The organism is Amycolatopsis methanolica 239, from assembly GCF_000739085.1.
GTDB lineage: Bacteria > Actinomycetota > Actinomycetes > Mycobacteriales > Pseudonocardiaceae > Amycolatopsis_E > Amycolatopsis_E methanolica.
In genome coordinates this window covers 279,630-386,970 of sequence record NZ_CP009110.1, presented here as the reverse complement: position 1 = coordinate 386,970, position 107,341 = coordinate 279,630, and the positions used below count along the sequence as shown (strand labels likewise).

Sequence of the window (107,341 nt, the reverse complement as noted above, 5' to 3'; positions counted from 1 at the left end):
AAGGCCCGCGCGATCGCCACCCGCTGCCCCTGGCCGCCGGACACCTCACCGGGCCGCTTTCCGGCGAGGTCACCAAGCTCGAACCGGTCGAGAGCCGTTCGCGCCGACGCCTCGGCCGGCTTGCGCTTCGTCCCGCCCAGGCGCAGCGGTAGCGCGACGTTCTCCAAGCACGACAGCTCGGGAACGAGCTGCCCGAACTGGAAGAGAAACCCGAACTCGCTGCGGCGCAACGAAGACCGGTCTGCGTCGGACAGGCTCGCGAGGTCGCGCTCGCGGTAAACGACCCGGCCGTCGTCCGGCGGCATGATCCCGGCCAGACAGTGCAGGAGCGTGGACTTGCCGGACCCGGACGGCCCCATCACCGCGACGATCTCCCCCGCGTCGATCTCGAAGTCGGCGCCCCGCAGCGCCTCGGTAGGCCCGAAGGACTTGCGCAGCCCGGCAGCGCTGAGCAGGCTCATGCCCGCACCTGCCGGGCGAGCTCGTCGAGACGGGCCGCGGTCAGTTCGAGCCAACGCAAATCTGCTTCCAGGTGGAACAGCGCGTGGTCGCAGATCAGCGCGTCCGCGAGGTCGCCCTCGGTCTTGCGGCGGGTCAGCTCGCGCATGACCTTCAGGTGCGCGGCGCGCTGGGTGTCGAGCACCGTCGCCGCGTCCCGGCCGGACATCAACGCGAGCACGACCTTGGTGTACAGGGTGTTCTGCAGATACGCCTCCGGCTTCTCCGGAGTGCTCAGCCACTGCTCGACGTCGGTGATCCCGGCATCGGTGATCGCGTAGCTCTTGCGCTCCGGACCACCGCCCGGCTCGACCCCGCTCTCGGTCACCAGGCCGTTGCGGAGCAGACGCGCCAGCGTGGCGTACACCTGCCCGTAGTGCAGCGGCCGGTCGTGCCCGAAACGCTCGTCGTAGGCGCGTTTGAGCTCGTAGCCGTGGCACGGGCCCGACTCAAGCAGGCCGAGAAGTGTTTGTCCGATCGCCATGGACAGGACTATACACACGGTGTACAGTCACTGTCTATACACTCCGTGTGTAGCAAGAACCCCTAGCGTGAGGGGGAAGACGCGACACGGCTCCAGCCGGACTGGTGTTCCGTGACGGCGATGAGGTGAGGCTCGGGGGACACGGACCGGATCGGCCACCCGGTCCAACAGAACCCCTCGACTAGATATTCCAGGAGGTCAGCAAGCACAGAGACAGAACGGGTGACCGGCCGGATCGGCGTAGACCCGGAACGTCGACGCCTGGTCGAGCATTTTTGCACCCAGCGACAAGGCGCGACTGTGAGCCGCTTCGAGATCTGCGACGTCCAGGTCGAGGTGAAGCTGCTGCGGAACATCCTGCCCCGGCCACTCGGGCGCACGGTAGGACTCGACGCGCTGGAAGGAGACTCGGACTCCGTCCAAACCGTCGAGATCCACCCAGCTGTCGTCGTCCGCTTCCGGCTGCGGCAGGTCCAGCAACCGCGCGTAGAACCCGGCCAGTTCCACCGGATCCGGGCAGTCGAGAACGATCGCGCCCAGTTTCGGAACGGCACCCATGCGATTCCTCCCAGCACTCGAAGACCAGCAGGCGAATAACCGGTGAAAGGAGTATGCAAGTTACGCGACACTTCCGCAACCACCGTCCGGCTTACACTGGTGACGTGAGTTCGACGGACGTGTCCCTCGTGGTGGATTTCCTCAACACCCTCGACGTGGAGGACGACACTGATGTGCTCACGAACGCAGTCAACTGGCGCGCCTGGAGTCATGAGCGCGGGCTGGAAGCAGGCCCGGTGTCCGCGGCGCGGTCCGCCCGCACAACCCTGCGTGCTGCGGTCGGCGACACCGTGGACCCGTCGCCACTGGCGGTGCCGGTCACGATCGAACTGGCACCCGGTGGGCCGGCTCTGGTCACGCGCGACGCGGTCGGTGCCGTGATGGCCGCGGCGGCCAGGTTGGCGGTGCTCGGGCAGTGGGCGCGGGTGAAGATCTGCCCGGCGGACGACTGCCGCTGGGCGTTCTACGACGAGTCCCGCAACCGCTCACGCACCTGGTGCTCGATGCAGGTGTGTGGCAACCGGGAGAAGGCGCGCAGCTGGCGCCAGCGCCGGGCCTGAACACCCGATGGAGTTACCCACAGCACACCTGTGGACAACTGGTCCACCTGTGGACAACCCGGAAAGGCGCAGTTCAGGGCATCGGCGGACTTCACCTGGTGATCGGGGCGCTGCTGATCAACGCCGCGTGGCGCTCAAGGCGCCTTCCGCTCGACGACCACCGTCAGGGTGCCTGTTGCCCGGCGGGCTCACCGCCAGGGCGCCTGCCCGCTCGGTTCCGCCTGCACGTCAGGCGGCCGCGTTGGTCAGCGTCACGCGTGAGCGTGCGGCGGAGCCGCAGGCCCGCGGTGGGTCAGAACAGCAGCTGGGCCACGGTGTAGATCACCAGGCCGGCGAGCGCGCCGACCACGGTGCCGTTGATGCGGATGAACTGGAGGTCCCGGCCGACCTGCAGCTCGACCTTTCGCGAGGTCTCCTCCGCGTCCCAGCGCTCGACGGTGTCGGTGATGATCGTGGTGATCTCGGTGGAGTAGTTGCGCACCACGTAGGCGGCGGCGCCCTGGACCCAACCGTCCACCTTGCCGCCTAGGCCCTCGTCGGACACCAGTCGCTCACCCAGGTTCCGCAGGCCCTCGCGGACCCGGCGGCGCAACTCGCTCGACGGGTCCTCGGCCGCGTTAAGCAGCATGCCCTTCGCGGTGCTCCACGCCGATCCGATCAGCTTCTGCACGTCGGGGTGGTCGAGGATCTGCTGCTTGACCTGCTCGGCGCGGGCCATGGTCTCCGCGTCGTTCTGCAGGTCCTGGGCGAACTCGCCGAGGAACTTGTCCAGGGCCAAGCGCATCGGGTGGTTGACGTCGGTCTTCACGGCCCAGGCGAACGACAGGACCTCGCCGTAGACCTTGTCGGCCAGCATCGCGTCGACGAACTTGGGCGACCAGCTCGGGGCGCGGTCGGAAACCACGCGCAGCACGGTCGCGTGGTTGTCGCGCACCCACTCGTACGCGCGGTCGCACATCAGGTCCACGAGCTTGTAGTGCGCGCCGTCGGCGAAGACCTGTTCCAGCAGCTTGCCCAGCGGCGGGCCCCACGGCTGCTCGACGACCCGCCGCACCACCGCCTGCTCCATGACGGCCTGCACGTCCTCGTCCTTGAGCACCGTCACGACACCCCGCACGACGGTGGCGAGTTCGGACGTGACCCGCTCGGCGTTCTCCGGCTTGGCCAGCCACTCGCCGAACCGCCGGGAGACCTGGACGCGCTGCAGCTTGTCGCGGACCACCTGCTCGGACAGGAAGTTCGTGCCCACGAACTCGCCGAGGCTGCTGCCGATCATGTTCTTCTTGCTGGGGATGATCGCCGTGTGCGGGATCGGCAGGCCGAGCGGTCGCCGGAACAGCGCGGTGACGGCGAACCAGTCGGCCAGCGCGCCGACCATGCCGGCCTCGGCGGCGGCCCGCACGTAGCCGACCCAGCCCGGCCAGCCTGCCGACTGCGCCCACGTCGTCAACAGGAAGATCACGGTCGCGCCGAGCAGGAAGGCGAGCGCCACCAGCTTCATCCGGCGCAGCGCCCGCCGCTTGCCCTCCTGGTCCGGGACCGGGGGAAGGCCGATGTCAGCGGGGGTCAGTTGCTCCACGACCCCATTGTCCGTGAGGATCGGCCATTATGCGCGAACCAGCTCTCGTCCCCCGGCTCCGGCCGTTCACGTCGACCATCTTCGCGGAGATGACCGCACTCGCCGTGCGCACCGAAGCGGTCAACCTCGGCCAGGGCTTCCCGGACACCGACGGACCATCCGGAATGCTCGACGCCGCGAAGAACGCGCTGTTCGGCGGCGCCAACCAGTACCCGCCGGGACCAGGGCGCCCGGAGCTGCGGGCGGCGATCGCGCGTCACCGGGCCCGCTACGGGCTGTCCTACGACCCGGACAACGAGATCCTCGTCACCGCCGGTGCCACCGAAGCCATCTCCGCAGCGCTGCTTGCGCTGACCGAACCCGGCGACGAGGTCATCGTGATCGAGCCGTACTACGACTCGTATGCGGCGGCGGTCGCGATGGCGGGAGCGACCCGGCGGGTGGTCTCGCTGGTCGAGGGGGCGGACGGGCGGTTCGCGCTCGATCTGGACGCGCTGCGGGCCGCGGTGACCCCGGCGACGCGGGCGATCCTGGTGAATTCGCCGCACAACCCCACGGGAACCGTGTTCACGCGCGAGGAACTGTCGGCGATCGCCGACCTGTGCCACGAACGCGACCTGATCGCGGTCACCGACGAGGTGTACGAGCACCTGGTCTTCGACGACGCCGAGCACGTGCCGCTGGCTGCGTTCCCGGGGATGCGCGACCGGACGGTGTCGGTCTCCAGCGCGGGCAAGACGTTCAACTGCACCGGTTGGAAGATCGGCTGGGTGTGCAGCAGCCCGGAACTGGTGGGGGCGGTGCGGGCGGCGAAGCAGTTCATGACGTTCGTGTCCGGCGGGCCGCTGCAGCCGGCCGTCGCGCACGCGCTCGACCACGAACTGCCGTGGGTGGAGTCGCTGCGGACCTCGCTGGCGGCCAAGCGCGACCGGTTGTCGACGGGCCTCGCGGCGGCGGGCTTCGTGGTGCGGCCGAGCCTGGGTACGTACTTCGTGTGCGCGGACGTGCGGCCGCTGGGCTTCACGGACGCCGCCGAACTGGCGTGGCAACTGCCAGAGCGGGTCGGGGTGGCGGCCGTGCCGGTGAGCGTGTTCACCGACAACCCGGCGGAGTGGCGGCACGTGCTGAGGTTCGCGTTCTGCAAGCGGGACGAGGTGCTCGACGAGGCGATCGAGCGACTGCACAAACTGGCCTGACCACGGTCCGGTGGAACGGAGGCGGCGCATCGGCGCGAAAGCCGAGCCCGGGCGCGATCGCGGGTAGGTGCATCGCGAGGTCGCGGCCGGCTCGTGGATACGCCTCCCGACCTCGCACCCGGGGCCGGGAGGCCATAGCGCCGGAGCGCCGGGAGGCCGCACAGCGCCGCAATGCCGGCAGGTCGCGGCCGGAGGGCCACAACGCCGAGACCGGACTGCCGGGAACCGGAACGTTGCTGTGCCGGGAGGCCAGAGCGCGAAGAGCCGAGAGGCCGCCGAGAGCCGGAACGCCGACAGGCCACAGTGGCCAGGGCCGGAACGCCAACACGCCGAGACGCCGAGACCCGGACTGCCGGGAACCGGAAGGCTGCCGTGCCGGGAGGCCAGAGCGCGAAGAGCCGAGAGGCCGCCGAGAGCCGGAACGCCGACAGGCCACAGTGGCCAGGGCCGGAACGCCGACAACCCGCAGCACCCAGAACCCGCACACCGACACGCCTCAGCCCCAGAACCGAACGCCGACAGGCCGCAGCGGCCAGGGCCGGAGAGCCAACACGCCGCAACGGCGCAGCGTCGGGTCGGAGCGCCGCACCTGAAGTGCTGGAATTGCCAGTCGAGCCAGAGCACCGGCGAGCCGGCCGACCCGGAGAACGGAACGCTGGACTCCGGGCCGACCGGCCGGAGTCCGTGCGCCGCCGGGCCCACCGGGCAGGCTCAGGCGTGGTCGTAGCCGTGGGATTCCAGGTAGCGGCGGAGGCGGTCGAGGGCCCGGCGGCGGGTCGGGCCGACGCTGCCGATCGCGATGCCCAACTCGGCGGCTATTTCGGCGTGCGTGGCGGGTGGGTCTTGCATCAGGAGTTCCACCAGGCGCCTCTGGAGGGCCGGTAGCTGGGCCACCGCCTGGTGCAGCAGCGCGTCCCGCTCGGTGGTCAGCACTTGGCGCTCCGGGGTGAGCTCCTCGGCGCTGTCGCACTCCGCCGGGATCTCCCGCCGCCTCGACTCCAGCACCCTCAGCGCCTGCCGCCGGGCCGTCGTCGCCAGCCAGCCGGGTAGGCGGGCCGGCTCCCGCAGCTCCTTCAGCTGCGCCAGCGACACCCACGTGTTCTGACAGACGTCGAACGCGTCGGCGTCACCGAGCCGGTGCGCCCGCGCCACGCGCAGAACCACCACCGACAATCCGCGCACCAGCGCGGACCAGGCACTCTGGTCGCCGCGCCACGCCCGGGCCAGCAACTCGATCAGTTCGATTTCGGTCAATGCATCCCTCGCGATCACCGGTCGCGATTCAGATGGCCCAGCCCGCGCGAAAGCTCCCGAAAACCGCTGGTAGGCGAGAAGTTGAGTAAAACTACGCACACGTTGCGTGATCACCCAACCAACAGACACTCGGAAGGCGGAATCAGGGTTCCGCCGTACGGGGCTGGATCGATCGCTTTCGAGGTGAAACACTCGCCACCGGCAGGAGAAATCAGGCTGGGATCAGCACACCTGATGACCAGGCCGGAACAAACTTTCCGTAGTCGTTCGTGGACGGTGGTGGTGGCGATGCGCGACGCGATCAGCGCGCGCCACTCCGCGCGACCACTTCCGGTCGAACTCAAGCTGCTGCTCGCGGGCGGATTCGTGCTCGCGGGCTGGCTGCTCACCGCGGTACTCGGCGCGCCGTCGGCCGCGGCCGACGAGGCGCCGTTCGAACCGGACACCGTCGCCACGCAACAGCAGCCGAACCTCCTCGGCACGGTGACCGGGCTCGTCGACGTCGTCACCGACACGGTGAACACCACACTGTCGACCGTCACCGATACGGCGGAATCGGCACTGACGACCGTCACCGAAACGGCTGACCAAGCGACGCAGCCGATCACCGGAATCGTCGACGAGACCGTTCAGACGATCACCCCCAAGACACCCGAGCGGTCCGAACCGGCCGACACCGGAACAGTGGACAGCGAGCCGGTCGTCACCGAACCGGCGCCCGCGCCCCCTGCTCCCGCCGAACCTCCCGCGCAGCCGCCCGCCGAACCGGCCCCCGCGCCGGTGCACGCCGTCACGCCCCACGCCCCCGCCGTCAAGCCCGCAGAGGCGCCGGCTCAGGACCAGGACGTCCCGGGCCCGGTGCGCGCGGACAACGCCCCGCCGGCTCCGGCGCCCACCGACCCGGGTGATCCCGGTGTCGTCATCACCGTTTCCCACGACAACGGCAACAGCGGCCGCGACCTGCTGGCCGTCCTCGGCCCGCGTGCCTCCGCCGACCCGGTTCAGCCGATCGTGGGAGCGCTGACCAGCGATTTCGTGGGTATGGGCACGGTAGCGGGCCTGCCGCCCACCTCGCCCGACTGACGCGAAACCCGTTCACACAGGCGACCCGCGTCCACAACAAGATCAACTACCGGGTCCACCCGGGGGCACACCTCTGCCGCCCGAGGGCCGAATCCCAGACTTCCCGACCGGCCAACCGCGCCTGGCCGGATCGGGTGCTGGTCCCGGCGTCGCGATGCCCCCGCGACGCCGGGGCCCACCGGGCACGTGTCGAGAGCTTCCGCTCACCGCGCCGAGCAGAAGCCCGATGCGCGCCTAGCCGCGATGACCCGCCGGCACGTCGAGGGGCGGTGCCGGCGGGTCACCGTGGAGCCCGGCCCGGAGCGATCCGGGCCGGGCGTCCCGCAGCCGGTGCGCTGGACGTCTTCGCCGAACTTCCTCCCTGGAGCGGCGGACCGACGACCAGCGCACCGGCTGTTCTTCCGGAGCCCGTCACGCCACCGGCAGATCGTCGGCGGGCTGGGCGCGCACCGAGGCGGCCGCCAGCGCCAGCCGCGTGACGGCGTCGGCGAGGCGGTCCGCCGGCTGCGCGAACGGGATCCGCAGCCAGTGCTCCAGCCCGCCCTGGGCGCTGAACCTCGAACCGGGCGTGATCTGCACACCGTGGTTGGCCGCGGCGATCGCGAGACGCGTGCTCATCGGTTCCGGCAGGCGGCACCACAGCGACAACCCGCCGGACGGCACGCGGAACCGCCAGTCCGGCAGTTCCCGCCGCAGGGCCTCGGTCAGCGCGTCCCGCTGGGAGCGCAGGACGGCCCTGCGCGCGGCCGGGTCCGGGTCACCCGCGTCGAACAGCTCCGCCAGCACCAGCTGCTCGAACACCGGCGACCCCAGGTCCGACGCGAACCGCGCCGAGGTCAGGCGTGTCGCCAGGTCCTCCGGCGCCCGGATCCAGCCGATCCGCAGCCCGCCCCAGTGCGACTTGGACACCGTGCCGACCGTGATCGCCCAGTCCCCGGCGAACGCGGCCAGCGGCGGCGGCCCGTCGTCACCCTCCAGGTCCAGCTCGACGAACGTCTCGTCCACCACCGCATGCGTTTGCGTCCGGGCCAGCAGCGCCCCCAGTTCCGCCCGCCCGGACGCGTCGAGCCGGTAGCCGGTCGGGTTGTGGAAGTCGACGATCAGGTACGCGAGCCGGGGCGCGGTCTGGCGCACCGCGGCCTCCACCCCCGCCAGGTCCCACCCGTGCTCGCCGAGCGCCACCGGCACCGGCGTCGTGTGCGCGGCGCGGATCGCGTCCAGGGCGTTCGGGTACGTCGGCTGCTCCACCAGCACCCGGTCGCCGGGGTGGGTCAGCATGCGCAGCACCAGGACGAACGCGTGGTGCGCGCCGTTGGTGATCAGGATCTGCCCCGGCGAGGTGAGCAGGCCGCGCGCGGTGTACCGGGCGGCGATGCGCTCGCGCAGGGCCGGGAGGCCGGTGCCGGTGTAGCCGTGCCGCCCCAGCTCGTCGACCAGCAGCAGCCGGGCGCGGTCGACCGCGGCCAGCACCCCCGGGGCCGCCGGCGTCGCCGCCCGGACGAGGTCGATCGCCTGCGGCACGTCCGGCGACACGGGCTCCGGCGTCCTCCCCCGCGGCTTGGTGATCCACGAGCCCGCACCCCTCCTGCTGGCCACGAGTCCCGCATCGCGCAGGCGGTCCAGCGCGGCCGCCACGAGGGTGCGGCTGACGTCCAGCGCCTCGGCGAGCTCCCGCTCCGAAGGCAGCCGGGTGCCGACGGGCAGCTGGCCGTCGAGCACGCCCAGCTCGATCGCCGCCGCGAGATCCGCCGCCCCGTGACGCGAACCACTGCGACGCCACATCCCGAGCACAAGGGCCAATCTGCGGGCCGAAATCCGGCCGATGGGGTCCATGGCAGCCAATTATCGCGGATTGGCTCTGGTTATCCAGTCCAACTGACCGCAAAGTGGTCGCCGTGACTGCAATCGATCTTCGGCCGGTGCGCGTGTCGGTCAGCCCCGCGCGCCGGCTCACCCAGCTGATGGGCGGTCTCGCCCTCTACGGCACGAGCATGGCGATGATGACGCGCGCCGGGCTCGGCTTGTCCCCGTGGGACGTCCTGCACGAGGGACTGGCCGCACGCACCGGGCTCAGCTTCGGCACCGTCGTCGCGATCGCGTCGGTCGGCGTGCTCGCACTGTGGATCCCGCTCCGGCAGCGCCCCGGCCTTGGCACCGTGATGAACGTGCTGGTCATCTCGGTGACCGTGGACCTGGTGCGGGCCGTCCTGCCCGACCAGCACGCGCTGGGCTGGCAGATCGCACTGCTGCTCGGCGGGGTCGTGCTCAACGCCATGGCGACCGCGGTGTACGTCGGCGCCCGGCTCGGCCCCGGTCCGCGCGACGGGCTGATGACCGGGCTGGCCGCCCGCAACACCTGGTCCGTCCGGACGGTGCGCACCTGCATCGAGCTCGCCGTGCTGGCGGCGGGGTGGTTCCTCGGCGGCACGGTGGGCGCCGGCACCGTGCTCTACGCGCTCGCGATCGGACCCCTCACGCAGGCGCTCCTCCCCCACGTCACCTGGCGCGAGTCATGCTAGCGCCTGCCGGACCCGCCGCGCGTCCACGTCGAACCGGGCGAGCACGTCGGCGGCGGGTCCGCGCAGCGCGGTGAGCGCGAGCAGGATGTGCTCGCTCCCGAGTTCCTTACCCCCCAATGAAATCACCTCCTTCAAGCACACCTGGAGCACCTTCTTCGATTCGTCGGCGAACGGGATGTGCCGCCGCTTCCGCCCACCCGCGCCACCGGCGAGTGCGTTCGGGCCGTGCGCCTGCTCGACGCGGTCGAGGATCGCGTCGACGTCGATGCCGAACTCGCCGAGCGCTTCGGCGTCGGCCTCGGTGATCCCGCCCCGGCGGCGGACGCGCGCGGTTTCGGCGGCGACGTCGTCGAGCGCCACGCCAAACCCGGTCAGCAGGCGGGCGGCCTTGCTCTCCGGGAAGTGCAGCAGCGCGACGAGCAGGTGCAGCGGGTCGATCCGCTCCGAATCCAGGCGGATCGCGTCCTGCTGCGCCTCGACGACCACCTCGCGGGCGTCCGCGGTGAACTTCTCGAACATCACTGCCTCCCGTACTTCTTGTGCACGGCCTGCTTGCTCACGCCCAGCTCGGCCGCGATGTCCTGCCACGACCAGCCCTGTGCCCGCGCGCTGCGCACCTGCACGGCTTCGAGCTGTTCGAGCAGCCGCCGCAGCGCGGCCACGGCACGCAGGCCGACCTGGGGATCGCGGTCGCCCGCGCGGGCGGCCAGATCGGTTGCCTTCGTCATGACGTCAACCTACGTTGACACCACCACCTTGTCAACCAAGGTTGACGGCTAGGGTCGGACGGGTGATCCACGTGGCCGAACGGCCCGGCGTCGGCCTCGACGGCCGCCCGCGCCCCACCGAGGACCGCGTCGTGGTGCTCGACCGGGCGGTCGCGGTGCTCGACGGCGCCACCTCGGCCGACCCGGACCAGCCCTCCGGCGGCTGGTATGCCGAACGCCTCGCGGCGCAGCTCGAACGGGAACTGCCCGGCGATCTCCGTCCCGCCCTGGCGCGAGCGATCGCCGCTGTGGCAAGGGAACACGGCCTGCGTCCCGGATCGTCCCCGTCCAGCACCGTCGCGATGCTGCGCTGGGACGACGACCGGGTGGACGCACTGGTGCTGGCGGACAGCCCGATCGTCGCCTTTGGACAGTCGGCCGACGTGCTCGCCGACGACCGGCTGGCGACCCTGCGCCGTGCAGGGCGGTTGCGGACGCAGCAGGCCGTGCGGGCGCTGCGCAACCGGCCCGGCGGGTTCTGGGTCGCCGAAGCCGATCCGTCGGCCGCGGACCACGCGCTGACCCGCAGCTGGCCACGTACCGCGCTGGACGCCGTCCTGCTCGCCACCGACGGGGTGTCCTGCGGTGTCGACGAATACGGCTTGTTCACCTGGCCCGAAGCCCTGCGGCTGGCCCGCACGCGCGGGGTGGACGCGGTGCTCGACAGCGTCCGCACGGCCGAGGACGGCGATCCGGACGGGACGCGGTGGCCGCGAGCCAAGCGCCACGACGACCAGGCGCTGGTGCTCGTCGAGTTCGGGCGACCCTAGGGGAAAGATCGGGGACTTCTCCGGATCTTTCGCGGGCCGCACGGCGGAAAGCTGCTCACATGGGGATTTCCGAAAGAGCCCGGCCCTGGGTGCTCGCGGCGAACGTGGCGATCGGCTGGGGATTCTTCACCGCCTTCGTCCTGCACGTGGTCAGCGGCCGCAACCCGGTGTCGGACACGCTGTCCAGTTACGCGCTCGCCGAGGGCGGGGTCGGCCTGCTCGGCGCGAGCATGATCGCGATCGCCGGCGGGTCCGTCGCGCTGCTGGCGGCACTCAGGGCCGCGGGCCACCGGCTGAGCCGGACCACCCAGGTGCTGTTCTGGGCCTGGTCCACCGGGCTCGTCGCGGCCGCGTTCTTCCCCGCCAGCTACCCGGAACGGTTCGACCCGGTGAGCGGGCAGATCCACGAATACGCCTGCGCCACCGCGTTCCTCAGCCTCGCCGCGCTCGGCTGGACCCTGCCCGCCGGCCTGCGAAACCACCCCGCGGTCGTGCGGCTGACGCTGCTGACGCTCGGCGGTGTGCTGCTGTTCGGGGTGAGCTACCTGGTTCCGGGCGTGCTGCCCGTCGGGCTGAGCCAGCGGCTCGCACTCGGCGCGGACGTCGGCCTGCTGATCACGCTCGCCCGCGTGGTCGCGGTTCCGGCAGCGGTTCCGGCGAAACCGCGGGAGCGTGTATCCAGCTGACCCCCGAAGCCCTCGGTTCCAGCCGGCATGGTCCGCCCGCTGCACAGCCGGCTGCCGGAAACCGAAGTGTGGACCTACGAGGGCCAGTTCCCCGGCCCGACCGTGGAAGTGCCCAGCGGCAAGAAGTTGCGGGTCAACTGGAGCAACGACATCGACGGCGCCACCCGGTGGTCGCCGTCCAGCAGTACGCCGAACTCGCCGACATCACCGCGCCGGTGCGCACACCTGGCTGGCGAAACCCGGACGGCACACCGCAGCCCGGCGCCGAGATCATCGACGGCGTGTCCGCTGCCCGCGTGGACCGTGGTGCACCTGCACGGCGCGCGGACCGGTCATCACCGACCGCCACCTGGACACCGATCCGGCCACCGGCGCGCTGACCGGGCAGCTGCTGTTCAAGATCCCGTTCATCACGCCCGCCGGCCCCGACGGGGCCCACGGTGCCGATCCCGTTCACCGGGCCGTTCACGCTGGTCAACGGGGTCATCTGGCCGCACCTCGCCGTCGACGCGCGCTGGTACCGCTTCCGGCTGCTGAACCGCTGGCCGACCGGACCGAGCCGGACGTCATGCAGTTCCGGGTCGAGAACCGGGAACGGCACGACCAGTTCAAGCTGCCCGAGGCCGTTCCCCGGTCGTATGTGCGGCTACACCACGGGACGACCGTGCCGGAGGACCACGACCACGTCTTCGTCGCGCTGGTCCCGCCCGGCACCGCGGGCGAGGCGCACCTGGAGATGAGGGAGCTGCAGGAGGTCACCGACCCGGCGGAGCTGCCCGCGCAGTTCCCGGCCGTTGGGCAAGCTGGAACTTCGTCAACCTGGGCGGCCCGACCCACCCGATGCACATCCACCTGGCCGAGTTCCAGATCCTGACCCGCCGCGCCTACCCGCTGGACGCGGCCGCGAAGGCCGCTGGAGAAGTACGAAGCGGGCTGGAAGGACACGTTCCAGGTCCAGGCAGGCGCGGTTCCGCGTCCACCCCGGGACACCTCATGGGGGCGGTCACTGAGGTGACCGGCCGGCGGCGTCCCTGGGTGCGGGGCGCCGCCGGTTGCCGCGTCAGTACGCGGTGCGGCCGCCGTCGACGACGATCGTCGTGCCGGTGACGTACGCCGCCGAGCCCGGCCATGCCGGCCACGTACGCCGGCACGTCGCGCTGGGCCTGGAACTCCGCGATCGAGCTGATGTTGACGATCACGCCCCGGTTCAGGACGAGCTGGGCGAACGCCTCGCGGGCCAGGCGCAGCGGCGCCTTGAGGTTGGTGTCGACGATCCGGTCGATCAGGTCGTCGCTCGCGCTACCCGCGTTGTTCACGAGGACGTCGAGCCGTCCGAAGTGGCGCACCCATCCGCCACCACCTCTCTGAAACATGCGTTTCAAACTACAAGGCGGGGTGGAAGAACGTCAACGGCCGCGGGTGCGGGTGCGGGCGTAGTGGGCACGCGCCTTCGCCCGGTTGCCACAGCGCGACATGGAGCACCACTGGCGGTTGCGCTTCGGCGAGGTGTCCGCGAACCGCAGCCCGCAGTCGTCATAGGCGCAGATCCGGACGTCGGCCTCACTGGTCGCCAGGTCGATCGCGTCGACCGCCAGCGTGCCGAACGCGCCTTCGACGGGGTCCGGCGCGTCCAGCCGCCGGTGCGCCACGCCGTCGCCGTCGATCCGCAACTGCGGCACCGGCGCGTTGCGCGCGTGCCGGTTCAGCAGGCGCACGTCGACAGGCCGCCCCGCCCCCCGCGCGACCCGGTCGACGGCTTCCCGCAGCGCGATCGCCACCGCGAGCGAGTCCGCCGGCGCGGTCACCGGCCGGGGCAGCAGACCGGCGAGCACCAGCCACTCGACCAGCGCGGACGGCGAGGTCAGCAGCTCACGACCGCCGCGGTGCCGGTCCCGGAGCGTGTTCACCAGGTCCAGGCACGGGCGACCGCCGTCGAAAACCCACTGCGCCTTCACCACGTCCAGCGTACTCTAACCGTCATAACCGGTTAGGAAGGTGAGACATGGACTCGCACATGGCGGCCGTCAACGGCATCCGCATGCACTACCGGCGAGCCGGCGAGGGCCCGCCGGTCGTCCTGCTGCACGGCTGGCCCCAGACCTCCTACTGCTGGCACCGGATCTTCGACGCGCTCGCGCGCGACCACACCGTCATCGCGCCGGACCTGCGCGGCTACGGGCTCACCGACAAGCCGCGGACGGGCTTCGACAAACGCACCATGGCCGCCGACGTCTCCGCCCTGCTGCACGAGCTCGGCTTCGCGTCGGCGAGCGTGGTCGGGCACGACCGCGGCGGCCGCGTCGCGCACCGCTGGGCGCTGGACCGGCCGGACGAGGTGGAGCACCTGGCCGTGCTCGACATCATCCCGACCCGCGAGATGTGGCCGCGGCTCGACGCCGGTGTCGGCCGCGGCTACTGGCACTGGCTGTTCCACCTGCAACCCGACCTGCCGGAACTGCTGGCGGGCAAGGACATCGCGGCCTACCTGGGGTACTTCTTCGAGCGCTGGACCTACCAGCGGCAGGGCCTCGACCCGGACGCGATCGCCGAGTACGTCCGCGCGTTCTCCGCTCCGGGCGCCCTGCGTGCCGGTTTCGACGACTACCGCGCGTCCTTCCCGGACGACGCCGAACACGACGACGCCGACGCCGGGCGCAAGCTCACGATGCCGGTGCTCGCGTTGTGGGGACAGGCCGGACTGCTCGGCTCACTGCCCGCTTTGGACATCTGGCGGGAGTACGCCGAGGACGTCACCGGCGAGGGCCTGCCCGAGTGCGGCCACTTCCTCGCCGAGGAACAACCGGAGGCGCTGCTCGCGCACCTCAAGCGCTTTCTGTGATCCGGAAGACCGGGAAGCCGGGCGCGATACCGCGCAGCACCTCGTCGGGCGACCGGTGGTCGACGCCCTCGAAGAACCGGCCGACCTCCCACGCCCACCGCTTGAGGTAGGCGCGCAGGATCACCGGCTTCTCGTCGTCGGCCAGTTCGGCGAACCGGAAAGTCTCGACCCGCCGCCCGACCCGCAGCTGCCCTTCGCCCGCCGCGCGCAGGTTGCGCACCCACTGCGTCTGCCCGCGCGGCGCGACGAGGTAGCGCTGCCCGCCGACCTTCAGCAGGTTCACCGGCGTCGACCGGATCTCCCCCGACTTGCGGCCGCGGACCAGCAGCACGCGGCTGCCTGCCAGGCTCACGCCCAGCTTGGTCAGGAACTGCACGGCCACGTTGAAGACGCCGTCGCCCTTGCCCGGCTTGAGGTAGCGGTCCATCTGGGTCTCCCTTCGGCGAGAGCGGTGCTCTCTGTTGAGATCAGTGAACACCTCAGGGGGACCACTGTCAAGAGCGGTGCTCTCTAATTTGTCCGCCGCTCTCTGTCGTGGCACACTCGACGGCATGCCAGCCAGCAAGACCGCGCGCGAACGGGCCCGCGCCGAACTGACCCGCGAGATCAAGGACGAGGCGCGCCGCCAACTCGGCGAGGTCGGGCCGCACGGGCTGTCCCTGCGAGCCGTCGCCCGCGAGCTGGGCATGGTCTCCTCCGCGCTCTACCGCTACTTCCCGAGCCGCGACCACCTGCTGACCGAGCTGATCATCGACGCCTACAACGAGATCGGCGAAGCAGCCGAGCGCGCCGACGACCCGTCCGCCGCGCCCCGCGACCGCTGGCTGCGCATCTGGGCCGCCACCCGCGACTGGGCGAAGCGGAACCCGCACGAGTACTCGCTGATCTACGGCTCGCCGGTGCCCGGCTACCGGGCGCCGCAGGACACGATCACGCCCGCCGGCCGCGTGGCGCAGGCGCTGGTCCGCGTCATGGAGTCCGCCGACCTCACGCCCGCGATGCCCGGTCCGCCGCTGCCTGCCGAGCTGGCCGAGCAGGCAGGCAAGGTCCAGACCGCGCTCGGGACGTCGCTCCCCGAGGCGGACCTGGTCCGGCTGATGACCGCGTGGACCCACCTCTTCGGCGCGATCAGCTTCGAGCTGTTCGGCCAGTACGCCAACACGGCCGATCCCGCGGACGCCTATTTCGCCTACACGGCAGAGCAATCGGCCGCTTTCGTCGGCCTGCCGTGAACGTTTCACGCGTTGTGGCAGACTCGTCGCATGGCGGCGGATGACGAGGTGCTGCGGGCCGTCGAGGGAAGCCTCGACCGGCCGTCCGCGGCGCGGGTGTACGACTACTTCATCGGTGGGAACCACAACTACGCGATCGACCGCGCGTTCGGCGACAAGGTCCGCGCGAGACTCCCCCTGATCCCCGATTCCGCGGTGGCGTGCCGGCAGTTCCTCGGCCGCGCCGTGCGGTACGCGTCGAAGTCGGGGATCCACCAGTTCGTCGACATCGGCTCCGGCCTGCCGACGGCGGGCAACGTGCACGAGGTCGCCGACGAGGCCCGCCCGGAGCACGACACCACAGTCGTCTACATCGACAACGAGCCGATCGCGCTGGCGCACTCGCAGCTGCTGCTCGCCGACACGGCGGACACGGACCGCCACCGCGCGATCGCGGGTGACCTGCTGGAGCCGATCGACCTGTGGGAGCGGGTCGGCGAGACCGGCGTGATCGACTTCGAACAGCCGGTCGCGCTGGTGATCAACGCGGTGCTGCACTTCATCAAGGACGAGCAGCAGCCGCACCAGGCGCTGGACTTCTACCGCGGCCAGCTCGCGCCGGGGTCGTTCCTGATCATGTGCCAGCTCACCGACGAGAACCCGGCCGACGAGGAGGAGCGCCGGGCGCTGGACGACCTCAAGGCCTACTACGAGACCACCACGAACCCCGGGCAGTACCGCTCGCGGGAGGAGTTCCTGAAGTTCTACGGCGACTTCGAACTGGTCGAGCCGGGGCTGGTCTACGCACCCGAATGGCACCCCGACGAGAACGCCCTGTTCGCCGACGCGCCGTCGAAGTCACGCATCCTCGCGGCGGTGGCGCGCAAGCCCTAACCGAGGTACTCGCTGAACCAGGCGGCGGCCAGCTGGGCGACCCGCTCCAGCGCGCCGGGTTCCTCGAACAGGTGCGTCGCCTTCGGGACGATCTCGATGTCGTGCCGTCCGCCCAGCCCGGCGGCCGCCGACTGGTTCAGCCGCAGCACCTCCTCGTCCCGCGCGCCGACGATCACCAGCGTCGGGCTCCGCACCTGGCCCAGCGCGTCGCCGGCCAGGTCGGGGCGGCCGCCGCGGGACACGACCGCCCGCACGCGCTCCGGTTCGGCCGCCGCGGCCCGCATTGCGGCGGCCGCGCCGGTGCTGGCCCCGAACAGGCCCAGCGGCAAGCCGGCCGTCTCCGCGCGCCGGGACAGCTCGGCCATCGCGGCGCGCAGGCGCTCGGTCAGCAACTCGATGTCGAACCGCCGGTCGCCGTGGTCCTCGTCCGGGCTGAGCAGGTCGAACAGCAGCGTGGCGAACCGGTTGTCCTGCAGCTCGCGCGCCACCGCGATGTTGCGGGCGCTGTGCCGGGAACTGCCCGAACCGTGGGCGAACACGACGACCCCGATCGCGTCGGACGGGACCGTCAGATCGCCCTGGAGGCCGGGGGCGACGATGAGCGGGACGGTCATGACGTCTCCAGCAGTTCGATGACCTCGTCGTCGCCGGTCTGGCGGAAGTCGGCGTACCACTGCCCGACCGAGCGGAAACCGTGCGGCGCCAGCAGGCACAGCACCTCGTCCGCGTCGCTCTTCAGGGCCGCCGCGGCGTCCGGCGCGCACACCGGCGCGGCGAAGACGAGGCTGTGCGGCCGGTCCGCGCGCAACGCCCGCAACGCGGCCCGCGCGGTCACTCCGGTCGCCAGCCCGTCGTCGACCACCAGCAAGTCCCGTCCGGCCCGCGGCTGCGGCGGACGTCCGCGCTGGTAGACCACGGCGCGGCGGCGGGCCTCCGCGCGTTCGGCCCGGCAAGCATCCGACAGCTGCGCGGGCCGCAGCCCGAGCATCGACAGCGACCGCTCGTCGTAGCAGGGCGGGCCGTCCGGGGTGACCGCGCCGACGCCGAACTCCGGCTGGCCGGGCGCGCCGATCTTGCGCGCGACCGCCACGTCCAGCGGCGCGCCGAGCACGCCGGCAACCGCGTGACCGACGACCACCCCACCACGCGCCAGCCCCAGCACCAGCGGGTCGCGCCACTCGCGTTCGGCGAGCAGCTCGCCCAGCCGCAGACCCGCCTCGTGGCGGTCGCGGTACTCGTGTCGCCGCCTCATGCCACAGGTCTACCCCTGCCGGAGATCGTCAACCAGGCTCGCCGCGGCGCTTGCGGTGCACGACCCAGGCCAGGTCGATCACCAGCCCCACCACCACCAGGCCCATCAGCACCGTCACCCACCACATCTCGATCGTGGCGAACAGGAAACCGGCCCCGGCGGCGAGGAGGATGCCGATGGCGGCGAGCCAGATCCGCAGCGTCAGCGCGCTGTACGCCGGCGCGGCGCCACCGAAACCGGCGGTCGGATCGTGGTAGTCCGGCAGGCCCCGCTGGTACTCCTCGCGGCTGCGAGGCCGCTCACGCGGGATTCGCATGCTCATTGGCTACCCGCTGGGCCCGCCCCGGACACGTGGCCGCACTCACCCGGTCCGGCGACGAGCCGTTTGACCCGCCGGGCGCTGGGTTACCGTGGCCGCGAACCCCATTCCGCCAGGAAGGAACACCAGAAGCCGATGAGGCCGGCCAAGCACCTGACCCGGCGACTGCTGCTCGTACTGGCCGCCGGAGCCCTGCTCGCCGCGGTGGTCGTCTACGCCGGCGGCGACGAGGCCGAGCAGCAGCCCCCGGCCGCCGCTCCGACCACCGCGCCGCCGCCGCAGCCACGCATCGCCGCCGCCGAGGGGCCGGACGCGTGCGCCACCGTGATCGGCGAGCTCACGCCCCGCCAGCGGCTCGCGCAGCTGGTGGTCGTCGGGGTCGACGCGTCCGACCCGCAGGGCGCGGCCGACGTCGTGGGCACCGAGCAGGTCGGCGGGATCTTCCTCGGCGGCAACGCCACCGCGCTGCTCGAGAACAAGGCGCTCGACCAGGTCCAGCAGGCCGGGCGGCTGCCGGTGTCGGTCGCGGTCGACGACGAGGGTGGCCGCGTCCAGCGGCTCGACGACCTGGACGGGTCGATCCCCAGCGCCCGCGAGATGGCCGCCACGATGACCACCGGCGAGGTCCGCGAACTCGCGCGGGAGCGCGGCCGGGCGATGGCCGCGCGCGGGGTGACCGTCGACTACGCGCCGGTGCTCGACCTCACCGACGCCGCCGCCGGCGACGTCATCGGCGACCGCTCCTTCAGCGCCGACCCGGACACCGCCCACCGCTACGCGCAGGCCTTCGCCGCCGGCCTGGAGGACGCCGGGATCCAGCCGGTGCTCAAGCACTTCCCCGGCCACGGGCACGCGACCGGCGACTCGCACAAGGGCTCGGTGACCACGCCGCCGCTGGCCGAACTGCGCGAGAACGACCTGGTGCCCTACCGCAACCTCGCGGACTTCGGGTCCGCCGCCGTCATGGTCGGCCACCTCGACGTGCCGGGCCTGACCGGCGGGGAGCCCGCGTCGCTGTCGCCGGCCGCCTACCAGCTGCTGCGTGGCGAGTTCGGGTTCGACGGGCCGGTCCTGACCGACGACCTCGGCGCGATGAAGGCGGTTACCCAGCGCTACCCGTTGCCACAGGCCGTGGTGAAGGCCGTGCAGTCCGGCGCGGACCAGGCGTTGTGGTCCTCGGGCGGCCGGGTGTCGACCGTGCTGGACGCGATGGAGCAGGCGACCGCCGACGGGACGCTGCCCGCCGAGCGGGTGACCGACGCGCTCACCACGGTCCTGCGCGCCAAGCACGCGTGCTGAGAAGTGGGGCGGCTGCGCCGGCCGGCTCCTCGACGCTGAGGAAACCGGCCGACGCAGCGGGATCTGGGGCGTGTCGCCGCGGGAAAGTCTACGTAACGTTCGCGGCAGCTCAAGGTCTCGTGTTCGGATCGAAATAGTCCCTGGTCAGACGCTCTGCATGATCTCGTGCCGCTGCGGCCAGTGCGACCAGAATGCCCCGGTGTAACCGAGCTCGATCAGCCTGAGCAGGAACGGGTTGTCCGCGTAGTTGTTGTCGTCCTCGGTGATGCCGGGCAGGGTCGGCAGCATCACGCGGTGGTACTCCGACGCCGGCACCGGGTCCCACAGCATCTGCACGAGGTTCACCCACCGGCCGTTCGGCGACGCGATCGTCGCCGGGTCCTCCGGCAGGTCCGGCGACAGGAAGTAGACCGGCCGGAACCGCCCGTCGTCGTCGAAGGCGAACTGGCGCTCGTACTCGACGACCGAATCGCACATCGGCCGCGGCCTGAGCACGATCGGCTCCACCGCCGAGTCCGACTGCAGACCGGGCAGCGTGCGGCGGCCGGCGCACTGATCCGCCATCCGGATCCCGAGCGGCGAGTAGGGAAACGCGCGGATGCCGAGGCTGTAGCCGGCCACCGCGACGTCCAGGTCGAGCGTGCGGCGGACCGCCTCGGTCATCGTCGCGGCCGTCTCGCCGGGCATGCCGAGCAGGACCTCGACCATCACCGGCAGCCCATACACCTCCGCCGTGAACTGTCGAAGGGCATCCCCCTGCTCGACGATGCGGTAGCCGGTCAGCTGGTCCGCCTTCGACCAGACGCCCTCGGCCACGTCGACGACGTGTTCGAGGTGGCTCATGGTGTAGACCCGGCGCGGCAGCGTGAACCGCACCAGCTCGCGCGGCGCGGGCACGTCCGGCCCGCCGTCGGGGTCGCGCCTGCCGAAGACGAGCGTCCCCAGCTCGGTCACCCGCACCCCGCCCGCCAGGCAGAGCGCGTTGGCGAAGGCGGTGGCGGGCAGCTGCTGCGGCGGGATGTGCAGCAGCATCGCCCCGCGTCCACGTACACCGCGTGGCAGCCGGTCGGCTGCAGCACCGGCGGGCCGGCCAGGCTCAGCTGCTCGCCGAACCAGCGCGCGCACTCGGCGCGGTACCGCAGGTAGTCCGGTTCGACGACCTCCAGCAGCCCCTCCGCGAGCACCTCCAGATCGCGCCCGACGAGCCCGCCGTAGGTCGGGAACCCCTCGAACGCGATGAGCCCGCCGATGTTGGCCATGCCGTCCTTCTTGAGGCTGGCCCAGCAGCCGTCCGCGAGCTCGAACACGACGCGGGCCACCTCACGCGGCGACAGGTGGCCGTAGCCGTCCTCGCGTTCGGTCACCAGGTACGCGTTCTCGGCGAAGCGCGACGCGTCCAGGTACAGCGGAACGCCGTGGGCGTCGCAGAACTGGCGCACCTCTTTGACGTTGCGCACCGAGACCGGCTGCCCGCCGCCCGCGTTGTTGGTGATGGTGAGGACGACGCACTTCACGCGGTCGGCCGAGGCGCGCAGCAGATCCCGCAGCCTGCCGGTGTCCAGGTCGCCGCCGAAGGGGTTCAGCTCCCCCGGCGCGACCGGCACCGGCAGGTCGACCGCCTACGCGCCGGCCGCTTCCACGCTGGCGCGCGTGCTGTCGAAGTGCGTGTTGCTGACCGAGATGTCGCCGGGCCGCAGCAGCAGGCCGAGCAGGATCCGCTCGGCCGCGCGTCCCTGGTGGACCGGCAGGACCTCGCCGTAGCCGGTCAGGTCCCGCACGACGGCCTCGAACCGCTCGGACGAACGCGCACCGGCGTAGGACTCGTCGCCGCGCATGAGCGCGGACCACTGCGCGGCCGACATCGCCGCCGTGCCGGAATCGGTCAGCAGGTCGATGGTGATCGCACGGGCGGGCACACGGAAGAGGTTCCAGCCGGCCGCCACGAGTGCGTCGCGGCGCTCCTCCGCCGTGGGGAACGGGATCGGTTCGACCGCCTTGATCCGGAACGGCTCCATGAAGGGCGGCACGTACGGCTCCTCGCTGGTCAGTTCGGACAACCAGACCAGCCTGGAGTGACCGCCGGGCGCGGCGGTAGGGGCCAGTTCGCGTCCCGTGGTGAGCTGGGACATAATCGGCGCGCGAACGGGCCGCCCGGCCCGGCGACGGCGGAGGATTCACGTGTGGAAGCAGCGGCCGACGACGTAGGCTTCGCCTTTCAACCGCTCTACAGCCTGAACACCGGCGGCGTCGTCGGTGTCGAAGCCCTCGCCCGGCCGGCCACCGGACGGATCCACGACCTCCTGCGCGCCGCCCAGCGCCGCGGACGGCTGGTCCACGTCGACGCCGGCCTCGCCGCGCAGGCGGTCCTCTCCGAGGCCACCCACGAGACCCTGCTCCCCCTGCACCTGAACCTGACCGCGCTGTCGGCCGCGGCGCCACAGCTGGTGCTGGACCCGCTGCTCGAATCGCTCGGGCGCACCGGGCGCCGTCCACGTGAGATCGTGCTGGAGATCGGCGCGCCGTTCCACGGCGTCTCGCCGAAGGCGCTGCTCGCCGGCCTGGAGCGGTTCGCCGAGCTGGGCTTCCGTCTCGCCTTCGACGGGCTCGGGTCGGGCGATTTGCCACTGAACCTGCTCGCCGAGGCCGGTGTCGGCCTGGTCAAACTCGACCGCACGACGCTGCGGCGGCTGCCCGGCGAGACCGCGGCGGTCGCGCTGGTCGAGTCGCTCGTGCACTTCACCTCCCGGACCGGCATCCGGCTGGTGGCGACCGGGATCGAGGCCGAGGAGCAGCTGTCGGCCGTGCGGCGGCTGGGGGTGCGGATCGTGCAGGGCAACCTGTTCGCCCCGGCCCGCGCCAACGCGATGCCCGCCGGCCTGGTCACGGCGCCGCCGGAGCCCGTGGCGCCGGTGCCGCTGACCAGGGCGGCGGCGCCGCGCGTGGACGACTTCCGGCATCCCGCGACAACGCTGCCCGACGACGCGACGTGCGACGAGGTCCGGCGGGTGCTGCTGGACCACGACGCGCCGAGCGGGATCGTGGGGATCGACCGGGCCGGACGGCCGCGGTGGTCGATCGACCGGGCCCGGTTCCTGCTGGACCTGACCGGCCCGTACGGGCACGCGCTGCACGCGAACAAGGCGGCCGCGCGGCTGGCCGACCCGCCGCGCACCATCCGCACCGGCGCGGGCGCGCTGGAGCTGCTCGACCTGGTCGCCGACGCCGACCTGACCCGCACCGGGGACGACATCATCGTGGTCGGCGCGGACGGCGAGTGCCTCGGCGTGGTGTTCGTGACCGAGATCGTGCGCGCGATGGCCGAGGCGAAGATCGAGGAGGCGGCCGCGCTGAACCCGCTGACCCGGCTGCCGGGCAGTGACACCGTCGCGCGCGAGGTGGACCGCCGGATCGCCGCGGGGACGCCGCTCGTCGTGGCTTGGCTGGACGTGGACTCGTTCAAGCGCATCAACGACACGGTGGGCTTCGCGGCTGGCGACGACCTGATCCGGGCGCTGGGGCGGACGCTGACGGACCTGGCGGCGAAGCTGCGCAGCGTCACGGTTAGCCACGTCGGCGGCGACGACTTCCTGATCGCCTGCGGCATCGACGAGATTCCGGCCGTCGCGGACACCCTGCTGGGCACCCCGTGGACGGCCGAGCACCTGTCGGTCACGGTCTCGCTGGCCACGGTCGTGTGCGCCGGCACGGCGGCGAAGTCCTATCGCGAGGTTTCCCGGCTGCTGGCGCCGCTGAAGAAGCGCGCGAAGGACGTGCCGGGGTCGAGCTGGGTGAACAGCTGGCCCGGCACGGACCGTTTCGAGATACTGCGTGGACAGGGCCACGACTCATTGCGCGTCCCGAATCAAGTCCGCTGAGAATTGTGCGCCCGTTCTGACTAACCCGCTCGGGTGACGACAGTGAACAACCGACGAATTCGGCAACCATTTCGCATTTCGCCACCCGGTAGGGTGACAGTGCAGGCGTCTTCGTGATCAACCCCGTCATAGCGCGCACAGGCGCATCTTGGAGCAACCGTGAAATCCGCCCCTTTTAACGCCGTTCTACCTTCCTCCCGTGACCGTCCCAGAGTTCGATCCCACCGCGAAGCCGGGTTACATCTACGAGATGATGGCGGACCACCTGGAGGCCCGCATCGAGGCCGGTGAACTGCGCCCGAACACGCCACTGCCGGCGGAACGACGGCTGGCCACCGAGTACGGCGTGTCACTCGGCACGGCGCGCCACGCAACCCAGATCCTCCGCGAGCGCGGCCTGGTGTTCACCATCCGCTCAAAGGGCACCTTCATCGCCGACGAGGCCCGCAGAAGCGCTAACCGGGGGGATTCGTGAACGCCTTTCAACCGTTGTCCGTGCGGAAATCGCGCACCATACCGGAAAAGGACGGCTTCCGCTCATCCCACCCCGGCAGCATTTCCCGCCGCCGTCATCTAGAGTGCGTTGCGCGTGCATCAGCATTCGCATGACGCCGAAGAGGGGTCGCGGTTCCTGATCTGCCGGCGAACCCTCTGTCGATCGAACTCGAGCTGAAACACCGGCGATTTTCTGGTGGCAGATCGACGACGAGGACGAGCAGCCGGAACAATGGGACGCCAGAGCGGAGGTGTCGGAACTCGACGTCTGCCCGGACGAGCTCCGGCACGTCGGCGACATCGCGCTCGTCATCGCCGATCTGACCAAGGAACGGAATCTGCTGGATTCGGTCGTGCTCGGCGAATGGGCGCTGGAGTTCATCGCGGAAACGGTGACCGACCCGGACCAGGGCAAGCTGCACCCCGAGCTGGACGCGCGCATCAGCCAGGGCCCGCCGCGCATGGTGATCCTGAGGCGCATCGAACTGACCGAGCCGTGGCGCGGGCATGGCCCCGGCGCCGCGTTGATCGCGAGCGCGCTGCGGATCCTGTCGCCGAACGCGCGCCTGGCCGCCTGCCGGGCCTCCCCGCTGGACTTCGCCCTCCCCGGCGCCGACCGCATCACCGCGGAGCCAGGACGAGGATTAGGCGTCAGAACAGGGTTTGCGCGACCCCGGTGAGCGCGTACCCATCGTCGACGATCGGCACCACCCGCCATTTGTCCCACGTCGCGCACGGGTGCGAGTTGCCGAACCCGATGCGGTCGCCGACCGCGAGATCGTTCTCGCCGCGGAAGTAGGCGTGCTGGTCGTTCATCGCCACCACCTCGCCGGGAGGCGGCGCCTCCAGGGACGTCCCGCCACGACGGATCCGGTGCAGCGGAACCGGAAATCCGGAGTTCATCCCGGCGTCCCGCTTGCCGGAGTCCACAATGGCCAGATCCGGTTCCGGTGTGGACAGCACCCGCGACCACAGTTCCAGGCTGGACCGCAACGGCATCACGGAGTACTCCGTCGCCAGCAGCCGCCGGTACTGCTCGTAGCCCAGCGCGTCGTGCGTGACGTAGCACCCACTCCGCAGGACGACGCGGATCGGACGGCCGGTCCGCCAGCTCCGGTCCAGCTCGGCGGCGACCAGTTCGGGGTACTGCGCGCCCCCGGCGGTCACGACGAACTCACCGGCCACGGCATGCCGCGCCAGCACCCGGTCCGCCAGCCCCGCCCGAGTGGTTCACCTCCCCGGTGCCGAGCCGGCTCATCAGGCTTTCGCGCCCAGCCAGTGCGCGGACGACCTTGGTCCGTCCCGTCGCGCCGCGAGCGAGCCGGAGTGCACCCTGCACGGATTCCGTCCCGGACACGCCGAAGCGGACCATGTCGGCCCAGCCGAGCGCACGGCACACCAATTCGGACGCGCGCACCTCGAGCTCGTGCTGTCCGCCGTAGATCACCCCACCCGGGCACGCTTCCGCGACGGCGTCGACGACCTGTTCCGGGGCGTGGCCCAGGAAGTTGGGGCCTTGGCCGAGCAGAGTCACTGGACATCGACGAATCCCTCCTGCGGCCGGGCCCGGTCGAGAATCAGCTCCGGCACCGTTTTATTGAGTGAAACTTACAGTTTATCTTTCACCCACGGTAGGACTGACCGCGCCCAGCGTCAAGGGGCGTTCTCCACCGTCCCGCCACCACGCGTGGCCCCCCGACAAGCGAATTCGAACCCGACTAAGATCTGAAACCTCGACATCGCCCGCCGAAACGAGGAGGAGCCGTGGCTCGCGGCCGGAAACAAGACCCTGAAGACAGCCCGTCGGGAGAGGAGCGCGATTACTCCGTCCGCGCGGTGGAACGGGTTTGCCTGATCCTCAACCTGCTGCAGGAGTCCGTCGACGGGATCACCCTCAACGAGGTCGCCCAGACGACGGGCCTGCCGAAGTCCTCGGCGTTCCGGTACCTCTGGACGCTCGAGAACCACAGGTACGTCGAGCGGGACGAGGAACACGGTCTGTTCCGGCTGGGCCTCGGGTTCGTCGGTATGCAGTCACGGCACCTGGAGATCCTGCGCGAGCGGGCACGGCCGACGCTCGAGAGCCTGCGCGACGAGTTCGGTGAGACGGCGAACCTCGGCCTCCTCGACGGCGACCGCATCATCTACATCGAGATCGTCGAAAGCCGCCGGGGCGTCCGGCTGGCGGCGGCCCGCGGCGATCACGACTACCTGCACAGCACCGCCCTCGGCAAGGCGATCGCGGCCCACCTGCCCGAGGACCGGCTCCGGCAGCTGCTGGAGAACACCGGCCTGCCCGCACGGACCGCCAACACGATCACCTCGATCGACGACTACCTGGACGAACTGGCGAAGGTCCGGCGCGTCGGATACGCCGTCGACAACGGCGAGAACGAGATCGACGGCCGGTGCGTCGCCGCGCCACTCCTGGCCACCCACCTCCCCGCGGCGATCAGCGTCAGCGGGCCGGCTTCCCGCTTCACCATGCAGGACGTGAAGAAGGTCGCCAAGACCCTGATCGACATGGCGGCGGAAATCGCGACCAACCCCGTCTCCGCAGACTTGGAAGCGCGGAAGTCCTGACCACGCGATCACCGGCCGCGAAGCAGGAACCGGCCAGCACGGGCACCGGTTGTCCGCCCGTCAGCCACACCCTGCCGGCCGTTGATCCAGACGTGCCGCACGCCCTTCGCGTAGCGGCACGGATCGGCCCAGGTCGCCCTCTCCCTGACCGCGGCCAGGTCCAGCACCGCGATGTCCGCCTTCGCGCCTGCCGCGATGCGGCCGCGGTCGATCAGGCCGAGCCGCTCCGCCGCGGCCAGGGTGCTCTTGTGCACGGCAGTGGGGAGGTCCACCACGGACCGCGCGCGGACGTAGCGTTCGATGAGACGTGCGTGCGCACCGAAGTTGCGCGGGTGCGGTTTTCCCGGCGCGTCCCCGGTCATCGCACGCCGTCGCTACCCACGATCGACAGCGGATCCGCGAGAAAGAACTCGACGTCGGCTTCGTCGCGTTAAAAGAGGCGACCTGAACCCGGTTGCCGTACCGGGCACAGGGGTCGAGACACAGTTCCTCAGGGCCCGTATCGAGGGCCTCTGCCGCCTGCGCCACGCTCCGGCCCGCCAGTTCCGGCCGCCCGGAATCCACGAACGAGAACACCACACGGTTTAGTCCCAGGGGATAGCGCCGAAGAGGCCCCGCGACAGCTCGCGAGGTGCCCGGTCGTACAGGCGCCCCGATGACAGCTGTTCACGAATGCCCGTCTCCCCCGACTCCCGCAACCACCCTGGCAAATACTGCGTGAGGGCCGATGCCGAAGCGTGGTAGGGATACACGTCGTAGCGGACGTCGAGCCCGCGGTCCGCCGCCGCGTGAAACCGCGCGACCACCTCCGGTGCCCGTTTCCACATCTTGGGGTCGTTCAGAGCCACGTGCGAGAATTGCAGCTTCACGCCGGTAGCCCGGCAAACGGCTATCGCCTCCCCGAACGGCTCCGTCCCGGGAGTCGCCCTGGCATGGGTCGTGTACATGGCACCGTGCTCGGCCAGCACCCGGCCCAGACGCACGAGTTCCTCGGGTCTTGCGAACTTCGAGGGGACGTAAGTGAGGCCGGACGACATACCGAATGCGCCTAGCTCGAGCGATTTGCCCAAGCTCGCCGCCAGCCGTTCCAGGTCCGCCCGGTCGAGATGGACATCAGCCAATCCCGTGCGCGCTAATCGCAACGCACCGTGCCCGACGAGCGGCACGATGTTCATCAGCGGCCCGCTCGCGGTGACAGCCTCAGCAAATCCCGACGGGTCATCCCACCAAACGCGCTGCCGGGGGAAACCGATCCCGGTGATGAACTCCTCGAATGCATCTCGCCGAGACCTCGCGACGGCCTCAACGGGCACGACGTCGTCATCCAGCTGATGCGGGCCGGGGCACCTCGACCTCGTCGGCGGGCCCGCCGCCAACGGCCAGCCGTTCCTGGACCTCGCGGCCAGGCACATCTCCTCGGCCGAGCGGCTCGCGGAGGTGTCGCCGGACTCGGCGTTCCTGCTGCCGGCCAAGGCCGCGCAGCTGATCGGCTCCGGCCTGCTCGCCCGGCAGGGCCTGCGTCCCGCGCTGTCCGCGCCGGAGCAGGTGGTCGGCACAGCCGTGGCGGCCCAGTTCGGGCACCAGTTCTCGCAGGTCGAGCTGCTCCGCCAGCGGGCGGGGGAACTGGACATGCCCACCAGCCGGGACAGTCACATCCTGCCCTCGGAAGCCAAGACCTACCTGGGCACCGTGCGCACCCTGCTCGCGGCCGCCCGCGAGGTCGCCGGGAAGCTCGCGCTGTTCCACTGATCGGTTCGAAACGAAACCGATACCGGGGCGGCGAAACGAAAAAGTCGGTACCCACGGCTAACCTCGCAGCAAGGGAACGACCACCTCGGCGTGGAGGTGTGCGATGACGGTTCTGCGTACGATCGCGGGTGAGATCGCGAGTGTGGTGACGCACGCGGTCCGGTACCCGGCGGGCATCGGCCGGCGCTGGGCGATCCACCCCGTCCGCCGGAATGCGCCGGCGCCGGTGCCGGGCCGCCCGCTGGTGGTGCTGCCCGGCCTGGCCGACAACACCGCGATCTTCACCGACCTGAAGCTCGCGCTCGACCGCTGCGGCGCCGGGCCGGTCGTCTCGTTCAGCTACAGCCTGCTCCTGCGGGACGTCCGGTCCGCCGCCGCGCGGCTGGCCGAGCAGATCGAACAGCTGTGCGAGGTCACCGGCGCCGCGAAGCTCGACCTGGTCGGGCACAGCCTTGGCGGCCTCATCGCCCGGTACTACGTGCAGCGGCTCGGCGGGCACGAGCGGGTCGACACCGTGGTCACCGTCGGCACGCCGCACGGCGGCACCGTCGCGGCCTGGTTGTTCTCGCCGATCCCGTTGGCGCGCCAGCTGCGCCCGGGCAGCGACCTGCTGGCCGAGCTGGACCGGCCGGCGCCGGACTGCGCGACGAAGTTCGTCACGTTCTCCAGCGACGGCGACGAGCTGGTGCTGCCCAGCCGCCACGGCCGGATCGAACACCCCGACCTCGACGTCCGCAACGTGGTGCTGCCCGGGGTCGGTCACCTGGCGCTCGCCGCGCACCGCCAGGTCGTGGAGGAGATCTGCGCGCTGTCCGCGCCCGTCGCCGCTCCGGACGACGACGGGGAGACATTCACCCGGTCGGCCTGACGGGGGCGACGATGGAACAACGACGAAACCCTCTCCCGCCGCGCGATGGCGATGCTGCGTGCGGTGAGCGCCTGCCGCGCGGAGATGACGTGCAGCTCGGAGCCGGACCTGTTCATCGACGGCGTCCCCTGCTGCGACCAGGTCACGGCCCACCTGCTCGCGCACGCCGGGTTCGTGTGCCCGTCGCGGCCCGGCCTGCCGGGCCAGCGGGTGGGCGTGCGGCTGACCGAGGCAGGCCGCGAGATCCTCGCCGCCCCGCCCGAAGCGGCCTGAAAAACCGCTGGCCACGGCCGACACAATCGGAGCATGACCGGACCGTGCATGCTCGACGAGCTCGCCCATGCCGGGCCCGAACACCTCGACCCCGGCTTCGTCGCCGGTTTCGACCGCAAGCAGGGCCGGCCGGACCCGTCGGAGGACCTCGCCCTGCTGGACGGCCGCACCGTCGTCGACCTGGGGGCGGGCACCGGCCGCTTCGCCATCGCCGCCGCGAAGCGGTTCGACCGGGTGAAGGCGGTCGACGTGTCACCGGCGATGCTCGCCGTGATCCGGTCCGCCGGGCTGCCGAACGTCGAGTGCGTCCAGGCCGGGTTCCTCAGCTACGAGCACCGGGGCGAGCCGGCGGACGCGGTGTTCACGCGGCACGCGCTGCACCAGCTGCCGGACTTCTGGAAGGCGATCGCGCTGCACCGCATCGCCGGGATGCTCCGGCCGGGCGGGCTGCTCCGGCTGCGGGACCTGATCTACGACTTCCAGCCGGGTGAGACGGAAACGGTCCTGCGGGACTGGTTCGGCCACGCGGCCACCGATCCCGCGACCGGCTACACCCGACGGCCTGGCCGAACACGTGCGGACCGAGCACAGCACCTTCCGGTGGCTGCTCGAGCCGATGCTGGAGGCCGCCGGGTTCGAGGTCCTGGACGCGCACTTCACCGGCCGGGTCTACGGGGCCGACACCTGCCAGAAGCGGGTCTAGGCGGAGCGCGTCAAGGCCTGCTGTACCCTTCTCAGCGGAGGATTGGCCGAGCGGCCTAAGGCGCACGATTGGAAATCGTGTTGGGTGTAACAGCCCTCACGGGTTCGAATCCCGTATCCTCCGCTCTTCGCACGACGCCGGGCACCCCACAGGGGCCCGGCGTTTTGCGTTCGAGGGCGCACACGGCCGTGTGAACCGGCTCCGCGCTTCACCCGGATGCACCAGTGACCAGGCTCATGCTCCGGTCCGCTCTACCGATAGTTTGTTGACAGGCCGCGCACGCGGCCGTACTAACCGCTAGCTCGAGGAGAACCCGCGTCACTATGGCCGGAGTGGAAGAGATCCGCGCTGGGATCGCGATGGCGAACGAGAAGTGCAACGCCAGCGTCGCAGCCCTCCAGCAGGCCGCTCAGGCACTCGAGGAGGCCCAGCAGATCCTGGGCCAGGTCACCTCGGGAAGCACGCAGCCGGAGGTGACCCAGGCGAACAGCATGCTCGCCGAGGCGTTGCAGGGCATCAGCGGTCAGCAGAACACGATCCAGGCCGCGGTGTCGTCGGCCGAGTCGTACGCCGCCCGCCTCTAGATGTTCTCGCTCCCCGAACTGCAGGCGCAGCTGACCGCGTTCCGTGCGAAACTGGCCGAGGCAAGCGAACACACCAACCGTGCGGTGGAGCTGTTGGACGAAGCGCGCGAAGTGATCGTGAACGCCCATGAACAGGCCGACGCGTGGGTGCCGCCGGAGCTGGCGGCGGCGGTCGACCGGCTCGGTAAGGACGCCGACCGGCTGCGCGCCGCCGACGATCTGGTGAACACCTACCTGGCCCGGCTGTAGGCGCGCGATGGCGAAGGCCAACGAGCAGAAACGTCGGGTCGTGACGGCCCTGGGCACCATGCGCGAGAAGCTCGGCATGGTGCTCGGCGCCGCGCAGGCGGGCCGCCAGATCGCCGAGACCGAGCTGGCCCGGCTCCAGCTGGAACAGCAGATCGTGCGCGTCGGCATCGACAACGCGGCCGGGGACGAGGAGCTCACCGCCGCGCTCCGCAGCCCGGTGATGGCGGGGGTGCGGGACAAGCTCAACGCGCAGCACGCCGCGTTCTACACCGACGCGGCGACGGTGCCCGCGCGGCTGCGGGACCTGGTCGCGCGCGTCGCGCCGGGGCCGGCGAGCCTGCCGCCCAGCGCGTGGCTCGGCCGTCCGGGCCGGGAGCCGCTGAAACCGCCGCCGCTGTGGCGCATCGGCTCGTCCACAATGGATGACTCCGGCCCGTTCCCGGTGATGGTGCCGCTGCTGGACGACTCGCACCTGGCGATCACCACGGCCGTCCGCGGCCGGGCGGCCGTCGAATCGCTCATCGAGGGTCTGCTGCTGCGCGTGCTCAGCACGATGGAGCTGGGCTCGGTGCGGATCCACCTGTGGGACGTCGCGCAGCTGACCGCCGTGCTGCCGAGCCTGTACCCGCTGTCCCGCACGTCCGCCGTGACGCTGTACGACCCGGACCAGCTCGGCGTGCTGCTCGACGAGGTGACCGGGCACATCCGCCGCATCCACGCGCACACCATGCAGGCCGGCCACACGTCGCTGCGCGGCCTGCGCGACCAGCTCGGGCAGCGCGTCGAGCCGTGGCGGATCGTCGTGTTGTTCGGCAACGGCGAGACGTGGGCGCCGGAACCGCTGCGGGAGCTCAAGCGCATCGCCGGCGCCGCGCTGGCCGCCGGGATCTCGCTGATCACCGTCGACATCCCGACGATCCTCGGCGGCGCGTTCGAGAACATCCGGATGCTCGACGAGCACCACGCGGCAACCAGCATGACCGGGCCCAACCTCGTCGTCGACCTGGACCCGCCGGTCCCGTCGGCCGAGGTCAGCGCCGCGGCGAGCAGGCTGGCCGACGCGATCGTGGAGAAGCAGGGCGGGCCGCGGTCGTTCCGCGACCTGCTGCCCGCCGAGCTGGGCCAGGAGAACTCCGCGCGTGAACTGCGGGCGCCGGTCGGGTTCTTCGAGGGCGATCCGGTCGAGGTCGTCATCGGCGACGCCAGCCCGCACGCGCTGATCGGCGGCCCGAGCGGCTCGGGCAAGACGAACTTCCTCTACGCCCTGCTCGGCAGCCTCGCCGCGCGCTACCCGCCGGACGAGCTCGCGCTGTACCTGCTGGACTTCAAGGAGGGCGTGTCCTTCGCCGGGCTCGCGCCGGGCCGCCGGGACGCGAGCTGGCTGCCGCACGCGCGCCTGATCGGGGTCAACGTCAACACCGACCGCGAGTTCGGCCTGGCGTTGCTGCGGTTCCTCGCCGACGAGCTGCGCCGCCGGTCGGCGGCCGCCAAGGAGCACGAGGTCACCGACCTGGCGGGGCTGCGCCAGCAGGACCCGGATGGGCACTGGCCGCGGATCGTCGCGGTGATCGACGAGTTCCAGTACCTGTTCGCGGGCCGCGACGGCGTCACCAACCAGGCGACCGCGCTGCTGGAGGACATCGCCCGCCGTGGCCGCGCCCAGGGCATCCACCTGATCCTGGCGAGCCAGGACATCGCGGGCATCGACGCGTTCTGGGGCAAGCCCGCGGTGTTCGAGCAGTGCACGCTGCGCATCGCCATGCCCAAGGCGCGGCGCGTGCTGGCCGAGACCAACAACGCGGCCGTCGCCGCCCCGAAGTGGCACGCGGTGGTCAACCACGACTCCGGGGTCGCGCACGGCAACCAGCTCGCGCACGTGCCGGACGCCAGCAGCAAGGACATCTTCTCGTCGCTGCAACGGGAACTGTGGGAGCGCTACGCCCAGGAGCACCAGCGGCCGCGGCTGTTCGACGGCGCGCACTCGCCGGTGCTGGAGCACTCGGCCGCGTTCGCCGGGCTCACCCCGGGCGGGCCGCCGCGGGCGCTGCTGGGCCAGTCGATCGACGTCGACGACACGGCGTGCGCGGTGGAGCTGACCGGGGCGCCCGGCCGCAACCTGGCGATCATGGGCACCGCGATCGCCGAGGCACTGTCCATCATGGACGCGGCCGCCCGGTCGCTGGCGAAGCAGTACCCGCCGCACGAGGTGGAGTTCCTGGTGGCGTGCCTCGTCGACCGGTGCGCGTCCGCGGTCGGCGAGCTGGCCGACGGGCTGGAGTCGGACGGGCACCGCGTGGTGCGGTTGAGCGACGTCGAGCTGGGCGAGCACATGGCCAAGCTCGCCGAGGAGCCGCCCGAGCACGCTCGGATCCTGCTGCTGTACGGCGTCGACGCGGCGCTGCCGATCCTGGAGCAGAAGCAACCCGGTCAGCTCAAGAGCGGGCTGGACCACTTCCGGGTGGTTCTCAAGCAGGGCCCCGGAAAGGGCACTCACACCATCGGGTGGTGGCGCAGCACGGCGCGGCTGAAGGACACGCTCGGGTTCGCAGGCACCGACGACATCGGCGCGTGGGCGGCGCTGGACGTGCAGGGCGCGGAGCTGAGCCAGTTCGCGGCCGGGCAGGTCGTGCACTGGTCGCCGCGGCCGGGCCGGGCGCTGTTCTTCGACCGAAGCACGCACGTCTCGCCCGAGGTGATGATCCCCTTCGACCGGCCGGAGCACCAGGCATGAACGCGGCGATGGAGTACAAGCAGATCGTCGGGCTGGCCGGCAAGGCGGCCGAGGAGCTGCGGGCGTGGGAGCGGCGCCGGGCCGAGGAGCTGGACGCCGAGATCGCGGCCGCGGAGGCCGCCGTGGCGGAGGCGAAGGAGCGCGAGGCCCGCACGGTGCAGGGCGCGCAACACTGGTGGCGGATGGCGCAGGACAACGTCAGCAGGCTTTCGTGGCTGGAGGTCGGGGCCGACCCGGCGCCCGCGCCGCACGCCTACGCCGGGCGGCTGGACCTGTACCTGCGTGAGGTCAAGGAGACCTACCAGGAACTGGTGGACGCGGTGCTGTCGCTCGGTTGGCGCGCGCGGCGCTGATTCGGCCGGCGGCCGCGACTAGTTCGCGGGGCGGAGCCAGCTCTCCGGCTCCAGGGTGTCCAGCTTCGGCATTTCGCGGCGGACGTACGCCCTCGCCCAGCTCAGGTCGCTGCGCAGGGTCGCGGGCACCGCGGGTGAGACCTCGCGGCGGGAGAGGTGGTCAACGGTCGCGCGTACCCAGTTCATGATCTTGGGACGTTGCGCGCCTGTGGTTGGTTCCCCACGGAACCGGTGGGGAGTCGGTCACGTCGTAGCAGCCAGGTGAGAGGAAGAGGATCCGGTGAACCGCGAGCTGACCACCCAGTCCGAGGGCGTGGAGGAGCGTCCGGCCGCCCGGCGACGGCAGGCCGCCCAGCAGGTCGTCACCGCGCAGGACGACTGGGGGCTGGTCGAGGTGGGGGTCGCCGGCAACGGGGAGGTCCTCGAAGTCGCGATCAACTCCGCCCTCTTCGAACACGTGAAGCCGTCGGACCTGGCCGAGGCGATGCTGCAGGCCGCCCGCGCCGCTCAACGCCGCGCCCGCCAGCTGCACCGCTGACCGCCGCCGCCCGGGAAATCCGAAGAACGGGCGGGCGACGGCGGCCCAGGCGTCAGAGGGTCGGGCGGTACCGGATGATCTGCGGGTCGTGGTCGCTCGCCTGCTCGGCGAACTCGGCGTTGATGTGCACCACGTCGTAGTCGACCCACCGCAGCGCCCGCGAGGTCAGGATGTGGTCCAGCACCTGCGAGTTGCCCTCGTATACGTAGCTGTACCGCTCGTCGGACGGCAGCCGGTCGATCTGGTCGGTCAGCGCGCCGCCCGCGGTAAGCGTCTTCAGCGCGGGCGAGAACTGGTAGTCGTTCAGGTCACCGGCCACGATGACGTCCGCCAAGGGATCCGCCTTCAGCAGCTGGTCGACGAACCCGCGCAGCACCTGCGCCTGCTGCCCGCGCTGCACCTCCGAACTCCGCGCCGGCGGCTGGTAGCGGCCGTGCGTCGGCTGGTCGCCCCCCTTCGAGTTGAAGTGGTTGGCGATCACGAACACCGTGTGGCCGTGGAAGACGAACTCCCCGGCCAGCGGCTTGCGGCTGCTCGCCCACGCCGGGTTGCCCGGGTCCACGCGCCCCGGCGACACCGACAGGTGCGGCTTGCCGCGCTCCTGCACCACGGACACCGCCGTGGTCGCGTCACCGCCCGGACGGTCCACGAAGGACAACCGGCGCGGGTTGAACAGGAACCCGACGCGGATGTTGCCGCCCGGCTCGCCGCCGTCGGTGAGGTCCTGCGGGTCGATCTGCCGCCACTCGTAGCGCGGCCCGCCCGCGGCGGCGATCGAGTCGGTGAACCGCTTCAGCGTCTGGTCGGCGGCCACCACGCCGTCGCCTTCGCCCTCGGGGCCGTTGTTGTCCTGGATCTCCTCCAGGGTCACGATGTCCGGCGACGCCAGGTTGTCCACGATGCCACGCGCCAGCTGGTCGAACTTGGCCTGGTCGTCCACGGCGGACAGGTTCTCGACGTTGTAGGTGGCCACGGCCAGCTCGCTCGGCGACTGCTTGCGCGTCACCTCGCGCTGGATGCCGCCGTCCTTCACCTCGCCCAGAGTGGTGGCCTGGAGCGTGTACCCGCCGAAGCTGTCGTACTCGACCGGGCCGGAGGTGAGGCCGGTCAGGGTGTCGCCGGTGTCCGCCTGCGGGAACGGGCGCTGCGCGAACGGGATCAGCGACTCGATCTTGAGGATGCCGGTGTTCGGGCTGTCGTAGCCGGTGTAGATCGTGCCGCCGCGGTCGGTCCGGTTCTCCCCCGGCTTGGTGGTGACGTACAGCTCGTAGTACTCGGTGGACGGCCCGACCGCCCGGACGTCCTGCACGCTGACGACCTCGCCCTCGTGCGACTCCCAGAAGTCCAGCGAGTACTTCGCCGGGTCCAGCGGCAGGGCTTCGGTGTTGCCGCCTGCCTCGGGGGCGAGGGTGCCGGGCACGGTGGCCGGCGTGATCGCGGTCGCGGCGGGCAGCGGGTTGCCGCTCGACTGGACCGTCCACTTCGGACCGGTGATCTCGGTGGTGGACTGGTAGATCGAGCTGGTGGGGCTGTCCGGGTAGTACTCGGTGACGGTGCCGGACACGGTGACCGCGTCGCCGACGGCCACCGCGGGCGTGGTCGAGCCGGTGAACACCAGCACGCCCTCGCTGGTTCGCGGGTCGGCGTCGGGCTGCGGGTCGGTCATCCAGAACCCGCGCGCGGAGCCGAAGGTGCGCAGCGCGGTGACGACCCCGGTCACGTCGGTGACCTTCTTGCCCGCCAGGGGCGACAGCCGGGTCGTGCCCTGGATGTCGTGGGCCTTGGCCGGGGTGCCGCCCACGTCGCCGCCGGTGGTCTCACCCTTGGTGTTGACCGGCGTCGGGGCGCCTGCCGCGAAGTCGGCGGAGTTGCTGTCGGTGTCGGTCAGCGTGGCGCGGGCGACCGACGTGGTGTTGCTCGCCGCGGGCGCCGGGCTGCCTTCGCGGACGGTCGCCGAGCCGTAGCCGACGAGGTCGCGGACCCGCGGGTCGGCGGCGCAATCGGCGGCGGTGACGCAGGTGAGCGGGGTGGTGCCGTGGACGAGGGCGACCGTGCCGGACCCCGCGGCCATCGAGATCGATCCGGCGGCGTCGGCGGTGGGCAGCGACACCGTGCCACCCGATCCGGTGGCCTCGGCGACCAGGTACCGCCCGCCCGCCGCGACGGAGCCGGACAGGGCGGTCACCTGCCACTTGCTCGACGCGCTGGGCGATCCGGGCAGGTACTGCACGCTCCAGCCGTCCATGGCGACACTGCCGCCTACCGTGGCGATCTCGATGAAGTCGCTGGTCAGCGTGGCGCCGCTGTTGCCACCGCCGCCGTAGACCTCGGCGATCACGACGTCCGGGCTCGCCGCCGACGCCGGCGCGGCGGCGACGGTCACACCCGCCAGAGCAGCAGCGGCGAGCACGCCGATTCTTCGACTGGTCGTCACCCTGAGTCCCCTCGTCTGATCAACAGTCGAGGCATCTTCCCTCTATGAGGTGAGACGAGGGAAGACTCAGCGGCAACAACCGGTAACGGTTCGTCCGGCCGGCCTACGACCTAAGGCGGGCCGGTGCGCCGCCGGGAGAGGCGAGCGCAGCACTCCAGCGGGCGAACCATGCCACCCGTCCGCGTGAGCGGGCCGCCGCCGGGGGCCGGGCGCACCGAGACTGGGCTCCCCGACGATGCGGAAAGGCAAGCAGATGAGGCGGATGCTCGGCGTCCTCGCGGGCGCGCTCGCCGTCGCGGCGCTCGCCGCGCCGGCGCAGGCGGACAACGGCCACTTCGTCACCGGCGCCGCGGCCTGCCGCGACACCGGCGCCGGGTTCGAGTGCACCGGTGAGGTGGCCGGTCTCGGCGGCACGACCTTCGAGGTCACCGCCGAGGCGACCGGCACCGCGCGGGTCGAGTGCGTCAACCCGGCCGGGCACATGGTCACCGGGCAGGACACCGAGGTCGACGTGACGGCGACCAGCGGACGGCAGCAGACCCCGCACCACGGGCGGTCCGCCTTCCGGCTCACGAGCACCCCGGTGGGCGTCGGGCCCGTGCCGGCCTGCCCGAACCCGATCTGGACGGCGAAGGTCCTCGACGTCACCTTCGGCACCGCCACCCTGACCCTGTCCGCCAACGGCGCCAACGCGGCCGAGATCACGGTGGACGTGCGGTAGCGGAAACGACGAACGCCGGGCCTCCCTGGGGAGACCCGGCGTTCGATCCGGCGGTAGCGGTGGGATTTGAACCCACGGACGGGGTCAACCGTCACACGATTTCGAGTCGTGCTCCTTCGGCCGCTCGGACACGCTACCGCCGACTAGGCTACTAGACGCCCAAGAGCGACTTGCAGGCACTCCTCACCTGGAGCGGAAGCGGCGCTGCGCGTCCCGCGCGGCGGTGGCCGCCCAGTCCGCCACCTCGGTCGTCGTCTCGCGCACGGCACCGCGGATCCGCTCGGCGCGGCCGGCACTCTGGTGGCGGCGCTTACCGGTGAGGCGGCCGAACAGCTCCCGCGCCCCGCCCTTGGCCTGGCGGGACCGGCTCGTCATCCGGTTCTTCACGACGTTCATCGACCCTCCTTCGACGCGGTCCCCGACGGGCTACCCCGCCTCGCGCGGCGTCACACGTCCCGGTGACCGGTGAAGAACTCGGCGAGCAGCGCGGCGCACTCGGCCTCCAGGACCCCGCCGCGCACCTCGGGCCGGTGGTTGAGCCGCCGGTCGCGCACCACGTCCCACAGCGACCCGACCGCTCCGGTGCGCGGCTCCCACGCCCCGAACACGACCCGGGCCACGCGCGCGAGCACCAGCGCCCCGGCGCACATCGTGCACGGCTCGACCGTCACCGCGAGCGTGCAGCCGTCCAGGCGCCAGCCGTCGCCGAACTCGCGGGCCGCCTCCCGCAGCGCGATGACCTCGGCGTGCGCCGTCGGGTCGCCCAGCTCCTCGCGGGCGTTGTGGGCGCGGGCGAGCAGGCGGCCGTCGGGTGCGAACACGGCGGCGCCGATCGGCACGTCCGGCCCCGACTCCCGCGCCGCGGCCAGCGCCACGGACACCAGGTCGGCGTCCGACACGTCAGATCTCGTCGAGCAGCGCGGTGAACTCGCCGCCGAACCCGCAGCGCTGCGCGATCATCTGCAGCTGCTCGTCCGGGTAGAGGTCGACCTCGCCCGCGATCACCTCGAGCTCAGGCCCGGGCAGGCCGACGTCGGCGAGGATGTCGAGGTCGCCCTCCGGCCAGATCGAGTCGTCCTCCTCGTCCGGCAGATCGACCCGCAGCACGTCGAGCACGTCGGCGGCGATGTCGTAGTCCAGCGCCGCCGCCGCATCCGAGAGCAGCAGGGACGGTCCGCGTGGGCTCGGCCGCACGATCACGAAGAACTCGTCGTCCACCGCGAGCAGGCCGAACACGGCCCCCGTGGACCGCAACTTGGCCAGCTCGGTGATGGCGGCGTCCAACCCCGTGAGTGCGCCGGCGTCGAGCGCGCTGCAGCGCCACTTGCCGTCCTCCCGGACCACGGCCACCGCGAATCCCGCAACCGGCTCCTTCACCGACATAGCGCACACCGTATACCTGGACCGATCATCGGTGCAGTCGCTCTGCGAGGATCGGAAGATGACGGGACCCACGGAGTTGCCCCCATTGCCGGACACCCGGCTCGCCGCGTTGCTCTCCGAGGCCGAGGCTCTGCAACCGGCCACCGTCGCGCTGCGCCGCGAGATCCACCGGAGGCCGGAGCAGGGCCTCCACCTGCCGCACACGCAGGCCGCCGTCCGTCGGGCGCTGGAGGGCCTCCCGCTGGAGATCGTCGAGGGGAAGTCGACCTCCGCGCTGATCGCGGTGCTGCGCGGCGCGCAGGACGGGCCCGCGGTGCTGCTGCGCGGGGACATGGACGCGCTGCCGCTGCAGGAGGACACCGGGCTGGAGTTCGCCTCCGAAGTGGACGGGACCATGCACGCGTGCGGCCACGACGGCCACACCGCGATGCTCGCCTCCGCCGCGCGGCTGCTCGCGGCTCGCCGGCACGAGCTGGCCGGGTCGGTCGTGTTCATGTTCCAGCCCGGCGAGGAGGGCTACCACGGCGCGCGGCACATGATCCACGAAGGCGTGCTGGACGCTGCCGGGTCGCGGGCCGAGAAGGCCTTCGGCATCCACCTGCTGTCCCACATCGAGTCCGGGCTGATCACCACGCGGCCCGGTCCGCTGATGGCGTCGAACGACACGTTCACGGTCCAGGTCACCGGCAAGGGCGGGCACGGGTCCAGCCCGCACAACGCGATCGACCCGGTGCCGGCGGCCGCGGCGATGGTCGGCGCACTGCAGACGATGGTGACGCGGCGGGTCAGCGTGTTCGACCCGGCTGTGGTGTCGGTGACCCGCATCCAAGCAGGCACGACGACCAACATCATCCCGGAGACCGCGGAGGTCGCCGGCACGATCCGCACACTGTCCGAGTCCACGCGCGCCCTGGTGAAGGCCGAGCTGCCGAAGGTGTGCGAAGCGGTCGGCGAGGCGCACGGGTGCCGCGTGCTGGTCGACATCGAGCCCGGCTACCCGGTCACGGTGAACGACCCGGACCAGGCGCTGCGGGTGCTGGACCTCGCCCAGCGCGTGCTCGGCCGGGCGGAGCTGATGCCCGACCCGATCATGGGCGCCGAGGACTTCTCCTACGTGCTGCAACGGGTGCTGGGCGCGTTCGCGTTCCTCGGCGCGTGCCCGCCGGACGTCGACCCGGCGGAGGCGCCGACCAACCACTCCAACCGCGTGCGCCACGACGAAGGCGCTTTCCCGGCGGGGGTCGCGATGTACGCGGCCTTCGCCCTCGACGCCCTGGCAGGATGACGCCCCGTGCGAGACGTATGCGTGATCGGGCTCGGGTTGATCGGCGGCTCGGTGCTGCGCGCGGCCGCGGCGGTGGGGCGCGGGGTGTGGGGCGCCACGGCCTCGGCGGCTGACGCCGAAGCGGCGGCCGCCGACGGGTTCGACGCCTCGACGGACGTGGAAGCCGCCCTGCGGCGCGCCGCCGAGCGGGACGCGCTGGTGGTGCTGGCCGTGCCGCTGACCGCCGTCGAAGAGGTGCTGCGGGCGGTCGCCGTGTGCGCGCCGTCGTGCCTGCTGACGGACGTGACCAGCGTGAAGACGGGTGTGCTGACGGCCGCGCGGGCGTTCGCACCGAACGCCCGGTACGTCGGCGGGCACCCGATGGCGGGCACCGCCGAGTCCGGCTGGCGCGCCGGCGACGCCGCGCTGTTCGGCGGCGCGGCGTGGGTGGTGTGCGTCGAGGACGACACCGACCTCGGCGCGTGGGCCGAGGTGGCCCGGCTGGCGATCGACCTCGGCTCGCACGTGGTCCCGCTGACCGCGGCCACCCACGACGAGGCGGTCGCCCGGATCTCCCACCTGCCGCACCTGCTGGCCGCGGTGCTCGCGGCCGTGGGGGCGGACGGCGGGCCGGTCGCGATGGCGCTGGCCGCCGGCTCCTACACCGACGGCACCCGGGTGGCCGCCACCCGGCCGGCGCTGGTGCGCGCGATGACCGAGGGCAACCGCGAAGCGCTGCTGCCCGTGATCGACGAGGCCCTCGGCCGGCTGGGCGCCCTGCGCGGGTCACTGGCCTCGACCGGCGGCCTCGCCGTCAGCATCGAATCGGGCTACGAGGGCGCGCAAGCGCTTGCGGCCGCCAGGCAGGCCACGCTGTCGGGCGTCCGCGTCGCGCTGGGCGCGCCGGACGCCCGGGACGGCCTGCGTGCGCTCGGCGAGCGCGGCGGCCGCATCACTTCCCTCACCGAGGACACCGCCGTCGGCGAGGTGCCGTAACGGTTACGGCTGGCTGGTCGGCCCGGTCGGGCCACTCTGGGGTCCGGTCTGGGGTCCGGCCGGTCCGGGGCCGCCCTGCGGGCCGGGTTCGCCGTGCCCGCCGCCGGTCTGCTTGTGCAGGAAGTCCTTCGCCTTCGACGTGACGTTGTCGATCTTGCTGGAGTGCTGGCCGAACTTCGACTTGGCGAACCCGCTCGCCTTGTCCAGGCCGTGTTCGATCTTGCCGGCGTTGTGGCCGAGCGCCTCTTGCGCCTTTTTCTTGATCTCGTTGAAGTCGATGCCCATGAACCCATGAAACCCCAAGGTCAGGCCCCCCGCATCCGGTAAGCCCGTGGTTTACTGCTCGGTAACCCCTACCCGAGCGGAAAGGTCACCGATGCCCGCCAGGACGTTCTCCTTCGAGGTCACCCGCACCAGCAGCGCCCCGCCCGCGACCCTGTTCCGGCTGGAGACCGACGGCGCCCGCTGGTCCGACTGGGCGAAACCGCTCATCGTCGTGTCCCGCTGGGACCGGTGGGCCGATCCGGCAGGCGGGGTGGGCGCGATCCGGGCCGTCGGTGCGTGGCCGCTGCTCATGCGCGAGGAGACGCTCGAGTACGAGCAGGACCGCCGCCACGTCTACACCTTCGCCGAGCCCGCGCCGGTGCGCGGTTACCGCGGCGAGGTGACCTTCGAACCGGACGGCACCGGCACGCGGCTGACCTGGCGCGGCTCGTTCCAGGAGAAGATCCCCGGCACCGGGCCGGTCGTGCGCGCCGCGCTCGCGGGGGCGATCAAGTTCCTGTCCGCGAAGCTGGTCAAGGCCGCCGAGCGCTAACCGGCGCCGAGGCAGAGGAACGGGCGGCGCAGCGGATCGGCGGCGGTCGCGTGCGCCAGGGCCAGCGCCGGGGAGATCCCCGACGCGAGCCGCTGGTGCAGGTCGGTCATCGCCTCCGCCGCCGCGCGGTCGCCGACCCGCGCGATCGCCCCGACGATCGTGCGGGACCCGCTCGCCAGCAGCGCGCCGGCGAACCCCAGCGCCTCCTCACCAGGCCTGATGTGGCTCATCGCCAGCTCGCACGCGGCCAGCACCACCCGGTCCGGCGGGCGCCGCAGCCGCGCGGTCTCGTGTGCGAACAGCGGCCCGTCGACCAGTTCCAGCCGCGAGAACAAGGCGTTCGCCGGTTCGTGCGCGCCATGTGCGACCAGGTGCGCCAGGCCGGACCCGTCGAGCGCTTCCAGCACCGCGGAACTGGTCGCCGCCGGGCCGTCGACCAGCGTCGCCGACGGGTAGACCGCGCGCAGCTGCCGCACCTCGCCGATCGCGCCGGGCACGTCCGGCCCGCCGACCAGCACGACCGGGTCGATCAGCTCGCGGCGCATCGCGGTCACCCACGCGGTCGCCGACGGCGCGATCGACAGCGGACGGCCGCGCAACGACGGCAGGGCGGGCCACGGCAGCGCGTACAGCGGCCCGGTCGGCACGATCACCAGCTCGCGGTCGCCGATCGCGTCCGCGAGCGGCCGCACGACCCGCTCGTCGAGCAGGCGGGCGCGCTTCTCCGCGGACGCCGTGACGGCCGAGACCAGGGGCGGCGGCAGGTGGTCCGGAGCCAGCGCGTTCAAGTCGGCGTGCAGCTGCTTGGTGATCTCCACGACCTCGTCCAGCCCGCCCAGCCGCACCAGCCGGAACCGGCCGTCCCGCACGACCACCGCGGACAGCTCGCCGTCCTGGCCGATCAGGCTGACCAGCACGCGCTCGCCCAGCTCGGCGGCCACCTCCTCGGGTGAGCTGACCGGGCGCGGCCTGCCCCACGGGCTGGTGTACCAGCCGAGGCGGCCCGCCTCCCGCTGCAGCCGGGCGTAGCGCTGCTCCAGCGCCGCCACCGGCCTGCCGTCGAGCCGGTTCTGCTGCGCGAGCCGCTGCACCTGCCGCATCTCGGTGATGAGCCGGGCCAGCACCGGATCGTCGATGGCGGGCAGCGGCTCGTAGCGGTAGACCTGCGCACGCGTCCGCTCCTGCCACGCGAACAGCCTGCGCGCGCCGGCGTGACCGCGGGTCGTGCCGAGCACCAACCCGACCGCGAGACGGCCCAGCTCCTGGCCGTGCACCGCGGTCCCGCACACCAGGTCCAGCCCGCCCATCCGGTCGCGCACCCGGCTCAGCTCGGCGAAGCCGGTGCGCGCCTGCGCCAGCGCCGCACGCGGACGGCCGGTCGCCACAGCGAGTTCGGCCCGGCACAGCCGCAGCAGCATGACGTGGTCGATCGGCGTGGTGTGACGTGGCCGCGGCACCCGTGCGAGCAGCTCCTCGGCGGCACCGACGTCCCCACGGCGCAGCAGCAGCCGCACCGCGAGCAGCCGGGCGACCGCCGCTTCGTCGCGCAGCCCCAGTTCGGCGAGGCGGTCGGCGTGCCCGGTGAGACCCGTGACGAGCCGCGCCGGCGGCCGTCGCGTGCCGCCGAGGACCTCGGTGGCGTCGGCGCGCAGCCGGGTCAGCGCAGCGACCGCGGCCCAGCGTTCGTTGCCGCGCCGGAGGAACCGGCGCCGGGCCAGCTCGGCCAGCTCGCGGGCCCGGCCGTGGTCGTTGTCGAGGATCGCGGCCGCGGCGCGGGCGACTTCGGCCTCGGCGATGTCCTGCACGTTGCGGCTCGAATACAGCTCGGGCAGGACCTCGTCGAGGTGCCGCGCCGCATCCTCGGCGAGACCGGCGACGAGCAGCGCCCTGGCCTGGTCGACGCGTAGCCGGGCGAGCCAGCCGGGAGCCGCGTCCTCGTAGATCCGTGCGGCCTGCTCGTAGTGCCGCAACGCGCCGGGGATGTCGCCGAGGAGCTGCCCCTGCTCGCCCAGCAGGTGCCGGACCTTGCCCTCCAGCCGGGTCAGCCCGTGCTCGGTGGCCAGTTCCAGGCAGCGCCGCAGGTCCGCCAGCGCCGCCGCGGGCCGCTGCAGCTCGACGTTGATGTTGGCGCGGTTCATCAGGTTGCGGGTCAGCGACAGCGCGTTGTCGTCGGCCTCGTTTTCCAGCACCGGCAGGATCTCGTCGAACAGCGCCAGCGCTTCGGTCAGCCGGCCGATCCGGCCGAGCACCAGCGCGCGCTGGGCGCCGACCAGCGCCCGCAGGACCCGCTGGGGCGGCCCGGGCGGCAGCCGCCCGGTCAGCCGCAGGGCGTCGTCGAGGTGGCGCAGGCCCGCTGCCGCCGACCCGGTCTCGGCCTCCGACATCGCGAGGCCGAGCAGGACCCGTGCCCGCAGGGTGATCCACTCGACGTCGTCCGGCCCGTCCGCGAGCACCCGCAACGCGCGGTTGAACAACCGCACCGCCTCCACGTTGCGGAAGTTGCCCGCTGCGTCCGCGGCCCGCCCACGCAGCTCCGATGCCCGGCCCAGCGCACGCCGGGACTCACGCTGAGCTGACACGTGATCTATCTGAGCACATGCGGGGGCGGGGGTGAGCAACCGGTCAGAGGACGACCGCGGGCGTGACGACGGTGCGGCGGCTGCTGGCCCCGCCGACCGAGATCACGATCTGCGTGGTCCCGCGCGGCACGTCGTCGAGCACGAACCGGCCGCCCTCGTCGGCCACCGTCGACGACGAGCCGTGTTCGGCCACCCGCACCTCGACCCCGTGCGCGGCGGCGGGCACCAGCCAGCCGTCGATGCGGTGGCAGTGCCCGACCCTGGTCAGGTTGATCATCACGGTGAGATCGCTGACCGTGAACGTGATCGTGCCCTCGTCGGTGATGCTACGGACGCCGGCCAGCGCCGGGTCGGCCCGCTCCCACTGGGCGATCTCGAAGTCGAGGTTCTCCAGCTCGAGGGCGAACTGCACGCGCTCGACCAGGCCGTCCGGGGGCGGGTCGACGGCGGCCAGCACCCGGCCCAGATCGGCCAGCAGGGCTTCGTCGCCGGGGTACGCCCCACCCCCTGGCAGATTGTCGTTCATGCGCTGCCCCCTTCGATGTCCAGCAGTTCGCGCATCGTCTTCAGGCAGCGGCCGCGGTTCGGTCCGATGCTGCCGCGCGGCATCTGCAGCGCTTCGGCGACGAGCCGGTACTCGGCGCGACCGGCAAGCACGGTGAGCCGCAGCAGTTCCTGGCACCGCTGCGGAAGCCTGCGGAAGGCGCGCCAGAGCCGCTGGTCGCGCTCGGTGCGCAGCACCTCGGCCTCGGGCGCGGGCTCGGTGCTCGCCACGGTCTCGGCCAGTTCGTCGGTCAACGGCACCGGCGGCGGTTTCCGCCCGCGCACGCGCTGCGATTCGTGCCGGGCGGTGACGACCAGCCAGCCGGCCAGCGCCTTCGGCTCGCGCAGCCGGTCGAGGTGGCTGACCAGCGCCAGCCACACGGTCTGCACCACGTCCTCGGCCGAGTGGCTGTCCAGCCCCTGGCCGCGCGCCACGTTCCACACCAGCGGGGTCAGCTCGGCGACCAGCCGGTTCAGCGCGCGTTTGTCCCCCGCCCGCGCCGCAGCCAGGCACGCCTCGAACAGCTCCGGTCCGCGGAGTCCCTCCCAGGACGGATCCGCCTCGGCGGTCCTCGCTTCCGTCACCGCGTTCGCCCCCACTTCGCGTGGTTCTCCTCGGGTAGCGCTAGGCAGTATCTCCGGCTCCGTCACCGTGCAGAGCACGAAGGCGAACGCCAGATACACAACATCACTCGTTCGGAGCAGTCACGTCGGTGACGGAGAGCACGAACGTGACGGAGCGACGCGGCTCCGCCTCCCACGGCCGCGCCAGCTCCGCCCGGAGCAGGTGCCGGCCGGGCTCGACGACGTCGAGCGCCAGCCGGCGCACACCCCCCTCGCCCGGTGGCCCCTCCCCGTGGGCCACCCCCCTGGACCGGGCGTGCTCGTCCGCCACCACACGGACCGCCTCCGGCAACCGCCAGCGCCACCGGTAACCCGACGCGCGGACCTCCGGAAGGCGCAGCTCCACCGTGTCCCCCACGTGGAGCCGCGCCGTCTCCCCCGAATCCGCCTGCGCGAGCCGGATCTGTGCCACTGGACGCTCCCAGGGTGGCGGTGGCCGGCGGCCCCCTCGGCTGCCGGCCACCGCCGGTCTGCGTGCCGCCGTCAGACCAGGATCTGGTCGATCTGCCCGGCGGCGTTCTCGTGGAAGGACACCGGCAGCCCGTGGTTGCGGGCCAGCAGTGCCAGCGTCGTCAGGGAGCTGCGCCCGTCCGCGGTGGCGGCGAGCCGCTTCCAGCCCAGACCCGCGATGTCCACCCAGACGCCCGGATTGGCGCTCGTCGACCACAGCCGCGCGACCTGCCTGCCGTGCACCCAGACGCCCTGCGCCCGCGGCGCCGGCTGGACCGGCGTGCCGTTGCCGTTCGGCGGGGTGTTCGGGTCGTACACACCGCTCGGGGGCGGCGTGTTCGGGTCGTAGACACCCGTCGGCGGCGGCGTGTTCGGGTCGTACACGCCAGTGGGCGGCGTATTGGGGTCGTAAACCCCCGTCGGCGGTGGGGTGTTCGGGTCGTAGACGCCGGCCGGGATGTCGGAGCCGGGCGTCTCCCTGGTCAGTTCGGCGAGTTCGGCGTTCGGGTCGTCCTGCCCGCCGGTGTCCGGCGTCTCGCTCTTGCTCGTGGTCATGCTCCGCTCCCCATCAGTAGGTGGTGGCAACCTTGGTCAGCACGCCCTGGTCGAGGAACGGGCTGACGGGATGCCCGCCTGCCCGGGCCTCGGCGAGCAGCGCGAGCTGACGGCTCACGCCCGCGGCGTCCCCAGCGAGCCGGACCCAGCCCAGCTGCTCCAGGCACACCCATTCACCGGCACCGGCCGAGAACAGGCGCAGCGCGCGCTGCGGCGGTAGCCACGCGCGCAGGGTGACCCCGGTGCAGCCGAGGGTCGTCGGCCGCGGTTCCGGGTAGTCCTCGATGAAGGCCTCGCCGTAGGCGATCCGGAAGAACCCGTCCTCGCCCCAGTCGGTGCCCCAGGAGTTCTTGGCGATCCAGCAGTTCTGCTCGTCGTCCCAGCCGATGAGCGCGACGCAGTGCCCGCCGTTGCTCTCCGTCGTGGTGGCGCGGTAGATGCCGCCGGTGTAGTGGAAGAAGTCGTCGTAGATCACCATGCACGCGGTGACCGGGCCGTAGCCGTAGATGTGGTGCTTGATCGCGGCCGGGTCCTGGGTGAGGTCGACGACGCCTTCCGCGCGCGCGACGCGGTTCACCCAGTTCGGGTGCAACGCGCCGGTGCCCTCGTCCGAGTAGGGCCAGTAGTCCTCGAAGGTGACGCCCTTGGCCGCGCAGTCCCCCATCAGGTCGTCCGGCCAGGACCCGGTGTCACCGGGCTTGCGGTGTGCCGGCGCGAACCCGAAGAACAGGTGCGCCTCTGACAGGTCGAGGCGCATGCCGGTGTTGCGGCGCGTGTACGCGGCGGTCCCCTCGAGCGCCGCGATGGTGCCGAACGCGCTGCAGGACCCCGACTCGCCCTGGTCCTTCACCGGCGTGACGTAGCTGCTTCCGCACACGTCACGGAGGTCGAACTTGGCGGGCAGCGTGCTGCCCGGCGCGTGCAGCGCGGTGCAGGGCTGGCCGGCAGCCCCGAGCGCGACCTCGAGCATCCGCCCCGGCAACTCGGCCCGGGCTTCCACTTCGGCCGCGCTCGGGGCCGGCACCCCCAGTCGCACCCTGCGCGACTCGCCCGCCAGCCGGCTGAGCACCGTCTCCCCCGCCTGCCACGGATCCCCCATCGTGGCAAGGGAATCCCGCACGGCGCGAATTTCCTCGGCGAAGGGCCGGGGAGAGCTCATGCGTTCCTCCAGTCGGTGTGCAACCAGCCAACGCCCCTATGACGCGGGGAGGCCCTCGCCAGATACACAGCGACAGAAGTTTTTCCAAAGCGCCTGGTCGGCGGCGGCCGGTTTCACCCGTTCAGCCCAATGCGGCGGCCTCCGCGAGCTTGTCCGCCCACAGCCGGTAGCCGGCCGGTCCGGGGTGGAACCCGTCCGCCGCGAACAGCTCCGGGTCGACCACCTCGCGCGGCACCGGGCAGTGGGTGACCCCCGGCAGTTCCGCGAGCGTCGCCGCCGCCGCGTCCAGCGCCTCGCCCCGCAGGCCGAGCACGAGGCGCAACGGCTGCGGCAACGACGGGAACGCGGCGAGCGGCGGGACGCCGGCCAGCAGCACCGGGACCGGCCCGAGCGCCCGCCACGCCGTCACCACCAGTTCCAGCAGGTCGCGCCGGTAGCGGGTGGGTGAGCGCATCTCGATCGTGTCGTTGACGCCGAGCGCCACCGCGACCAGGTCCGCCCGCTCCCGGCACGCCTCGTCGAGCAGCTCCGTCCGGACGGTGCGCGCGTTGGCGCCCGTCCGCCCGGCCACGCGCCAGTCGATCCCGCGCCCCAGCCGCCGGGCGAGCGCCGCGGCCAGCTGCCCGGTCAGCGCCTCCTCGTGCGTCCCCGCGCCGACGCCATCCACAGTGGACTCGCCGATCACCAGCAACCGCAGCGGGTCCGCCCCGGGCTCCGAGCCCCGCTGCGGCCCGGACGCGCCCAGCAGCCGCGGTGTCGTCCGGTGCACGTGCAGGCCCTGGGCGACCAGCACCGGGGCGAGTCCGACCGTGGCCGCGAGGGTCAGGGCGGTCCGTGAAGTTGACACCCGCTCACATTAGCCCTTGGCGATCGACACGGCCATCCTCGTCAGCTCCGGATCCGCGGCCGCGCGCGGCACGTAGTCGGCCAGGTCGGCGCGGGAGATGGTGAAGCTGCCGCGCACGTTCCCCTTGGTCTCGCTCGCGATGCGGCCGGTGTGACGGCCGTCGTTGAGCTTCGGCGGGCGCACGATGGTCCAGTCGAGCCCGGACTCGATCACCCGGCGCTCCATCTCGCCCATGTCGGCGTACCCCTCGCGCAGCATGCGGATCAGCAGCGGCTTGACCACCAGCCGCGTGAACCACCCGTCCCCCTCGCGGTGCATGCCGCTGTTGCTCACCACGACCAGCCGCCGCACACCGGCCGCGGCCATCGCGGTCATGATGGCGCTCGTCCCGTCCCGGCAGATCACGCTCGGCCCCCGGCCGCGGGGCCCCAGCGCGGACAGCACGGCCTCGCGGCCGGTGATGGCAGGCACCAGCGCATCCGCGTCGAACACCTCCGCGGTCACGACCTCCAGCCGCGCCTGCGATGGCACGTCCAGCCGCGCCGGATCCCGCACCACGGCCGTCACCTGGTGACCCGAGCCAGCGCCTGCCGCACGATCTCCAGGCCCGTCCCACCGGTCGCGCCGAACACCGTCAGCTTCATGGTTTCCTCCCTGGTTAGTGTTCACTCACCTGCTATAGTGAGTGAGTACTCACTAACCGTCAAGCGAGCACTGAGAGAACGCTGAGGACGCATGGGAACTCGGGAGAAGATCCTGGCCGCGGCCGCGGAGGTGATGCGCGAGCAGGGCTACGCGCGCGCCACCACCAAGGAGATCGCCCGCGCCGCCGGTTTCTCGGAAGCGGCGCTGTACAAGCACTTCGCGGACAAGACCGAGATCTTCCTCGGCGTGATGACCTCACAGCTGCCCGGACTGGAGGCAGTCCTCGGCGACATCGCTCCCGGGCGGCACACGGTGCGCGGCAACCTGGTCCGCATCACCAGCACAGCGATCGACTTCTACACCGAGAGCTTCCCGATCGGCGCCTCCCTGTTCTCCTCACGGGACCTGCTGGCGGCTCACCGCGCCGCGATCCGCGAGCACGGCGCCGGACCGCGCACACCCGTGACCAGGCTGGCGAACTACCTGCGCGCCGAACGGGACCTGGGCCGCCTGCCGTCCACATCGGACCCGGACGCGATCGCGACGCTGTTGCTGGGCGCCGCCTTCCAGCAGGGTTTCCTGCGACACTGGGACATCGAGGCCGGGGACCCGACGGCGCTGGCGCGCAAGCTCGTCAAGGCCGTCCTGCCCTAGCGACTCGCCCGCTCCTTCTCCCAGCGCTCGAGCAGCAGCGGCAGCTCCCTGATGATGAACGACAGGAAATCGCGCATGTCGGCGAGCCGCCTGCCGGCCGGGGTGTCCGCCCCCACCGCGTCGACACCCTCCTCAGCGGCGTCCCGCCACATCTCCATGAGCCGGTCGCGCTTGCGCAGGCTGGCGAACCACATGTCGTCGAGCACCCGGAAGTGGTCGCGCCGCGAGCCGGGCTCCCGCTCCCGCTCGACCAGCCCCACCTGCTCCAGGTAGCGCACCGCCCCGGATACCGCGGCCGGGCTGACCTGCAGGTTCTCCGCCAGCTCCGCCGCGGTCAGGCGGCTGTCGTCGGTGACCACGAGCGCGGCGAACACGCGTGCGGCCATGCGCTGGATGCCGAGCTGGTTGAGCACGAGAGCCAGCCGCTCGACGTACCGCCGAACCGCCTCTTCGTCCCGCATGGAGATCATCCTTCCTCACCCATCCAGCGCTTCAGCCAATCTATACGTTTTCCTAACTTCACAACTTTGTGAAATGACTGTAGCTTCGGCCGCATGGACAACGCCATCTCCATCGAGGGCCTGCACAAGTCGTTCGGCGCGACCAAGGCCCTCGACGACCTGAACCTGCAGGTCAAGACCGGAGAAGTGCACGGCTTCCTCGGCCCGAACGGGGCCGGGAAGTCGACCACCATCCGTATCCTGCTTGGTCTGCTGCGCGCGGACCGGGGCACCGTCCGCCTGCTCGGCGGCGACCCCTGGCGCGACGCCGCGAGCCTGCACCACCGGCTCGCCTACGTCCCCGGGGACGTCAACCTCTGGCCCAACCTGTCCGGCGGCGAGGTCATCGACCTGCTCGGGCGGCTGCGCGGCGGGCTCGACAAGCGCCGCCGCGACGAGCTGATCGAGCGGTTCGACCTCGATCCGAAGAAGAAGGGCCGCACCTACTCCAAGGGCAACCGGCAGAAGGTCGCGATCGTCGCGGCCCTGTCCTCCGACGTCGAGCTGCTGATCCTCGACGAACCGACCTCGGGCCTCGACCCGCTGATGGAGGCCACCTTCCAGTACGCGATCCAGGAGGAACGCGACAAGGGCCGCACGGTGCTGCTGTCCAGCCACATCCTCGCCGAGGTCGAGGCGCTGTGCGACCGGGTCAGCATCATCCGCAACGGGCACGCGGTCGAGACCGGCACGCTGAGCGAACTGCGGCACCTCACCCGCACGTCGATCGTGGCCGAGCTCGCCGGCCACCCCAACGGGCTCGGTTCGCTGGCCGAGGTGCACGACCTCAAGGTCGACGGCAACCGGGTCCGGTTCGACGTGGAGACCCGGTCGCTGGACCAAGTGCTGCGCAAGCTGACCGAGGTCGGCGTGCGCAGCCTGACCAGCCAGCCGCCGACGCTGGAGGAGCTGTTCCTGCGCCACTACACGACCGAAGCGAGCACACGATGACCGCGCTGGTGGGCACCCGGCACCTGGTGCGTCTGGCGTTGCGGCGGGACCGGGTCGTGCTGCCGCTCTGGGCGCTGGTGATCGGCGTCCTGCCGGCGAGCAGCGCCGGCGCCTACGACCAGCTGTACCCGGACGCCGCCAGCCGGGCGTCCCTGACGACGGGGATGAGCGCGAACCCGTCGATCACCCTGCTCTACGGACCGCCGTTCGACCTGTCCACCGCGGGCGGGTTCACGGCATGGCGCTTCGGCGTGTTCCTGCCCCTGTTCGCGGCGCTGGCCTGCATCTTCACGGTCACGCGGCACACCCGCCAGGAGGAGGACACCGGGCGGCAGGAGCTGCTGTCCTCGACCGTCACCGGGCGCTACGCCGCGTTGACGGCCGCGCTGATCACCGCCGCCATCGGCGCGGTGGGGACCGGGCTGCTGGTGGTGCTCGGCCTGATCGGCGGGGGGCTGCCCGCGGGCGGGTCGGTGGCGTTCGGGCTCGGGACCACGCTGACCGGGCTGCTGTTCGCCGCGGTCGCCGCCATCGCCGCCCAGCTCGCCGAGTACTCGCGCACCGCCAACGGCATCGCCTCGGCGGTGCTCGGGGTCGCGTTCCTGCTGCGCGCGGTCGGCGACTCGGCCACCGACATCTCGTGGCTGTCGTGGCTGTCGCCGCTCGGGTGGTCGACGCAGATCCGGCCGTTCGCCGGGGACCGGTGGGCCGTCGCGCTGCTGCTGGTCGCGGTGACCGTCGTGCTGGGGACGGTGGCCTACCGGCTGCTGCCGCTGCGGGACGTCGGGATGGGCATCTTCCCGGCCCGCCCCGGCCCGCCGGTGGCGGCGCCCGGGCTGCGGTCGCCGTTCGCGCTGGCCTGGCGGTTGCACCGGGGCGTGCTGATCGGCTGGACCGTCGGCTTCGCGGTGCTGGGGGCCATGTTCGGCTCGCTGGCCGCGGGCATCGGCGACATCGTCGGGGACAGCGCGCAGGCCCAGCAGATGTTCGAGCGGCTGGGCGGCGCGCAGAACCTGGTCGACACGTTCCTCGCCGCGATCGCCGGCATCTTCGGGATGGTCGCCTCGATGTACGCGGTGCAGGCCACGTTGCGGATGCGCTCGGAGGAGACCGCGTTGCGGCTGGAGCCGGTGCTCGCGACCCGCGTGCGCCGGTTGCAGTGGGCGGGCAGCCATCTGGTGTTCTCGCTGCTGGGGACGGCGCTGCTACTGGTCGTGTCCGGGCTGTCCGCGGGGCTGCTGCACGGGTTGCGCGTCGGTGACGTGGGCGGCCAGGTGCCCGCGGTGCTCGGCGCGACGGTAGCGCAGGTGCCCGCGGTGTGGGTGGTCGTCGGGATCGCCGTGGTGGTGTTCGGGTTCGCGCCGAAGTTCGCGACGGCGGCGTGGGGGGTGGCGGCGGCGTTCCTCCTGTTGTCGCTGTTCGGGCCGGTTGTGCAGGCGCCGCAGCTGTTGCTCGACGTCTCGCCGTTCACGCACGTTCCGAAGCTGCCGAGCGCGGACTTCGTGGTCGCGCCGTTCGCGTGGCTGCTCGGGATCGCGGTGGTCACGCTTGCCACGGGTCTGGCACGTTTTCAGCGGCGTGACATCGGGTAGTACCTGGTCAGCCGAGTGGCAGCGCCCGGGCTCGTCGGGGGGTCCGGGCTCTGCCGCACGACGGCCGGGTGGAGGCATACGAGGCCCCGCGCACGGGTAGTCACGCCACATGACCCTCGATGGAGTACCGCGTCAGATCTTCCTCGCCGGTGAGTGGCGTGACGCCGCGGACGGCAGCCGCTTCGGCGTACAGGACCCGGGGACCGGGCAGCAGCTCTGCGAGGTCGCCGACGCAAAGGACGCAGATGTCGGCGAAGCCATCGAGGCGGCCGTCGCGAAGCAGGAGGAGTGGGCCGCGACGCCACCGCGGGAGCGGGGCGAGATCCTGCGCCGAGCGTGGCAGCTGATGACCGACCGCGCCGACGAGCTGGCGCGGCTGATGACGCTGGAGATGGGCAAGAGCCTGGCGGAGTCGAAGGCCGAGGTCACCTACGCCGCGGAGTTCTTCCGGTGGTTCTCGGAGGAGGCCGTGCGCATCGACGGGCGGTACGCGCGCAGCCCAGCCGGTGGCGGTCGGGTGCTGGTGTCGAAGCACCCGGTGGGGCCGTGCATCCTGGTCACGCCGTGGAACTTCCCGCTGGCGATGGGCACCCGCAAGATCGGGCCCGCCGTCGCCGCCGGCTGCACCATGATCGTCAAGCCTGCGCAGCTGACGCCGTTGTCGATGCTGAACCTCGCCGGGTTGCTGAAGGATGCCGGGCTGCCGGACGGTGTGCTGAGCGTGCTGCCGAGCACGTCGGCGAGCCGAGTGGTGAACCCGGCGCTGGCCGACCCGCGGATCCGGAAGCTGTCCTTCACCGGGTCCACCGAGGTCGGGCGCAAGCTGGTCGAGCAGTGCGCGCCGAACCTCCAGCGGATGTCGATGGAACTGGGCGGCAACGCGCCGTTCCTGATGTTCGAGGACGCGGACCTCGACGCGGCGGTCAAGGGCGCGGTCACCGCGAAGATGCGCAACAACGGCGAGTCGTGTGTGGCGGCGAACCGGTTCCACGTGCACTCGTCGGTGGCCGGGGAGTTCGGGCGGCAGCTGACCGAGGCGATGTCGTCGCTGAAGGTCGGGCACGGCACCGAGGACGGCGTGAAGGTGGGGCCGCTGATCAGCGCCGAGCAGCGGGACAAGGTCGTCGAGCTGGTCGAGGACGCGTTGTCCCGCGGCGCGCACGCGACCACCGGCGGCAAGGCCTTGGACGGCGACGGCTTCTTCTACGCGCCGACCGTGCTCACCGACGTCCCGCCGGACGCGCGCATCCTGCGTGAGGAGGTGTTCGGGCCGGTCGCGCCGGTGACCACCTTCGAGGACGAGGACGAGGCCGTCCGGCTCGCCAACGACACCGAGTTCGGGCTGGTGGCCTACGTTTTCACGCGGGACCTCGACCGGGCGATCCGCGTCGGCGAGCGGATGGCGACCGGGATGGTCGGCCTCAACACCGGGCTGGTGTCGAACGCGTCGGCGCCCTTCGGCGGTGTGAAGGCGTCCGGGTTCGGCCGCGAGGGCGGCGCCGAAGGCATCGAGGAGTACCTCGACGTGAAGTACATGGCACTGTCGCTCAACGGAAGCTGACCACCCACAGTCCAATCCGGACTGTCCTAGTGCGTGCCGTCCCCCTGGAGGTGTGCGCTGATCGGCACCACCAGCGGCGTCCCGGAGACCGGGTCGGGCAGGACCTTCGCCGACAGGCCGAAGATCTCGTCCAGCAGCGGCTCCGTCAGCACCGCCGACGGCGGGCCCTGCGCGATGATCCGCCCGTCGCGCATCGCGACCAGCGTGTCGGCGTAGCGGGCCGCCAGGTTCAGATCATGCAGCACCATCACGACCGTCGTGCCGCGGTCGCGGTGCAGGCGGTGCACCAGGTCCAGCACGTCGATCTGGTGGGCCAGGTCCAGGTACGTGATCGGCTCGTCCAGCAGCAGCAACCCGGTCTCCTGCGCCAGCGTCATCGAGATCCACGCCCGCTGCCGCTGGCCGCCGGACAGCTCGTCCACCACCCGGTCCGCTAGCACGTCCATCCCGGTCAGCCGCAGCGCGGTGGAGATCGCGTCCTCGTCCGACGACGACCACTGGCGGTACCAGCGCTGGTGCGGGTGCCGCCCGCGCGCCACCAGGTCACCGACCGTCAGACCCTCCGGCGCGACCGGCGACTGCGGCAGCAGCCCGACCACCTTCGCGACCTCGCGCGTCGGCAGCTTGTCGATCCGCTCGCCGTCAAGCAGGACCGCGCCCTCCCGCGGCGCCAGCAACCGCGCCAGCGCCCGCAGCAGCGTCGACTTGCCGCAACCGTTCGGGCCGATGATCGCGGTGATCGTGCCGTCCAGGACGTCCAGGTCCAGGCCGTCGACCACCAGCCGTTCGCCGTACCCCAGCTTCAGGCCCTCGGCCCGCAGTCGTGACGTCATGCTCGTGCCTCCCGGCGGCTCCGGACGAACAGGAAGATCAGGTAGGGCGCGCCGAGGATCGCGGTCAGCACCCCGACCGGCAGGTCCGGCAGCAGCAACCGGGTCAGCAGGTCCGCCCCCACGGTCAGCAGCGCGCCCAGCACCATCGACCCGACCAGCGGCGGTTGCGCCGTCTTCGCCAGCCGCACCGCGATCTGCGGCGTCGCCAGCGCCACGAACGTGATCGGCCCCGCCGCGGCGGTCGCGATCGCGGCCAGCGCGGCCGCCAGCAACAACAGCGCGCCGCGGGCGCCGTCGACCCGGATGCCCAGCCCGCGGGCGGTGTCGTCGCCGAACTGCAAGCCCCCGACGGTGCGCCCGCAGATCAGGGTGATCGGCACCAGCACGGCCAGCGCGATCGCGACCGGGCCGACCGAGTCCCACCCGACGTCGGCGAGGTTGCCGACCAGCCACGTCGTCGCGCGCGCCGCGTCGTTGACGTCCCCGGCGGCCAGCAGCCAGTTCACGATGTTGTAGCTGATCGCCCACAACCCGATCCCGATCAGCACCATGCGGTAGCCGTCGATGCCGCGCCGCCACGACAACGCGTACAGCAGCACGCCCGCCAGCAGCCCGCCGATCAACCCGGCGACCGGCACGCCGAGCGCGCTCACCATGCCGCTGACCTGCCCGCGGTACCCGCCGGCGACGATCGCGGTCACCGCACCCACACCCGCGCCCCACGTGATGCCCAGGATGTCCGGGCTGGCCAGCGGGTTCCGCGCGACCGACTGGAACAACGCGCCGGACAGCCCGAGCGCGGCGCCGACCAGCACGCCGGCGAGGGTGCGCGGCAGGCGCAGGTCGAAGATGATCCCGCGTTCCCGCCGGGTGCCGCCGCCGAGCAGGGTCTCCAGCACGTTCCAGATCCCGATGCGGGAACTGCCCATCCCGATGTTGATCGCGGCGACGAGCACCAGCAGCACCGCCGCGATCACGACGACCGCGACCAGCCGCGGCTTGACCGTCCACGCCACCGGCCCGACGGCCAGCACCTTGCGACTCATACCTTGCTCAGCCCCCGCCGCCGCACCAGCACGATGAACACCGGCGCCCCGATGATCGCGAGCAGGATGCCGACCTCGAAGTTGTCGCCGGTCAGCACCCGCCCGAGCACGTCGGCCGTCAGGAGCAGCACCGCGCCCAGCAGCCCGGCCACCGGCACGAGCCAGCGGTAGTCCGGGCCGGTGATCGCGCGGGCCAGGTGCGGCACGACGAGCCCGAGGAACGCGATCGGCCCGCATGCGGCGACCGCCGAACCGGTCAGCAGCGTGATCGCGGCGACGCCGAGGACCCGGGTGCGCAGCACGCGCTGGCCGAGCGCGGTGGCGACGTCCTCGCCCAGCGCCAGCGTGTTCAGGCCGGGCGTGTTGATCAGCGCGAGCAGCAGGCCGGCCACCAGGAACGGCGCGATCTGGCCGGTGATCGCGAAGTCGCGCCCGGCGATCGACCCGATCCGCCAGAAGCGGTAGATCTCCATGCCGCGCTCGTCGCCGAGGATGATCGCCGACACCAGCCCGTGCAGCAGCGCGCTCACCGCGGCGCCGGCGAGCGCGAGCGTCACCGGGGTCGCGCCCTTGCCGCCGACCGCGCCGAGCAGGAACACCGCGACGCTGGCCAGCAGGGCGCCGGCGAACCCGAACCAGATGAAGCCGTACAGGCCGTTGATCCCGAGCACCACGACCGCGAACACGACAGCCAGCGCCGCGCCGTGCGTGACACCGAGCAGACCGGGGTCGGCGAGCGGGTTGCGCGTGTGGCCCTGCATGAGCGCGCCCGCGACGCCGATCGCGAGCCCGACGAGCAGGCCGAGCACGGTGCGCGGCAACCGCAGCGACCGGACGATGATGTCCGATTCGGACCCTGACGGCTGGGTGAGCGCCGTCCACACCTCACCGAGCGGGATCGACTTCGTACCGAGCGCGACGCTCGCCGCGCAGATGAGGACCAGCAGGACGGCGAGTCCGCCGATCCCGGCGAGACGACGCTGCCTCCGCGTCCGTGGCCGGGCTGTCGCCACCACCGTCACTGATGTCGCCTATCCAACTCGAGCTTCCAAACGGGACAAACCGCATCCTATGCTCCGCGTTAGGCAAGGCTAACCGAAAGAGAGATCACGATGACGAGACCGTGGCGAGCAGCACTGGCGCTGGCCGTGACCGCGAGCCTGACCCTCACCGCGTGCGGGGGCGGCAGCGACGAGGCCACGCAGACGAGCGGGGCCGGCCAGGCGGGCTTCCCCCGCACGATCCAGCACGCGATGGGCTCGACCGTGCTCGAGACGCAGCCGAAGACGGTCGCCGCGCTCGACACAAGCTACGTGGACGCCGCGCTCGCACTGGAAGCCCAGGTCGTGGCGTACACGAAGTACCGCAACTTCGACCAGCTGCCTGAGTACCTGGGTGAGGACCGCCGGTTCGGCGAGGGCGCCAAGGTGATCGGCCCGCTGGAGACCCCGGACGTCGAACAGCTCTACGACATCAAGCCGGACGTGATCGTTTCGGCGAAGGTGCGGCACGAGAAGTACTACGAGCAGTTCACCGGGGTCGCGCCGACGGTCTTCTCGACGACGACCGGCGGGATCTGGAAGGACAACATCCGGCTGCTCGCGCAGGTCCTCGGCAAGGAGCCGCTGGCCGAGCAGAAGATCGGCGCGTACGAGCAGCGCGCGCAGCGGATCGGCCAGGAGATCGCCGCGAAGCTCGGCCGCACGCCGACGGTGTCGATCGTGCGGTTCGTCGAGGGTGAGCCGACCGTGCGGCTCTACAGCAGCGCGTCCTACCCCGGCGTCGTGATGGCCGACGCCAAGCTGTCCCGGCCGGCCGGGCAGCCGGACTCGACCGACAAGATCTCGGTGAACCTCAGCCAGGAGGACATCGCGAAGCTGGACGCGGACGTCATCTTCGTGTCGTCGTACTCCGACGAGACGAAGACGGCGGAGGACCCGAAGGCGAAGTTCCAGGCCAACCCGCTGTGGGCGACGCTGAAGGGCAAGATCGTCGACGTCTCCGACACCACGTGGTTCAGCGCCGTGAGCCTGCAAGGCGCCTCGGCGATGCTGACGGACCTGGCGAACCAGTTCGGCGTCACGCCGTGACCCGCGCGGGGCCGCGTCCGGTGTGGTCGCGGCCCCGCGGCTCTACGGTGGACCCATGATTTTCATCACCGCGAAGTTCCGGATCCTGCCCCAGCACGCCGACGACTGGCCCGACATCGCGCGGGACTTCACCCTCGCCACCCGCGCTGAGCCGGGCTGCCTGTGGTTCGACTGGTCGCGCAGCGTCGAGGACCCCAACGAGTACGTGCTGGTGGAAGCCTTCCGCGACGGCGACGCGGGCGCGGCGCACGTCCAGTCCGAGCACTTCCGCGAAGCCCAGCGAACGCTGCCGCCGCATCTGGCGGAGACCCCGCGCATCGTCAACTTCGAGGTGCCGCAGGAGGACTGGTCCGAGCTGGGCGAGATGGCGGTGGACCGCTAGGCCCGGAGGCCGTCGGCGATGATCTTCGCCAGTGGGCGGCCCGCCGGGGCCTGGCGCTGGATCGCGAGGTAGCCCGCGAGCAGCGCGGTCAGGTCGCCGGGTTCGACGTCCGCGCGGACGGCGCCCGCGGCCTGCGCCCGGCGCAGCAGGTCGGCGAACGCGCCGCGGAACTCGGCGCGTTCGTCCGACGCGGCCTTGAACGGCAGCCCGGTGCTCGCCTCCAGCGCGTCGCACAGGGCCTTGTTCAGCAGCGCCTGCTCGGCCACCACGTCGAAGAACTCGAAGAACGCCGCGCCGGGGTCGGCCACCTCGAGCCGCTCCCGCGCCTGCCCGGCCAGCCACGCGATCCGGTCCAGCACGACGGCCTCGAACAGCATTTCCTTGCTGGGGAAGTGCCGGTACACCGTGCCGGCGCCGACCCCCGCCCGCCGGGCGATCTCGTCCAGCGGCACCGACGGGCCCTCGTCCGCGAACGCCTCGTGCGCCGCCGCCAGGACACGGGCGCGGTTGCGGCGCGCGTCGGCGCGTAGTCCGGTGCGGCTCGCGGGGGTCGTCATCGTGTCCGATTCTAGCCGCCCGCGGCCACCGCCGGATCCGCGAACAACCCGACCAGGCCGGGCCACGCGCCGGGCACCAGCAGCACCGCCAGCACCGTGAAAACCGGCACGACCAGGAACTTCTCCACGCCCTTCCCGGTGCGGAACCGCAGGAACGACGGCGGCCGCAGCTCGTACCAGGTCTCCCCGGCGATCGGCACCGGGAACAGGAACGGGCAGCCCGACTCGGTCAGCGCGTCGCCGAGGCAGTGCACGAAACAGCCGGCCGCGACCGCGATCCCCAGCCAGCCGGTGAGCTGCGACAACTCCGCCGCGGCGCTGGCCGTCAGCGCCCACCACACGACCCCGCCGCCGGGGACCAGCAACAGCCAGTCCCCCAGCGCGTCCGCGGCGAGCAGCAGCGCGAACAACACCACCCCGGCCACGACGTACCAGCCGCCGGCCCGGGTGCCGTACGTCGTCGCCGCGCCGAGTCCGATCGCGAACAGCAGCGTGTGCGACAGGTGCCGGTGGCTGCCCCGGCCGCGCTCGTCGCGCGGGCCCTTCGTGACCTTGTACAGCGCCGCCGAGGTGTGCCGGAGCAGCCAGCACACCAGGCCAGTGATCGGCCCGAGCAGCTTCGATGCCCGGGCGTGGGGGTGGTCGAGGTCCGGCAGCAGCGCGAAACCCGCGGTCGTCGCGGCAAAGGCCAGCGCCTGGTGCACGGAGCCGGCGCCGATGGCCGGGGCGAGCGCGAGACCGGCGCACCAGCCGGTGAGCGCGTGGGTGGAGCCCATCATGGAGAAGATCTTGGCAAGATGGACACCGACCGACGCGAAGGGACGCGCATGACCAGGACCACCGAGGCGCCCAGCGACGAGCTGCGGGCGTTCTGGGCCGAGCGGCACCTGTGCATGCTCACGACGCTGCGTCCGGACGGGAGGCCGCACGTCGTGCCGGTCGGGGTCACCGTGGACGAGGACTTCACCACGGCGCGGGTGATCTGCCGCCGCGGCAGCGTCAAGGCGCGCAACGTCCGGCTCGGCGAACCCGCGCGTGTCGTGGTGAGCCAGGTGGACGGTCGCCGCTGGTCGAGTTTGGAGGGATCGGCGGTGGTCCGCGAGGATCCGGAGTCGGTGGCGGACGCGGAAAACCGTTACGCCGTGCGGTACCACCGGCAGCCGACGCCCCACCCGGAGCGGGTCGTGATCGAGATAAGCCTCGACCGCAGGCTCGGCATGAGGTAAAGCACATCGTTGGCGGGTTGCGGACAATCGGGAAGATAAGGCAGTAATTCAGAGTGCGGACCGCGAAGACCCTCAAGATCGACAGTCCGTTCGCGGGCGGCACGACGTGGGACGTCGTCGACCGGACCGTGATCGGCGCGCTGGCGCCGACGATGATCAGCACCCTGCGCCGGGGGTCGGAGGACTTCCTGTGGTTCGCCGAGCGCCGCATCGCCGGTCACCAGCTGGGCCGCCCCGGCCGCTGGGACCACCCGGTGGAGCGGGAGCTGCTCGGGTGGCGCTCACGGCTGGCGTTCGAGCTGGACCCGCCGGTCGTGATCCCGGAGATCGACCTCAAGCTGTCGCACTGGGTCCGCAACACGCACGAGGAGTTCCTGCGGCGGCTGCCGGACACCGGCGGGATGGTGCAGCTGGAGAGCGTCCGGGACGTGGACGCGTGGCTGCACACCCTCATCGACCACTACAAGGCCGTGAAGGCCGCCGGCGAGGAGCAGCTGGACCCGGATGTGCGCGCCACGTTGATGGCGTGGTTCCGGAACACGTTCTTCAAGATCCGGCGGGCGGCGGATCGGGTGGGGTTGACGAGGGTGCGGCCGACGTCCTGATCGGGGGCCACCAGCTCGGGCTTCACTGATCAAAGGCACCGTGCCGCGAGCCGCGGCTCAGCCGATCGGTTGCCACCAGGGGTCGACGGGCTTCGGGGCGTCCACGTCGATCCGCTCGCCCGGGCGCGGGACCGCCAGCGCCACCTCGTGGGCCTTCGCTTCGCGCCAGACCCGCTCCGCCGGCTCGGCCCAGCCGTGCATCGCCAGGCGGAACGTGCCCCAGTGCACCGGGATCAGCAGCCCGCCGCGGACGTCGAGGTGTGCGGCGACGCCCTCCTCGGGCGTCATGTGGATGTCCGGCCACGCCGGGTGGTACGCGCCGATCTGCACGATCGCGGCGTCGAACGGCCCGTACTTCTCCCCGATCGTGCGGTAGCCGTCGAAGTAGCCGGAGTCCGCCGTGTAGAACACCTTCCGCCCGGAGCGCGCCACGATCCACGACGCCCACAGCGTGTTGTTCCGCGTGAAGGCCCGCCCGGAGAAGTGCTGGGCCGCCGCCGCGGTCACCTCCACCCCGCCGACCGAGACCGTCTCGTCCCAGTCCAGTTCGATGATCCGCTCCGCCGGGATCCGCCACCGCCGCAGGTGCGCGCCCACCCCGAGCGGCACCACGAACGGCGCGCTCTGCGTCTTGGCCAGCCGCACCACCGTCGGCCGGTCCAGGTGGTCGTAGTGGTCGTGCGACACGATGATCACGTCCAGCTCCGGCAGCTCGGACAGCTGGTGCGGCGGCCGGTGCATGCGCTTCGGGCCGACGAACCGGGACGGCGACACCCGCTCGCCCCACACCGGGTCCACCAGCACCTTCCGGCCGTCGATCTCGATCAGCGACGACGCGTGGCCGTACCAGGTGATGTGCAGCCCCTCATCGGCGGGCGCGGCAGGCGGCACCAGCGGCACCGGGCCGGTCGGCTTGCGCTGCTGCTTGCCGAACACCATCTCGCCGACCAGGTCGCGTGCCCTGGCCGGCTGCACGAGCGGCGGCGCGAGGTTGCGGAACCGGCCGTCGTGGAACTGCGGGGAGCGCCGCATGCGCTCGGGGTCGGGCCGCCCGCCGAACGCGACCGGGATCTCCCACAGGGCCGCCACCGCCGTGCCGAGCAGCGCGGGCAGGGCCCACCGCAACGTCTTCGCCATGTCCGGACAACTACGGGCGGCTCCCGGATGTTCCCAGCGGCGCGAGCGGCCCGGACGGGTCGGCAGGCGACAGGCAACTGCTCAGCGGCGCGGTCAGCGAGCACAGCGCGGGCCCCTGGACCAGGCGGTACGAGGGCCCGACGCCGCCGCGCGCGATCACGTCCCGGTACGCCGCGACGCCGTCGGTCGGCCTGCGGGCCAGCTCGGGGTCGCCGAGAGCGTCCACTTCGTACAGTCCGAAGCGCGGCCGGTAGCTGCCCCACTCGTAGTTGTCGGTGATGCTCCAGTGGTTGTAGCCGATGACGTCCATGCCGTCGGCCTTCGCGCGCTGCACCCAGAACAGCGTGTCCTGGATCGACGCCGCGCGGGTGTAGTCGTCCTCGCGCGGGTTCCCGTTGTCGGTGGGCAGGCCGTTCTCCACGATGTAGAGCGGCAGGTCCGGGTAGCGCTCGTGGTAGTAGCGCAGCGCGTAGTAGATGCCCTCCGGCTGCGGCTTGACCTTCCAGAACTGCTCGAACGCCGCGTAGATCGCCGTCAGGTTGGTCAGGCTGATGCCGTAGTAGTAGTCCAGCCCGACGAAGTCCACCTTGTCCTTGATCCGGTCCATCACGACCAGGTCGGTCAGCGGGTTGAAGCCGGCGTAGAAGGCCTGGTTGCTGGTCACCTTCGCGCCCGGGTCGAGCCGGTGGATCTCGTCGTAGGCGCGGCGGTGGGCCTGCACCACGTTGGCCTGCCAGGCGGGCACCTGGAACGGGTTGACGGCGCCGATCCGCAACTCCTGGGTGAGGAACGCGACCGGCTCGTTGAACGTCACCCACAGCACGTCGTCGTAGCGCTCCGCGATGCGCGTGGTGAAGGCGAGGAAGTCGTCGACGGTCTTGGCGCTGGTGAACCCGCCCTGGTCGGCCACCCACCCCGGGTACACCCAGTGGCTCAGCGTGATCATCGGGGTCATGCCGACGGCGCGGACGTGCCGGACCACGTCGTCGTAGTAGGCCAGCTCGGCCTCGTCCCACACGCCGGGCCCGGGCTGCACGCGAGCCCATTCGACGCTGAACCGGAACGTGTTCACCCCGAGGTCCTGCGCCAGCCGGATGTCCTCGGCGTAGCGGTGGCGGAAGTCGGTGGCGTTGGCGTACGGGTCGACGCCGCCCTTGGCCACGTACCGCGACCAGTTGCTGTCCGGCGCGCTGCCCTCGGATTGGAAGCCCGCGGTGGCGACTCCCCAGTAGAACCGGTTCTCGGCGGCGGCCGGTGTCACGGGGACCATCGCAACACAGAACAGGACGACGAGCGCTATCCGGGCCAGACGCGACATGTGAAAGAAATTTACGTTTCCGCCACCGGGCCGTCAACGATCAACCGCCCCTGGTCTCCTCGACCAGCCACTCGAGGTACTCCGCGCTGCCGCCCTCGATGGGCGTCGCGATGATCTCCGGAACCTCGTAGTTGTGCTGCTCCTTGATCAGCTCGACCAGCGGCGCCACCCGGTCCGCCGCGGTCTTGATCTCCACCCGCCATTCGGGTTCGGCGTGCACCTCGCCGTCCCACCGGTAGACGCTCAGGATGGGGCCGACGATCTGGGCGCACGCGCCCAGGCGCGCCTCGACGGCCTGCGCCGCCAGCTCCCGGGCCGTGGTCTCGCTGTCGGTGGTGGACGACACGATCACGTGTTCGCGCATGTGCCCGATTAGAGCACTGCGCCCGGCTCAGACCCAGCCCGCCTGCTGGTCCTCGCGCTGCTCGTCGGCGTCGGCGCTCGCCTTGTGGGTCAGCGCGGCGACGGCCTGCTCCAACTCCGAGCGCACCTGCGCGGAATCGGTGCGCCGGGTGTGCACGGTCATGGCGATCTCGCACTGCGCGGGACCGCGCTCGATCACCCGCAGCTCCCCGCAGTCGTCGCCGCCGCTCTCCGTGCCCCACGCCAGTTGTCTGCTCGCCGCGTCCGCGCGCAACCAGCCTTCGGCCAGGTCCTGCGGCAGGAACCGGGGCAGGTTGGGTGCGTCGGAGATGAACGCGAACGCCTCGTCGGCGGGCAGGTCGGCGGTCGCGGTGTAATTGAACGTCTCCATGAGATCGGAGGTATCCGTGTGGCGCAGCGCTAAACGGGGTACCTAGGCCCTTATGCGACTTGGCGTGCTGGACATCGGATCGAACTCCGCGCAGCTCCAGATCGTGGATGCCCACCCGGGCGCCCCGCCGTTGCCGGCACTGGCTGTGAAAGAGCCCACACGCCTCGCCGAGCAGATCGACGAGAGCGGCGCGATCGCGGAGGAGGGCGTCTGCCGGGCGGTGGACGCGGTCGAGTCCGCCCTCACCGCGGCCCGCCTGCACCGCGTCGAGCAGTTGTTCCTGTTCGCGACCTCGGCGATCCGGGACGCGAGCAACCGGGACGAGATCATCAACCGGATCGAGGAGCGGACCGGCGTGCGGCCGCAGTTCCTCACCGGCGAGGACGAGGCCCGGCTGACCTACGCCGCCGCGCACCGCTGGTACGGCTGGTCCGCAGGCCGCCTGCTGCTGCTCGACATCGGGGGTGGCTCGCTGGAGATCGCGCTCGGTCGCGACGCCGAACCGCAGCTCACGCTGTCCCTGCCTCTCGGCGCGGGCAGGCTGACGCGGATGTTCCTGCCGGACGACCCGCCGTCGGTCAAGCAGGTCAAGGCGATGCGGCGGCACGTGCGGGACATGCTGCGCGAGGTCGCCGACCGGCTGAGGTGGGAGGGCGTGCCCGCCCACGCCGTCGCCACGTCGAAGACGTTCAAGCAGCTGGCCCGGCTGGCCGAGGGCCACCGCAGCGGCGCGGACCGTTCGTGCGGCGCACCCTCACCGTCGACGCGCTCAACGCGTGGATCCCGCGGCTGGCCGAGATGAAGACGGCCGAACGGGCCCGCTTGCGCGGTGTGTCCGCGCCGCGCGCGCGGCAGATCCTGGCCGGCGCGATCGTCGCCAAGGCGACCATGGACACGCTCGACATCCGCAAGGTCGACGTGTGCCCGTGGGCGTTGCGCGAGGGGATCATGCTGCACCACCTGCAAACCCTGCAGGTATACGACGGTCTGCCGCTGCAGGCGATCAGCACCGCCGTGCCCGAGGTGTCGGGGCGCGGCGGCCCGGGTAAGTCCCTAGTGGGACTGAGCCGAGGAGCGTGAGGAGTTTTCCATGTCGGAAACGGTCGGTGACCACCTGCTGAAGCGTCTGCGGGAGTGGGGCGTCGAGCAGGTCTTCGCCTACCCCGGCGACGGGATCAACGGCATCGTCGCCGCGTTCGGCAAGGCGGACAACGAACCTCGGTTCGTCCAGGCCCGTCACGAGGAGATGGCCGCGTTCGAGGCGGTGGGGTACGCCAAGTTCAGCGGGCACGTCGGGGTGTGCATGGCGACCTCGGGGCCGGGAGCCATCCACCTCCTCAACGGGTTGTACGACGCCAAGCTCGACCACGTGCCGGTGGTCGCGATCGTCGGGCAGACCGCGCGCAGCGCGATGGGCGGGTCCTACCAGCAGGAAGTGGACCTGCAGCCGTTGTTCAAGGACGTGGCCAGCGAGTACCTGGTCGAAGTCAACGTCGCCGAGCAGCTGCCGAACGCGCTCGACCGGGCCATCCGGACCGCGCTGGCCAAGCGCGCGCCGACGGCCGTGATCATCCCGAACGACCTGCAGGAAGAGCCGTATTCGCCGCCGAAGCATGCGTTCAAGCACGTGCCGTCCAGCCCGCCCGGCTTCCCGCACCCGGTGGTCATCCCGCCCGAGGACGAGCTGGGCCGCGCGGCGGACATCCTCAACGAAGGCGAGAAGGTCGCGATCCTGATCGGGCAGGGCGCGCGCAACGCCGCCGCCGAGGTCCGCGAGATCGCCGAGCTGACCGGCGCCGGGGTCGCGAAGGCGTTGCTGGGCAAGGACATCCTGCCCGACGACCTGCCGTACGTGACCGGCTCGATCGGGCTGCTCGGCACGCGGCCGAGCTACGAGATGATGCAGGACTGCGACACCCTGCTGATCGTCGGCTCCAACTTCCCGTACAGCCAGTTCCTGCCCGAGTACGGCAAGGCGCGCGCGATCCAGATCGACATCGACGGCAGCATGATCGGCATGCGTTACCCGACCGAGGTGAACCTGGTCGGCGAGGCGAAGGGCACGCTGCGGGCGCTGCTGCCGATGCTGCGCCGCAAGGCGGACCGCGCCTGGCGGGAGAAGATCGAGAAGAACGTCGCGTCCTGGTGGGGGACCGTCGAGCAGCAGGCGATGGTCGAGGCGGACCCGGTCAACCCGATGCGGGTCGTGCACGAGCTGTCGCAGCGGATCCCGGAGGACGCGATCGTCACCGCCGACTCCGGCTCGTCGACCAACTGGTACGCGCGGAACCTGCGCATGCGCGGCAGGATGCGCGGCACGTTGTCCGGCACGCTGGCGACGATGGGGCCGGGCGTGCCGTACGCGATCGGCGCGAAGTTCGCCTGCCCGGACCGGCCGGTGATCGCGCTCGAAGGCGACGGCGCGATGCAGATGAACGGCATGGCCGAGCTGCTCACGATCCAGCGCTACCACCACCTGTGGGCCGACCGGCGGCTGGTGGTGTGCGTGTTCCACAACAACGACCTGAACCAGGTCACGTGGGAGCTGCGCGCGATGGGCGGCGCGCCGAAGTTCGAGGAGTCGCAGTCGCTACCGGAGTTCTCCTACGCCGACTTCGCGCGGTCGCTGGGTTTCGAGGCGGTCGCGGTGGATTCGCCGGAGCAGCTGGGCCCGGCGTGGGACCGGGTGCTGTCCGCGGACCGGCCCGCGCTGCTGGACGTGCGCTGCGACCCGGAGGTGCCGCCGATCCCGCCGCACGCGACGTTCGAGCAGATCAAGAGCACGACCGAGGCGATGCTCAAGGGCGACCGCGACGCGTGGCACATCCTGGTCGAGGGCCTGAAGACCAAGGCGCAGGAGTTGCTGCCGAACCGCTAGTCGGTGTCCTTGAGCCAGGTGCGGATCTCGTCGCTGTGCTCGCCGAGCTTCGGCGGCGGCTGGCGGTAGGCCGGCGGCGTCTTCGTCAGGCCGATCGGGTTGCGCACCACGTCCAGCCCGCCCAGCGGCACGCGCGGCGCGAGGCCGAGCCGATCGGCGAGCTGGAACGCCTCGGCAAGGTCGTTGACCGGTCCGCACGGCACGCCAAGGGGCGTGAGCAGCTCGAACCACTCGTCGGCGGGCCGGGTCCGCAGACGTTCGCCAAGAAGCTCAGCCAACTCGGCGACGTGCGCGACCCGCTGCGCGTTGGAGGTGAAGCGCTCGTCCACGGCCAGTTCCGGCAGGCCGAGCGCCTCGGTGAGGGCGGCGAACTGGCGGTCGTTGCCGACGGCGATCACGAGCGGCCGGTCGGCGGCCTGGAACACCTCGTACGGCGCGACGGACGGGTGCCGGTTGCCGAGAATGCCCGGCACGACGTCGGCCATCACGTGGTTCGCGCTCTGGTTGACCATGCTCGACAGCAGCGAGCCGAGCAGGCTGACCTCGATCAGCTGCCCCTCGCCGGTCGCGTCCCGGTGGCGCAGCGCGGACAGGATGCCGACAGCCGCGTGCAGCCCGGTCAGGACGTCCACGAGCGCGACGCCCACCTTCGTGGGCTCGCCCGGCGCCGGACCGGTGACGCTCATCAGCCCGCCGACGGCCTGCAACAGCAGGTCGTAGCCGGGCAGCGCCGCGCCCGCGCCGCTGCCGAAACCGGAGATCGAGCAGTACACCAGGCCGGGGTTGTCCGCCGCGAGGTCCTCGTAGCCCAGGCCGTAGCGGGCCATCGTGCCCGGGCGGAAGTTCTCGACCACCACGTCGGCGCGGTCCGCCAGCGCCTTCGCCGCCGCCAGGTCATCCGGATCGGCCAGGTCGAGGGTGATCGAGCGCTTGTTGCGGTTGACCGACCGGAAGTAGACGGCCTCCCCGTCGGCGTGCGGCGGGCCCCACGCGCGGGTGTCGTCCCCGGCTCCGGGGCGCTCGACCTTGATCACCTCGGCGCCGAGGTCGGCGAGCAGCATGGTCGCGTACGGCGCGGCGAGCACCCGGCTGAAATCGGCGATGACGACGCCGGACAGCGCCCCGGTTCGATCGGTCACACCGTCCCTTCTACCTCATCGGGGCCAGCTTCCGGACCATGTACCGCGCGTCGCGGCCGACGCCGCGCAGGCTCGCGGACACCAGCGTGCTCTGCCATTCCAGCCCGACGTACCCGAGGCCGGGCACCGACGTGGAGACGCCGCGCCGGTGCTTCGGCATGCCGCGCTCGTCCAGCGCGCCGAGACCGGCGAGGTAGGGCGTGTCCGGCCGGTACCCGGTGGCGAGCAGGAGCGTGTCGACGGGTTCGCGGCGGCCGTCGGACCACACGACGTGGTTGCCGTCGAGGCGGGTGAACATCGGGCGGCGGTCCGGCCGCCCGGCGTGGATCAGCCCGCGGTAGTGGCCGGTGTCGATCACCGGCACGGTCGGCGGCTCGCCCTTGATGCGGCGCGGCAGGTACGCGACACCGGTGACCGAGAACCAGAACTGCAGGTCCTTGCCCAGCGGCCGTTGCGGCGCGTACCGCACGGGCCCGCGCGTCGCGAGTGTCACCGACGACACCTCGGCCAGCTCCGCGGCGATCTGCACCCCGGAGTTGCCCGCGCCGACCACGACGATCCGCTGCCCGGCGAACGCGCTCGGCTCGCGGTAGTCCGCCGCGTGGATCACCTTGCCCGCGAAGGAATCCAGCCCGGGCAACGCCGGTGTGTGCGGCTTGCCGAACCACCCGCTGGCGGCCACGACGATCGGCGCCTCGAACTCCTCCCCGGCGCGCACGACGAAACTTCCGTTGCGGCGCACCGATTCCACGCGGTGCCCGGTGCGGATGTCCACGTCCAGCCCGGCGGCGTAGTCGCGCAGGTAGGCGACCACCTCGTCGCGCACCGGGTAGTGCCGCGGATCGCCGGGAAAACGCCTGCCCGGCAGGGAACTGTAGCCCGCGGGCGAGAACAAGGTGAGGCTGTCGTAGTAGCGCGGCCAGGACCCGACGGGCTCCGCACCGGCCTCCAGCACCACCGGCTTCAGCCCGGCCTCCCGCAGCGCGTTGGCCGCGGCGAGGCCGGACTGGCCGCCACCGATCACGATCGCGTCGGGCATCACGCCTCCCCAGGTCCGAAACCGCCACGGTAGTCGGTTCCAGTGGAGGCGCGAAGTCGTTACTTCCCTACGAGAACGCGCGCAGCCGCAGCGAGTTGCTCACCACGAACACCGAGCTCAGCGCCATCGCGGCGCCGGCGATCATCGGGTTGAGCAGGCCGAGCGCGGCCAGCGGGAGGGCCGCCACGTTGTAGGCGAAGGCCCAGAACAGGTTGCTCTTGATGGTGCCGAGCGTGCGGCGCGCGAGCCGGATCGCGTCGACCGCCGCGCGCAGGTCGCCACGCACCAGGGTCAGGTCGCTCGCCTCGATCGCGACATCGGTGCCGGTGCCCATCGCCAGGCCCAGGTCGGCCTGTGCGAGCGCGGCCGCGTCGTTGACGCCGTCGCCGACCATCGCGACCCGGTTCCCCTTGTCCTGTAGGCGTTTCACCGCGTCGACCTTGTCGGCGGGCAGCACCTCGGCGATCACCTCGGTGATGCCGACCTCGCGGGCCACCGCCTTGGCGACGGTCTCGTTGTCCCCGGTGAGCAGGACCGGCCGCAGCCCCAGCGCGGTGAGCCTGCGCACCGCTTCGGCGGACGTCGGCTTGACGGTGTCTGCCACCACCAGCAGGCCGCGCACCCGGCCGTCCCAGCCCACCGCGACGACTGTGCGGCCCAGCTCCTCCGCCTCGGTCTTCGCCCGCGCGAGCGCGTCCGGCAGGTGCAGGCCCCAGTCGGCGAGCAGCGCGGTGCGGCCGACCACGACCGCGCGGCCGTCGACGACGCCCTGCACACCGAGGCCCTCGACGTTGCGGAACTCCGACACCGGCGCGTGCTCGTCCACGGCCGCGGCGATGGCCTTGGCGACCGGGTGCTCGGACGCGTGCTCCAGGGAGCCGGCCATCCGCAGCAGCTCGTCGCGGTCTTCGCCGTCGGCGAGCCGCACGTCGACCAGCGACATGCGGCCGGTGGTGACCGTGCCAGTCTTGTCCAGCACGACGGTGTCGATCCGGCGGGTCGACTCCAGCGCCTCTGGGCCCTTGATGAGGATCCCGAGCTGCGCGCCCCGGCCGGTGCCGACCAGTAGCGCGGTCGGCGTCGCGAGCCCGAGCGCGCAGGGGCAGGCGATGATCAGCACCGCGACCGCCGCGGTGAACGCCGAGGTGGTGGGCACGCCGAGCGCGAGCCAGGTGACCAGGGTGCCCAGCGCGAGCACCAGCACGATCGGCACGAAGATCCCGGACACGCGGTCGGCCAGGCGCTGGACCTGCGCCTTCCCGGTCTGCGCCTCCTCGACGAGCTTCGCCATCTGCGCGAGCTGGGTGTCCGAGCCGACGCGGGTGGCGCGCACGACGAGCCGCCCGCCCGCGTTGACGGTGGCGCCGACGACCGCGTCGCCCCGGCCGACCTCGACCGGCACCGACTCGCCGGTCAGCATGCTCACGTCGACCGCCGACGAGCCCTCCTCGACCTCGCCGTCGGTGGCGATCTTCTCGCCCGGCCGGACCACGAACCGGTCCCCCACGACCAGCTGCGACGCGGGGATCCGCACCTCGGCGCCGTCCCGCAGCACCGCGACGTCCTTGGCCCCCAGCTCGAGCAGCGCACGCAGGGCGGCGCCGGCGCGACGCTTGGCGCGGGCCTCGAAGTAGCGCCCGGCCAGGATGAACGTAGTCACCGCCGTGGCGACCTCGAGGTAGATGCGGCTTTCGCTGCTGCGCTCGATGGTGAGCTCGAACGGGTGCCGCAGCCCGATCTCGCCGGCGTCGGTGAACACCAGCGCGTACACCGACCACAGGTAGGCCGCGAGGGTGCCGACCGAGATGAGCGTGTCCATCGTCGCGGCGCGGTGCTTGAGGTTCGTCCACGCCGCCACGTGGAACGGCAGGCCGGCGCCGAACACGACCGGCGTGGCCAGCGCGAGGGAGATCCACTGCCAGTAGTCGACCTGCCAGGCCGGGACCATCGCCAGCACGACCACCGGCAGCGACAGGACCGCCGCCGCGAGCACGCGGTCCCGCAGGCCGGTGACGTGGTCTTCCTCGTCCTCGGCCGGTTGCGGCAGCGTGGCCGAGTACCCGGCGGCCACGACCGTGTCGACCAGCTTCTGCGGGTCGACGCCCGACGGGAAGCTCACCTTCGCCTTCTCGGTGGCGTAGTTGACCGTGGCGGTGACCCCGTCGAGCTTGTTCAGCTTGCGCTCGATCCGGTTCGCGCACGAGGCGCAGGTCATGCCGCCGATGGCCAGTTCGACCTCGGCGCGCTCGGGGGCGGCGGTCATCGTGTCACCGGGACGCGAGCTCGTACCCGGCCTCGTCGATGGCGGCGCGGATCGCGTCATCGCTCAGCTCGGCGGCGCTCACGACGGTGACCGAACCGGTCGGCAGATCGACCTTGACGTCCTGGACGCCCTCGATCTTCGTGACCTCCTCGGTGACGGAGGCGACGCAGTGCTGGCAGGTCATCCCGGTGACGGTGTAGACGGTCTCAGTCATGGTTCCGGACTATACCCCCTACCCGTACCGGGCGTCACCCAGCGTTCCTCGATGCGGCCGAAGCGCCACACCGACCAGGCGATTACCCAGGTCAGAACGAACAAACCCACGATCACGAACCCGGCGTGGTCGAGGTTTGTTCCGGCGATCCAGGCCAGCGGGCCGTGCGTGATCCCGGCCTGGTCGACGAGCACGGAGATCAGCTCGATCACGCCGATGACCAGGGCAACCACGACAGAGAGGGCGGTCACGGCGATGTTGTAGAAGATCTTGCGCACCGGCCGCGCGAAGGCCCAGCCGTAGGCGTAGTTCATGAAGAAGCCGTCCGCGGCGTCGAACAGCGTCATGCCGGCCGCGAACAGGACCGGCAGCACGAGCACGGCGTACCAGGGCAGCGCGAACGCGGCCGCGCCACCGGCGAGGACCAGCAGGCCGACCTCGGTCGCGGTGTCGAAGCCGAGGCCGAACAGTACCCCTACCGGGTAGATGTGCCACGGTTTACGCACGGCGGCGGTGGCCTTGCCGAGGATGCGGTTGAGCAGGCCGCGGCTGGCGAGCTTCGCTTCGAGTTCGGCCTCGTCGAACTGCCCGCGGCGCATGTCGCGGGCGACGCGGAGGATGCCGACCAGCACGACCAGGTTGATCACGCCGAGCAGGCACAGGAACGTGCCGGACACCGACAGGCCGATCACACCCGTGACGTCGTGCAGCGTGGACGAGTCGTCCTCGACCTCCCCGGCAAGCGCGCGCACGCCGAGTGACAACAGCAGACACAACCCGAACACGATCGTGGAATGCCCGAGGGAGAACCAGAAACCGACGGTGAGCGGCCGCTGCCCGTCGGCGATGAGCTTGCGCGTGGTGTTGTCGATCGCCGCGATGTGGTCGGCGTCGAACGCGTGCCGCATACCGAGCGTGAAGGCCGTGACCCCCAGGCCGACGCCGAACACCCCGGACGCGCCGATCTCGAAGTGCTGCGGCACGACCAGCAGGAGCAGGACCCCCCAGCCGACGACGTTGAGCGCGAGGATGACGCCGACCATCCCCGCCACGGACATCCGTTCCCGCCTGCCGAGCGGGGTCCGATCACCCACGGGATAACCTCCCTCACCTGTTCAGGTAATCAGATGAACAGGCGGCCCGATCGGACGCAAGGGTGCGGATACGGGGAGCGGGTATGATGGCGGGAGTTTTTCGAGAGCGGAGGCGGACATGGCGAGCTACAGCGGAGACAAGGACGCCTACCTCAAGCGACTGCGCCGGATCGAGGGCCAGATCCGCGGCCTGCAGCGGATGGTCGAAGAGGATAAGTACTGCATCGACATCCTGACGCAGGTCTCCGCCGCGACCAAGGCGCTGCAGTCGTTCTCGCTCGAACTGCTCGACGAGCACCTGTCGAGCTGCGTAGTCGACGCGGCGCGCGCCGGAGGCCGCGAAGCGGAAGTCAAGGTCCGCGAAGCAAGCGACGCGATCGCGCGCCTCGTGAAGTCCTGACCCAGCCCGGCCGCCTCGCGACTCGAAGCCCGGGCAACCTCACACTTACCACCCCCCACAGCGCTGCCGCAGCGAGGTCGCCCCACGAAATTCCGGCCGCGGCCATCGCCGCCTGTCCCCACCCCAGCCGCCCCATCCCGCGCGTGACAGCACCGGCGCAAGCGGGCACCCACCCCGGCCGCCGCACCCCTGCACCCCTCAGCCGCGGCGCCGACCAGCGCCCGTCAGCGCAACAACGCCGCCGCGATCGCCTTCGCCCGGAGCGCTGGCTCCGCGCTGCGCTCGCGTAGCACGGTCACCAGCGCGCCGTCCACCAGCAGCATCAGCTGCGCGGCGAGCACCGCGGCCGGGCGGTGCCCCGCCTTCTCCAGCAACCCGGCCAGGTACTCCGTCACCGCCCCCTTGTGGGCGCGCGCCAGCCGGTACACGGCCGCGTCCGCGTCGCCCACCTCGGCCATCGCGTTGATGAACGCGCAGCCCCGGTAGTCCGCCCGCGCGAACCGCTCGGCGAGGAAGTCGAACACCGCCAGCGGGTGGTCGCCGCGCGCCGCGACGCCCTCCGCCAGCGCCTGCCGCCACTGCTGGTCGCGCTCGGTCAGGACCGTCTCGACCAGGTCGTCCTTGCTCGCGAAGTGCCGGTAGAACGACGCGCGGCCGACGCCGGACACCTCCAGCAGCCGCTCGACCCCCACCGCGCGGATGCCCTCCGCGTAGAACAGGTCCTCGGCCGTCTGCACGAGACGTTCACGAGCTCGGGTCGGCATGGCTCCACGGTATCGGATCTTGACCAGAAACGGAACCGATCAGTACCGTTCAGACGGAACCGATCAGTACCGTTTAAGAAGCCATGGTCACCACCACCCACCGCCTGCCCGCGCGGATCGGCGCCCTGACGATCGCGACGTTCGCGGTTGGCACGGACGCCTTCGTCGTCAACGGCGTCCTACCCGAACTCGCCCGCTCGCTGGACGTCAGCGTCGACGAGGCCGGCCAGCTCGTGTCCGTCTTCGCGATCGCCTACGCCGTGCTGTCCCCGGTGCTCGCCGCGGCGACCGGGAACTGGCCGCGGCGCACCGTCCTGCTGGCCGCGCTCGGCGTCTTCGTGCTGGGCAACTCCATCACCGCCCTCGCGCCGGACTACGGCCTCGCCCTGGCCTCGCGGGTGATCGCCGCGGCAGGCGCCGCCGCCGTCACGCCGACCGCCTCCACAGCCGCGGCCGCACTGGCGCCACCGGAACGGCGTGGCCGCGCGAATCCTGTGCGCGGAGGTGGAAACCGCACTGTCCACAGGGGACACCGAGCGGAGGGCCTCGTGAGGCGCCACGACGAAGCGCCCCGAATTGTCAGACCCCACCCCTATCGTCCACCCCATGCCCACCCACCCCACCCCCGGCGGCAGGCCGCGGGAGAAGTCAACCCGGAGCAGACAGCGGATCGTTGCCGTAGAGCCGTCTGCTCTCGATCGACCCGTCGCGCCGCTGGATCCTGAGCACGCTCGGGCGGTCGGCGCGCGCCCGCTTCGCGGCCGCGCGCACCGCGTCCCGCTTGCGCTCGTGGTGCGACAGCACGGCCTCGCCCCGCTTCACGTCCCAGCTGCCCAGCATCGGCGAGACCCAGTACACCGTCCGCGACATGATCCCTCTCCCTCCTCGGGTGTTGCACTGGAGCAATACTGTTCCTATAGTACATCACCGTTGCACCTCCGCAACGGTTCGGCAAAACTGCGACGGAACGGAGCGCGGAGGTGTGCCATATGGGCGGACGGCTGGACACGGGGAGGCTCTATGCGGCCCTCGACGCGGAGCGAGAGTCACGCGGCTTGTCGTGGCGGCAGCTCGCGGCCGAGGCCGGGGTGAGCGCGTCCCTGGTCAGCCGGATGGGCAACGGCCACCGGCCGGACCTGGACGGGTTCATCGCGCTCGTCCAGTGGCTCGGGATGCCCGCCGAGACGTTCATGGTGTGGCCGGAGGGCCAGCCCGACGGGCGCCGCCGGCCCTCGCTCGAAGCGCAGCTCGCGCCCCTGCTCCGGGCCGAGGAAGAACTCAGCGAGTCCGACCAGCAGCACCTGCTGGACGTGGTCGGCCTGACGATGCGACACATCCGCGCCAAGAACAAGGAGTCGAAATGACCCTCCGCCGGGGTTTCAAGAAGGAGGCCAGGGAACTCGCCCTCGAGGTGCGGGCCGAGCTGGGCACCGAGGTCTTCGCACCGCTGGACCCGTGGGCACTGGCCGAGCTGTACGGGATCGAGGTGTTCGACCTGCGCAGCCCGTTCCTGCCCGCGGAGTCGGTGCGGCACCTGACGGAAGAACGCCCGCACGTGTTCTCCGCCGCACTGGTCCCGCTCGACCCGAGCGGTGCCGTGATCATCGAGAACCACGTGCACCCCATGCGCCGCAGGCGCTCCACGATCGCGCACGAGATGGCGCACGTGCTCCTGGAACACCCGTTCGGTCCAACGCTGACCGACGAGAACGGCTGCCGCTCCGCTGTCGCGGGCATCGAGGAGGAGGCCGCCGAACTGTCCGGCGAGCTCCTCATCCCCACCGACGCCGCGCGGATCGCCGCGTTCAAGGGCTGGTCGGATCACTCGGTGGCCAACCACTTCCGGGTCAGCGTCGCGATGGCCACGTGGCGCATGAACATGAGCGGCGCGCGCCGGATCGCCGCGCGAACGCGGTTCAAGGCCGAAGCGCGGTACGCCAAACCCGCCTGAGTGGTTGTCCACAAAGCGATCCACAGGTGGACCAATCTGTGGACAACTCGACTGTCCATTGCGGACTGATTGGAGGCGGCTAACACACGACGCGACGAAACGGGTTAACCACAGGGGAAGAACTCGTGGATCCTGGCGCGCGGACCGGTGTCGTCAAGCGGCCTGGTCGGTTTCCTCGCCGAACAGCTCGGCCACCGCACGTGCGCGCAGGCGTTCGAGCCGCGTCGCCTGACTGCGCCCGTTCGCGATCAGCTCGTCGAGCCGGTCGGCGTCCAGGCGCGGGTCGACGGCGGCGCGGGCACGCAGGGTGCGCCAGGCCGCGACCTTGCCCTCGACGCCGAGCCGGAGCCCCTCCAGCTCGACGACCCGGCTGAGCGGCGAACGGTTCAGCAGGCGGCCGTTGAACTTGAGCCTGCCCGCCTTCTCCAGGAGCCACCCTGCCCAGTGGCCGGTGGGGCGGGAGGGTCGCCGAGGGCGCGCATCATGTCGACGAGGGCGTCGCGGTCCTCGGCCAGTTCCTCGGCGAGCCGGTCGAGCTTGCCGTTGCCTGCCCAGTCGGCCTCGGTGTGGGCGAAGCGCCTGGCCAGCTCGACCCCGGCGGTCACCACGGCCACGTGGTCGTTCAGGTAAATCCCGAGCAACGTGCGACGCATACCGGCGAGTACCCCACGAACGAGGGGCTCAATCCAGGTCACCCCCACCTCCGACGCGCTGTGGCTTCAGCTTCCGCGGGCCCAGGGTCAGACCACGCCTTCCACGTGCAGCCGCTCAGCAGCAGCATCGCCGCCCAGCTGCAGGCCCAGCCAGCGAACAGAACAGCCTCCGGGGCTCAGGCAGCAACCCCGCGGGTCAGACCACGCCCTCCGCACGCAGCTGCTCCACAGCCGCCGCCTCGTGGCCGAGTTCCTGGAGGATCGCGTCGGTGTGCGCGCCCACCTCGGGCACCGGCCCCATCCGCGGCTCGAACCCGCCCATGATCACCGGCGGGAGCAGCGCCTCCACCGTCCCGCCGGGAATCGGCACCGTGCGCCACCGGTCCCGCTCGGCGAGCACCGGGTGCGCCAGGAACTCGTGCACCGAGTTCACCCCGGCGTTCGCCACGCCGATGTCATCCAGCAGGGCCATGATCTTGTCGCTGTCCAGCTCGCGGAACCGCGCCGCCACGATCTCGTTCAGCTCGTCCCGGTGGGCCACCCGCGCGGAGCCGGTCGCGAACCGCGGGTCGTCGACCAGCTCGGGCCGCTGCAGGAACCGCGAGCACAACGCGACCCACTCCGGCTCGTTCTGGATCGAGAACAGCACGTCCTTTCCGTCGGCCGCGGTGTAGGCGCCGTAGGGCGCGATCGTCGCGTGCTGGGTGCCCACCCGCGGCGGCTGCGTGCCGCCGTAGCGCGTGTAGTAGGCCGGCTGTCCCATCCACTCGGACAGCGCGTCGAACAACGACACCTCCACCGGCCGCGCCCGGCCGGTCGTGGCCCGCGTGAACAGGGCCGTCAGGATGCCCGAGTAGGCGTACATGCCGCCCGCGATGTCCGCGACCGACACCCCCGCCCGCGCCGCGCCCTCCGGTGTGCCGGTCAGCGACACCAGGCCGGTCTGGCACTGGACGAGCAGGTCGTAGGCCTTCCGCTCCGCCCACGGCCCGTCCGTGCCGTACCCGCTGATCGTGCACGGGATCAGCGACGGGTACCGCTGCGCGAGCGTCGCCGGATCCAGCTCCAGACGGGCCGCCGCACCAGGCGCGAGGTTCTGCACGAACACGTCCGCGCCGGCGAGCAGCTTCGCCAGGACCTCCCGGCCGCGGGGGTCCTTGAGGTTGAGGGTCAGCGACTCCTTGGAGCGGTTGAGCCAGACGAAGTAGCTGGACTGGCCGTGCACGGTCGTGTCGTAGCGCCGCGCGAAGTCGCCGCCACCGGGGCGTTCCACCTTGAGCACCCGGGCGCCGAGATCAGCGAGCTGGCGCGTCGCGAACGGCGCCGCGACGGCCTGCTCCAGGCTGACGACGGTGATCCCGGCGAGCGGCAGGTTCACAGCGCGCCCAGCTTGCCGTCCCCGTCCGGCAGCGGGGTCAGCAGCTGCACGTCCAACGGCTTCGCGAGCAGCCCGTCGAGCGCTGCGTTCAGTTCGGCGAGCGCCGGGCCCTTGCCGTGGGCGCCGAGCGCGGGGCCGGAGGCCCACTTCTCCACCATCACGAACGTCGTCGGCGACTTCGCGTCGCGGTGCAGTGCGTAGCGTTCACAGCCCGGCTCGGGGTGCACCGCCCGCACCGCGGTCCGCAGCGCCTCCTCGACCTGGGCCTCCTTGCCTTCCGCGGCCTCGATGGTCGCGATCACGACGACAGCGTCCGTCTGGTTCATGCCGCCATACCACCGGATGCGGGCCGCGACCGCAAGGTCACGGACACCATTCGGGCTCGATCACGAGCTCGGTCGGATGCGTGTTCCGCGGCGCGTCCAGCACGGATCGCACCGCGTCCGCCACCGACGACGGATCGAGGTACCCCTCGGGCTCGTACCGCCCGCCCTCCATCCGGCGGACGGTCTGCTGCATCGGCGTCGCGACCCGCCCCGGGTAGATGTTCGTGACGCGCACCCCGTTCCGGAGTTCCTCACGGCGCAGCGCCTCGGCGAACACCCGCAGCGCCGTCTTGCCGGCGGCGTAGGCGGACCGGTTGGCGGGCGAGCCGAGGACGGCCGTGGAGTTCACCAGGATCACCCGGCCCCGCGCGGCTCGCAGCGCGGGCAGCAACAGCCGGGTCAATCCGATGACGCCGAACAGGTTCACGGCGAACAGCTCACGCCACACGGCGGGATCGGTTTCCGCGACGGAACCCAGTTGGAAAACACCCGCACAATGCACTATCACGTCGACCGACGACAATTCCGGGCAATTATCGTAAATGTCCGGATCGGCCGCCAGATCTACCGTCCAGCAATGCGCGTCCGGCAACGTCCCGGCCAATTCCTTCAATGCGGTCTCGTCCCGTCCGGCGAGCCAGACCGTGTACCGGTCGGCCAGCGCGGCAGCAACTTCCGCACCGATCCCGCCGGTAGCGCCGACCATGACAGCAGCTCCACGAGTGTTCATCGATCGCCACGATAAGCGGCACATCGCACAAAAGAACAGGGTCCGTCGACCCTGGACGGACCCTGTTTCCGGACAATTCAGCCCGGCCGGGCGTTCACCCGGGGGTTGTTCTTGTTGATCACGAACGAGCGCCCCGGCGCCGGACCACGATCGAACCCGGCTGGCAATTGAGCGACCTGAGCGAATTCCTGCTCTTCATACCCGCTCCTTCCTCGCACACCCGTCAACGACCCGAGGGCTCGCGGCATTCCACGGGGTGCAGCGGGGTGCCGGCCACCGCGCAGTGGACCTTCACCGGGCTGGCCGGTGTCGGCTTCGGGCGGCCGGGCACGAGCGCGAACGCGATCACCGCGCCCGCGACGAGCAGCCCGGCGCACACCAGCATGGCCGTCCGGTAGGCGGGCGCAAGCGCCGCGGGATCGGTCAGGCTGCCCGCGCCGATGCCCGCGACCAGCGGCAGCACCGCGACCGCGAGCAGCCCGGCGGTGCGGGCGATCGCGTTGTTCGCGCCGCTGGCGACGCCCGCGTACCGGTCGTCGAGCGCGCCGAGCGCGGTCGCGGTCAGCGGCGCGACCGTCAGCGACAGACCGAGCCCGAGCACCACGACCGCGGGCAGTACCTCGGTCAGGTACGAGGGACTCGCCGAGATCCGGGACAGCAGCACGAGCGCCACCGCGCAGACGATCGGCCCGACGGTCATCGGCAGCCGCGGCCCGGTCCGCTGCCCCAACGCCCCGGCGCGCGCCGACAGCACGAGCATCAGCGCGGTCACCGGCAGCATCGCCGACCCCGCCGCGACCGGCGAGTACCCGCCGACCACCTGCAGGTTCAGCACGACCAGGAAGAACACGCCGCCCAGCGCGGCGTACACCGCGAAGGTCACCAGATTCGCCGCGGTGAACGCCCGCGACGCGAACACACCGAGCGGCAGCATCGGGTGCCGCGACCGCCGCTCGGTCAGCACGAACGCCGCGATCCCGGCGACCCCCACGCCCAGCGCCGCCAGCACGGTCGGCGAGCCGGCGCCGAGCGACGGCCACGCCGTGAAGCCGTAGCTCAGCCCGGCCAGCCCGAGCGCGCCAATCGCCGCGCCGGTGAAGTCCAGCTGCCGCGCGGCCTCCGGGTTGCGGGTCTCCGGGACGTGCCGGAGCGCGACCAGCACGACGACCGCCGCGAGCGGCACGTTGATCAGGAACACCAGGCGCCAGCTCGCCACCTCGACCAGCCAGCCGCCGAGGAACGGTCCGAGCGCGCCGGCGATCCCGCCGAGCCCGGACCACGCCCCGATCGCTTTAGCCCGGTCGTCGGGGTGGAACGACGCCTCCAGGATCGCCAGCGACCCCGGCGTGAGCAGCGCGCCGCCGATCCCCTGCAGCACGCGGGCGGCGACCAGCGTCCAGATGTCCGGCGCGAGCCCGCAGAGCAGCGACGCGATCGCGAACCACGAGATGCCGAGCACGAAGATCCGCCGCCGCCCGAAGCGGTCGCCGAGGGAGCCGCCGAGCAGGATCAGGGCGGCGAGGCTGAGCGTGTAGCCGTTGATCGTCCACTGCAGACCAGCCGTGCTCGCCTCCAGGTCGGTGCCGATCTTGGGCAGCGCGATGTTCACGACCGTGGCGTCGAGGAACGTGACACCGGACCCGAGGACGGTGGCGAACAGGACCCAGCGCCCGGCGGCCTGGCCGTACCGGAGCGAGGTTTCCGCCGTAGTCACGAGGACCGATCGTGGTTGGCCGCGGCGGCGGGCGCAAGTTTCCCTGCTGACACCGCATGGCAGGCGCCGAACCCGTCGGCACGCGCGACGATCCGGCCGCCGGCCACGCGCACCGCCACCTCGGTCGCATCGCTGACCGCCGCCACGCCGGCCGCCGCGGCCAGCTCCCCTCGTTCGTCGCACACAACGCGCAGGTCCGGCCACGCGGCCTCGGGGAACGCCTGCCGGAGGCACGCGGCGACCTCGGTGATCACCAGGCGCGCGAGCGGCCCCAGTTCAGCCGGTTCGCCGGTGACCGCCACGAGCGTGACGTCCGCCCCCGCCCGGACCGCTTCCTCCACGACGGCGAGCCGGTGCAGACCGAGGACCGCGACGACGCCGTCGGACGGGAGCCGGACCGGCCCACCGCGCACCAGGTCGACGGCCTCGCCGGGCGCCCACGGTTCGTCGGCGGGACGCGGCTGCGGCGACACCTGCGGCGGCGCCCACCAGTCGTTGAACGGCAGTTCGGCGAGCTGTTCGCAGGTGCTGATCACGTCGAACGGCTCGACGAACCCGGGCGCCGCGACGGTGAGCTGCCGCGCGCCGTGCAGCGACGTCAGCACCGCTCGCGCCCGGCGCACGTACCGCGCGGGCGGCGCGCCCGGCGGGGACTCCGGCGGGTCGAGCCGTTCGACCGCCAGGGCGAGCAGCAGCGCGCCGAGCTCCATGAGCTGCGCGTACGGCAGCCGCACCCGCTCATCCGCCATCACCTCGGACGGCAGATCGCGGGCCAGGCCGGCGTCCCGCACGATCCAGTCGCGGGCGAACGAGCCGACCGCGGACCGGGCGTCGGTGCCGGGACGGCTGTGCGGGGACGGCTCCGCGCGGGTCGCGAGGTCGGCCAGGACCGCGAAGTACAGGGCCCGCTTGCCGGGGAAGTTCGAGTAGACCGCACCGCGCGTGAGCTCCGCCCGCTCGGCGATGACGTCCACCTTGGCGTCCCGGAAGCCCCGCTCCGCGAACTCCTCCCGCGCTGCGGCCAGCACCTTCGCGCGGTTGCGCTCCTGCGTCTCCGCCCTGGTCAGCCGCGCCACGAAGCCTCCTCGTTGCCATCCGGACGGAGACCAAGATATCGTGCGCATTCAAATGATGTGAACATCTGTACTTAACATCTGGAGTGCGAGTGGTCCCCGAGATCTCCCTGACCGACCCCGAAGTGCTGACCGACCCGTTCACCGCATACGGCCGGGCGCGGGAGCAGTCGCCGCTCGCCCGCGTCGGCGCGCCCGGTTTCGGCCCGGTGTGGGCCGCGACCCGCCACGAGACCGCGCGAGCGGTCCTGTCCGACCCGCGCTTCGAGCTGACCGCGAACAGCTACCAACGGCCGGACGTGCCCGAGCACTGCCGCGCGTACATGCGCACGATGTCCGAAGTGGAGGGTGCGGAGCACGCCCGGCTGCGGCGCCTGGTCTCCCCCGCGTTCTCCGCACGCCGCGCGCTGGACTTCCGGCCACGCGTCGAACCGCTCGTCGGACGACTGCTCGACGACCTGCCCGCGGAGGCCGACCTGCTGCGGGACTTCGCCCGTCCGCTGCCGATGGACGTGATCTGCGAACTGGTCGACATCCCCGGCGAGGACCGCCCGCGCTGGCGCGAGTACGGCATCGCGGTCGCCAGCGGCCACGGCCCGGCGTTCGCCGCCGCCATCCCTGGCATCATGGCCGGCGCGCAGGCCGCCATCGCCCGCCGCCGGGACGAGCCGGGTGACGACGTGCTCGCCGACCTGATCCGGGCCGAGGACCGGCTCAGTGACACCGAGATGGTCACGCTCGTGTGGCACCTGGTGCTGGCTGGGCAGACGCCGGCGAACCTCATCGCGAACGCCGTGGCCACCCTGCTGGAGCACCCGGACCAGCTCGCCGCGCTGCGCGCCGACCCGGGGCTCATGCCGCGCGCGGTGGACGAGCTGATCCGCTGGTGCGGGCCGACGCTGATGACGATTCCGCGTTACGCGCGCGAGGACGTCGAGCTGGAGGGCGTGCTGATCCGCGAGGGCGAGGCGATCGTCGCGGCGGTCGCGGCGGCCAACCGGGATCCACGTGCCTTCGAGTTTCCGGACCGCTTCGACGTGACCCGGCCCGGCGGCGGGCACCTCGGATTCGGGCACGGCCCGCACTTCTGCCTCGGCGCCGCGCTGGCCCGGGTGCAGACCGAGGTCGCACTGACCGCGTTGCTGGCCCGGGAGTTCGAACCGGTCAAGGTCGAGCGCATGCCGGATCCGGGGACCTGGCGGCTGTCGAGCCTCGTCGTCCGATTTGGTTGACGTGTCATCATCCGCTGGTTAGCTTGGGAGGCATGGAACTCGGCATCTACAGCTTCGGTGACCGCCCGGCCGACCCGGTCACCGGCGAACAGCTGTCCGTCTCCGCGGCGCTGGCCAACACGCTGGAGCGGATGAAACTGGCCGACGAGCTCGGCTTGGGGTTCTACGGCCTCGGCGAGCACCACCTCGACTCGTACGCGATCTCCAACCCGGCCACGGTGCTGGCGGCCGCGGCGAGCGTGACCTCGAAGATCACGTTGTCGACCGCCGTTTCCGTGCTGAGCACCGAGGATCCGGTGCGGCTGTACCAGCAGTTCACGACGCTCGACCAGCTCAGCGGCGGCCGGGCCGAGCTGCTGGTGGGGCGCGGGTCGTTCATCGAGTCGTTCCCGCTGTACGGCGCGGATCTGGAGGACTACGACGCGCTGTTCGAGGAGAAGCTCGACCTGTTGCTGGCGCTGGACCGCGAGGACCCGGTGACGTGGTCGGGCAAGTTCCGGGCGCCGCTGCGGGGTGCGCGGGTGCTGCCGCGGCCGTACGGCGAGCACCTGCGCATCTCGGTCGGCACGGGAGGCAACCAGGACTCCTCGATCCGCGCCGGCGCGCTCGGGCTGCCCGTCGTGTACGCGATCATCGGCGGCCGCCCGGAGCGGTTCGCGCCGCTGGTGCAGCTGTACCGACGGGCGAGCGAGGTGTCCGGCAACGATCCCGCGGCGCAGCACGTGACGATGAGCGCGATCGGGCTGGTGGCGCGCAGGTCGCAGGACGCGAAGGACACGTTCTACCCATACTGGCTGGAAACCATGAAGTACGGCGCGCGGGCCCGCGGCTGGGCAGTCCCGACCCGCGCCGAGTACGACGCGTACACCGCCGGGGCGTCGTCGCTGTTCACCGGCAGCCCGAACGAGGTCGCGGAGCGCCTGATCACGGTCGGGAAGCTCGTGGGCGCCGACCGGTACGCCATGCAGATGGACTGGTCGGGGGTGCCGCAGAAGCACGTGATGGCGGCGATCGAACTGCTCGGCACCAAGGTGCTGCCCCAGGTCCAGGCGGAGTTCGACGCTACCGCGTGAATTGAAACTGGGGCATCGTCTGCCGGAACGCGGTCACCGACGCCCCGCGAGGACGAGACTCGTGACTTCGGCCAGCTCCCGCTCGCCACTGGTGGACGCCGTCCGGACGGATCTGCCGAGCCTGCTGCGCAAGCACGTCGCCGCGCATCCGGAACAGGTGTTCGTGGAGTCCTTCGACGGCACGACCTGAACCTACCGGGACGTGTGGGACAGGGCGGCCGCGGTCGCCGGCTGGCTCTCCGCGGCCGGCTGCGGCAAGGGCGATCGCGTCGTGTGCGTCACCGGGAACCGGCCCGAGATCCTCGCGGTGCTGTTCGGCGCCAACCTGATCGGCGCCATCTTCGTGCCGCCCAACCCGGAGCTGACGGGGCAGTTCCTCGGCCACCAGCTGGCCAACTCCGAGCCCGCCGTGGTGTTCGTCCAGGCCGACCTCCTGGAGACGGTGCGGCGACGCACCTGCGGATGACCGCGGCGGACAAGGAGTACGCCGCCCTGCCGCTCTTCCACGCGAACGGCCTGTTCATGCAGGTCGGCGCGGTGCTGTTCGCGGGCGCCCACTTCTACCTGGCGAGGCGGTTCAGCGCGTCGGGGATGGCTCCCGGAGGTGCGCCGTACCGGCGCGACGATCACCCACCTGCTCGGCGTGATGGCCGATTTCGTGCTGCACCAGCCGCCTTCGGACGGCAATCTGGACCACGGGCTGCGCGGCGGTGCTGTCGATCCCGGTCTCCGACGAGGGCGCCCCGGAGTTCGAACGGCGCTTCGGCGTCGAGGTGCTGCGCGGGTTCGGCATGACCGAGTGCAACATGGTCGCGTACCCGACGTCAGGCCGGAACTCCGGGACGGCGCTGGACGCGTTCGAGCTGGCGATCGCCGATGCGGAGACGGGGCAGCTGCGTCCCGCCAGCGCGGTCGGCGAGATCGTCGTGCGGCGGCGGATTCCGGGCGCGTTCATGGCCGGGTACTTCAAGATGCCGGAGAAGACCGTCGAGGCCTGGCGGGACCTGTGGTTCCACACCGGGGACGCCGGGTTCCTCGACGAGCAGGAGCGGCTGCACTTCGTCGACCGGATCAAGGACTGCATCCGCCGTCGCGGCGAGAACATCTCGTCGTACGAGGTCGAGCAGGCCGTGTCGCACTACCCGGGGGTCGCGGAGTGCGCCGCGGTCGGCGTGAAGACCGACGACGCCGGCGGCGAGGACGAGGTGATGATCTGCGTCATTCCGGACCCCGGGGGGAGATCGACGCGTCCGCCCTGACCGAGTTCTGCCGCGAGCGCATGCCGAACCACATGGTGCCCGGCTTCGTCAAGCTGATGACGGAACTACCGAAGACCGCGACGGGCAAGCTGCAGAAGGCCCCCTGCGCGCGTCGACGGACGGCGCGGTGGACGTGCGGCAGCGGCATGCGTCTCAGCCCAGCTGACCGCTCACGTCGGCCGCAGGGGCCGGGAGGGTAAGCCCACGACGGTGGTCTGCGGCGGGACGTCCTTGGTGACGACCGCGCCGGCTCCGATCACGACGTCTTCATCGACCGTCACGTCGGGCAGGACGATCCCCCCGATGCCGGGACGTGCCGCCCGACCGAGGCGCACTCCTGAAGGTTGACACCGGGCATGAAAACACCACCCGGCCCGATCGCGACGCGCTTCTCCACCCGTGTGCTCGGGTGGAGGACGATACCGGGTTCCTTGCCGAGTTCGGTCGCGAACTCGTCGAGCTTGCGCCGTACCAGGACGTTGCTGACACCGAGGACGTAGTCGGTGTCCAAGCCCTTGAGCACGCCGTCACCGCCCAAGGTCTTCACCGACGACGGCAACGGCGGGCCCGGCGCGCTGGTCGCGTTCGTCGAGCAGAAGCGGATGACCTTCCGCGAGCAGGTCACCCTCTACGCGGACGAGAGCAAGCAGCACGTGCTCGCCGCGTTCCGCGCTCGCAAGGTGATCGACCTGGCCAGCGCCTACGACGTGACGACCGGCGAGGGGCAGCCGATCGGCGTGTTCGGCAAGCAGTTCGGCAAGTCGCTGCTGCGGTCGACGTGGCGGCTGGAGCAGCCGGGCCTGCCGCCGGTGGAGATCAGCGAGCGCAGCATGGCCCTGGCGCTGTTCCGCCGCATCTGGGTTTCCTCCCGTGGCTTGGCGACGTCCCGTTCCCGTGGAAGTACCACTTCGACTTCGCCCGCGACGGCCAACTGGTGGGCAGCTTCGAGAAGAAGACCCGGTTCCGGGACCACTACCTGGTGCGCGTCACCGACCCGGCGCTGGACCGCCGGCTGGTGCTCGCGCAGGCCGTGGCGCTGGACGCCCTCCAGTCCCGATGACGCCCCCGCCGGTTTCCGGCGAGTACACAGAGGACTGTGACGCGAACGGCCGCCGCAAGGCGGTCCTATTCCAGTACCCCGAACAACACGAAGCCCCTCTGTTTCCAGAGGGGCTTCGTGGTCTTGCTGTCTCAACCAGACGCGCGCCCGAAGGGATTCGAACCCCTAACCTTCTGATCCGTAGTCAGATGCTCTATCCGTTGAGCTACGGGCGCTTGTTCAGTTTTCACTCTAGCACTCGGGGGTCCGAGTGCCTTGCGGAGGCTCCGGGATTTGAACCCGGGAGGGGGGGTTACCCCCAACCGCATTAGCAGTGCGGCGCCATAGACCAGACTAGGCGAAGCCTCCCGGATCACGACCACTGCTGAGATAGCGTACACAGCCCCTCAGAGCGCCGGCAAAGGACCCCCTCATCTGCGCAACAACCGCCGCAACCTGGGGGAACGTCCGGCCAAACCCTCGGCCTCGAAGACGGCCACCCCGACGCGTGGCAGTTCGCGCACGCCCGGGTACACCAGGTACCTGGGCACCCACGCCGGCTGGAACTTGGCGTTGAACCGGTACAGCGTCTCGATCTGCACCCAGTGTGACATCCATCCCAGGACCTTCGCCGAGGCGCGCGCCACCGGGCCCGCCCCGATCCGCCTGCCCTGCTCCATCAGCTTCCGGAACGCGGCGAAGTTCAGCGAGACGTACCTCACACCATGATCCTTCGCGGCCAGCAGCAGCTCCGAGATCATCAGCTCGTTGATGCCATTGTCCGCACTGCGATCACGGCGCATCACGTCCAGCGACAGCCCGTCACTGCCCCACGGCACGAACTGCAGCAGCCCCCGCACCACGCCGTCCCGCTCGGCGGTCACCAGCACCGACCCGGGATCGCCCATCCGGCCCAGCGCCATCGAGAACCCGCGCTCGGTGTCGCTCCCGCGCCACTTCGCCGCCAGCGCCTCCAGCTCGGCCAACTCGCCCTCGGCCAGCTCCTCCGACCGCCGCACGCGCACCGCGTACCCGGCCCGCTTCGTCTTCGCCACCGCCTGGCGCACCCCGCGCATCACGCGGCCCTCGAGCGTGAACGTGTCCGCATCGACGACCGCCTCGTCGCCGATCTCCAGCACGTCCAGGTCGTACCGGGCCCACGCGGTCGCGCCCAGTTCCGAGCACCCCATCGCCGCCGGGACCCAGCCGTGCCGGCGGCAGACCGCCAGGAACTCCTCGATCGCGCCCGGCCAGGCCTCGTTGTCGCCCAGCGGATCGGCCGACGCGACCGCCGCGCCGGCGATCACCCGGTACGTCACGGCCGCCTTGCCGGTCTTGGAGAACACCACGAACTTGTCGTCGCGCAGCGCGAAGTACCCGAGCGAGTCGCGGGCGCCGTGCTTGTCCAGCAGCGCCTTCAGCCGGGCCTTCTCGTCCTCGCTCAGCTGCGGTGCCGGCTCGGCCGAGCGCAGCAGGAAGTACGCGGCGAGCAGCACCGCGCCCAGCCCGAACAGCAACCCGACCGTCGCGGTCAGGTCGTCCATCCACTCGACGTGGAACTCGGCCGGGCCGCTGACGCCGAACAGCGCCAGCGCCGCCTCGGCCATCCGGTCCGGGAACGACAGGGGCGCCATGAACCGCGACGGCGCCACCGACAGCAGCGCGACGTTGATTACGAACCCGGCCACCAGCAGCTGCAGGAACACCCGCACCGCGACCCACTTCCCGGTCACCGGGTCGGGCAGCGCCACGAAGTGCCGCCGGTTCAGCACCAGCGTCACGGCGAGCGCGACCGCCACCACCCCGGCGCCGAACACGTGCTGCATCCCGAGGTGCGACACCGCCAGCACGACGCTGGCGGCGAGCGCGAGCTGCCAGGCCCGGCGCTTGCGGCGCTTCAGCCCGGACGCGAGCATGATCAGCAGCACCCCCACGGCCAGCACGACGGCGGCCGCGGCCGTCGTCGCCTCCTGGGGCAGCCCGAGCCACACCGCGACGTGCCCGCGCATGCCGCGCCGCCCGGCAGGCAGGACGACCGAGATCACCGCCAGCAGTCCGACCAGCCTGGTCACCCAGGTGATCGCCGCGACCGACGCCGCGCCCGTGACGCGCCAGACGGCCGGCCGCTCCCCGGCCAACGTCCTCCCGGACACCCTGCCCCCTAACTCCCCCTGGCCATGTCGACGAACGGTTCGAGCGCCCCCGGGTTGGCGAGCGCGTCCCGGCTGACCGCCCGTTCCGGCGCCACCCCGGTCAGGATCTTCTTGACCGGCACCTCGCACTTCTTACCGTTCAGCGTCCGGGGCACCTCCGCCACCTCGATGAACCGATCGGGTACGTGCCGCGGCGAGAGGCCGCGCCGCAGCTGTGCGCGCAGCTCCGGCTCGACCGCGGCAAGATCCGCCCCGGGCGCCATCACGACGAAACACAGCAGCTCACCGTCGGTATTCCCGGCCCGCGTGGTGTCGATGACGAGCGAGTCGGCGATCTCGTCGAAGCCCTCGACGATGCGGTAGAACTCGGCGGTGCCCATCCGCACGCCACCGCGGTTGAGCGTGGAGTCGCTGCGGCCGTAGATCACCGCCGACCCGCGGGGCGTGATCCGGATCCAGTCGCCGTGCCGCCACACGCCCGGGTACATGTCGAAGTAGGCCTCGCGCAGTCGCGACCCGTCCTCGTCGTTCCAGAAGAACACCGGCATCGACGGCATCGGCTTGGTCACCACCAGCTCGCCGACCTCGTCGACCACCTCACGGCCGTCCTCGTCGAACGCCGTCACCGCGGCTCCGAGCGCCCGGCAGGACAGCTCGCCCAGCCACACCGGTACGTCCGGCGCGGCCGCGACGAACGCAGCGCACAGATCGGTGCCGCCGGACACCGAGCAGATCTGCACCGACCGGCCGACCTCGTCGGCGATCCAGCGGAAGCCGTCGTCGGACAGCGGCGCGCCGGTCGACCCCAAAGCCCGCAACGCCGACAGGTCGAACGAAGCGGCCGGGCGGATCCGGGCCTTGAGGCAGCTCTGGACGAACGGCGCGGACGTGCCGAAGTACGTGATCCGCTCCTCGGCCGCCAGCCGCCACAACGTGTTCAGGTCCGGGTGCCCCGGGCTGCCGTCGAACATCACGATCGTCGAGCGCGCCAGCAGCCCGCCGATCAGGAAGTTCCACATCATCCAGCCGGTGGTGGTGAACCAGAAGAATTTCTCACCCGGCCCGAGGTCCATCTGCAGCATGGTCGCCTTGAGGTGCTCCAGCACGATCCCGCCGTGCCCCTGCACGATGCCCTTCGGCAGGCCGGTGGTGCCGGACGAGTAGAGCACCCACAGCGGGTGGTCGAACGGCACCGGCTCGTACGCCATCTCCGCGCCGGTGTGCCGGTCGAGCAGCGCGTCCCAGGCAAGCGCGCTGTTGACCGTGCCGCCGCCTGCGTAGTCCACCAGGACGGTCGCCGTCAGCGACGGGATCCGCTCGCGCAGCTCCTCGACCGTCGGCCGGACGTCGAAGGACCGTCCGTTGTAGACGTATCCGTTGATCGCGACCAGGACCTTCGGCTCGATCTGGGCGAACCGGTCGCTGATCGCGCGGACGCCGAAGTCCGGCGAGCAGGACGACCAGATCGCGCCGAGGCTCGCGGTGGCCAGGAACGCGACGAGCGTCTGCGGGCAGTTCGGCGCGAGCGCGACGACGCGGTCACCGCGGCCGACACCGAGCTCGACCAGCGCCGCCCGCGCCGCGGCCACCTGCTCGCGCAGCTCGCGGTAGGTGAGGCGGGCGGACAGCCCGTCCTCGCGGCGGAAGATCACCGCGAGGTCGTCGTCGGCGCCGGTCAGGGCGTGCTCGGTGTAGTTGAGGGTGCCGCCGGGGAACCACTGCGCACCGGGCATGCGCGCGTCGCCGAGGACCGCGCTCGGCTGGGCGTGCCAGCGGATGCCGAGGAACTCCGCCGCCGCGCCCCAGAAGTCCGCGGGCCGGTCGACCGAGAACCGCCACAACTCGTCGTAGTCGTCGAGGGACACGTCGCGCTCCGCGCGCAGCCAGTCGCGGAACGCCTGGATCCTGCTCGCGGCGACCCGCTCCGGGTCCGGCCGCCACAACACTTCCGGGGTGTCAGCAACATCGGTGGTCACCCCGGGAGCGTATTAGCGCAAGTGGGCGTCGAACCAGCTCAACGTCCGCTGCCAGGCCTCGACCGCGGCCTGCGGGTCGGCGTCGAACCGGTGGTTGGCGCCCGGGTAGCGGACCACGTTCGTCGCCACCCGGGCTTCGGCGGCGGCCTCGCGCAGCTTCTCGACCTCAGCGGCGCCCAGCTCGTCACCGGCGTCGCCGTACAGGCCGAGCCACGGGCTGACCAGCTCACGCGCGATGTCGACCAGCCCCGGCTTCTCGGCGACGCGGTGCCCGCCGACGCTGACCGCCGCGCCCAGCTTCCGGTTGGCGGCGACCAGCAGCGCGGCCGTGCCGCCCAGGTCGAAGCCGACGACACCGAGCAGGTCGGCCTGCACGCCGCGCTCGACCAGCCAGGCCAGCGCGATGTCGGTGGCGGCCAGGACGCTGTCCGGCGTAGGCGTGTCGTCGATGTGCGGTGCGGCGGCCAGCCAGCCCTCCGCGGCCAGGCTCGAGATCAGCAACCGCACCCCGTCGGTGATCCCGCCGACCTCGTGCAGCACCACGAGCCCACCGCGGACGACGTTCTCGGGTTCGGCGAACGTCAGCTCGATCGCCCGGCCGTCGGTCCGCTCGTAGTGCGAGGTGTGCGTCTGCGTCATCGCACTACTCAACCATCCCCGGGTGAACGGGAGTCAACACCGATCGCGATCAAGTGTTCGGGATAACGTGGCAGCAGCGCGTTCGACCGAAGGAGTGCCCGCCATGTCCGTGCGTACCCGTCCCGATCTCGGCTCGCTGCCCGCCTATGTCGCCGGGCGGACGGTGCCGGGTGCGATCAAGCTCGCCAGCAACGAGGTCCCGGGCGGCCCACTGCCGAGTGTGCGCGCCGCGATCGCCGACGCCGCCGCGGACGTCCACCGCTACCCGGACATGGGGGTGACGGCGCTGGCGAACCGGCTGGCGCGCAAGTACGACTTCCCGGTGGAGCGCATCGCGGTCGGCTGCGGCTCGGTCGCGCTGTGCCAGCAGCTCACGCAGGCCCTGTGCGCGCCCGGTGACGAGGTCCTGTTCGCGTGGCGCTCGTTCGAGGCGTACCCGATCGTCACCCAGATCGCCGGTGCGACGTCGGTGAAGGTGCCGCTGGACGCCACGCACACGCACGACCTGGACGCGATGCTCGCCGCCATCACGCCGCGGACGAAGCTGATCTTCGTCTGCAACCCGAACAACCCGACGGGCACCGCGAACCGCCACGAGGAGCTGGTGCGCTTCCTCGACCAGGTCCCGCCGCACGTGGTCGTCGCGCTGGACGAGGCCTACCGCGAGTTCGTCACCGACCCGGACGTGCCGGACGGCATGGAGTTCGCGCGCACCCGCGACAACGTGGTGGCGCTGCGGACCTTCTCGAAGGCCTACGGCCTGGCCGGGCTGCGCGTCGGCTACCTGGTCGGCCCGGCCGAGCTGGCCGAGGTGGTGCGCAAGGTCTACATCCCGTTCAGCGTCAACTCGCTGGCGCAGATCGCCGCGCTGGCCTCGCTCGACGCCGAGGACGAGATGCGCGAGCGGTGCGCGGCGATCGTCACCGAGCGGCAGCGCGTCGCCGACGAACTGCTCGCCCTCGGCTACGAGGTGCCCGAGACGCACGCCAATTTCGTGTGGCTGCCGCTGGGCGACCGCGCGCTCGAGTTCGCCGAGCACGCGCTGGCGAACAAGGTGGTCGTGCGGGCCTTCGCCGGCGACGGCGTGCGCGTCACGATCAGCACCCGCGAGGAGAACGAGGCCTTCCTGCAGGCGGCGCGCGGCTTCAGCCGTTGACCACCAGCTGCACGATCGCGGCGATGCCGACCACGACGATCACGCCGCGCAGCACCGGCGCGGGCAGCCGGCGCCCGATCTTGGCGCCGATCTGCCCGCCGAGCGTGGACCCGACGGCGAGCAGCGCCACCACCGGCCAGCTGACCGGGGCGATGAACGCGTAGACGATCCCGGCGACCACGTTGACCACGGCGGAGAGGACGTTCTTGATCCCGTTGAGCCGCTGCAGCGGGTCGGTGAGCAGCATCCCCATGAACGCCATCAGCATGACGCCCTGTGCCGCGGTGAAGTAACCGCCGTAGATCCCGACCAGGAAGATCAGGAACAGCACCAGGCCGCCGTGCGAGCCGCCGTCCCCGCCCGGCTCGCGACGGCGCGCCACCCACGCGGACACCCTCGGCTGGACGATCACCAGCACCACGGCGAGCCCGACCAGCACCGGCACGACCGTCTCGAACGCGTTGGGTGGCAGCGAAAGCAGCAGCACCGTGCCGCACACCGCGCCGAGCGCCGACGGCACCGCGTACCGCGCGACCCGCCTGCCCTGGCCGGTCAGCTCGTGCCGGTAGCCGATCGCGCCGCTGATCGTGCCCGGCGCGAGCCCGATCGCGTTCGACGTCGTCGCGGTCACCGGCGAGTAACCCAGCGCGACCAGCACCGGGAACGTGACGAGCGTGCCGGACCCGACGACCGTGTTGATCGTGCCCGCCCACATCCCGGCCAGGAACACGACCAACGCCTCCCACCACTCCATGACCCCATCAAACCGTGGCGTTTCACGGCGCGAACCGACGGGTAAGAAGCGGGCATGGACACGACGACCTTGCGCCCGCTGGTTACCGAGACCGGTCCGTTCACGTCCGTCTACTTCGAGGACTCGCACGACACGGAGGACGCCGAGAAACAACTCGAGCTCAAGTGGCGCGAGCTGAAGGACGCGCTGACCGCGCAGCACGCCCCGGACGGCGCGGTGAGCGCGCTGGAGAGCGCGATCCTGGACGGCCCGCGAGCCACCGGCCGCAGCGGCCGCGCGCTGCTGGCCGCGGGCGAACGGGTCCTGGTCGACGAGCACCTGCCGAGCCCGCCCGCGAGCACCATCGCCCGGGTCTCCGACCTGCCCTACCTGCTGCCGCTGGCGCGGTACGGCGAGCTGGCGCTGCCGCACGTGGTCGCCGAGGTCGACCAGGTGAGCGCGACCGTCAAGGCCTTCGACGAGCACGGCGACGAGATGGCCGCGGAGGAGGTCAGCGGCCAGGAGCACCCGGTGCACCACACCCGCGGCGGCGGTGAGGCGCACCACCGCATGCAGCACCGCACTGAGGAGGTGAAGCGCCACAACGTCGCCGACATCGCGGGCGTGGTCGCCCGCCTGGCCGAGCAGGCGCACGCGCAGCTGATCGTGGTGGCCGGCGAGGTGCAGGGCCGCAAGGCCGTGATCGACGAACTGCCCGAGGCCGCGAAGTCGATCGCGCGCGAGGCCACGCACTCCGACGTCGCCGACGAGCTGGCCGAAGCGGTCCGGCAAAGCGGCCTGAACGATGTCGTCCAGCAGTTCCGCGGCGCGCTGAACCAGCCGGACGGCCTTGCGGTGCAAGGGCTCGAGGCGGTGACGGCCGCGCTGCGCGAGGCCAATGTGGAGACTCTGCTCGTCGGCGATCCGGGTGAGGACATGGTGTGCACGGGGCCGACCCCGGCGCAGATCGCGCTGGATGAGGAGGAGCTGAAAGCCTACGGCGTCACGGAGATCCACCGGTGCCGGGCCGACGAGGCGGTCCCCGCCGCGGCGATCGCCGTGGACGCGGACCTGGTGCACGTCGACGAGGAGCTCGTCGAGGGGTTCGGCGCGATCTTGCGCCATCGGTGAGGAGTACAGCCATAACACCAGCTACGGAATGCTTCCGGACGGTAACCGTACCGAGCGAACTTCCCTCGTTCGAGGCATGATGGTTCCGAAGCAACACTCGAACGACGGTGAGGTGAACGTGACGGACTGGGAGCCACCGTCCCTGCGCGCGCAGAACGAGATCGAACTCTGGCTCGGTGCCGACCTGGCACACCTGCCGATCGTCCGGTCGGTGGTGGCGACGCTCGCCACCCGCGCCGACTTCGACCTGGACTCGATCGCCGACCTGCGGCTGGCAGTGGACGAAGCGTGCTCGACGCTGATCACCCGGGCACTGCCGGGCTCCACCATGCGCTGCCGGTTCGTCGTCGAGGACGACGAACTGCGGTTCCAGGGCACGGTGCTGTCGGACAACGACAGCGCGCCGAGCACCAAGTCGTTCGGCTGGCGGGTCCTGAGCACGCTCACGGACTCCGTCGACGCGCACGTGAAGTCGAACGGCCAGGGCCACCAGGTGGACATCGAACTCGCCAAGCGACGTGTCGTCGTGGACGTCCCAGGGGCAGGCGCGTGACCGGTTCCCGGACCGAGCCGACACAACCCACATCGTCGAACGAATACGGCCACCTGGCCCCGCTGTTCGACGAGCTGGCGAGCCTGCCGGCCGATGCCCCCCGCCGCGCCGCCCTGCGCGACGAGCTCGTGACGGGGCACCTGCCCTTGGCCGAGCACATCGCGCAGCGGTTCTCCGGGCGCGGGGTGGCGAAGGAGGACCTGGTCCAGGTCGCCACCGTGGGGTTGATCAACGCGGTGGACCGGTTCGACGCCAGCCGCGGCTCGGACTTCCTGTCCTTCGCCGTGCCCACGGTGATGGGTGAGGTGCGCCGCCACTTCCGGGACACCGGCTGGCTGGTGCGGGTGCCGCGCCGGCTCAAGGAGCTGCACCTGTCGATTTCCAGCGCGAGCACCGAGCTCGCGCAGCGGCTGGGCCGCGCGCCGACGCCAAGCGAGATCGCGAGCCACCTCGGCGTGAGCCAGGACGAGGTCTACGAGGGCCTGGAAGCGGGTAACGCCTACCACTCGATGTCGCTGGACGAGGTGCTGTCCGGCGACACCGAGAACCTCGCGCTCGGCGACACGCTGGGTGAGGAGGACGCCGGCCTGGAGGGCGTCGAGAACCACGAGGCGCTGCTGCCGCTGATCCAGGAGCTGCCCGAGCGCGAGCGGAAGATCCTCGGCCTGCGGTTCGTGCACAACATGACGCAGACCCAGATCGCGGAGCGGATCGGCGTTTCGCAGATGCACGTGTCGCGGCTGCTCGCCCGCACCCTGCAGCGGCTGCGCGACGGGCTCACCGAGCAGGACGGGGAGCTGTGACCAGCGGTTTTGCGGAGCGCTTCGCAGGGTAACCGGTGATCATGGCTGATCCCGGGTGGCGCGCGCCGATGGTGGCGACGCTGACCCAGCAGCCGTTTTCCAGGGAGAACTGGCTGTTCGAGCGCAAGCTGGACGGGGTTCGCACCATCTGCTCGCGCGACGGCGGCCGGCCCGTGCTGTGGTCGCGCAACCACAACGACATCAGCGCCGGATACCCGGAACTCGGGGAGGCGCTCGCCGGATCGGGCGCCTCCTCCTTCGTCGCCGACGGCGAGATCGTCGCCTTCGACGGCAACCAGACCAGCTTCGCCCGGCTGCAGCAACGCATCCACCTGGCCGACCGGCGGCGCATCGAGGCCACCGGGGTCGCGGTGCACCTGTACCTGTTCGACCTGCTGGCCTTCGACGGCCACGACACGACCGGGTTGCCGCTGCGGCAACGGAAACAGTTGCTGCGCAAGGCTTTCGACTGGGGCGGGGTGTTACGGTACGCCACGCACCGCAACACCACCGGCGAGGAGTACTCCGCCCACGCGTGCGCGCGCGGCTGGGAGGGCGTGATCGCGAAGCGGGCGGACGCGCCGTACCGGTCCGGGCGGACGACCGACTGGCTGAAGTTCAAGTGCGTCAAGGAACAGGAGTTCGTCGTCGGCGGGTTCAGCGCGCCGGGTGGGGCGCGGACCGGGTTCGGCGCGTTGCTGGTCGGCTACTACGACCGCGGCCGGTTGCGGTACGCGGGCAAGGTCGGCGCCGCTACAGCGAGTCCACGCTGCGTGAGCTGACCGGCACGCTGACCGGGCTGGAGCGCCGCCGGTCGCCGTTCGACGAGCCGGTCCCCGAGCGCGGGCCGCGCTGGGTCGAGCCGGAAGTGGTGGTGCAGGTGCGGTTTTCGGAGTGGACCGGCGACGGGAAGCTGCGGCATCCTCTGTTCACGGGCGTGCGTGTCGACAAGTCGGCTACCGAAGTGGTCCGGGAGGCGTGATGGCGCGAGCGATCTGGAGCGGTGCGATCAACTTCGGCCTGGTGACGGTGCCGGTCGAGCTGTACTCCGCGACCGAGGACCACACCGTGCACTTCCGGCAGTTCGAGCGCGGCACGTCGGACCGGATCCGGTACAAGCGCGTGAACGAGCGGACCGGCGAGGAGGTGGCCTACGAGGACATCGTGAAGGGCTACGACCTCGGCGACGGCGACTACGTGCTGGTCGAGCAGGAGGAGCTGGACCAGATCGCGCCCGGCCGGTCCCGGTCCATCGACATCGAGTCGTTCGTCGACCTCGACGAGATCGACCCGCTGTACTTCCAGAAGAGCTACTGGCTGGCGCCGACGAAGGAGGAGTTCGGGCGCGCGTACGGGCTGCTCAGGCGGGCCATGGCGGACACCAACAAGGCCGGCATCGCCCGCTTCGTGATGCGCGGCAAGGAACATATCGCCGCGGTCCGAGCCGGCGACGGTGTGCTGGTGCTGGACACGCTGCTGTTCGCCGAGGACGTGCGTAACCCGGCGAAGGAGCTGAAGAAGCTGCCGGAGAAGGCGGAGCCGCGGGGCCGCGAACTGGAGATGGCGGTCGCGCTGGTGGACTCCATGGCGGACGACTGGCGCCCGGACGACTACCACGACCAGTACAACGAGCGCGTCCTGAAGCTGATCGACGACAAGAAGGCCGGCCGCACGGTGACGGTCGAGGACGAGCCCGCCGAGCCGACGAAGGTGGTCGACCTGTTCGAGGCGCTGTCCCGCAGCGTCGAGCGGCGCAAGGGCTCTGGGGAGAAGGGCGGTTCGGCTGCCCCGAAGAAGTCCCGGAAGGCCGCGGAGCCGGACCTGTCCGAGCTGAGCAAGGCGGAGCTGGACCAGATGGCACGGGAGCTCGACATCAAGGGCCGCTCGAAGCTCAACCGCGCCGAACTGGAAAAAGCCATTCGCGACGCGCGGCCGGCCCGTTCACGCAAGCGCGCCTCCTGACCCGGGAGCTCCTCCGTCCGCAGGCGTCCACCGCCGAGCGCATCGGCAGCGCCGCCACCGTCCCGAACAGACTCGATCCCCCGCTCCCGTCGCGAACGCCCCGGCGCCGCCGAATCGCGTCCGACCGCCACTGCCCGCCAACCCGCCAGCGGTCCGAGCCTCACCGCAGGCCCTTGTCCACCGATCCCCCAGCGCGGGCAGGCCCGCCGCGGATCCACCACCGCAACAACGCGCCCTTCCCCGCTGCTGGCAATACGATCACTCCGTGCCGAAGTTCGCCCAGCTCGCGAAGTTCCGCGTGGTGCTGCGCACCGGGCTGGGCTTCGTCGTCCTCGGCGTCGGGTCGAGCGTGTGCGGCGCGGCGGCCGTCTGGCTGCTGCTGTTCCTGCAGGGCATCCCCGCCGACATGGGCGACCGCAACTGGATCCTGCTCACCTGCGCCGGTGCGTACGTCCTGCTCTCGGTGCTCGTCGGCTCGGTGTGGACGGCGATCCTGCACCGCCGCACCGCCGTCTGGTTCGCCCAGGGCCGCCGCCCGACGCCGCCGGAGGCCCGCCGCGCGCTCCGCCTGCCCCGTGACCTCGCGCTGGTCAGCGGCACCCTCTGGCTCGGCGGCACGATCATCCTCGGCACCCTCACCAGCATCCTCGGCTCCGCGCTCGACACCCTCGGCGTCACCCTCGCCGTCGGGCTCGGCGGGCTGCTCACCGTCGGCCTGATGTACCTGGCCGCGGAGTGGGTCGCGCGACCGATCCTGATCCTCGCGCTCGAGGTGAGCCCGCCGCGCAACGCGGTGTCGGTCAGCGTCCTGTCCCGGCTCGCGATCACCTGGGCCGTAGCGAGCGGGGTCCCGCTGCTCGGCGTGCTGATCGTCGCCGCGCCACCGAACATCGGCAGGGCCGACGAGACCTCCAGCCTGATCATGCTGTCGATCGTCGGGCTCGTCAGCGGCGCGATCGGCACGGCGCTCCTCGCGCGGGCGGTCGCCGCGCCGCTGCGCCGGTTGCGGATGGCGGTCGGCCTCGTCACCCGCGGCCGCAAGGACGTGTCGGTGCGCGTGGACGACGCCAGCGAGATCGGCTCGCTGCAGGTGTCGGTCAACAGCATGGTCGCCGGACTGCGGGAACAGGACCGGCTGCGGGACCTGTTCGGCAGGCACGTGGGCATCGACGTCGCCCGGCACGCCCTGGAGCACGGCGTGTCGCTGAGCGGCGACGTGCGGGAGGTCGCCGCGTTGTTCGTCGACGTCGTGGACTCGACTGCCCTGGCTTACCGGCTGCCGCCCGAGGAGATCGTGCGCAAGCTCAACCGGTTGTTCGACAGCGTGGTGTCGGCCGTCGATGCCCGCGGCGGGCTGGTGAACAAGTTCCAGGGCGACGCCGCGTTGTGCGTCTTCGGCGCGCCCACGCGGCTGGCCGACCCGGCGACCGCGGCCATGTCCGCGGCGCGCGCCATCCGGGACGCCGTTCGCGAGGAGGGCGAGCTGGACCTGGGCATCGGCGTCGCGTGGGGGCCGGTGTTCGCGGGGCAGCTGGGCAGCCGCAGCCGGCTCGAGTACACGGTCATCGGCGACGCGGTGAACGAAGCGGCGCGGCTGACCGAGCACGCGAAGCACGTGCCCGGCCGCATCCTCGCCAGCGACACCCTCTGGTCCCAGGCGGCATCCGGCGAGCAGGCCCGGTGGACCCGGCACGAGACGGTCCAGCTGCGCGGACGGGACAAGCCAACGAAGACCTGGACGAACTAGGCCTCGCCGCCCGGCTTGACGTCGGGCCAGGTCAGCAGGGTCGAACCCCAGGTCAGCCCGGCGCCGAACGCGGTCAGCAGCACCCGGTGGCCGGGCTGGAGCTCACCGTCGTCGCAGGCGTCGGCCAGCGCGAGCGGGATCGAGGCGGCGCTGGTGTTGCCGACGCGCTCGATGTTGGCCACCACCCGGTCGTTCGGCATGCCCAGCTGTTTGGCGGTGGCCTGGAGGATCCGGATGTTCGCCTGGTGACCCACGAAACGGTCCACGTCGCCGACCCCGAGCCCGGACCGCTCCAGCACGGCACGGGCCGATTCGGCCATGCGCGCGCAGGCATGACGGAACACGGCCGTGCCCTGCATGGTCAGGTAGTGGTCGTGCGGGTCGGCCGACTGGCGCTGCTTCGCGCCACCGGCCGGGACGATCAGCAGGCCGGCGTTCTCACCCTCGCTGTGCAGGTCGAACGGTCCGAGCGCGCCTGGCTCGTCGGCGGTCCCGGCACGCAGCACGACCGCGCCCGCGCCGTCACCGAAGATCGGGACGGTGGTGCGGTCGGCGGGGTCGCAGTAGCGGCTGAACGCGTCCGCGCCGACGACGAGCACCCGGCCGGCGACACCGCCGGCGATCAGGCCCGCGGCCGTGGCCAGCGCGTAGATGAAGCCACTGCAGACGGCGTTGACGTCGAAGGCGGCGACCCCGCTGAGCCCGAGCCCCGAGGCGACCTGCGGCGCGCTGGCCGGGCAGAGGTAGTCGGGTGTCGCCGTCGCGAGCACCACCGCGTCGATCGCGTCCGACCCGGCGCTGCGCAAGGCGTTGCGGCCCGCGGCGACCGCCATGTCCACAGTGGACACGTCAGGGTCGGCGATGCGGCGCTCGCCGATGCCGGTGCGCGCGCGGATCCATTCGTCGGAGGTGTTCAGGTGCTGGGCGAGGTCGTCGTTGTCCACCACCCGCGGCGGCAGCCAGGCTCCCAGCCCGGCAAGGACCGCGTGGTGTCCGTCATGCATGGAATCACTTGTAGGGGCTACCCCTGGGTAGACCGGTGAGTTGTGTTCCAGGTCACAAAACGTGGCCACGAAAGGACTACGCGGACCGGAACTGTCACCGGTAGGTTCTAGGGTTCGGCCATGCCGGACACGCTGGGGCAGCGCGCGCTGAACCGGGCTCTGCTCGCCCGTCAGCTGCTGTTGCGCAGGACGAAGCTCACACCGCTGGAAGCCGTCCGGCACCTCTGCGGACTTCAGGCACAGGCGCCGTTCCCGCCGTACTACGGGTTGTGGTCGCGACTGCACGGTTTCCGGCCGGAGCAGCTCGGGCAGCTCCTGCTGGACCGGCAGGTGGTGCGGATCGCGTTGATGCGGGGCACCGTGCACCTGGTGACGGCGGACGACTGCCGGTGGCTGCGCCCGCTCCTGCAGCCGCTGTTCGACGGCGACCTGCGTACCAACGCCACATACAAGAAATCGCTTGCCCCGGTTGACCTGAGTGCGGTCGCGGAGCGGGCGCGCGCGTTGCTGGCGGAGGAGCCGCGCACCCCGGCCGCGCTGGGCAAAGAGCTTGCACGGGTGTGGCCGGACACGCCGGCGGCGGCGCTCGCGCACGCCGCCCGCGGCCTGCTCCCGCTCGTGCAGGTCCCGCCGCGTGCGGTGTGGGGCCGCAGCGGGCGGACGACTCTCGCGACGGCGGAGGACTGGCTCGGGCGTCCGCTGGAGCGGAACGCCTCGCTGGACGATCTCGTGCTCCGCTACCTGGCGGCATTCGGGCCGGCGAGCGTCGCGGACGTGCAGGCGTGGAGCGGCTTGACGCGGCTCGGCGAGGTGGTGGACCGGCTGCGCCCGCAGCTGCGGGTGTTCCGCACCGAGCAGGGACGCGAGGTATTCGACCTGCCCGAAGCGCCGCGTCCGGACCCGGCCACGCCCGCGCCGCCGCGGTTCATCGCCGAGTTCGACAACCTGCTGTTGTCGCACGCCGACCGGACTCGCGTGCTGCCGGAGGACGCGCGCAAGCGGGTGTTCGGGGTGCCGAACGGGGTGTTCCCCGGGACGGTCCTGGTCGACGGGCTGGTGCGCGGCGGCTGGCGGATCGCGCGTTCCCGGGCCGGGGCGACGCTGGAGGTCGAGCCGTACGCGCGTTTCTCCACAAAGGACCGGGATGCGCTGGAGAGCGCAGGGGCGCGGCTGGTGCGTTTCGCTGTCGGCGAAGATGCCTGGGACATCCGCTTCGCAGCCGTTGCGTGAGCCGCGTCGCCGACCCGGTTTTAGTTACGATGCGGTTGTGCCCGCCGCTGACCTGGACAAACTCGACTACGAGATTTTGCGACGCCTGCAGGACGACTCGCGGACGATCGCCGAGACGATCGGCGCCGAGGTGGGTCTCTCGGCCGCTGCGGTGCAGCGCCGCATCAAGCGGTTGCGGCACGCCGGCGTGATCTCGCGCGAGGTCGCGGTCATCGATCCGCCGTCGGTCGGGGTCCACATGACGTTCATCGTGATGGTGGAGATGGAGCGCGAGCGGCTGGAGGTGCTGGACGCGTTCCGGAAGCAGGTGCTGGCTGATTCCGCTGTGCAACAGTGCTACTACGTTACGGGGTCGGCGGACTTCATCCTGGTCGTGCAGTGCCGGGACATGGGGGAGTTCGAGGCGTTCACGCGCCGGATGTTCTTCGACAACGGCGAGGTGCGGCACTTCACGACGAGTGTCGTGATGGACCGCGTCAAGGTGGGCCTGACCGTTCCCCTGAACGGCGGCTGATCGCGACGGTCCCGCGTGTTACAGGTTCGAAGATTTTGCAACCGATCGCGTGAAACTCGTCCGCGACGCATCATTTTCGGCGCCCGCTTACATCTCATCGCTGTCCGACCCGTTCGCGCCGGGAGCGCGAACAAGACCGCGAGAGGTGGCACGTGAACACCGATACCGTCACCCAGAGCCAGTTCGTGTCACTCAACGGCTCCAGTGCTCCAGTCCTGTCTCGACTGTCGTACGTCGCGAGCGAGCCGTTCGCCGTGAACATCGCGTTCCGGACGGAGCGTGGCCGTTGGGTGGAGTGGACCTTCGCCCGGGAGCTGCTCGTCACGGGCCTGCGGGAGCCCTCCGGCATCGGCGACGTGCGCGTCCGGCCTGACCTGTCGACCGACGAAGGCATCCTCATCCTGGAGATCGAGTCCCCCGACGGCTACGCACTGGTCGAGATCGAGCGCGAGGACGTCGAACGCTTCCTGGACGCCGCTACGGAACTCGTCCCCCTGGGCACGGAGAGCGACTGCTTCGACGTGGACGCCTTCATCGACGAGATCACGAACGTCTGACCCTGGCACCGCCTCGCGGCGCCGGGGTCACCCGGCTGCCTCCAGGAGCCAGGCTGACTCGCCCCACCCCGGCGCACGGCTGGTCTCGCGATCAGTTGCCCCGGTTTGCACCGAGGAGTCGCCAGTTCAGCAAGTCGGCACCCGGCACGCCCCGCGCATCGGCAACTCGACGTCTCGACGTCTCGACATCCCGGTCAGTCGGCGGGTCGGCGGGGCGGCACGTCGAAGCTCAGCACGTCGGCGAGTTGCGCCGCAGCGTGTCGGCACCGAAGCGCCGCGGCACCCCGACGCCCCCGCGCCCGCTGCACGTCGACGCTCGACACCCGAAGCACATCGACGCCTTAGCACCCGCAGCACGTCGACGCCTCGGCAACTCACCATCTCCGGCACGCCGCCACCACGGCTTCGCACCATCACGGCATCGCCGCGTCTCCTCATTCCGCCACGTCGCCACGTCGCCACATCGACATCGCGGCACCCGCGCCACCGCGTCATGTCGCGGCCACGCCGCCGCGCCGCTGGACGTCATCAACCGCCGCGTCAGCGCCGCCCCGCCTCGTCGCCGCGCGCCATCGCCGCCCCGCCACGTCGCCCCGTTGACGTCGCGGCACGGCCGCCACCCCGCCACGTCACAGCCTCACCATGCCGCCACGTCGCCCACTGCGCCGCCTCGCCCGTCGCCACTCCCCACGGCGACATGCGCCATCGCGCCTGCCCGCCTGGCCCAGTCCCAGCCGCGCTCTGCCCACCCGTCATTGTTCCGGCCGCCCCGACTCTTCCACCAGCCCAACCGCGGCGAACACCCGGCATCGGATGCTGTGCAGCCGATCCAAGCACCGGCACACCCGCCCGTCCCGTCGGCACCCAGGACCAACCCGACACCCCGCAGGCGGCGTGCGCGGACGGTTCCTCGGCCGACACCGACCGAGAGGGCTCAGCGACCGAGCGGCCCGTAGGACCGCGGAGACCGGTCCTGCTTCTCCTCGAAGTCACCGCGCGGGTCGATCTGGTTCCACGTCCAGACCTCGAACAGCTGCTTGATCTGCTCGTCGATCGCCTGGCCGAGCGGCTTGTCCTGCGCCTTGGTGTCCTCGACCGGACCTGTACGCGCCTCACCGTGGTTGACGGCCGTCTTCTTTGTTGCGGTCGGCTTCTTCTGCACCGGCGCGGAAGTCTTGACCGTCGGCGGAACCGTTGTCGGCGGGGTGGTCACCGGCGCCTGAGGAGCGGAACTCGTGCTCGGAGCCGGTTGCACCGGCTGGGCAAGACCGGCGTTCGGCACCACCCCGGCAGCCACCGCAGGCGCCCTCCCCGCATCCTCGCCAGAACCGAAGGTGCCGCCCGCAATCCAGCCCACCCCCAAAAGGACGACAGCCGCAGCCGCGACCAGCAGGTTACGACGCACCCGACGGAGCAGCCGCCGCTTCTCCACGGCACCGGGCAAATCAACCACCGGGGTGAGCGCGAGCTCGCCGGACACGGGCGGGAAATCGGTAACCGTCGGCGCGTCGTCTCCGCAGGTGTCGACGGGCTTGGGCGCGCTCGCGGCGACGATTCCCGTACGGTCCGCCAGTTGCACGCTCCACACGAGGTCATCCGACCTGTCACGCAGGATCGTGCGCGCCATCAACACCCTCCATCGGCACGGCCTGGACTGTCCCCGGTACTTCGCCGCTTGCCGGGCGTCACTCGACCACCTACAGAACCAGCTGCGGCTCGGGAAAAGCTACCAGCGCGATGAGTTGATCGATGCCGAGAGACTCTCACTTTCCCTGATCACGGGTTAAGATAACTCCATCGGGTGATGATCAAGTGCACAATCCTGCGGTCCGTAGTCACCCCCGCGTGCTCGCTCAACCTCTCGTTACCTTCTGACTTCTCACCTCCGCTCAACGCGGGTTTCCCACGCCCAGGCGGCGATCGCGACCCGATTACGCAGGCCCAGCTTCCGCTGGACGCTCCTCAGGTGCGTTTTCACCGTCCCCACCGTGATTCCCAGAACCTGGCCGATCTCCAGGTTCGTCTTCGCCTCCGCGACGAGACGCGCTATCTCCCATTCCCGTTCGGTCAACGCCGCCGGCCGACGATCACGGACTGCGGGCAGGCACATCTGCTGGAAGAGGCGCATGGTCATCTGCGGACTGATCAGCATGTCGCCCGACACGGCAGCGCGAACACCTTCGACCAGCAAACCAGGCCCGGACCTCTTCAACAGGAACCCACAAGCCCCGTGCTGGAGCGCGACTCGCGCGTACTCGTCGAGTTCGAACGTCGTGATCACGATGACCCGCAGTGGATCCGCCACCTCCGGTCCAGCAAGCTCCCGGGTCACCGACAACCCATCGCGTCCCGGCATCCGGACGTCGACCAGCACGACGTCCGGCCGCAACTCACGAGCCAGTTGCACGACCGAATCACCATCGGCCACCTCGCCGATCACCTCGAGATCATCCTCAGCCTCGAAGATCTGCCGCAGAGTCCGGCGAACCACCTCCTGATCGTCCGCGACGAGAATCCGGATCGCCGTCACGACGGCAGCACCACGTGAACCGCCCAGCCCGCCTGACCCACCGGACCCGCCCACGCGGTCCCGCCCAGCGTGGCAACTCGTTCTGCCAAGCCGCGCAAACCCGACCCGCCGTCCCGAGCCCGCTTGAGCAGTCCCTGCCTTCGCACGCCGTCGTTGACGACCCGGACGATCAGGTGTGCACCGTCGCGGCGCACCGCCACCGACACTTGACGCGCCTCCGGGGCATGCCGTCGGACGTTCGTGAGAGCTTCCAGCACCAAGCGGTGGATGGTTCGCGCGATCTCGGGACGCACGTCCTCTGCTCGGTCATCCAACTCCAGCCGCACTCGCATCGGCCCGAGCGCCTCGAACCGTTGCACGAGGGCTGGCAGGTCCGAACCCCACGGAGACCGTTCGACGTCAACCATTCCGGGCGCACCATCGCCTTGCCGGAGCCAGCACAACGCCTTGTCGATCGAGTCGAGCACCCGGACGCCGGCCTCTTCGATGCGCTCCAGCGCACGGTGCGCATCGCCCGGGGCACGGCCGTGCAGCCGCGCGACCTGCGCCTCCAGCACCAGCCCGGTCACCTCGTGCCCCAGCCAGTCGTGCAAGTCACTCGCCAGTTGCACGCGTTGCTCACGGCGAGCCGCGTGAACGGACTCCTCGCGCTTCTCGTCGAGAGAACGCAGGTACAGACCAACCGCTACGGCGCACGCTGCCAACAACGCCCAGCCGAAACACCATTCGCTTGCCGAACCGGTCGACGGAGACGCACGCGAACCCGCCGTGAGCCGCAGTGGCGCCAGAACCACCGCACTCATGAGCAATCCGGCGGAGAACGGCGCACGTCGCCCTCTCGCCTGTCGGACTGCCTGCACGAGAACGCACAGCAGGAAACCGGTCTCCACCAGTAGCCACGAGGCAAGGCTCCGATCCGCCACTTCGCCCTCGCAGAACGTCGCCATCAGAGAGCTGACGGCTGCAACCCCGGACGCAGCGGCAGTGACCGCGGGCCTGCGGGTGCGTTGCATCGCGATGCCCAGCGCAGCGAGAAGAACCACCAACGAAGACGTGGTGGTGAGCACGGTGCCGACGGGCATCGCCACGAGCACCACGCACACCGCACCGAGAACCGGGACAGGCCAACCCAGTTCTGCCTTGATCCTTCTGCCGACGGTCGTGGCGCTCATGTCTGCTTCTCCTCGCTCGGAAGTGGCGGTGATAGGAGAATGCACGAACTGGTTCGCGAGCACCATCTACCAAAAGACAGATATTGCGAAGGTCGCCGGAGAGATTCGATCGATTGGGTTAGAGTTTGAATTCAATTTTGGTGTACCGTCGAAGGCACCGCAGCCCGCGAGAACCACCGGATCTGCTGCGGTGCAAGCAAAACCGCTGACGAGGAGCTCCCATGCGATACACCCTGCGCGCCATCTCCACCTACATCTCGCGTCCGCGCG

At 71.4% G+C, this 107,341-nt stretch carries 127 protein-coding genes, 4 tRNA genes and 2 pseudogenes (2 of these 133 only partly in view); 64 read left to right on the top strand and 69 right to left on the bottom strand.

The window, feature by feature from the left end:
* The 3 genes from AMETH_RS01985 to AMETH_RS01975 form a co-directional block, all read right to left on the bottom strand.
* Positions 1-461, bottom strand: the 5' portion of a protein-coding gene (locus AMETH_RS01985; RefSeq protein WP_017986354.1) for an ABC transporter ATP-binding protein. Its footprint begins 214 nt before the window's first position; only the first 461 of its 675 coding nucleotides appear in the window; its start codon is at positions 459-461; its stop codon lies off the left edge, out of view.
* On the bottom strand, positions 458-982 hold the full coding sequence (locus AMETH_RS01980; protein ID WP_017986353.1) for a PadR family transcriptional regulator: 525 nt from the start codon (positions 980-982) through the stop codon (positions 458-460). The genes AMETH_RS01985 and AMETH_RS01980 overlap by 4 nt, the downstream gene beginning before the upstream one ends.
* A 198-nt stretch (positions 983-1,180) precedes the next feature.
* Complete coding sequence (locus AMETH_RS01975) at positions 1,181-1,540, bottom strand: VOC family protein (protein WP_017986352.1); 360 nt, start codon at positions 1,538-1,540, stop codon at positions 1,181-1,183.
* Between the two features lie 104 nt (positions 1,541-1,644).
* On the opposite strand from AMETH_RS01975, the gene AMETH_RS01970 reads away from it, so the two are divergent.
* A complete protein-coding gene (locus tag AMETH_RS01970) occupies positions 1,645-2,100 on the top strand; it encodes a CGNR zinc finger domain-containing protein (protein ID WP_017986351.1) in 456 nt (151 codons plus the stop codon).
* Between the two features lie 292 nt (positions 2,101-2,392).
* On the opposite strand, the gene AMETH_RS01965 is transcribed toward AMETH_RS01970, so the two are convergent.
* Positions 2,393-3,679: a DUF445 domain-containing protein gene (locus AMETH_RS01965; RefSeq protein ID WP_017986350.1), complete on the bottom strand. Its 1,287-nt coding sequence runs from the start codon at positions 3,677-3,679 to the stop codon at positions 2,393-2,395.
* 29 nt (positions 3,680-3,708) lie between these two features.
* On the opposite strand from AMETH_RS01965, the gene AMETH_RS01960 reads away from it, so the two are divergent.
* Positions 3,709-4,875 (top strand): pyridoxal phosphate-dependent aminotransferase, encoded by a 1,167-nt coding sequence (locus tag AMETH_RS01960; RefSeq protein WP_017986349.1) that lies wholly within the window; start codon positions 3,709-3,711, stop codon positions 4,873-4,875.
* 711 nt (positions 4,876-5,586) lie between these two features.
* On the opposite strand, the gene AMETH_RS01955 is transcribed toward AMETH_RS01960, so the two are convergent.
* Positions 5,587-6,129 carry an RNA polymerase sigma factor gene (locus AMETH_RS01955; protein ID WP_017986348.1) on the bottom strand — a complete coding sequence of 181 codons (543 nt, stop codon included), beginning with the start codon at positions 6,127-6,129 and terminating at the stop codon, positions 5,587-5,589.
* A 288-nt stretch (positions 6,130-6,417) separates the two neighbouring features.
* Between AMETH_RS01955 and AMETH_RS01950 the strand changes: the two genes are divergently transcribed.
* Positions 6,418-7,212 (top strand): hypothetical protein, encoded by a 795-nt coding sequence (locus AMETH_RS01950; RefSeq protein ID WP_223843037.1) that lies wholly within the window; start codon positions 6,418-6,420, stop codon positions 7,210-7,212.
* A gap of 411 nt (positions 7,213-7,623) precedes the next feature.
* On the opposite strand, the gene yczR is transcribed toward AMETH_RS01950, so the two are convergent.
* Entirely contained in the window at positions 7,624-9,045 is a 1,422-nt protein-coding gene (gene yczR / locus AMETH_RS01945) for a MocR-like transcription factor YczR (RefSeq protein ID WP_038531806.1), read from the bottom strand.
* Positions 9,046-9,107: 62 nt separating this feature from the next.
* Between yczR and yczE the strand changes: the two genes are divergently transcribed.
* Complete coding sequence (yczE, locus tag AMETH_RS01940) at positions 9,108-9,731, top strand: membrane protein YczE (protein WP_038532652.1); 624 nt, start codon at positions 9,108-9,110, stop codon at positions 9,729-9,731.
* On the opposite strand, the gene AMETH_RS01935 is transcribed toward yczE, so the two are convergent.
* Both AMETH_RS01935 and AMETH_RS01930 read right to left on the bottom strand, forming a co-directional pair.
* A complete protein-coding gene (locus AMETH_RS01935) occupies positions 9,723-10,250 on the bottom strand; it encodes a Clp protease N-terminal domain-containing protein (RefSeq protein WP_017986344.1) in 528 nt (175 codons plus the stop codon). The genes yczE and AMETH_RS01935 overlap by 9 nt on opposite strands.
* On the bottom strand, positions 10,250-10,459 hold the full coding sequence (locus AMETH_RS01930; protein WP_017986343.1) for an RNA polymerase sigma factor sigma-70 region 4 domain-containing protein: 210 nt from the start codon (positions 10,457-10,459) through the stop codon (positions 10,250-10,252). The genes AMETH_RS01935 and AMETH_RS01930 overlap by 1 nt, the downstream gene beginning before the upstream one ends.
* A gap of 62 nt (positions 10,460-10,521) precedes the next feature.
* On the opposite strand from AMETH_RS01930, the gene AMETH_RS01925 reads away from it, so the two are divergent.
* From AMETH_RS01925 to AMETH_RS42335, 5 genes are read left to right on the top strand one after another with little or no spacing between them, the layout of a single operon-like run.
* Complete coding sequence (locus AMETH_RS01925) at positions 10,522-11,268, top strand: protein phosphatase 2C domain-containing protein (RefSeq protein ID WP_017986342.1); 747 nt, start codon at positions 10,522-10,524, stop codon at positions 11,266-11,268.
* A gap of 59 nt (positions 11,269-11,327) precedes the next feature.
* A complete protein-coding gene (locus AMETH_RS01920; RefSeq protein WP_026153718.1) occupies positions 11,328-11,954 on the top strand; it encodes a DUF998 domain-containing protein in 627 nt (208 codons plus the stop codon).
* A 27-nt stretch (positions 11,955-11,981) separates the two neighbouring features.
* On the top strand, positions 11,982-12,491 hold the full coding sequence (locus AMETH_RS42340; protein ID WP_223843036.1) for a multicopper oxidase domain-containing protein: 510 nt from the start codon (positions 11,982-11,984) through the stop codon (positions 12,489-12,491).
* Positions 12,492-12,522: 31 nt separating this feature from the next.
* Positions 12,523-12,828, top strand: coding sequence for a hypothetical protein (locus AMETH_RS38945; protein WP_026153717.1), 306 nt, complete (start codon positions 12,523-12,525; stop codon positions 12,826-12,828).
* A complete protein-coding gene (locus tag AMETH_RS42335) occupies positions 12,774-13,061 on the top strand; it encodes a hypothetical protein (RefSeq protein WP_156131778.1) in 288 nt (95 codons plus the stop codon). Before AMETH_RS38945 ends, AMETH_RS42335 begins: the two co-directional genes overlap by 55 nt.
* A gap of 14 nt (positions 13,062-13,075) precedes the next feature.
* On the opposite strand, the pseudogene AMETH_RS42330 reads toward AMETH_RS42335, so the two are convergent.
* Positions 13,076-13,327: pseudogene (locus AMETH_RS42330) on the bottom strand (SDR family NAD(P)-dependent oxidoreductase); the annotation flags it as partial.
* A gap of 33 nt (positions 13,328-13,360) precedes the next feature.
* On the bottom strand, positions 13,361-13,912 hold the full coding sequence (locus AMETH_RS01900; protein WP_017986338.1) for a CGNR zinc finger domain-containing protein: 552 nt from the start codon (positions 13,910-13,912) through the stop codon (positions 13,361-13,363).
* A 44-nt stretch (positions 13,913-13,956) separates the two neighbouring features.
* On the opposite strand from AMETH_RS01900, the gene AMETH_RS01895 reads away from it, so the two are divergent.
* Positions 13,957-14,793: an alpha/beta fold hydrolase gene (locus tag AMETH_RS01895; protein ID WP_017986337.1), complete on the top strand. Its 837-nt coding sequence runs from the start codon at positions 13,957-13,959 to the stop codon at positions 14,791-14,793.
* Here AMETH_RS01895 and AMETH_RS01890 read toward each other — a convergent pair.
* A complete protein-coding gene (locus tag AMETH_RS01890; RefSeq protein ID WP_017986336.1) occupies positions 14,777-15,220 on the bottom strand; it encodes a nitroreductase family deazaflavin-dependent oxidoreductase in 444 nt (147 codons plus the stop codon). The genes AMETH_RS01895 and AMETH_RS01890 overlap by 17 nt on opposite strands.
* Before the next feature lie 124 nt (positions 15,221-15,344).
* Between AMETH_RS01890 and AMETH_RS01885 the strand changes: the two genes are divergently transcribed.
* Positions 15,345-16,025, top strand: a complete 681-nt coding sequence (locus tag AMETH_RS01885; RefSeq protein ID WP_017986335.1) for a TetR/AcrR family transcriptional regulator — start codon at positions 15,345-15,347, stop codon at positions 16,023-16,025.
* 30 nt (positions 16,026-16,055) lie between these two features.
* Positions 16,056-16,898 carry an SAM-dependent methyltransferase gene (locus AMETH_RS01880; protein WP_017986334.1) on the top strand — a complete coding sequence of 281 codons (843 nt, stop codon included), beginning with the start codon at positions 16,056-16,058 and terminating at the stop codon, positions 16,896-16,898.
* Here the strand turns inward: AMETH_RS01880 and AMETH_RS01875 are convergent.
* The 3 genes from AMETH_RS01875 to AMETH_RS01865 are packed head-to-tail and all read right to left on the bottom strand — an operon-like array spanning position 16,895 to position 18,472.
* Positions 16,895-17,512 (bottom strand): dienelactone hydrolase family protein, encoded by a 618-nt coding sequence (locus AMETH_RS01875; RefSeq protein ID WP_017986333.1) that lies wholly within the window; start codon positions 17,510-17,512, stop codon positions 16,895-16,897. The two genes, AMETH_RS01880 and AMETH_RS01875, sit on opposite strands and share 4 nt — an antisense overlap.
* A complete protein-coding gene (locus tag AMETH_RS01870) occupies positions 17,509-18,150 on the bottom strand; it encodes a phosphoribosyltransferase (RefSeq protein WP_017986332.1) in 642 nt (213 codons plus the stop codon). Before AMETH_RS01870 ends, AMETH_RS01875 begins: the two co-directional genes overlap by 4 nt.
* Positions 18,151-18,178: 28 nt before the next feature.
* On the bottom strand, positions 18,179-18,472 hold the full coding sequence (locus AMETH_RS01865) for a DUF6343 family protein (protein WP_017986331.1): 294 nt from the start codon (positions 18,470-18,472) through the stop codon (positions 18,179-18,181).
* Positions 18,473-18,604: 132 nt separating this feature from the next.
* Here AMETH_RS01865 and AMETH_RS01860 point away from each other — a divergent pair, with 132 nt between their 5' ends.
* On the top strand, positions 18,605-19,768 hold the full coding sequence (locus AMETH_RS01860) for a glycoside hydrolase family 3 N-terminal domain-containing protein (protein ID WP_017986330.1): 1,164 nt from the start codon (positions 18,605-18,607) through the stop codon (positions 19,766-19,768).
* A 714-nt stretch (positions 19,769-20,482) separates the two neighbouring features.
* Here AMETH_RS01860 and AMETH_RS01850 read toward each other — a convergent pair.
* Positions 20,483-21,783 (bottom strand): annotated as a pseudogene (locus AMETH_RS01850) (tryptophanase); the annotation flags it as partial.
* A gap of 165 nt (positions 21,784-21,948) precedes the next feature.
* Between AMETH_RS01850 and AMETH_RS01845 the strand changes: the two are divergent.
* The 3 genes from AMETH_RS01845 to AMETH_RS01835 all read left to right on the top strand — a co-directional run bounded on the left by AMETH_RS01845 (position 21,949) and on the right by AMETH_RS01835 (position 24,818).
* Positions 21,949-23,643, top strand: coding sequence for a GGDEF domain-containing protein (locus AMETH_RS01845; protein WP_017986327.1), 1,695 nt, complete (start codon positions 21,949-21,951; stop codon positions 23,641-23,643).
* Between the two features lie 199 nt (positions 23,644-23,842).
* A complete protein-coding gene (locus AMETH_RS01840) occupies positions 23,843-24,118 on the top strand; it encodes a winged helix-turn-helix domain-containing protein (RefSeq protein ID WP_017986326.1) in 276 nt (91 codons plus the stop codon).
* Between the two features lie 271 nt (positions 24,119-24,389).
* Positions 24,390-24,818 carry a hypothetical protein gene (locus AMETH_RS01835; protein WP_017986325.1) on the top strand — a complete coding sequence of 143 codons (429 nt, stop codon included), beginning with the start codon at positions 24,390-24,392 and terminating at the stop codon, positions 24,816-24,818.
* Here AMETH_RS01835 and AMETH_RS01830 read toward each other — a convergent pair.
* A complete protein-coding gene (locus AMETH_RS01830) occupies positions 24,790-25,305 on the bottom strand; it encodes a type III PLP-dependent enzyme domain-containing protein (RefSeq protein WP_156131594.1) in 516 nt (171 codons plus the stop codon). The genes AMETH_RS01835 and AMETH_RS01830 overlap by 29 nt on opposite strands.
* 7 nt (positions 25,306-25,312) lie before the next feature.
* Complete coding sequence (locus AMETH_RS01825; protein ID WP_017986323.1) at positions 25,313-25,672, bottom strand: aminotransferase class III-fold pyridoxal phosphate-dependent enzyme; 360 nt, start codon at positions 25,670-25,672, stop codon at positions 25,313-25,315.
* Between the two features lie 302 nt (positions 25,673-25,974).
* Between AMETH_RS01825 and AMETH_RS01820 the strand changes: the two genes are divergently transcribed.
* Complete coding sequence (locus AMETH_RS01820; RefSeq protein ID WP_017986322.1) at positions 25,975-26,721, top strand: IclR family transcriptional regulator; 747 nt, start codon at positions 25,975-25,977, stop codon at positions 26,719-26,721.
* Between the two features lie 8 nt (positions 26,722-26,729).
* Here AMETH_RS01820 and AMETH_RS01815 read toward each other — a convergent pair whose 3' ends face one another.
* Together AMETH_RS01815 and AMETH_RS01810 are read right to left on the bottom strand one after the other, a co-directional pair.
* Entirely contained in the window at positions 26,730-27,083 is a 354-nt protein-coding gene (locus AMETH_RS01815) for an amidohydrolase family protein (RefSeq protein WP_017986321.1), read from the bottom strand.
* A gap of 222 nt (positions 27,084-27,305) precedes the next feature.
* Positions 27,306-28,034, bottom strand: coding sequence for an amidohydrolase family protein (locus AMETH_RS01810; protein ID WP_167345502.1), 729 nt, complete (start codon positions 28,032-28,034; stop codon positions 27,306-27,308).
* Between the two features lie 124 nt (positions 28,035-28,158).
* On the opposite strand from AMETH_RS01810, the gene AMETH_RS01805 reads away from it, so the two are divergent.
* The 9 genes from AMETH_RS01805 (at position 28,159) to AMETH_RS01765 (ending at position 34,231) form a co-directional block, all read left to right on the top strand.
* The gene (locus tag AMETH_RS01805; RefSeq protein ID WP_017986319.1) at positions 28,159-28,470 is read left to right on the top strand and encodes a hypothetical protein; all 312 of its coding nucleotides are present in this window, start codon (positions 28,159-28,161) and stop codon (positions 28,468-28,470) included.
* Between the two features lie 103 nt (positions 28,471-28,573).
* Positions 28,574-29,338 (top strand): alpha/beta fold hydrolase, encoded by a 765-nt coding sequence (locus tag AMETH_RS01800; RefSeq protein WP_017986318.1) that lies wholly within the window; start codon positions 28,574-28,576, stop codon positions 29,336-29,338.
* Positions 29,339-29,383: 45 nt separating this feature from the next.
* A complete protein-coding gene (locus tag AMETH_RS01795; protein ID WP_017986317.1) occupies positions 29,384-29,611 on the top strand; it encodes a hypothetical protein in 228 nt (75 codons plus the stop codon).
* Positions 29,612-29,644: 33 nt separating this feature from the next.
* Complete coding sequence (locus tag AMETH_RS01790) at positions 29,645-30,373, top strand: class I SAM-dependent methyltransferase (protein ID WP_223843035.1); 729 nt, start codon at positions 29,645-29,647, stop codon at positions 30,371-30,373.
* Positions 30,351-30,437 (top strand) — tRNA-Ser (locus AMETH_RS01785). The genes AMETH_RS01790 and AMETH_RS01785 overlap by 23 nt, the downstream gene beginning before the upstream one ends.
* Positions 30,438-30,637: 200 nt before the next feature.
* Positions 30,638-30,898 (top strand): hypothetical protein, encoded by a 261-nt coding sequence (locus tag AMETH_RS01780; protein ID WP_017986316.1) that lies wholly within the window; start codon positions 30,638-30,640, stop codon positions 30,896-30,898.
* A complete protein-coding gene (locus AMETH_RS01775; protein WP_017986315.1) occupies positions 30,899-31,147 on the top strand; it encodes a hypothetical protein in 249 nt (82 codons plus the stop codon).
* A 7-nt stretch (positions 31,148-31,154) separates the two neighbouring features.
* Positions 31,155-33,878 carry an FtsK/SpoIIIE domain-containing protein gene (locus AMETH_RS01770; protein WP_017986314.1) on the top strand — a complete coding sequence of 908 codons (2,724 nt, stop codon included), beginning with the start codon at positions 31,155-31,157 and terminating at the stop codon, positions 33,876-33,878.
* The gene (locus tag AMETH_RS01765) at positions 33,875-34,231 is read left to right on the top strand and encodes a hypothetical protein (protein WP_017986313.1); all 357 of its coding nucleotides are present in this window, start codon (positions 33,875-33,877) and stop codon (positions 34,229-34,231) included. The genes AMETH_RS01770 and AMETH_RS01765 overlap by 4 nt, the downstream gene beginning before the upstream one ends.
* Positions 34,232-34,249: 18 nt before the next feature.
* On the opposite strand, the gene AMETH_RS38515 is transcribed toward AMETH_RS01765, so the two are convergent.
* Complete coding sequence (locus AMETH_RS38515) at positions 34,250-34,417, bottom strand: hypothetical protein (protein ID WP_017986312.1); 168 nt, start codon at positions 34,415-34,417, stop codon at positions 34,250-34,252.
* 94 nt (positions 34,418-34,511) lie between these two features.
* On the opposite strand from AMETH_RS38515, the gene AMETH_RS01760 reads away from it, so the two are divergent.
* Positions 34,512-34,769, top strand: coding sequence for a YbaB/EbfC family nucleoid-associated protein (locus tag AMETH_RS01760; protein WP_017986311.1), 258 nt, complete (start codon positions 34,512-34,514; stop codon positions 34,767-34,769).
* Positions 34,770-34,821: 52 nt separating this feature from the next.
* Here the strand turns inward: AMETH_RS01760 and AMETH_RS01755 are convergent, their stop codons facing one another.
* Entirely contained in the window at positions 34,822-37,203 is a 2,382-nt protein-coding gene (locus AMETH_RS01755) for an endonuclease/exonuclease/phosphatase family protein (protein WP_323806978.1), read from the bottom strand.
* A gap of 235 nt (positions 37,204-37,438) precedes the next feature.
* Here AMETH_RS01755 and AMETH_RS01750 point away from each other — a divergent pair, with 235 nt between their 5' ends.
* A complete protein-coding gene (locus AMETH_RS01750) occupies positions 37,439-37,924 on the top strand; it encodes a hypothetical protein (RefSeq protein WP_223843034.1) in 486 nt (161 codons plus the stop codon).
* 51 nt (positions 37,925-37,975) lie between these two features.
* Here the strand turns inward: AMETH_RS01750 and AMETH_RS01745 are convergent.
* The 4 genes from AMETH_RS01745 to AMETH_RS01730 form a co-directional block, all read right to left on the bottom strand.
* Positions 37,976-38,062, bottom strand: a tRNA-Ser gene (locus tag AMETH_RS01745).
* A 45-nt stretch (positions 38,063-38,107) separates the two neighbouring features.
* Entirely contained in the window at positions 38,108-38,320 is a 213-nt protein-coding gene (locus tag AMETH_RS01740; protein ID WP_017986308.1) for a CsbD family protein, read from the bottom strand.
* A gap of 50 nt (positions 38,321-38,370) precedes the next feature.
* On the bottom strand, positions 38,371-38,823 hold the full coding sequence (locus AMETH_RS01735) for a nucleoside deaminase (RefSeq protein ID WP_017986307.1): 453 nt from the start codon (positions 38,821-38,823) through the stop codon (positions 38,371-38,373).
* Between the two features lies 1 nt (position 38,824).
* Positions 38,825-39,307 carry a tRNA adenosine deaminase-associated protein gene (locus tag AMETH_RS01730; protein WP_017986306.1) on the bottom strand — a complete coding sequence of 161 codons (483 nt, stop codon included), beginning with the start codon at positions 39,305-39,307 and terminating at the stop codon, positions 38,825-38,827.
* A 58-nt stretch (positions 39,308-39,365) separates the two neighbouring features.
* Between AMETH_RS01730 and AMETH_RS01725 the strand changes: the two genes are divergently transcribed.
* Positions 39,366-40,592 carry a M20 metallopeptidase family protein gene (locus AMETH_RS01725; RefSeq protein WP_026153714.1) on the top strand — a complete coding sequence of 409 codons (1,227 nt, stop codon included), beginning with the start codon at positions 39,366-39,368 and terminating at the stop codon, positions 40,590-40,592.
* A 21-nt stretch (positions 40,593-40,613) separates the two neighbouring features.
* Positions 40,614-41,567, top strand: coding sequence for a prephenate dehydrogenase (locus tag AMETH_RS01720; RefSeq protein WP_017986304.1), 954 nt, complete (start codon positions 40,614-40,616; stop codon positions 41,565-41,567).
* Positions 41,568-41,570: 3 nt separating this feature from the next.
* Here the strand turns inward: AMETH_RS01720 and AMETH_RS01715 are convergent, their stop codons facing one another.
* Positions 41,571-41,852 (bottom strand): antitoxin, encoded by a 282-nt coding sequence (locus tag AMETH_RS01715; RefSeq protein ID WP_017986303.1) that lies wholly within the window; start codon positions 41,850-41,852, stop codon positions 41,571-41,573.
* A 91-nt stretch (positions 41,853-41,943) separates the two neighbouring features.
* Here AMETH_RS01715 and AMETH_RS01710 point away from each other — a divergent pair, with 91 nt between their 5' ends.
* Positions 41,944-42,384 (top strand): SRPBCC family protein, encoded by a 441-nt coding sequence (locus AMETH_RS01710; RefSeq protein WP_017986302.1) that lies wholly within the window; start codon positions 41,944-41,946, stop codon positions 42,382-42,384.
* On the opposite strand, the gene AMETH_RS01705 is transcribed toward AMETH_RS01710, so the two are convergent.
* The 8 genes from AMETH_RS01705 to AMETH_RS01670 form a co-directional block, all read right to left on the bottom strand.
* Positions 42,381-44,963, bottom strand: a complete 2,583-nt coding sequence (locus tag AMETH_RS01705) for a CHAT domain-containing protein (RefSeq protein ID WP_209436840.1) — start codon at positions 44,961-44,963, stop codon at positions 42,381-42,383. The genes AMETH_RS01710 and AMETH_RS01705 overlap by 4 nt on opposite strands.
* Before the next feature lie 43 nt (positions 44,964-45,006).
* Positions 45,007-45,489 carry a hypothetical protein gene (locus tag AMETH_RS01700; RefSeq protein WP_017986300.1) on the bottom strand — a complete coding sequence of 161 codons (483 nt, stop codon included), beginning with the start codon at positions 45,487-45,489 and terminating at the stop codon, positions 45,007-45,009.
* Positions 45,486-46,091, bottom strand: a complete 606-nt coding sequence (locus tag AMETH_RS01695; protein WP_026153712.1) for an RNA polymerase sigma factor — start codon at positions 46,089-46,091, stop codon at positions 45,486-45,488. The genes AMETH_RS01700 and AMETH_RS01695 overlap by 4 nt, the downstream gene beginning before the upstream one ends.
* A gap of 103 nt (positions 46,092-46,194) precedes the next feature.
* The gene (locus AMETH_RS01690; RefSeq protein ID WP_017986298.1) at positions 46,195-46,542 is read right to left on the bottom strand and encodes a protease inhibitor I42 family protein; all 348 of its coding nucleotides are present in this window, start codon (positions 46,540-46,542) and stop codon (positions 46,195-46,197) included.
* A gap of 71 nt (positions 46,543-46,613) precedes the next feature.
* Positions 46,614-47,135, bottom strand: a complete 522-nt coding sequence (locus tag AMETH_RS01685) for a hypothetical protein (protein ID WP_017986297.1) — start codon at positions 47,133-47,135, stop codon at positions 46,614-46,616.
* Between the two features lie 13 nt (positions 47,136-47,148).
* Positions 47,149-48,294 carry a C1 family peptidase gene (locus tag AMETH_RS01680; RefSeq protein WP_026153711.1) on the bottom strand — a complete coding sequence of 382 codons (1,146 nt, stop codon included), beginning with the start codon at positions 48,292-48,294 and terminating at the stop codon, positions 47,149-47,151.
* Positions 48,295-48,415: 121 nt separating this feature from the next.
* Positions 48,416-49,141, bottom strand: a complete 726-nt coding sequence (locus AMETH_RS01675) for an SGNH/GDSL hydrolase family protein (RefSeq protein ID WP_017986295.1) — start codon at positions 49,139-49,141, stop codon at positions 48,416-48,418.
* A 9-nt stretch (positions 49,142-49,150) separates the two neighbouring features.
* On the bottom strand, positions 49,151-49,708 hold the full coding sequence (locus tag AMETH_RS01670; RefSeq protein WP_017986294.1) for an NAD(P)-dependent oxidoreductase: 558 nt from the start codon (positions 49,706-49,708) through the stop codon (positions 49,151-49,153).
* A 168-nt stretch (positions 49,709-49,876) separates the two neighbouring features.
* On the opposite strand from AMETH_RS01670, the gene AMETH_RS01665 reads away from it, so the two are divergent.
* On the top strand, positions 49,877-50,440 hold the full coding sequence (locus AMETH_RS01665) for a TetR/AcrR family transcriptional regulator (protein WP_017986293.1): 564 nt from the start codon (positions 49,877-49,879) through the stop codon (positions 50,438-50,440).
* On the opposite strand, the gene AMETH_RS01660 is transcribed toward AMETH_RS01665, so the two are convergent.
* Positions 50,437-50,910 carry a GbsR/MarR family transcriptional regulator gene (locus tag AMETH_RS01660; protein ID WP_017986292.1) on the bottom strand — a complete coding sequence of 158 codons (474 nt, stop codon included), beginning with the start codon at positions 50,908-50,910 and terminating at the stop codon, positions 50,437-50,439. The two genes, AMETH_RS01665 and AMETH_RS01660, sit on opposite strands and share 4 nt — an antisense overlap.
* 84 nt (positions 50,911-50,994) lie before the next feature.
* On the opposite strand from AMETH_RS01660, the gene AMETH_RS01655 reads away from it, so the two are divergent.
* The 3 genes from AMETH_RS01655 (at position 50,995) to AMETH_RS01645 (ending at position 55,044) form a co-directional block, all read left to right on the top strand.
* Complete coding sequence (locus AMETH_RS01655) at positions 50,995-51,891, top strand: ABC transporter ATP-binding protein (RefSeq protein WP_017986291.1); 897 nt, start codon at positions 50,995-50,997, stop codon at positions 51,889-51,891.
* A complete protein-coding gene (locus AMETH_RS01650; RefSeq protein ID WP_017986290.1) occupies positions 51,888-53,483 on the top strand; it encodes an ABC transporter permease in 1,596 nt (531 codons plus the stop codon). Before AMETH_RS01655 ends, AMETH_RS01650 begins: the two co-directional genes overlap by 4 nt.
* A gap of 109 nt (positions 53,484-53,592) precedes the next feature.
* Positions 53,593-55,044, top strand: coding sequence for an NAD-dependent succinate-semialdehyde dehydrogenase (locus AMETH_RS01645; protein WP_017986289.1), 1,452 nt, complete (start codon positions 53,593-53,595; stop codon positions 55,042-55,044).
* A gap of 26 nt (positions 55,045-55,070) precedes the next feature.
* Here AMETH_RS01645 and AMETH_RS01640 read toward each other — a convergent pair whose 3' ends face one another.
* Genes AMETH_RS01640 through AMETH_RS01630 form a run of 3 tightly spaced genes read right to left on the bottom strand, consistent with a single transcriptional unit; the run spans position 55,071 to position 57,945 of the window.
* On the bottom strand, positions 55,071-55,877 hold the full coding sequence (locus AMETH_RS01640; RefSeq protein WP_017986288.1) for an ABC transporter ATP-binding protein: 807 nt from the start codon (positions 55,875-55,877) through the stop codon (positions 55,071-55,073).
* Complete coding sequence (locus AMETH_RS01635; protein WP_017986287.1) at positions 55,874-56,923, bottom strand: FecCD family ABC transporter permease; 1,050 nt, start codon at positions 56,921-56,923, stop codon at positions 55,874-55,876. The genes AMETH_RS01640 and AMETH_RS01635 overlap by 4 nt, the downstream gene beginning before the upstream one ends.
* Entirely contained in the window at positions 56,920-57,945 is a 1,026-nt protein-coding gene (locus AMETH_RS01630; RefSeq protein WP_017986286.1) for a FecCD family ABC transporter permease, read from the bottom strand. Before AMETH_RS01630 ends, AMETH_RS01635 begins: the two co-directional genes overlap by 4 nt.
* 90 nt (positions 57,946-58,035) lie before the next feature.
* Here AMETH_RS01630 and AMETH_RS01625 point away from each other — a divergent pair, with 90 nt between their 5' ends.
* Together AMETH_RS01625 and AMETH_RS01620 are read left to right on the top strand one after the other, a co-directional pair.
* On the top strand, positions 58,036-59,013 hold the full coding sequence (locus AMETH_RS01625; RefSeq protein WP_223843032.1) for an ABC transporter substrate-binding protein: 978 nt from the start codon (positions 58,036-58,038) through the stop codon (positions 59,011-59,013).
* 55 nt (positions 59,014-59,068) lie between these two features.
* Complete coding sequence (locus AMETH_RS01620; protein WP_017986284.1) at positions 59,069-59,395, top strand: putative quinol monooxygenase; 327 nt, start codon at positions 59,069-59,071, stop codon at positions 59,393-59,395.
* Here the strand turns inward: AMETH_RS01620 and AMETH_RS01615 are convergent.
* Complete coding sequence (locus AMETH_RS01615; protein ID WP_017986283.1) at positions 59,392-59,952, bottom strand: TetR/AcrR family transcriptional regulator; 561 nt, start codon at positions 59,950-59,952, stop codon at positions 59,392-59,394. The genes AMETH_RS01620 and AMETH_RS01615 overlap by 4 nt on opposite strands.
* Before the next feature lie 11 nt (positions 59,953-59,963).
* Complete coding sequence (locus AMETH_RS01610) at positions 59,964-60,731, bottom strand: metal-dependent hydrolase (protein ID WP_026153709.1); 768 nt, start codon at positions 60,729-60,731, stop codon at positions 59,964-59,966.
* A gap of 18 nt (positions 60,732-60,749) precedes the next feature.
* Between AMETH_RS01610 and AMETH_RS01605 the strand changes: the two genes are divergently transcribed.
* Positions 60,750-61,178 (top strand): pyridoxamine 5'-phosphate oxidase family protein, encoded by a 429-nt coding sequence (locus AMETH_RS01605; protein ID WP_017986281.1) that lies wholly within the window; start codon positions 60,750-60,752, stop codon positions 61,176-61,178.
* A gap of 53 nt (positions 61,179-61,231) precedes the next feature.
* Positions 61,232-61,783: a hypothetical protein gene (locus AMETH_RS01600; protein ID WP_017986280.1), complete on the top strand. Its 552-nt coding sequence runs from the start codon at positions 61,232-61,234 to the stop codon at positions 61,781-61,783.
* Positions 61,784-61,840: 57 nt separating this feature from the next.
* Here AMETH_RS01600 and AMETH_RS01595 read toward each other — a convergent pair whose 3' ends face one another.
* The 4 genes from AMETH_RS01595 to AMETH_RS01580 all read right to left on the bottom strand — a co-directional run bounded on the left by AMETH_RS01595 (position 61,841) and on the right by AMETH_RS01580 (position 64,992).
* On the bottom strand, positions 61,841-62,920 hold the full coding sequence (locus tag AMETH_RS01595) for an MBL fold metallo-hydrolase (protein WP_017986279.1): 1,080 nt from the start codon (positions 62,918-62,920) through the stop codon (positions 61,841-61,843).
* A gap of 10 nt (positions 62,921-62,930) precedes the next feature.
* On the bottom strand, positions 62,931-64,190 hold the full coding sequence (locus AMETH_RS01590; RefSeq protein WP_017986278.1) for a glycoside hydrolase family 1 protein: 1,260 nt from the start codon (positions 64,188-64,190) through the stop codon (positions 62,931-62,933).
* Between the two features lie 88 nt (positions 64,191-64,278).
* Entirely contained in the window at positions 64,279-64,602 is a 324-nt protein-coding gene (gene cutA / locus AMETH_RS01585) for a divalent-cation tolerance protein CutA (RefSeq protein ID WP_017986277.1), read from the bottom strand.
* Between the two features lie 27 nt (positions 64,603-64,629).
* Positions 64,630-64,992 carry a hypothetical protein gene (locus AMETH_RS01580; RefSeq protein ID WP_017986276.1) on the bottom strand — a complete coding sequence of 121 codons (363 nt, stop codon included), beginning with the start codon at positions 64,990-64,992 and terminating at the stop codon, positions 64,630-64,632.
* A gap of 64 nt (positions 64,993-65,056) precedes the next feature.
* On the opposite strand from AMETH_RS01580, the gene AMETH_RS01575 reads away from it, so the two are divergent.
* The 3 genes from AMETH_RS01575 to AMETH_RS01570 are packed head-to-tail and all read left to right on the top strand — an operon-like array spanning position 65,057 to position 67,870.
* Complete coding sequence (locus AMETH_RS01575) at positions 65,057-65,794, top strand: Ppx/GppA phosphatase family protein (protein WP_267283469.1); 738 nt, start codon at positions 65,057-65,059, stop codon at positions 65,792-65,794.
* Positions 65,734-66,072, top strand: a complete 339-nt coding sequence (locus AMETH_RS41280; RefSeq protein ID WP_017986275.1) for a Ppx/GppA phosphatase family protein — start codon at positions 65,734-65,736, stop codon at positions 66,070-66,072. The genes AMETH_RS01575 and AMETH_RS41280 overlap by 61 nt, the downstream gene beginning before the upstream one ends.
* 10 nt (positions 66,073-66,082) lie before the next feature.
* Positions 66,083-67,870: a thiamine pyrophosphate-requiring protein gene (locus AMETH_RS01570; RefSeq protein WP_017986274.1), complete on the top strand. Its 1,788-nt coding sequence runs from the start codon at positions 66,083-66,085 to the stop codon at positions 67,868-67,870.
* Here AMETH_RS01570 and AMETH_RS01565 read toward each other — a convergent pair.
* The 5 genes from AMETH_RS01565 to nicT form a co-directional block, all read right to left on the bottom strand.
* Positions 67,867-69,009 (bottom strand): CaiB/BaiF CoA transferase family protein, encoded by a 1,143-nt coding sequence (locus AMETH_RS01565; protein WP_017986273.1) that lies wholly within the window; start codon positions 69,007-69,009, stop codon positions 67,867-67,869. The genes AMETH_RS01570 and AMETH_RS01565 overlap by 4 nt on opposite strands.
* A gap of 10 nt (positions 69,010-69,019) precedes the next feature.
* Positions 69,020-70,048 (bottom strand): flavin-containing monooxygenase, encoded by a 1,029-nt coding sequence (locus tag AMETH_RS01560; protein WP_017986272.1) that lies wholly within the window; start codon positions 70,046-70,048, stop codon positions 69,020-69,022.
* 67 nt (positions 70,049-70,115) lie between these two features.
* Positions 70,116-72,311: a heavy metal translocating P-type ATPase gene (locus AMETH_RS01555; protein ID WP_017986271.1), complete on the bottom strand. Its 2,196-nt coding sequence runs from the start codon at positions 72,309-72,311 to the stop codon at positions 70,116-70,118.
* Positions 72,312-72,315: 4 nt separating this feature from the next.
* Positions 72,316-72,525, bottom strand: coding sequence for a heavy-metal-associated domain-containing protein (locus AMETH_RS01550; RefSeq protein WP_017986270.1), 210 nt, complete (start codon positions 72,523-72,525; stop codon positions 72,316-72,318).
* Positions 72,522-73,583 (bottom strand): Nickel transporter NicT, encoded by a 1,062-nt coding sequence (nicT, locus tag AMETH_RS01545; RefSeq protein ID WP_051079484.1) that lies wholly within the window; start codon positions 73,581-73,583, stop codon positions 72,522-72,524. Before nicT ends, AMETH_RS01550 begins: the two co-directional genes overlap by 4 nt.
* Positions 73,584-73,737: 154 nt before the next feature.
* Between nicT and AMETH_RS01540 the strand changes: the two genes are divergently transcribed.
* Positions 73,738-74,019: a metal-sensitive transcriptional regulator gene (locus AMETH_RS01540; protein WP_017986268.1), complete on the top strand. Its 282-nt coding sequence runs from the start codon at positions 73,738-73,740 to the stop codon at positions 74,017-74,019.
* Positions 74,020-74,243: 224 nt separating this feature from the next.
* Here the strand turns inward: AMETH_RS01540 and AMETH_RS01535 are convergent, their stop codons facing one another.
* Entirely contained in the window at positions 74,244-74,783 is a 540-nt protein-coding gene (locus AMETH_RS01535) for a TetR/AcrR family transcriptional regulator (protein WP_026153705.1), read from the bottom strand.
* A gap of 83 nt (positions 74,784-74,866) precedes the next feature.
* On the opposite strand from AMETH_RS01535, the gene AMETH_RS36275 reads away from it, so the two are divergent.
* Entirely contained in the window at positions 74,867-75,508 is a 642-nt protein-coding gene (locus AMETH_RS36275) for an MFS transporter (protein ID WP_081617644.1), read from the top strand.
* Here AMETH_RS36275 and AMETH_RS01530 read toward each other — a convergent pair.
* Positions 75,432-75,653: a DUF2188 domain-containing protein gene (locus AMETH_RS01530; RefSeq protein WP_017986265.1), complete on the bottom strand. Its 222-nt coding sequence runs from the start codon at positions 75,651-75,653 to the stop codon at positions 75,432-75,434. The two genes, AMETH_RS36275 and AMETH_RS01530, sit on opposite strands and share 77 nt — an antisense overlap.
* 119 nt (positions 75,654-75,772) lie before the next feature.
* Here AMETH_RS01530 and AMETH_RS01525 point away from each other — a divergent pair, with 119 nt between their 5' ends.
* On the top strand, positions 75,773-76,147 hold the full coding sequence (locus tag AMETH_RS01525; protein ID WP_017986264.1) for a helix-turn-helix domain-containing protein: 375 nt from the start codon (positions 75,773-75,775) through the stop codon (positions 76,145-76,147).
* On the top strand, positions 76,144-76,734 hold the full coding sequence (locus AMETH_RS01520; protein WP_017986263.1) for an ImmA/IrrE family metallo-endopeptidase: 591 nt from the start codon (positions 76,144-76,146) through the stop codon (positions 76,732-76,734). The genes AMETH_RS01525 and AMETH_RS01520 overlap by 4 nt, the downstream gene beginning before the upstream one ends.
* A gap of 386 nt (positions 76,735-77,120) precedes the next feature.
* On the opposite strand, the gene AMETH_RS38935 is transcribed toward AMETH_RS01520, so the two are convergent.
* The 6 genes from AMETH_RS38935 to AMETH_RS01490 form a co-directional block, all read right to left on the bottom strand.
* A complete protein-coding gene (locus AMETH_RS38935; RefSeq protein ID WP_209436839.1) occupies positions 77,121-77,387 on the bottom strand; it encodes a hypothetical protein in 267 nt (88 codons plus the stop codon).
* 196 nt (positions 77,388-77,583) lie between these two features.
* Entirely contained in the window at positions 77,584-78,765 is a 1,182-nt protein-coding gene (locus AMETH_RS01510; protein ID WP_017986261.1) for a CaiB/BaiF CoA transferase family protein, read from the bottom strand.
* A complete protein-coding gene (locus tag AMETH_RS01505; protein ID WP_017986260.1) occupies positions 78,762-79,091 on the bottom strand; it encodes a putative quinol monooxygenase in 330 nt (109 codons plus the stop codon). Before AMETH_RS01505 ends, AMETH_RS01510 begins: the two co-directional genes overlap by 4 nt.
* Before the next feature lie 37 nt (positions 79,092-79,128).
* The gene (locus AMETH_RS01500) at positions 79,129-79,797 is read right to left on the bottom strand and encodes an SDR family oxidoreductase (protein WP_267283468.1); all 669 of its coding nucleotides are present in this window, start codon (positions 79,795-79,797) and stop codon (positions 79,129-79,131) included.
* Between the two features lie 247 nt (positions 79,798-80,044).
* Positions 80,045-81,535 (bottom strand): MFS transporter, encoded by a 1,491-nt coding sequence (locus AMETH_RS01495; protein WP_017986258.1) that lies wholly within the window; start codon positions 81,533-81,535, stop codon positions 80,045-80,047.
* The gene (locus AMETH_RS01490; RefSeq protein ID WP_017986257.1) at positions 81,532-82,611 is read right to left on the bottom strand and encodes a TetR/AcrR family transcriptional regulator; all 1,080 of its coding nucleotides are present in this window, start codon (positions 82,609-82,611) and stop codon (positions 81,532-81,534) included. The genes AMETH_RS01495 and AMETH_RS01490 overlap by 4 nt, the downstream gene beginning before the upstream one ends.
* 89 nt (positions 82,612-82,700) lie before the next feature.
* Between AMETH_RS01490 and AMETH_RS01485 the strand changes: the two genes are divergently transcribed.
* From AMETH_RS01485 to AMETH_RS42325, 6 genes are all read left to right on the top strand, one after another.
* A complete protein-coding gene (locus tag AMETH_RS01485; RefSeq protein WP_017986256.1) occupies positions 82,701-83,840 on the top strand; it encodes a cytochrome P450 in 1,140 nt (379 codons plus the stop codon).
* Between the two features lie 32 nt (positions 83,841-83,872).
* Entirely contained in the window at positions 83,873-84,913 is a 1,041-nt protein-coding gene (locus AMETH_RS01480; protein ID WP_017986255.1) for an LLM class flavin-dependent oxidoreductase, read from the top strand.
* A gap of 61 nt (positions 84,914-84,974) precedes the next feature.
* Complete coding sequence (locus AMETH_RS41275) at positions 84,975-85,103, top strand: hypothetical protein (protein WP_267283467.1); 129 nt, start codon at positions 84,975-84,977, stop codon at positions 85,101-85,103.
* Positions 85,104-85,115: 12 nt separating this feature from the next.
* Positions 85,116-85,379, top strand: a complete 264-nt coding sequence (locus AMETH_RS35450) for an AMP-binding protein (RefSeq protein ID WP_017986253.1) — start codon at positions 85,116-85,118, stop codon at positions 85,377-85,379.
* 244 nt (positions 85,380-85,623) lie between these two features.
* Positions 85,624-86,172: an AMP-binding protein gene (locus AMETH_RS35445; protein ID WP_017986252.1), complete on the top strand. Its 549-nt coding sequence runs from the start codon at positions 85,624-85,626 to the stop codon at positions 86,170-86,172.
* Positions 86,173-86,192: 20 nt separating this feature from the next.
* Positions 86,193-86,372 (top strand): hypothetical protein, encoded by a 180-nt coding sequence (locus AMETH_RS42325; protein ID WP_364139264.1) that lies wholly within the window; start codon positions 86,193-86,195, stop codon positions 86,370-86,372.
* Between the two features lie 77 nt (positions 86,373-86,449).
* On the opposite strand, the gene AMETH_RS01470 is transcribed toward AMETH_RS42325, so the two are convergent.
* Entirely contained in the window at positions 86,450-86,695 is a 246-nt protein-coding gene (locus tag AMETH_RS01470) for an LbetaH domain-containing protein (protein ID WP_038531801.1), read from the bottom strand.
* Between AMETH_RS01470 and AMETH_RS01465 the strand changes: the two genes are divergently transcribed.
* Positions 86,676-87,272, top strand: coding sequence for a hypothetical protein (locus tag AMETH_RS01465; protein WP_223843031.1), 597 nt, complete (start codon positions 86,676-86,678; stop codon positions 87,270-87,272). The genes AMETH_RS01470 and AMETH_RS01465 overlap by 20 nt on opposite strands.
* A gap of 102 nt (positions 87,273-87,374) precedes the next feature.
* Here the strand turns inward: AMETH_RS01465 and AMETH_RS01460 are convergent.
* From AMETH_RS01460 to AMETH_RS01440, 5 genes are all read right to left on the bottom strand, one after another.
* Positions 87,375-87,447, bottom strand: a tRNA-Arg gene (locus tag AMETH_RS01460).
* Between the two features lie 43 nt (positions 87,448-87,490).
* Positions 87,491-87,580: transfer RNA gene (locus AMETH_RS01455), tRNA-Ser, on the bottom strand.
* Between the two features lie 62 nt (positions 87,581-87,642).
* Positions 87,643-89,349: a phosphatidylglycerol lysyltransferase domain-containing protein gene (locus AMETH_RS01450; RefSeq protein WP_017986247.1), complete on the bottom strand. Its 1,707-nt coding sequence runs from the start codon at positions 89,347-89,349 to the stop codon at positions 87,643-87,645.
* Between the two features lie 23 nt (positions 89,350-89,372).
* The gene (locus tag AMETH_RS01445) at positions 89,373-91,340 is read right to left on the bottom strand and encodes an acetoacetate--CoA ligase (protein ID WP_223843029.1); all 1,968 of its coding nucleotides are present in this window, start codon (positions 91,338-91,340) and stop codon (positions 89,373-89,375) included.
* 12 nt (positions 91,341-91,352) lie between these two features.
* Complete coding sequence (locus AMETH_RS01440; RefSeq protein WP_017986245.1) at positions 91,353-91,979, bottom strand: dienelactone hydrolase family protein; 627 nt, start codon at positions 91,977-91,979, stop codon at positions 91,353-91,355.
* Between the two features lie 103 nt (positions 91,980-92,082).
* Here AMETH_RS01440 and hisC point away from each other — a divergent pair, with 103 nt between their 5' ends.
* A complete protein-coding gene (gene hisC, locus AMETH_RS01435) occupies positions 92,083-93,135 on the top strand; it encodes a histidinol-phosphate transaminase (RefSeq protein WP_017986244.1) in 1,053 nt (350 codons plus the stop codon).
* Here hisC and AMETH_RS01430 read toward each other — a convergent pair.
* Positions 93,125-93,889, bottom strand: coding sequence for a sulfite exporter TauE/SafE family protein (locus AMETH_RS01430; RefSeq protein WP_017986243.1), 765 nt, complete (start codon positions 93,887-93,889; stop codon positions 93,125-93,127). The two genes, hisC and AMETH_RS01430, sit on opposite strands and share 11 nt — an antisense overlap.
* Before the next feature lie 54 nt (positions 93,890-93,943).
* Here AMETH_RS01430 and AMETH_RS01425 point away from each other — a divergent pair, with 54 nt between their 5' ends.
* The 7 genes from AMETH_RS01425 (at position 93,944) to AMETH_RS01400 (ending at position 100,064) form a co-directional block, all read left to right on the top strand.
* On the top strand, positions 93,944-94,999 hold the full coding sequence (locus AMETH_RS01425) for an Rv2629 family ribosome hibernation factor (protein ID WP_017986242.1): 1,056 nt from the start codon (positions 93,944-93,946) through the stop codon (positions 94,997-94,999).
* Positions 95,000-95,117: 118 nt separating this feature from the next.
* Positions 95,118-95,552, top strand: a complete 435-nt coding sequence (locus AMETH_RS01420; RefSeq protein ID WP_026153703.1) for an ATP-binding protein — start codon at positions 95,118-95,120, stop codon at positions 95,550-95,552.
* Positions 95,549-96,355, top strand: a complete 807-nt coding sequence (locus AMETH_RS01415) for a SigB/SigF/SigG family RNA polymerase sigma factor (RefSeq protein ID WP_017986240.1) — start codon at positions 95,549-95,551, stop codon at positions 96,353-96,355. Before AMETH_RS01420 ends, AMETH_RS01415 begins: the two co-directional genes overlap by 4 nt.
* A gap of 41 nt (positions 96,356-96,396) precedes the next feature.
* Positions 96,397-97,137: an ATP-dependent DNA ligase gene (locus AMETH_RS01410; protein ID WP_323806977.1), complete on the top strand. Its 741-nt coding sequence runs from the start codon at positions 96,397-96,399 to the stop codon at positions 97,135-97,137.
* Positions 97,125-97,337 carry an ATP dependent DNA ligase gene (locus tag AMETH_RS41965; RefSeq protein WP_323806999.1) on the top strand — a complete coding sequence of 71 codons (213 nt, stop codon included), beginning with the start codon at positions 97,125-97,127 and terminating at the stop codon, positions 97,335-97,337. Before AMETH_RS01410 ends, AMETH_RS41965 begins: the two co-directional genes overlap by 13 nt.
* Positions 97,337-98,317 carry a non-homologous end joining protein Ku gene (gene ku, locus AMETH_RS01405; protein ID WP_017986239.1) on the top strand — a complete coding sequence of 327 codons (981 nt, stop codon included), beginning with the start codon at positions 97,337-97,339 and terminating at the stop codon, positions 98,315-98,317. The genes AMETH_RS41965 and ku overlap by 1 nt, the downstream gene beginning before the upstream one ends.
* 265 nt (positions 98,318-98,582) lie before the next feature.
* Positions 98,583-100,064 (top strand): adenylate/guanylate cyclase domain-containing protein, encoded by a 1,482-nt coding sequence (locus AMETH_RS01400; protein ID WP_017986238.1) that lies wholly within the window; start codon positions 98,583-98,585, stop codon positions 100,062-100,064.
* On the opposite strand, the gene AMETH_RS01395 is transcribed toward AMETH_RS01400, so the two are convergent.
* Positions 100,061-101,068 carry a beta-ketoacyl-ACP synthase III gene (locus AMETH_RS01395; protein WP_081617642.1) on the bottom strand — a complete coding sequence of 336 codons (1,008 nt, stop codon included), beginning with the start codon at positions 101,066-101,068 and terminating at the stop codon, positions 100,061-100,063. The genes AMETH_RS01400 and AMETH_RS01395 overlap by 4 nt on opposite strands.
* A gap of 120 nt (positions 101,069-101,188) precedes the next feature.
* Here AMETH_RS01395 and AMETH_RS01390 point away from each other — a divergent pair, with 120 nt between their 5' ends.
* The 3 genes from AMETH_RS01390 (at position 101,189) to AMETH_RS01380 (ending at position 103,369) form a co-directional block, all read left to right on the top strand.
* On the top strand, positions 101,189-102,298 hold the full coding sequence (locus AMETH_RS01390; RefSeq protein WP_017986236.1) for a winged helix DNA-binding domain-containing protein: 1,110 nt from the start codon (positions 101,189-101,191) through the stop codon (positions 102,296-102,298).
* Positions 102,299-102,335: 37 nt separating this feature from the next.
* Positions 102,336-102,812: an Lrp/AsnC family transcriptional regulator gene (locus AMETH_RS01385; protein WP_017986235.1), complete on the top strand. Its 477-nt coding sequence runs from the start codon at positions 102,336-102,338 to the stop codon at positions 102,810-102,812.
* Between the two features lie 152 nt (positions 102,813-102,964).
* Positions 102,965-103,369, top strand: a complete 405-nt coding sequence (locus tag AMETH_RS01380; protein ID WP_017986234.1) for an SsgA family sporulation/cell division regulator — start codon at positions 102,965-102,967, stop codon at positions 103,367-103,369.
* 934 nt (positions 103,370-104,303) lie between these two features.
* Here the strand turns inward: AMETH_RS01380 and AMETH_RS37660 are convergent.
* From AMETH_RS37660 to AMETH_RS01355, 4 genes are all read right to left on the bottom strand, one after another.
* Complete coding sequence (locus tag AMETH_RS37660) at positions 104,304-104,996, bottom strand: hypothetical protein (RefSeq protein ID WP_156131590.1); 693 nt, start codon at positions 104,994-104,996, stop codon at positions 104,304-104,306.
* A gap of 252 nt (positions 104,997-105,248) precedes the next feature.
* A complete protein-coding gene (locus AMETH_RS01365; RefSeq protein WP_017986231.1) occupies positions 105,249-105,899 on the bottom strand; it encodes a response regulator in 651 nt (216 codons plus the stop codon).
* A complete protein-coding gene (locus AMETH_RS01360) occupies positions 105,896-107,071 on the bottom strand; it encodes a sensor histidine kinase (RefSeq protein WP_017986230.1) in 1,176 nt (391 codons plus the stop codon). The genes AMETH_RS01365 and AMETH_RS01360 overlap by 4 nt, the downstream gene beginning before the upstream one ends.
* 250 nt (positions 107,072-107,321) lie before the next feature.
* Positions 107,322-107,341, bottom strand: partial view of a molybdopterin-dependent oxidoreductase gene (locus AMETH_RS01355; RefSeq protein WP_017986229.1) — the 3' portion only. Its footprint extends 2,278 nt past the window's final position; only the last 20 of its 2,298 coding nucleotides appear in the window; its start codon lies off the right edge, out of view; it ends in the stop codon at positions 107,322-107,324.

Coding starts and splice junctions, on each gene's coding strand:
- AMETH_RS01980 (WP_017986353.1), bottom strand. CDS start 982: ATGGCGATCGGACAAACACTTCTCGGCCTGCTTGAGTCGGGCCCGTGC.
- AMETH_RS01975 (WP_017986352.1), bottom strand. CDS start 1,540: ATGGGTGCCGTTCCGAAACTGGGCGCGATCGTTCTCGACTGCCCGGAT.
- AMETH_RS01960 (WP_017986349.1), top strand. CDS start 3,709: ATGCGCGAACCAGCTCTCGTCCCCCGGCTCCGGCCGTTCACGTCGACC.
- AMETH_RS01950 (WP_223843037.1), top strand. CDS start 6,418: ATGCGCGACGCGATCAGCGCGCGCCACTCCGCGCGACCACTTCCGGTC.
- yczR (WP_038531806.1), bottom strand. CDS start 9,045: ATGGACCCCATCGGCCGGATTTCGGCCCGCAGATTGGCCCTTGTGCTC.
- AMETH_RS01935 (WP_017986344.1), bottom strand. CDS start 10,250: ATGTTCGAGAAGTTCACCGCGGACGCCCGCGAGGTGGTCGTCGAGGCG.
- AMETH_RS01930 (WP_017986343.1), bottom strand. CDS start 10,459: ATGACGAAGGCAACCGATCTGGCCGCCCGCGCGGGCGACCGCGATCCC.
- AMETH_RS01920 (WP_026153718.1), top strand. CDS start 11,328: ATGGGGATTTCCGAAAGAGCCCGGCCCTGGGTGCTCGCGGCGAACGTG.
- AMETH_RS42340 (WP_223843036.1), top strand. CDS start 11,982: ATGGTCCGCCCGCTGCACAGCCGGCTGCCGGAAACCGAAGTGTGGACC.
- AMETH_RS38945 (WP_026153717.1), top strand. CDS start 12,523: ATGCAGTTCCGGGTCGAGAACCGGGAACGGCACGACCAGTTCAAGCTG.
- AMETH_RS01895 (WP_017986337.1), top strand. CDS start 13,957: ATGGACTCGCACATGGCGGCCGTCAACGGCATCCGCATGCACTACCGG.
- AMETH_RS01890 (WP_017986336.1), bottom strand. CDS start 15,220: ATGGACCGCTACCTCAAGCCGGGCAAGGGCGACGGCGTCTTCAACGTG.
- AMETH_RS01885 (WP_017986335.1), top strand. CDS start 15,345: ATGCCAGCCAGCAAGACCGCGCGCGAACGGGCCCGCGCCGAACTGACC.
- AMETH_RS01880 (WP_017986334.1), top strand. CDS start 16,056: ATGGCGGCGGATGACGAGGTGCTGCGGGCCGTCGAGGGAAGCCTCGAC.
- AMETH_RS01875 (WP_017986333.1), bottom strand. CDS start 17,512: ATGACCGTCCCGCTCATCGTCGCCCCCGGCCTCCAGGGCGATCTGACG.
- AMETH_RS01870 (WP_017986332.1), bottom strand. CDS start 18,150: ATGAGGCGGCGACACGAGTACCGCGACCGCCACGAGGCGGGTCTGCGG.
- AMETH_RS01865 (WP_017986331.1), bottom strand. CDS start 18,472: ATGAGCATGCGAATCCCGCGTGAGCGGCCTCGCAGCCGCGAGGAGTAC.
- AMETH_RS01860 (WP_017986330.1), top strand. CDS start 18,605: ATGAGGCCGGCCAAGCACCTGACCCGGCGACTGCTGCTCGTACTGGCC.
- AMETH_RS01815 (WP_017986321.1), bottom strand. CDS start 27,083: ATGACCGGGGACGCGCCGGGAAAACCGCACCCGCGCAACTTCGGTGCG.
- AMETH_RS01800 (WP_017986318.1), top strand. CDS start 28,574: ATGACGGTTCTGCGTACGATCGCGGGTGAGATCGCGAGTGTGGTGACG.
- AMETH_RS01795 (WP_017986317.1), top strand. CDS start 29,384: ATGGCGATGCTGCGTGCGGTGAGCGCCTGCCGCGCGGAGATGACGTGC.
- AMETH_RS01790 (WP_223843035.1), top strand. CDS start 29,645: ATGACCGGACCGTGCATGCTCGACGAGCTCGCCCATGCCGGGCCCGAA.
- AMETH_RS01780 (WP_017986316.1), top strand. CDS start 30,638: ATGGCCGGAGTGGAAGAGATCCGCGCTGGGATCGCGATGGCGAACGAG.
- AMETH_RS01775 (WP_017986315.1), top strand. CDS start 30,899: ATGTTCTCGCTCCCCGAACTGCAGGCGCAGCTGACCGCGTTCCGTGCG.
- AMETH_RS01770 (WP_017986314.1), top strand. CDS start 31,155: ATGGCGAAGGCCAACGAGCAGAAACGTCGGGTCGTGACGGCCCTGGGC.
- AMETH_RS01765 (WP_017986313.1), top strand. CDS start 33,875: ATGAACGCGGCGATGGAGTACAAGCAGATCGTCGGGCTGGCCGGCAAG.
- AMETH_RS38515 (WP_017986312.1), bottom strand. CDS start 34,417: ATGAACTGGGTACGCGCGACCGTTGACCACCTCTCCCGCCGCGAGGTC.
- AMETH_RS01750 (WP_223843034.1), top strand. CDS start 37,439: ATGCGGAAAGGCAAGCAGATGAGGCGGATGCTCGGCGTCCTCGCGGGC.
- AMETH_RS01740 (WP_017986308.1), bottom strand. CDS start 38,320: ATGAACGTCGTGAAGAACCGGATGACGAGCCGGTCCCGCCAGGCCAAG.
- AMETH_RS01730 (WP_017986306.1), bottom strand. CDS start 39,307: ATGTCGGTGAAGGAGCCGGTTGCGGGATTCGCGGTGGCCGTGGTCCGG.
- AMETH_RS01725 (WP_026153714.1), top strand. CDS start 39,366: ATGACGGGACCCACGGAGTTGCCCCCATTGCCGGACACCCGGCTCGCC.
- AMETH_RS01715 (WP_017986303.1), bottom strand. CDS start 41,852: ATGGGCATCGACTTCAACGAGATCAAGAAAAAGGCGCAAGAGGCGCTC.
- AMETH_RS01710 (WP_017986302.1), top strand. CDS start 41,944: ATGCCCGCCAGGACGTTCTCCTTCGAGGTCACCCGCACCAGCAGCGCC.
- AMETH_RS01700 (WP_017986300.1), bottom strand. CDS start 45,489: ATGAACGACAATCTGCCAGGGGGTGGGGCGTACCCCGGCGACGAAGCC.
- AMETH_RS01685 (WP_017986297.1), bottom strand. CDS start 47,135: ATGACCACGAGCAAGAGCGAGACGCCGGACACCGGCGGGCAGGACGAC.
- AMETH_RS01680 (WP_026153711.1), bottom strand. CDS start 48,294: ATGAGCTCTCCCCGGCCCTTCGCCGAGGAAATTCGCGCCGTGCGGGAT.
- AMETH_RS01665 (WP_017986293.1), top strand. CDS start 49,877: ATGGGAACTCGGGAGAAGATCCTGGCCGCGGCCGCGGAGGTGATGCGC.
- AMETH_RS01660 (WP_017986292.1), bottom strand. CDS start 50,910: ATGATCTCCATGCGGGACGAAGAGGCGGTTCGGCGGTACGTCGAGCGG.
- AMETH_RS01655 (WP_017986291.1), top strand. CDS start 50,995: ATGGACAACGCCATCTCCATCGAGGGCCTGCACAAGTCGTTCGGCGCG.
- AMETH_RS01650 (WP_017986290.1), top strand. CDS start 51,888: ATGACCGCGCTGGTGGGCACCCGGCACCTGGTGCGTCTGGCGTTGCGG.
- AMETH_RS01645 (WP_017986289.1), top strand. CDS start 53,593: ATGACCCTCGATGGAGTACCGCGTCAGATCTTCCTCGCCGGTGAGTGG.
- AMETH_RS01640 (WP_017986288.1), bottom strand. CDS start 55,877: ATGACGTCACGACTGCGGGCCGAGGGCCTGAAGCTGGGGTACGGCGAA.
- AMETH_RS01635 (WP_017986287.1), bottom strand. CDS start 56,923: ATGAGTCGCAAGGTGCTGGCCGTCGGGCCGGTGGCGTGGACGGTCAAG.
- AMETH_RS01625 (WP_223843032.1), top strand. CDS start 58,036: ATGACGAGACCGTGGCGAGCAGCACTGGCGCTGGCCGTGACCGCGAGC.
- AMETH_RS01620 (WP_017986284.1), top strand. CDS start 59,069: ATGATTTTCATCACCGCGAAGTTCCGGATCCTGCCCCAGCACGCCGAC.
- AMETH_RS01615 (WP_017986283.1), bottom strand. CDS start 59,952: ATGACGACCCCCGCGAGCCGCACCGGACTACGCGCCGACGCGCGCCGC.
- AMETH_RS01610 (WP_026153709.1), bottom strand. CDS start 60,731: ATGATGGGCTCCACCCACGCGCTCACCGGCTGGTGCGCCGGTCTCGCG.
- AMETH_RS01605 (WP_017986281.1), top strand. CDS start 60,750: ATGGACACCGACCGACGCGAAGGGACGCGCATGACCAGGACCACCGAG.
- AMETH_RS01595 (WP_017986279.1), bottom strand. CDS start 62,920: ATGGCGAAGACGTTGCGGTGGGCCCTGCCCGCGCTGCTCGGCACGGCG.
- AMETH_RS01590 (WP_017986278.1), bottom strand. CDS start 64,190: ATGGTCCCCGTGACACCGGCCGCCGCCGAGAACCGGTTCTACTGGGGA.
- cutA (WP_017986277.1), bottom strand. CDS start 64,602: ATGCGCGAACACGTGATCGTGTCGTCCACCACCGACAGCGAGACCACG.
- AMETH_RS01580 (WP_017986276.1), bottom strand. CDS start 64,992: ATGGAGACGTTCAATTACACCGCGACCGCCGACCTGCCCGCCGACGAG.
- AMETH_RS01570 (WP_017986274.1), top strand. CDS start 66,083: ATGTCGGAAACGGTCGGTGACCACCTGCTGAAGCGTCTGCGGGAGTGG.
- AMETH_RS01560 (WP_017986272.1), bottom strand. CDS start 70,048: ATGCCCGACGCGATCGTGATCGGTGGCGGCCAGTCCGGCCTCGCCGCG.
- AMETH_RS01555 (WP_017986271.1), bottom strand. CDS start 72,311: ATGACCGCCGCCCCCGAGCGCGCCGAGGTCGAACTGGCCATCGGCGGC.
- AMETH_RS01550 (WP_017986270.1), bottom strand. CDS start 72,525: ATGACTGAGACCGTCTACACCGTCACCGGGATGACCTGCCAGCACTGC.
- nicT (WP_051079484.1), bottom strand. CDS start 73,583: ATGTCCGTGGCGGGGATGGTCGGCGTCATCCTCGCGCTCAACGTCGTC.
- AMETH_RS01540 (WP_017986268.1), top strand. CDS start 73,738: ATGGCGAGCTACAGCGGAGACAAGGACGCCTACCTCAAGCGACTGCGC.
- AMETH_RS01535 (WP_026153705.1), bottom strand. CDS start 74,783: ATGCCGACCCGAGCTCGTGAACGTCTCGTGCAGACGGCCGAGGACCTG.
- AMETH_RS36275 (WP_081617644.1), top strand. CDS start 74,867: ATGGTCACCACCACCCACCGCCTGCCCGCGCGGATCGGCGCCCTGACG.
- AMETH_RS01530 (WP_017986265.1), bottom strand. CDS start 75,653: ATGTCGCGGACGGTGTACTGGGTCTCGCCGATGCTGGGCAGCTGGGAC.
- AMETH_RS01525 (WP_017986264.1), top strand. CDS start 75,773: ATGGGCGGACGGCTGGACACGGGGAGGCTCTATGCGGCCCTCGACGCG.
- AMETH_RS01520 (WP_017986263.1), top strand. CDS start 76,144: ATGACCCTCCGCCGGGGTTTCAAGAAGGAGGCCAGGGAACTCGCCCTC.
- AMETH_RS38935 (WP_209436839.1), bottom strand. CDS start 77,387: ATGCGTCGCACGTTGCTCGGGATTTACCTGAACGACCACGTGGCCGTG.
- AMETH_RS01505 (WP_017986260.1), bottom strand. CDS start 79,091: ATGAACCAGACGGACGCTGTCGTCGTGATCGCGACCATCGAGGCCGCG.
- AMETH_RS01500 (WP_267283468.1), bottom strand. CDS start 79,797: ATGGTCGGCGCTACCGGCGGGATCGGTGCGGAAGTTGCTGCCGCGCTG.
- AMETH_RS01480 (WP_017986255.1), top strand. CDS start 83,873: ATGGAACTCGGCATCTACAGCTTCGGTGACCGCCCGGCCGACCCGGTC.
- AMETH_RS42325 (WP_364139264.1), top strand. CDS start 86,193: ATGCCGAACCACATGGTGCCCGGCTTCGTCAAGCTGATGACGGAACTA.
- AMETH_RS01440 (WP_017986245.1), bottom strand. CDS start 91,979: ATGACGCAGACGCACACCTCGCACTACGAGCGGACCGACGGCCGGGCG.
- hisC (WP_017986244.1), top strand. CDS start 92,083: ATGTCCGTGCGTACCCGTCCCGATCTCGGCTCGCTGCCCGCCTATGTC.
- AMETH_RS01430 (WP_017986243.1), bottom strand. CDS start 93,889: ATGGAGTGGTGGGAGGCGTTGGTCGTGTTCCTGGCCGGGATGTGGGCG.
- AMETH_RS01425 (WP_017986242.1), top strand. CDS start 93,944: ATGGACACGACGACCTTGCGCCCGCTGGTTACCGAGACCGGTCCGTTC.
- AMETH_RS01410 (WP_323806977.1), top strand. CDS start 96,397: ATGGCTGATCCCGGGTGGCGCGCGCCGATGGTGGCGACGCTGACCCAG.
- ku (WP_017986239.1), top strand. CDS start 97,337: ATGGCGCGAGCGATCTGGAGCGGTGCGATCAACTTCGGCCTGGTGACG.
- AMETH_RS01395 (WP_081617642.1), bottom strand. CDS start 101,068: ATGCATGACGGACACCACGCGGTCCTTGCCGGGCTGGGAGCCTGGCTG.
- AMETH_RS01390 (WP_017986236.1), top strand. CDS start 101,189: ATGCCGGACACGCTGGGGCAGCGCGCGCTGAACCGGGCTCTGCTCGCC.
- AMETH_RS37660 (WP_156131590.1), bottom strand. CDS start 104,996: ATGGCGCGCACGATCCTGCGTGACAGGTCGGATGACCTCGTGTGGAGC.
- AMETH_RS01360 (WP_017986230.1), bottom strand. CDS start 107,071: ATGAGCGCCACGACCGTCGGCAGAAGGATCAAGGCAGAACTGGGTTGG.